The 111,015-nt window shown below is 63.4% G+C and carries 109 protein-coding genes and 2 tRNA genes (2 of these 111 running past the window's edge); 65 read left to right on the top strand and 46 right to left on the bottom strand.

Going from position 1 to position 111,015, the window contains the following annotated elements; genetic code table 11:
* The 6 genes from HNQ39_RS04325 to HNQ39_RS04300 all read right to left on the bottom strand — a co-directional run.
* A protein-coding gene (locus HNQ39_RS04325) for a group I intron-associated PD-(D/E)XK endonuclease (RefSeq protein WP_184192728.1) crosses the window boundary here: on the bottom strand, positions 1-227 show its 5' portion. It extends 169 nt beyond the left edge of the window; only the first 227 of its 396 coding nucleotides appear in the window; it begins with the start codon at positions 225-227; its stop codon lies off the left edge, out of view.
* 64 nt (positions 228-291) lie between these two features.
* Positions 292-363: transfer RNA gene (locus HNQ39_RS04320), tRNA-Asp, on the bottom strand.
* Between the two features lie 17 nt (positions 364-380).
* Positions 381-453 (bottom strand) — tRNA-Glu (locus tag HNQ39_RS04315).
* Between the two features lie 249 nt (positions 454-702).
* The gene (locus HNQ39_RS04310; RefSeq protein WP_184192727.1) at positions 703-1,341 is read right to left on the bottom strand and encodes a hypothetical protein; all 639 of its coding nucleotides are present in this window, start codon (positions 1,339-1,341) and stop codon (positions 703-705) included.
* Positions 1,338-1,946 carry an HAAS signaling domain-containing protein gene (locus HNQ39_RS04305; protein WP_184192726.1) on the bottom strand — a complete coding sequence of 203 codons (609 nt, stop codon included), beginning with the start codon at positions 1,944-1,946 and terminating at the stop codon, positions 1,338-1,340. The genes HNQ39_RS04310 and HNQ39_RS04305 overlap by 4 nt, the downstream gene beginning before the upstream one ends.
* Positions 1,930-2,271 carry a PadR family transcriptional regulator gene (locus tag HNQ39_RS04300; protein ID WP_184192725.1) on the bottom strand — a complete coding sequence of 114 codons (342 nt, stop codon included), beginning with the start codon at positions 2,269-2,271 and terminating at the stop codon, positions 1,930-1,932. The genes HNQ39_RS04305 and HNQ39_RS04300 overlap by 17 nt, the downstream gene beginning before the upstream one ends.
* Before the next feature lie 99 nt (positions 2,272-2,370).
* On the opposite strand from HNQ39_RS04300, the gene HNQ39_RS04295 reads away from it, so the two are divergent.
* Genes HNQ39_RS04295 through HNQ39_RS04280 form a run of 4 tightly spaced genes read left to right on the top strand, consistent with a single transcriptional unit; the run spans position 2,371 to position 4,935 of the window.
* A complete protein-coding gene (locus tag HNQ39_RS04295; protein WP_184192724.1) occupies positions 2,371-2,787 on the top strand; it encodes a hypothetical protein in 417 nt (138 codons plus the stop codon).
* 26 nt (positions 2,788-2,813) lie between these two features.
* Complete coding sequence (locus tag HNQ39_RS04290; RefSeq protein ID WP_184192723.1) at positions 2,814-4,046, top strand: Gfo/Idh/MocA family protein; 1,233 nt, start codon at positions 2,814-2,816, stop codon at positions 4,044-4,046.
* 4 nt (positions 4,047-4,050) lie between these two features.
* The gene (locus tag HNQ39_RS04285) at positions 4,051-4,494 is read left to right on the top strand and encodes a hypothetical protein (protein WP_184192722.1); all 444 of its coding nucleotides are present in this window, start codon (positions 4,051-4,053) and stop codon (positions 4,492-4,494) included.
* A gap of 3 nt (positions 4,495-4,497) precedes the next feature.
* Positions 4,498-4,935, top strand: coding sequence for a hypothetical protein (locus HNQ39_RS04280; RefSeq protein WP_184192721.1), 438 nt, complete (start codon positions 4,498-4,500; stop codon positions 4,933-4,935).
* Here HNQ39_RS04280 and HNQ39_RS04275 read toward each other — a convergent pair.
* The 4 genes from HNQ39_RS04275 to HNQ39_RS04260 all read right to left on the bottom strand — a co-directional run bounded on the left by HNQ39_RS04275 (position 4,897) and on the right by HNQ39_RS04260 (position 7,957).
* A complete protein-coding gene (locus HNQ39_RS04275; RefSeq protein WP_184192720.1) occupies positions 4,897-5,289 on the bottom strand; it encodes a hypothetical protein in 393 nt (130 codons plus the stop codon). The two genes, HNQ39_RS04280 and HNQ39_RS04275, sit on opposite strands and share 39 nt — an antisense overlap.
* A gap of 91 nt (positions 5,290-5,380) precedes the next feature.
* Positions 5,381-6,439, bottom strand: coding sequence for a glycine-rich protein (locus HNQ39_RS04270; protein ID WP_184192719.1), 1,059 nt, complete (start codon positions 6,437-6,439; stop codon positions 5,381-5,383).
* A 99-nt stretch (positions 6,440-6,538) separates the two neighbouring features.
* Positions 6,539-7,384 (bottom strand): hypothetical protein, encoded by an 846-nt coding sequence (locus tag HNQ39_RS04265; RefSeq protein WP_184192718.1) that lies wholly within the window; start codon positions 7,382-7,384, stop codon positions 6,539-6,541.
* 159 nt (positions 7,385-7,543) lie between these two features.
* Complete coding sequence (locus HNQ39_RS04260; protein ID WP_184192717.1) at positions 7,544-7,957, bottom strand: hypothetical protein; 414 nt, start codon at positions 7,955-7,957, stop codon at positions 7,544-7,546.
* 556 nt (positions 7,958-8,513) lie between these two features.
* Here HNQ39_RS04260 and ffh point away from each other — a divergent pair.
* The 10 genes from ffh to HNQ39_RS04210 all read left to right on the top strand — a co-directional run bounded on the left by ffh (position 8,514) and on the right by HNQ39_RS04210 (position 17,881).
* Positions 8,514-9,962 carry a signal recognition particle protein gene (gene ffh, locus HNQ39_RS04255; protein WP_184192716.1) on the top strand — a complete coding sequence of 483 codons (1,449 nt, stop codon included), beginning with the start codon at positions 8,514-8,516 and terminating at the stop codon, positions 9,960-9,962.
* 25 nt (positions 9,963-9,987) lie between these two features.
* A complete protein-coding gene (gene rpsP / locus HNQ39_RS04250; protein ID WP_184192715.1) occupies positions 9,988-10,245 on the top strand; it encodes a 30S ribosomal protein S16 in 258 nt (85 codons plus the stop codon).
* A 47-nt stretch (positions 10,246-10,292) separates the two neighbouring features.
* Positions 10,293-10,523 carry a KH domain-containing protein gene (locus tag HNQ39_RS04245; RefSeq protein WP_184192714.1) on the top strand — a complete coding sequence of 77 codons (231 nt, stop codon included), beginning with the start codon at positions 10,293-10,295 and terminating at the stop codon, positions 10,521-10,523.
* Positions 10,524-10,570: 47 nt separating this feature from the next.
* Complete coding sequence (gene rimM, locus HNQ39_RS04240) at positions 10,571-11,056, top strand: ribosome maturation factor RimM (RefSeq protein WP_281380150.1); 486 nt, start codon at positions 10,571-10,573, stop codon at positions 11,054-11,056.
* Positions 11,057-11,059: 3 nt separating this feature from the next.
* On the top strand, positions 11,060-11,890 hold the full coding sequence (gene trmD / locus HNQ39_RS04235) for a tRNA (guanosine(37)-N1)-methyltransferase TrmD (protein ID WP_184192712.1): 831 nt from the start codon (positions 11,060-11,062) through the stop codon (positions 11,888-11,890).
* Between the two features lie 74 nt (positions 11,891-11,964).
* Positions 11,965-12,348 carry a 50S ribosomal protein L19 gene (gene rplS, locus HNQ39_RS04230; protein ID WP_184192711.1) on the top strand — a complete coding sequence of 128 codons (384 nt, stop codon included), beginning with the start codon at positions 11,965-11,967 and terminating at the stop codon, positions 12,346-12,348.
* A 43-nt stretch (positions 12,349-12,391) separates the two neighbouring features.
* A complete protein-coding gene (gene lepB / locus HNQ39_RS04225; RefSeq protein WP_184192710.1) occupies positions 12,392-13,228 on the top strand; it encodes a signal peptidase I in 837 nt (278 codons plus the stop codon).
* Between the two features lie 8 nt (positions 13,229-13,236).
* On the top strand, positions 13,237-13,842 hold the full coding sequence (locus HNQ39_RS04220) for a ribonuclease HII (protein WP_184192709.1): 606 nt from the start codon (positions 13,237-13,239) through the stop codon (positions 13,840-13,842).
* A gap of 44 nt (positions 13,843-13,886) precedes the next feature.
* Positions 13,887-16,997 (top strand): FlgD immunoglobulin-like domain containing protein, encoded by a 3,111-nt coding sequence (locus tag HNQ39_RS04215; RefSeq protein WP_184192708.1) that lies wholly within the window; start codon positions 13,887-13,889, stop codon positions 16,995-16,997.
* A 2-nt stretch (positions 16,998-16,999) separates the two neighbouring features.
* Positions 17,000-17,881 (top strand): carboxypeptidase-like regulatory domain-containing protein, encoded by an 882-nt coding sequence (locus HNQ39_RS04210; RefSeq protein ID WP_184192707.1) that lies wholly within the window; start codon positions 17,000-17,002, stop codon positions 17,879-17,881.
* On the opposite strand, the gene HNQ39_RS04205 is transcribed toward HNQ39_RS04210, so the two are convergent.
* Positions 17,868-18,725 carry a UbiA-like polyprenyltransferase gene (locus HNQ39_RS04205; protein ID WP_184192706.1) on the bottom strand — a complete coding sequence of 286 codons (858 nt, stop codon included), beginning with the start codon at positions 18,723-18,725 and terminating at the stop codon, positions 17,868-17,870. The genes HNQ39_RS04210 and HNQ39_RS04205 overlap by 14 nt on opposite strands.
* A gap of 67 nt (positions 18,726-18,792) precedes the next feature.
* Between HNQ39_RS04205 and HNQ39_RS04200 the strand changes: the two genes are divergently transcribed.
* The 4 genes from HNQ39_RS04200 to HNQ39_RS04185 are packed head-to-tail and all read left to right on the top strand — an operon-like array spanning position 18,793 to position 26,998.
* Positions 18,793-22,143: a BTAD domain-containing putative transcriptional regulator gene (locus HNQ39_RS04200; RefSeq protein WP_184192705.1), complete on the top strand. Its 3,351-nt coding sequence runs from the start codon at positions 18,793-18,795 to the stop codon at positions 22,141-22,143.
* Between the two features lie 56 nt (positions 22,144-22,199).
* Entirely contained in the window at positions 22,200-23,543 is a 1,344-nt protein-coding gene (locus HNQ39_RS04195; RefSeq protein ID WP_184192704.1) for a TolC family protein, read from the top strand.
* 3 nt (positions 23,544-23,546) lie between these two features.
* Positions 23,547-25,313: a peptidase domain-containing ABC transporter gene (locus HNQ39_RS04190; protein ID WP_184192703.1), complete on the top strand. Its 1,767-nt coding sequence runs from the start codon at positions 23,547-23,549 to the stop codon at positions 25,311-25,313.
* Positions 25,310-26,998 (top strand): HlyD family secretion protein, encoded by a 1,689-nt coding sequence (locus HNQ39_RS04185; protein ID WP_184192702.1) that lies wholly within the window; start codon positions 25,310-25,312, stop codon positions 26,996-26,998. Before HNQ39_RS04190 ends, HNQ39_RS04185 begins: the two co-directional genes overlap by 4 nt.
* 122 nt (positions 26,999-27,120) lie before the next feature.
* On the opposite strand, the gene HNQ39_RS04180 is transcribed toward HNQ39_RS04185, so the two are convergent.
* A complete protein-coding gene (locus HNQ39_RS04180; protein ID WP_184192701.1) occupies positions 27,121-27,759 on the bottom strand; it encodes a hypothetical protein in 639 nt (212 codons plus the stop codon).
* Between the two features lie 71 nt (positions 27,760-27,830).
* On the opposite strand from HNQ39_RS04180, the gene HNQ39_RS04175 reads away from it, so the two are divergent.
* From HNQ39_RS04175 to solA, 4 genes are all read left to right on the top strand, one after another.
* A complete protein-coding gene (locus HNQ39_RS04175) occupies positions 27,831-28,295 on the top strand; it encodes a hypothetical protein (RefSeq protein WP_184192700.1) in 465 nt (154 codons plus the stop codon).
* Between the two features lie 143 nt (positions 28,296-28,438).
* Positions 28,439-31,012: an ATP-dependent Clp protease ATP-binding subunit gene (locus tag HNQ39_RS04170; RefSeq protein ID WP_184192699.1), complete on the top strand. Its 2,574-nt coding sequence runs from the start codon at positions 28,439-28,441 to the stop codon at positions 31,010-31,012.
* A 146-nt stretch (positions 31,013-31,158) separates the two neighbouring features.
* Positions 31,159-32,181 (top strand): formylglycine-generating enzyme family protein, encoded by a 1,023-nt coding sequence (locus tag HNQ39_RS04165; protein ID WP_184192698.1) that lies wholly within the window; start codon positions 31,159-31,161, stop codon positions 32,179-32,181.
* Positions 32,178-33,179: an N-methyl-L-tryptophan oxidase gene (solA, locus tag HNQ39_RS04160; RefSeq protein ID WP_184192697.1), complete on the top strand. Its 1,002-nt coding sequence runs from the start codon at positions 32,178-32,180 to the stop codon at positions 33,177-33,179. The genes HNQ39_RS04165 and solA overlap by 4 nt, the downstream gene beginning before the upstream one ends.
* Before the next feature lie 42 nt (positions 33,180-33,221).
* Here the strand turns inward: solA and HNQ39_RS04155 are convergent, their stop codons facing one another.
* The 9 genes from HNQ39_RS04155 to HNQ39_RS04115 all read right to left on the bottom strand — a co-directional run bounded on the left by HNQ39_RS04155 (position 33,222) and on the right by HNQ39_RS04115 (position 40,783).
* Positions 33,222-33,416, bottom strand: a complete 195-nt coding sequence (locus tag HNQ39_RS04155; protein WP_184192696.1) for a hypothetical protein — start codon at positions 33,414-33,416, stop codon at positions 33,222-33,224.
* An 18-nt stretch (positions 33,417-33,434) separates the two neighbouring features.
* A complete protein-coding gene (locus HNQ39_RS04150) occupies positions 33,435-34,304 on the bottom strand; it encodes a DUF1559 family PulG-like putative transporter (protein ID WP_184192695.1) in 870 nt (289 codons plus the stop codon).
* Positions 34,305-34,443: 139 nt separating this feature from the next.
* Positions 34,444-34,641, bottom strand: a complete 198-nt coding sequence (locus HNQ39_RS04145) for a hypothetical protein (protein WP_184192694.1) — start codon at positions 34,639-34,641, stop codon at positions 34,444-34,446.
* An 8-nt stretch (positions 34,642-34,649) separates the two neighbouring features.
* On the bottom strand, positions 34,650-35,480 hold the full coding sequence (locus HNQ39_RS04140; protein ID WP_184192693.1) for a prepilin-type N-terminal cleavage/methylation domain-containing protein: 831 nt from the start codon (positions 35,478-35,480) through the stop codon (positions 34,650-34,652).
* A gap of 268 nt (positions 35,481-35,748) precedes the next feature.
* Positions 35,749-36,585, bottom strand: coding sequence for a prepilin-type N-terminal cleavage/methylation domain-containing protein (locus HNQ39_RS04135; RefSeq protein ID WP_184192692.1), 837 nt, complete (start codon positions 36,583-36,585; stop codon positions 35,749-35,751).
* Positions 36,586-36,698: 113 nt separating this feature from the next.
* A complete protein-coding gene (locus HNQ39_RS04130) occupies positions 36,699-39,023 on the bottom strand; it encodes a RecQ family ATP-dependent DNA helicase (protein WP_184192691.1) in 2,325 nt (774 codons plus the stop codon).
* Between the two features lie 41 nt (positions 39,024-39,064).
* The gene (locus tag HNQ39_RS04125; RefSeq protein ID WP_221289802.1) at positions 39,065-39,406 is read right to left on the bottom strand and encodes a transposase; all 342 of its coding nucleotides are present in this window, start codon (positions 39,404-39,406) and stop codon (positions 39,065-39,067) included.
* Between the two features lie 229 nt (positions 39,407-39,635).
* A complete protein-coding gene (locus HNQ39_RS04120) occupies positions 39,636-40,199 on the bottom strand; it encodes a UbiX family flavin prenyltransferase (RefSeq protein ID WP_184192690.1) in 564 nt (187 codons plus the stop codon).
* The gene (locus tag HNQ39_RS04115) at positions 40,196-40,783 is read right to left on the bottom strand and encodes an NUDIX domain-containing protein (protein WP_184192689.1); all 588 of its coding nucleotides are present in this window, start codon (positions 40,781-40,783) and stop codon (positions 40,196-40,198) included. The genes HNQ39_RS04120 and HNQ39_RS04115 overlap by 4 nt, the downstream gene beginning before the upstream one ends.
* Before the next feature lie 91 nt (positions 40,784-40,874).
* On the opposite strand from HNQ39_RS04115, the gene HNQ39_RS04110 reads away from it, so the two are divergent.
* Positions 40,875-41,903, top strand: a complete 1,029-nt coding sequence (locus HNQ39_RS04110; RefSeq protein WP_184192688.1) for a hypothetical protein — start codon at positions 40,875-40,877, stop codon at positions 41,901-41,903.
* Here the strand turns inward: HNQ39_RS04110 and HNQ39_RS04105 are convergent.
* Positions 41,900-43,351 (bottom strand): menaquinone biosynthesis decarboxylase, encoded by a 1,452-nt coding sequence (locus tag HNQ39_RS04105; protein ID WP_184192687.1) that lies wholly within the window; start codon positions 43,349-43,351, stop codon positions 41,900-41,902. The two genes, HNQ39_RS04110 and HNQ39_RS04105, sit on opposite strands and share 4 nt — an antisense overlap.
* A gap of 86 nt (positions 43,352-43,437) precedes the next feature.
* Here HNQ39_RS04105 and HNQ39_RS04100 point away from each other — a divergent pair, with 86 nt between their 5' ends.
* The 5 genes from HNQ39_RS04100 to HNQ39_RS04080 all read left to right on the top strand — a co-directional run bounded on the left by HNQ39_RS04100 (position 43,438) and on the right by HNQ39_RS04080 (position 47,188).
* Entirely contained in the window at positions 43,438-43,902 is a 465-nt protein-coding gene (locus HNQ39_RS04100) for a YgjP-like metallopeptidase domain-containing protein (RefSeq protein ID WP_184192686.1), read from the top strand.
* Positions 43,903-44,064: 162 nt separating this feature from the next.
* Positions 44,065-44,877: an MqnA/MqnD/SBP family protein gene (locus tag HNQ39_RS04095; RefSeq protein WP_184192685.1), complete on the top strand. Its 813-nt coding sequence runs from the start codon at positions 44,065-44,067 to the stop codon at positions 44,875-44,877.
* Between the two features lie 43 nt (positions 44,878-44,920).
* Positions 44,921-45,619, top strand: coding sequence for a pirin family protein (locus tag HNQ39_RS04090; RefSeq protein WP_184192684.1), 699 nt, complete (start codon positions 44,921-44,923; stop codon positions 45,617-45,619).
* Positions 45,620-45,636: 17 nt separating this feature from the next.
* A complete protein-coding gene (locus tag HNQ39_RS04085; RefSeq protein WP_184192683.1) occupies positions 45,637-46,095 on the top strand; it encodes a MarR family winged helix-turn-helix transcriptional regulator in 459 nt (152 codons plus the stop codon).
* Between the two features lie 19 nt (positions 46,096-46,114).
* Positions 46,115-47,188 carry a BMP family lipoprotein gene (locus HNQ39_RS04080; protein ID WP_184192682.1) on the top strand — a complete coding sequence of 358 codons (1,074 nt, stop codon included), beginning with the start codon at positions 46,115-46,117 and terminating at the stop codon, positions 47,186-47,188.
* Between the two features lie 25 nt (positions 47,189-47,213).
* Here the strand turns inward: HNQ39_RS04080 and HNQ39_RS04075 are convergent, their stop codons facing one another.
* The 8 genes from HNQ39_RS04075 to HNQ39_RS04040 all read right to left on the bottom strand — a co-directional run bounded on the left by HNQ39_RS04075 (position 47,214) and on the right by HNQ39_RS04040 (position 59,425).
* Positions 47,214-47,627, bottom strand: a complete 414-nt coding sequence (locus HNQ39_RS04075) for a ribonuclease HI family protein (protein ID WP_221289800.1) — start codon at positions 47,625-47,627, stop codon at positions 47,214-47,216.
* Positions 47,628-47,645: 18 nt separating this feature from the next.
* The gene (locus HNQ39_RS04070) at positions 47,646-48,638 is read right to left on the bottom strand and encodes an SGNH/GDSL hydrolase family protein (protein ID WP_184192680.1); all 993 of its coding nucleotides are present in this window, start codon (positions 48,636-48,638) and stop codon (positions 47,646-47,648) included.
* A gap of 83 nt (positions 48,639-48,721) precedes the next feature.
* Positions 48,722-49,666, bottom strand: coding sequence for a DPP IV N-terminal domain-containing protein (locus HNQ39_RS04065; protein WP_184192679.1), 945 nt, complete (start codon positions 49,664-49,666; stop codon positions 48,722-48,724).
* 111 nt (positions 49,667-49,777) lie between these two features.
* A complete protein-coding gene (locus HNQ39_RS04060) occupies positions 49,778-52,369 on the bottom strand; it encodes a hypothetical protein (protein ID WP_184192678.1) in 2,592 nt (863 codons plus the stop codon).
* Positions 52,370-52,455: 86 nt separating this feature from the next.
* The gene (locus HNQ39_RS04055) at positions 52,456-53,142 is read right to left on the bottom strand and encodes a hypothetical protein (protein ID WP_184192677.1); all 687 of its coding nucleotides are present in this window, start codon (positions 53,140-53,142) and stop codon (positions 52,456-52,458) included.
* Between the two features lie 3 nt (positions 53,143-53,145).
* Entirely contained in the window at positions 53,146-54,039 is an 894-nt protein-coding gene (locus HNQ39_RS04050; RefSeq protein ID WP_184192676.1) for a PEP-CTERM sorting domain-containing protein, read from the bottom strand.
* A 97-nt stretch (positions 54,040-54,136) separates the two neighbouring features.
* On the bottom strand, positions 54,137-56,737 hold the full coding sequence (locus HNQ39_RS04045; protein ID WP_184192675.1) for an AAA family ATPase: 2,601 nt from the start codon (positions 56,735-56,737) through the stop codon (positions 54,137-54,139).
* Positions 56,738-56,785: 48 nt separating this feature from the next.
* A complete protein-coding gene (locus HNQ39_RS04040; protein WP_184192674.1) occupies positions 56,786-59,425 on the bottom strand; it encodes a hypothetical protein in 2,640 nt (879 codons plus the stop codon).
* Between the two features lie 97 nt (positions 59,426-59,522).
* Between HNQ39_RS04040 and HNQ39_RS04035 the strand changes: the two genes are divergently transcribed.
* From HNQ39_RS04035 to HNQ39_RS04010, 6 genes are all read left to right on the top strand, one after another.
* Positions 59,523-60,461: an aldo/keto reductase gene (locus HNQ39_RS04035; protein ID WP_184192673.1), complete on the top strand. Its 939-nt coding sequence runs from the start codon at positions 59,523-59,525 to the stop codon at positions 60,459-60,461.
* On the top strand, positions 60,458-61,687 hold the full coding sequence (locus HNQ39_RS04030) for a S41 family peptidase (protein WP_184192672.1): 1,230 nt from the start codon (positions 60,458-60,460) through the stop codon (positions 61,685-61,687). Before HNQ39_RS04035 ends, HNQ39_RS04030 begins: the two co-directional genes overlap by 4 nt.
* 82 nt (positions 61,688-61,769) lie before the next feature.
* A complete protein-coding gene (locus tag HNQ39_RS04025) occupies positions 61,770-62,678 on the top strand; it encodes a glycoside hydrolase family 43 protein (RefSeq protein ID WP_184192671.1) in 909 nt (302 codons plus the stop codon).
* A complete protein-coding gene (locus tag HNQ39_RS04020) occupies positions 62,675-63,601 on the top strand; it encodes a carbohydrate-binding family 9-like protein (RefSeq protein ID WP_184192670.1) in 927 nt (308 codons plus the stop codon). The genes HNQ39_RS04025 and HNQ39_RS04020 overlap by 4 nt, the downstream gene beginning before the upstream one ends.
* A 222-nt stretch (positions 63,602-63,823) precedes the next feature.
* The gene (locus HNQ39_RS04015; RefSeq protein ID WP_184192669.1) at positions 63,824-64,495 is read left to right on the top strand and encodes a hypothetical protein; all 672 of its coding nucleotides are present in this window, start codon (positions 63,824-63,826) and stop codon (positions 64,493-64,495) included.
* 7 nt (positions 64,496-64,502) lie between these two features.
* Positions 64,503-65,471 (top strand): sialidase family protein, encoded by a 969-nt coding sequence (locus HNQ39_RS04010; RefSeq protein WP_184192668.1) that lies wholly within the window; start codon positions 64,503-64,505, stop codon positions 65,469-65,471.
* Here the strand turns inward: HNQ39_RS04010 and HNQ39_RS04005 are convergent.
* The 3 genes from HNQ39_RS04005 to HNQ39_RS03995 all read right to left on the bottom strand — a co-directional run bounded on the left by HNQ39_RS04005 (position 65,468) and on the right by HNQ39_RS03995 (position 69,436).
* Positions 65,468-66,136 (bottom strand): hypothetical protein, encoded by a 669-nt coding sequence (locus HNQ39_RS04005; RefSeq protein WP_184192667.1) that lies wholly within the window; start codon positions 66,134-66,136, stop codon positions 65,468-65,470. The genes HNQ39_RS04010 and HNQ39_RS04005 overlap by 4 nt on opposite strands.
* Positions 66,133-67,878, bottom strand: a complete 1,746-nt coding sequence (locus HNQ39_RS04000; RefSeq protein WP_184192666.1) for a YHYH protein — start codon at positions 67,876-67,878, stop codon at positions 66,133-66,135. The genes HNQ39_RS04005 and HNQ39_RS04000 overlap by 4 nt, the downstream gene beginning before the upstream one ends.
* Before the next feature lie 61 nt (positions 67,879-67,939).
* Positions 67,940-69,436: a sugar ABC transporter ATP-binding protein gene (locus tag HNQ39_RS03995; protein WP_184192665.1), complete on the bottom strand. Its 1,497-nt coding sequence runs from the start codon at positions 69,434-69,436 to the stop codon at positions 67,940-67,942.
* A 53-nt stretch (positions 69,437-69,489) separates the two neighbouring features.
* On the opposite strand from HNQ39_RS03995, the gene HNQ39_RS03990 reads away from it, so the two are divergent.
* Both HNQ39_RS03990 and HNQ39_RS03985 read left to right on the top strand, forming a co-directional pair.
* Positions 69,490-69,888 (top strand): hypothetical protein, encoded by a 399-nt coding sequence (locus tag HNQ39_RS03990; RefSeq protein WP_184192664.1) that lies wholly within the window; start codon positions 69,490-69,492, stop codon positions 69,886-69,888.
* A gap of 54 nt (positions 69,889-69,942) precedes the next feature.
* A complete protein-coding gene (locus HNQ39_RS03985) occupies positions 69,943-70,236 on the top strand; it encodes a XisI protein (protein ID WP_184192663.1) in 294 nt (97 codons plus the stop codon).
* A 38-nt stretch (positions 70,237-70,274) separates the two neighbouring features.
* On the opposite strand, the gene HNQ39_RS03980 is transcribed toward HNQ39_RS03985, so the two are convergent.
* Together HNQ39_RS03980 and HNQ39_RS03975 are read right to left on the bottom strand one after the other, a co-directional pair.
* Entirely contained in the window at positions 70,275-73,307 is a 3,033-nt protein-coding gene (locus HNQ39_RS03980; protein ID WP_184192662.1) for an alpha-L-rhamnosidase, read from the bottom strand.
* Positions 73,308-73,329: 22 nt separating this feature from the next.
* On the bottom strand, positions 73,330-74,514 hold the full coding sequence (locus tag HNQ39_RS03975) for an MFS transporter (RefSeq protein WP_184192661.1): 1,185 nt from the start codon (positions 74,512-74,514) through the stop codon (positions 73,330-73,332).
* A gap of 27 nt (positions 74,515-74,541) precedes the next feature.
* Between HNQ39_RS03975 and HNQ39_RS03970 the strand changes: the two genes are divergently transcribed.
* A complete protein-coding gene (locus HNQ39_RS03970) occupies positions 74,542-75,321 on the top strand; it encodes a sugar phosphate isomerase/epimerase family protein (RefSeq protein ID WP_184192660.1) in 780 nt (259 codons plus the stop codon).
* Complete coding sequence (locus HNQ39_RS03965) at positions 75,318-76,529, top strand: enolase C-terminal domain-like protein (RefSeq protein ID WP_184192659.1); 1,212 nt, start codon at positions 75,318-75,320, stop codon at positions 76,527-76,529. The genes HNQ39_RS03970 and HNQ39_RS03965 overlap by 4 nt, the downstream gene beginning before the upstream one ends.
* On the opposite strand, the gene HNQ39_RS03960 is transcribed toward HNQ39_RS03965, so the two are convergent.
* Positions 76,521-77,453, bottom strand: coding sequence for an NAD(P)-dependent oxidoreductase (locus HNQ39_RS03960; protein ID WP_184192658.1), 933 nt, complete (start codon positions 77,451-77,453; stop codon positions 76,521-76,523). The two genes, HNQ39_RS03965 and HNQ39_RS03960, sit on opposite strands and share 9 nt — an antisense overlap.
* Positions 77,454-77,470: 17 nt before the next feature.
* On the opposite strand from HNQ39_RS03960, the gene HNQ39_RS03955 reads away from it, so the two are divergent.
* From HNQ39_RS03955 to HNQ39_RS03920, 8 genes are all read left to right on the top strand, one after another.
* Positions 77,471-77,884: a hypothetical protein gene (locus HNQ39_RS03955; protein WP_184192657.1), complete on the top strand. Its 414-nt coding sequence runs from the start codon at positions 77,471-77,473 to the stop codon at positions 77,882-77,884.
* Positions 77,885-78,004: 120 nt separating this feature from the next.
* Positions 78,005-78,685 (top strand): RDD family protein, encoded by a 681-nt coding sequence (locus tag HNQ39_RS03950; protein WP_184192656.1) that lies wholly within the window; start codon positions 78,005-78,007, stop codon positions 78,683-78,685.
* Positions 78,686-78,702: 17 nt separating this feature from the next.
* Positions 78,703-79,563, top strand: coding sequence for a protein phosphatase 2C domain-containing protein (locus HNQ39_RS03945; protein ID WP_184192655.1), 861 nt, complete (start codon positions 78,703-78,705; stop codon positions 79,561-79,563).
* A 3-nt stretch (positions 79,564-79,566) separates the two neighbouring features.
* Positions 79,567-81,105 carry a serine/threonine-protein kinase gene (locus tag HNQ39_RS03940; protein WP_184192654.1) on the top strand — a complete coding sequence of 513 codons (1,539 nt, stop codon included), beginning with the start codon at positions 79,567-79,569 and terminating at the stop codon, positions 81,103-81,105.
* A gap of 1 nt (position 81,106) precedes the next feature.
* A complete protein-coding gene (locus HNQ39_RS03935; protein WP_184192653.1) occupies positions 81,107-81,949 on the top strand; it encodes a tetratricopeptide repeat protein in 843 nt (280 codons plus the stop codon).
* Complete coding sequence (locus tag HNQ39_RS03930) at positions 81,950-82,774, top strand: ABC transporter permease (RefSeq protein WP_184192652.1); 825 nt, start codon at positions 81,950-81,952, stop codon at positions 82,772-82,774. It abuts the gene before it with no gap.
* A 21-nt stretch (positions 82,775-82,795) separates the two neighbouring features.
* The gene (locus HNQ39_RS03925) at positions 82,796-83,251 is read left to right on the top strand and encodes a potassium channel family protein (protein ID WP_184192651.1); all 456 of its coding nucleotides are present in this window, start codon (positions 82,796-82,798) and stop codon (positions 83,249-83,251) included.
* 8 nt (positions 83,252-83,259) lie between these two features.
* Positions 83,260-83,916, top strand: a complete 657-nt coding sequence (locus HNQ39_RS03920; protein WP_184192650.1) for a potassium channel family protein — start codon at positions 83,260-83,262, stop codon at positions 83,914-83,916.
* Positions 83,917-83,926: 10 nt separating this feature from the next.
* On the opposite strand, the gene HNQ39_RS03915 is transcribed toward HNQ39_RS03920, so the two are convergent.
* A complete protein-coding gene (locus tag HNQ39_RS03915) occupies positions 83,927-84,547 on the bottom strand; it encodes a hypothetical protein (protein ID WP_184192649.1) in 621 nt (206 codons plus the stop codon).
* Between the two features lie 241 nt (positions 84,548-84,788).
* Here HNQ39_RS03915 and HNQ39_RS03910 point away from each other — a divergent pair, with 241 nt between their 5' ends.
* The 5 genes from HNQ39_RS03910 to HNQ39_RS03890 all read left to right on the top strand — a co-directional run bounded on the left by HNQ39_RS03910 (position 84,789) and on the right by HNQ39_RS03890 (position 91,600).
* Positions 84,789-85,874 carry a ribonucleotide-diphosphate reductase subunit beta gene (locus tag HNQ39_RS03910; RefSeq protein WP_184192648.1) on the top strand — a complete coding sequence of 362 codons (1,086 nt, stop codon included), beginning with the start codon at positions 84,789-84,791 and terminating at the stop codon, positions 85,872-85,874.
* A 161-nt stretch (positions 85,875-86,035) separates the two neighbouring features.
* On the top strand, positions 86,036-89,284 hold the full coding sequence (locus HNQ39_RS03905; protein WP_184192647.1) for a ribonucleoside-diphosphate reductase subunit alpha: 3,249 nt from the start codon (positions 86,036-86,038) through the stop codon (positions 89,282-89,284).
* A 146-nt stretch (positions 89,285-89,430) separates the two neighbouring features.
* Positions 89,431-89,883: a hypothetical protein gene (locus HNQ39_RS03900; RefSeq protein ID WP_184192646.1), complete on the top strand. Its 453-nt coding sequence runs from the start codon at positions 89,431-89,433 to the stop codon at positions 89,881-89,883.
* A 299-nt stretch (positions 89,884-90,182) separates the two neighbouring features.
* Positions 90,183-90,647, top strand: coding sequence for a hypothetical protein (locus tag HNQ39_RS03895; RefSeq protein ID WP_184192645.1), 465 nt, complete (start codon positions 90,183-90,185; stop codon positions 90,645-90,647).
* A 311-nt stretch (positions 90,648-90,958) separates the two neighbouring features.
* A complete protein-coding gene (locus tag HNQ39_RS03890) occupies positions 90,959-91,600 on the top strand; it encodes a fibro-slime domain-containing protein (RefSeq protein WP_221289798.1) in 642 nt (213 codons plus the stop codon).
* Here the strand turns inward: HNQ39_RS03890 and HNQ39_RS03885 are convergent.
* From HNQ39_RS03885 to HNQ39_RS03870, 4 genes are all read right to left on the bottom strand, one after another.
* Positions 91,548-92,447 carry a hypothetical protein gene (locus HNQ39_RS03885; RefSeq protein WP_184192643.1) on the bottom strand — a complete coding sequence of 300 codons (900 nt, stop codon included), beginning with the start codon at positions 92,445-92,447 and terminating at the stop codon, positions 91,548-91,550. The genes HNQ39_RS03890 and HNQ39_RS03885 overlap by 53 nt on opposite strands.
* A gap of 110 nt (positions 92,448-92,557) precedes the next feature.
* Positions 92,558-93,925, bottom strand: coding sequence for a M20/M25/M40 family metallo-hydrolase (locus tag HNQ39_RS03880; RefSeq protein ID WP_184192642.1), 1,368 nt, complete (start codon positions 93,923-93,925; stop codon positions 92,558-92,560).
* Positions 93,918-94,088, bottom strand: coding sequence for a DUF2256 domain-containing protein (locus HNQ39_RS03875; RefSeq protein WP_184192641.1), 171 nt, complete (start codon positions 94,086-94,088; stop codon positions 93,918-93,920). The genes HNQ39_RS03880 and HNQ39_RS03875 overlap by 8 nt, the downstream gene beginning before the upstream one ends.
* Positions 94,069-94,284: a hypothetical protein gene (locus tag HNQ39_RS03870; protein WP_184192640.1), complete on the bottom strand. Its 216-nt coding sequence runs from the start codon at positions 94,282-94,284 to the stop codon at positions 94,069-94,071. The genes HNQ39_RS03875 and HNQ39_RS03870 overlap by 20 nt, the downstream gene beginning before the upstream one ends.
* 172 nt (positions 94,285-94,456) lie before the next feature.
* Between HNQ39_RS03870 and HNQ39_RS03865 the strand changes: the two genes are divergently transcribed.
* Positions 94,457-95,050 carry a FumA C-terminus/TtdB family hydratase beta subunit gene (locus HNQ39_RS03865; protein ID WP_184192639.1) on the top strand — a complete coding sequence of 198 codons (594 nt, stop codon included), beginning with the start codon at positions 94,457-94,459 and terminating at the stop codon, positions 95,048-95,050.
* A 172-nt stretch (positions 95,051-95,222) separates the two neighbouring features.
* Here the strand turns inward: HNQ39_RS03865 and HNQ39_RS03860 are convergent, their stop codons facing one another.
* Positions 95,223-96,212 (bottom strand): aldo/keto reductase, encoded by a 990-nt coding sequence (locus HNQ39_RS03860; RefSeq protein WP_184192638.1) that lies wholly within the window; start codon positions 96,210-96,212, stop codon positions 95,223-95,225.
* A 107-nt stretch (positions 96,213-96,319) separates the two neighbouring features.
* On the opposite strand from HNQ39_RS03860, the gene HNQ39_RS03855 reads away from it, so the two are divergent.
* Together HNQ39_RS03855 and HNQ39_RS03850 are read left to right on the top strand one after the other, a co-directional pair.
* Positions 96,320-96,616 (top strand): hypothetical protein, encoded by a 297-nt coding sequence (locus tag HNQ39_RS03855; RefSeq protein WP_184192637.1) that lies wholly within the window; start codon positions 96,320-96,322, stop codon positions 96,614-96,616.
* Between the two features lie 117 nt (positions 96,617-96,733).
* Positions 96,734-98,080, top strand: a complete 1,347-nt coding sequence (locus HNQ39_RS03850; RefSeq protein ID WP_184192636.1) for a peptide-N-glycosidase F-related protein — start codon at positions 96,734-96,736, stop codon at positions 98,078-98,080.
* Between the two features lie 2 nt (positions 98,081-98,082).
* On the opposite strand, the gene HNQ39_RS03845 is transcribed toward HNQ39_RS03850, so the two are convergent.
* A complete protein-coding gene (locus tag HNQ39_RS03845) occupies positions 98,083-98,916 on the bottom strand; it encodes a helix-turn-helix domain-containing protein (protein ID WP_184192635.1) in 834 nt (277 codons plus the stop codon).
* A 43-nt stretch (positions 98,917-98,959) separates the two neighbouring features.
* Between HNQ39_RS03845 and HNQ39_RS03840 the strand changes: the two genes are divergently transcribed.
* Entirely contained in the window at positions 98,960-99,784 is an 825-nt protein-coding gene (locus tag HNQ39_RS03840) for a phytanoyl-CoA dioxygenase family protein (protein WP_184192634.1), read from the top strand.
* Here the strand turns inward: HNQ39_RS03840 and HNQ39_RS03835 are convergent.
* Positions 99,768-100,586 carry a nitronate monooxygenase gene (locus HNQ39_RS03835; RefSeq protein ID WP_184192633.1) on the bottom strand — a complete coding sequence of 273 codons (819 nt, stop codon included), beginning with the start codon at positions 100,584-100,586 and terminating at the stop codon, positions 99,768-99,770. The two genes, HNQ39_RS03840 and HNQ39_RS03835, sit on opposite strands and share 17 nt — an antisense overlap.
* 196 nt (positions 100,587-100,782) lie before the next feature.
* Here HNQ39_RS03835 and HNQ39_RS03830 point away from each other — a divergent pair, with 196 nt between their 5' ends.
* The 4 genes from HNQ39_RS03830 to HNQ39_RS03815 all read left to right on the top strand — a co-directional run bounded on the left by HNQ39_RS03830 (position 100,783) and on the right by HNQ39_RS03815 (position 103,957).
* On the top strand, positions 100,783-101,250 hold the full coding sequence (locus HNQ39_RS03830) for a hypothetical protein (protein ID WP_184192632.1): 468 nt from the start codon (positions 100,783-100,785) through the stop codon (positions 101,248-101,250).
* A 60-nt stretch (positions 101,251-101,310) separates the two neighbouring features.
* Positions 101,311-102,042 carry a hypothetical protein gene (locus HNQ39_RS03825; protein ID WP_184192631.1) on the top strand — a complete coding sequence of 244 codons (732 nt, stop codon included), beginning with the start codon at positions 101,311-101,313 and terminating at the stop codon, positions 102,040-102,042.
* Between the two features lie 146 nt (positions 102,043-102,188).
* The gene (locus HNQ39_RS03820; protein ID WP_184192630.1) at positions 102,189-102,929 is read left to right on the top strand and encodes an LptA/OstA family protein; all 741 of its coding nucleotides are present in this window, start codon (positions 102,189-102,191) and stop codon (positions 102,927-102,929) included.
* On the top strand, positions 102,926-103,957 hold the full coding sequence (locus HNQ39_RS03815; RefSeq protein WP_184192629.1) for a hypothetical protein: 1,032 nt from the start codon (positions 102,926-102,928) through the stop codon (positions 103,955-103,957). Before HNQ39_RS03820 ends, HNQ39_RS03815 begins: the two co-directional genes overlap by 4 nt.
* Before the next feature lie 4 nt (positions 103,958-103,961).
* On the opposite strand, the gene HNQ39_RS03810 is transcribed toward HNQ39_RS03815, so the two are convergent.
* Together HNQ39_RS03810 and HNQ39_RS03805 are read right to left on the bottom strand one after the other, a co-directional pair.
* Positions 103,962-105,062 (bottom strand): HEAT repeat domain-containing protein, encoded by a 1,101-nt coding sequence (locus HNQ39_RS03810; protein WP_184192628.1) that lies wholly within the window; start codon positions 105,060-105,062, stop codon positions 103,962-103,964.
* Between the two features lie 43 nt (positions 105,063-105,105).
* Positions 105,106-105,813: a polysaccharide deacetylase family protein gene (locus HNQ39_RS03805; protein WP_184192627.1), complete on the bottom strand. Its 708-nt coding sequence runs from the start codon at positions 105,811-105,813 to the stop codon at positions 105,106-105,108.
* Between the two features lie 29 nt (positions 105,814-105,842).
* On the opposite strand from HNQ39_RS03805, the gene HNQ39_RS03800 reads away from it, so the two are divergent.
* The 6 genes from HNQ39_RS03800 to gatB all read left to right on the top strand — a co-directional run.
* A complete protein-coding gene (locus HNQ39_RS03800) occupies positions 105,843-106,886 on the top strand; it encodes an oxidoreductase (RefSeq protein ID WP_184192626.1) in 1,044 nt (347 codons plus the stop codon).
* Positions 106,883-107,722 carry an EamA family transporter RarD gene (gene rarD / locus HNQ39_RS03795; RefSeq protein ID WP_184192625.1) on the top strand — a complete coding sequence of 280 codons (840 nt, stop codon included), beginning with the start codon at positions 106,883-106,885 and terminating at the stop codon, positions 107,720-107,722. The genes HNQ39_RS03800 and rarD overlap by 4 nt, the downstream gene beginning before the upstream one ends.
* A gap of 3 nt (positions 107,723-107,725) precedes the next feature.
* Positions 107,726-108,565, top strand: coding sequence for a hypothetical protein (locus tag HNQ39_RS03790; protein WP_184192624.1), 840 nt, complete (start codon positions 107,726-107,728; stop codon positions 108,563-108,565).
* 77 nt (positions 108,566-108,642) lie between these two features.
* Positions 108,643-110,052, top strand: coding sequence for a rhomboid family intramembrane serine protease (locus HNQ39_RS03785; RefSeq protein ID WP_184192623.1), 1,410 nt, complete (start codon positions 108,643-108,645; stop codon positions 110,050-110,052).
* 6 nt (positions 110,053-110,058) lie between these two features.
* The gene (locus tag HNQ39_RS03780) at positions 110,059-110,271 is read left to right on the top strand and encodes a zinc ribbon domain-containing protein (RefSeq protein WP_184192622.1); all 213 of its coding nucleotides are present in this window, start codon (positions 110,059-110,061) and stop codon (positions 110,269-110,271) included.
* A gap of 59 nt (positions 110,272-110,330) precedes the next feature.
* On the top strand, positions 110,331-111,015 hold the 5' portion of the coding sequence (gatB, locus tag HNQ39_RS03775) for an Asp-tRNA(Asn)/Glu-tRNA(Gln) amidotransferase subunit GatB (protein WP_184192621.1). The gene runs 758 nt beyond the window's last position; 685 of the gene's 1,443 nt are visible here — the first part of the coding sequence; the start codon lies at positions 110,331-110,333; the stop codon falls past the right edge of the window.

Below are 111,015 nucleotides of genomic sequence, written 5' to 3'. Positions count from 1 at the left end.
CGGCTCCCACCATTTCTGTGTGAATATGTGCTACATGTCTTAAATTTAACTACTCCATTTTTGAGCCTTCCACTTTTACATTGTATTTTTGAAAATATGCCATCTCTTTCTGTCACGAGATCATAACGACAGTTGTCTCCAAAAGGTATTAGCACGTTCATACCTTTCTTAATAAATGCTGCCATTATCATAGCTACCGAACGATCACCTTTAGCCTTTGTATCCATGCTAGCATTATAGCAAACATTCGTTTTCAAACCAACTCTACCAGCTGAGCTACAAGAGATTAACCGCGCCTGACGGGAATCGAACCCGCCTCTTCAGAGCGACAGTCTGAGATGTTGACCGCTACACCACAGGCGCAAAACACAAAACACACATAGCCCCGGCGGGACTTGAACCCGTCACCAACGGCGTGAAAGACCGCTATCCTGACCTTTAGACCACGGGGCCACAAAAGAAAAAGCCCCCTGCGCTTGCTTGCGCCGGGGGCCGTTTCGTCTGGGCTTGAGAGACTTGAGCTAGCTTGCTCGTTCTCCCTCGCTGGTCCAAACCGACTCCCGCAGGGCGCAGAGGCGCGAATCCTCACTCTGATTGCGCAGGCAATTCAAGTTGCGCTGGCAATCACAGGAGAGACTCAGATGCAGTTGTCGATTCTGTAAGATCATGGTGCCTTCCTTATAGCCGGGTCAAAGCCACTTGCTAAAGAGCCTTGGAAAGTTTTTTTCCGCGAAGTTTCTGGACAAGAGCAAGTGTCCCCAAAGACAGCCCAATCTCGGCGACCAGGAAAGTGACATTGCTTTGCACCACGGCGTACTTTATCGCTTCAGAAATCCCGTTGGGTGTCGGTGCCACGAGCATGAAGAGTGTCCCCAGAAGGGTAAGCCCCGTCGAGATTACCAGGGCATTCAGGATGCCGCGTCGCGCGGCACGAGGGTGCCAGAGCGCCGCACAGAGGGTTGCTCCCACCACCCCCACCAGAGCGGGCACCAGCCAGTTCGACTGGAGCGCCATACTACCTTGGAAGCTGATACTCTTCATGGGGAGAAAGACACGCAGTAGGGTGGGGACGAAGCTGACTAGGGCGATCCAGATCAGGGTCACCTGCCAGACCGGGGCTAGACGAATCGGAGTTTGAGGCTGGAGCGTGCACTCTTGGCCCACGGCACGGACCGCGCGCTGCTGCGCCTCGGCCTCGCTGGCTCCCAGCTCACGCTCGGCGAGGGTAAGGGCCTCCAGCCGTGACGCGATACGCTCCCGAAGGCTCTGGCGCTCGGGCATGGGCAGGTGGCTCCACTCGGAGTCAAGCTCGGTTAAGAAACGCTGGGTTAAGGTGCTCATGCAAGTATCCTCCGTCGTCGTAGTGCATAGCGGAGCTCCTGGAGAGCCCCTGAGGTTAGAAAGGCAAAGACAATCCCCTGTGGGGCAATTGCGTTCCCCACAGCTCCTAGTTGCAGCCAGAACCGAAGCAGGTTTATGAGAAAGAGAAGGAGGTAGACAGCACTCAGCAGCAACAAGGGACGTAGCGTGTTTCCTGGTACCAAGCGCCGTAAGACCACACCCGCAATGAGGTTGGCAACGATGCCCGATCCTAAGATAATCTCGGCCATGTACTGGTGTAAGTTCGTAAAGGTCAGCAGCATCCCAAAGGGCGTCCAGATCACGTTCTGGACTGCGGAGAAGATCGCCGCCACCCCGGCAGCGTGCCAGAGGTTCTGTTTTCTCACAGCACGACTAAGCTCCCGTGCCACGGTCTTGACATCGCCAAACTGCGCGACCGCACGCACCTGGGACTCTAGCTCCTCATGGCCGAGCTCTCGGTAGGACTCGGTGAGGCCTTCCAGGTGGGCGCGGGCTTCGTCGATTTGCTCCAAGCGCTCGTGAATCGGCAGGGGCTTCAGGCCCTTTCCGAGCTCGTCTAGGTAGATCTCAAGCGGGCTGTTCATTGGTTTTCCCTCCTACAATCGCACCAAACGCGGCGGCGTACTTCTGCCAGGCCGCGACTCGCTGTGCACACTCCGCACGTCCTGTCTCCGTGAGGCGGTAGACCTTACGCGCCGGCCCCGAGACCGGGTGCTCCCACAGACTCTCGATAAACGTGTCGCTCTCTAGCTGACGTAGCGCGGGGTAGAGAGTGCCCTCCCGCGCTGTCAGCATCCCCTCGCTGCGGGCCTCGATAGACCGCGCGATGGCGTACCCATGACGGGGACCATCCGCCAGCACCGCGAGGATCAGGGTCGGCAGGTCGTTTTTTGGTAGCTCTCGGCTCATGTTTCGAATATACATCGAAATTAGAGGTATGTCAATATCGTCTCTAGATTTCTTTATTAAGCTGTAACCCTATGCGACGAACTTTTATCTTCAGGGAGAATGGCACAGAGACAAAAACAGCGTCCGCGTCAAGGCACGCTCGACATCGGGCTTCGGATCGTCGCGGCGCTGGACTTTCTCCTGGGCGTGCCGCTGGCGATCTGGGCTCTGGCCGGACTGGCTCAGGAACCCGCTCCCCGAGATCTGAATGGACTGCTTTTCGGGGTGCTTGCCGGAGTTTTCGTGCTGGCGCTCAACGGGGCGGGCCTCTGTGTGCTCTTGCGGCAACGTCGGCTGGCGCGGACGCTCCAGTGGCTGGTTGCTCTCCTCACGCTCGCTTACGTTGCCCTGGTGGTACTCATGAGCCTTAGTAACCCGTCTGGCTCAGTTCCTCTTCCAATTCTCTTGGGAGCAGCGTTCGCCACAGCGCTTCTGGTGTCGCTCGCGGTGCTTCTCCAGCGGTTCGGGGAGGATTAGCAGTGCGTGCTGTCGAAGGGGAGGGCATGGAATTTAATCGTATTCAAGGGGCTAACAACCGGATCGTGCTGGGGCTGATCGGCTGTGGCGGCATGGGCGCGGCCAATATGCGCAACCTGATGGGCAAAGACGGCGTGGAGGTGGCGGCGCTCTGCGATGTGGACACGTCGCGCATGGGCGGCGATATCGCGGATGTGGAGAAGAAGTACGGGCGCAAGCCAGAGATTTTTCGGGACTACCGCAAGATGCTGGAGCGCAAGGATATCGACGCGATTATCGTCGGGACGCCCGACCACTGGCACGCGCTGAACCTGATCCATACGGTCGAGGCGGGCAAGGACGCCTACTGCGAGAAGCCGATCTCCCACAACTTGGTCGAGGCGCGGACCATGGCCAAGGCGGTCGCCCACCACAAGAAGATCGTGCAGGTCGGGACCTGGCAGCGCAGCGGGAAAGAGTTCACCGATGCGATTTCTTTCGTGCGCAACAACAAGCTAGGGAGCAAGATCGTCCTGGTGCGGGCGTGGCGCACCGATGGCTCCCAAGTGGGCAATGATAAACCGTCGGCGCCCCCGGCGACCCTAGACTACGACATGTGGATCGGCCCCGCTGCGATGACCCCTTACGCCCCTAACCATGTCCACGGCAACTGGCGCTGGTTCCTCAACACCGGCACGGGCATGACCGGCGACTGGGGGGTCCACATGCTGGATATCGCGCTGCTGGGGATGAGCGCCACCAACCAGGACCTGGTGATGCCCCACTCCGTGAGCGCCTACGGCGGCAAGCTCGCCTTCCCCACCGATGGCCGCACCGCCCCCGATACGGTCGAGGCGATCTTCCACTTCAAGAACCCGGACTTTATCATGACCTGGTCCACCGGCCGCGACTACCCCGACAAGCCCGACTGCGGGGTCGAGTTTGTGGCCGCCGATGGTAAGTTTGTCCGGGTCTGGCGCGGCGGCTGGTCGGTGCACGCCCCCAACGGCGAGCTGATCCCCAAAGAGGGCTCCCCCGCGGTCAACGACCACTGGCAGAACTGGCTCGATGGCGTCCGCACCCGCACCCAGACCCGCTCCAGCCTCGCGTCGATGGCCCAGACCACCGCGGTCTGCCACCTCGCCAATATCGCGTATCTGTGCGGCGAGACCGTCCACTTTGACAAAACCAAGATGGATCTCGTGGGCAACACCGGGCGCAATACCACATCGTACTGGCGCGAGTACCGCAAGCCCTGGAAGCTCCCCACCTACAAGTAGCCCAATGCAACAACAGCAGCACCGGGAACCGCAACAGAGCCGCCCGCGCTGGCGGCTCCATGCCGGGGAGTGGGTGATCCTGCTCCTCAATGCCCTCTTGGCAGGCTTCGCGGGCTGGCTTAGTAGGGCCATTACCCTTAGTCCTGACCTCCCCCTAGAACCTCGTCAGCGGCTAGGAAACTCTCTTGCAATAGGCTCGCTCTGGCTGATTGCGCTGGGAGCGGGGCTGACCTGCCTTCTTCTGCTGCTGCGTCAGAAACGCCTCGCGGCTTGGTTTCAGTGGTTTGTTGCGGCAGGATTTGCCGTCGTTGCAGGAGCATACGTGTTTTTTGCAAGCCGCCACCAACCACTCTTGTATCTATTGCCTAGTCTAGGTGCCCTACTCTTACTCACCACCCTCTTTGCTCTCTCTGGACGGTTTCTGCAAAAACGACGCGACGACAACTAAACTATGCAAACCCAACAAGTGCCCAAACAATACCGCCGCCGCTGGCGAATGAGTGCTGGGGAGTGGGTGATCCTGCTTCTGAATACCCTGGCCGCAGGTACCAGTGCCTCCCTAGGTCTGTTCACTCTTTTATGGGGCTCCTTGGTAGACCCCATGCGGCACACGAGCACGGGGGTTTATCTGATCGCAGGCTCTCTCTTTCTGGTTGCGCTGGCGGCCGGCGTGACGGCTCTTCTGCTCCTGCTACGCCAGACACGGCCCGCGGCGTGGTTTCAGTGGCTAGTCTGTCTCGGGGTTTTCGCTCTCGCGGTGGTGACTTGGCCCCAGTGGAGTAAACAGAATATGCTTGGGAACCTTGTGGACCTTGGAGCTCTTCTTCTGGTACTGCTCTTGTTTGTCTTCTCAGGGCGCTTTCTTCGAGCCGTTGACAACGAGGAATGAGGAGCTCCCTCGGTGCTTTTGCCAGAGGAGCAGGATCAGCAGCAGTGTTGGGGACATCAGCAGGCCCACGAGCCGTAGGAACGCGTCCTGGAAGCTCAGCACAAACACAAGAAGCGCCACGACCGTGAGCACCACGGTCGCGGTGAAGGAGCGAAGCGCCGCCAGGAGAAGCCAGACCCCCAGCACGCCCACAAGGACGATCACCGCGACCATCCACCAGGTTGTCTGTAGGTGGATGATGCTCCCGGGATCGGGGATGCTGGTCAGGAAGGCGGCGACAGTCGCCCCAAACCCACACAGAAGCCCCCACCAGCTCGCAAGGACGCGCGTGAGTGTGGCCGCCAGGTATTTCATAGGATTTCCTCTATCTCCCTGCATTGTAACATGCTACTTTTTACGCCCCCTGCGCACGACGAGAGCGCCGTGTGCAGGGGGTGTGGTTCTCCTAGCTAAAGTAGGCAATCTGGACGTAGCCATTGCCACCGGGCTGGTTGCTGGCGCCGCCCACTCCCACTCCCGCAAGGTACTCGGGGTCGGAGGTGCCCCCGGGTAGGACTCCTACTGTCGTTGTGCCATCATTGCCACTCTTGCCATCGATTGTGGAGGCCGTCGCGAGTGGGTAGGCAATCGTGGAGCCGCCCCCACCGCCGCCGGGGTTGTTATCTTTCCCGCCAGCAGCCCCTCCGTAGTAGCCCGCGCCCCCACCGCCGCTAGAGACCGTTCCGTTTCCAATGGCATTGCCTCCCTGGAGAAAGCTACCGGCACTTCCTCCCAGCGCTCCACCACCCGCGCCTCCTCCGGCGGTTCGGGTTCCTCCCGCTCCCCCAGCACCACTACTCCCATGACCGGGGAGCCCATCGATCGCACCGCCACCACCGCCGCCCCAAGACAGGGCTCCACCGCCGCCTGCTCCTGCCACCACGATCTCCTCCGCAGAGCCAAAGGGAGCACGAAGCAGTGCCGTCCGTCCCCCACCACCGCCCGACACGCCCGGAGAGCCCTGGCTACTCCCTCCCAATCCAAAGGCAGCTGAGGTTGTCGAGCCTGCTGTAGCCACCTGCCCTCCCTGTCCCACGAGAATCTTGAGGGTCTCACCGGGAGTCACGGCAAGGCGCCCGGCGACATACGATCCCGCGCCGCCGTTGTGCCCCCCGCCGGCTCCCCACAGCTTGACATAGAGATTGACGACACCGGCAGGCACCACAAACTCCTGTAGGCTCCCCGTGTAGCCAAAGTTATTTTTGATCAGTACGGGTGAGGCGGGAGTGGGAGTCGGTGTTGGTGTTGGTGTCGGGCTGGGTGTCGGTGTGGGGCTTGGCGTGGGCGTTGCACCGGGGAGCGGGGTTGGGCTGGGGCTAGGAGTGGGGGTTGCCTCGGTCGAAGCCCCCCCGCCCCCACAGCCCTCCAAGACTCCCAGCGCGGTCGTGAGCGAGAGCGCTAGAGCCGTTAAGAAGCCACCTCGGCTCAGGCGGGTTTTGGGTGTGGGTACAGATGTCTGGTTCATGCGAGTGTTCCTGGGGAAGGTCCCCTGGCCCCCTCAAACGAGGATGACCAGGGTTCCTTGGATGGTCAGAAGAAGGGGGTTATCCTTCGTCGGCATTGCTTACTGGCTCACCTTGAAGCGCCCCACATCACCGGTGCGCAGCAGGCCGATCAGCTCGTAGTTGCCCAAGATACTGGTCGGGTTGGTGCGAACCGCGGGCAGGAGCAGGCCTGTGGTCTTGAGGCTGGTGAAGACGCTATTGCCAGCCAGGTTCTCCCCGAGCAGCTCGATCGTGTGGCTTCCGTCGGCGTTGGCCTCCGGGTTGATCGTCCCCACCACCGCGTACTTCACCGAGCCATCGCCGGTCACAAACGAGACATTGCCGGTGAACTCGCTGGGTGGGTTGAGCTCGCTGGGAGGATCGGCAGCGGGAACATCGTGCTCGAAGACCAGGCGGCCGGTGAAGTTACTGGCGCTGACAAAGGCACCAAAGCACGGGCCGGGGGGAAGGAGCCCGGTGCCCGCAGTGCTCCCAATCAGGATGGGGCCTCCCGTGACTGTCTTGTAGGAGCGCAGCAGGCTGACGCGGCCGGTGTCGTTGTGCATGCCGGGGACATTGGTGATGTAGTAGTTGCCGGTCAGCGAGTAGGTTCCGCCCTGCGCCCCGACCGTGCCATGGATGCGAAAACCCGCGTAGGGGATTCCTAGCCCTTGCAAGTCCACCACACCGGTGGGAGTACAGGCGATGCTTACCGGGACACTCTGCCCTAGGATCACGAGCTTACCGGTGCTGGGATTGGGGCTATTGACAAAGAGGGCGATATTGCTGCTGCCCCCTCCGACGGTACTGACCCGAATCCCGGTCCACTGCGACCCCGCGACAAAGGGGTTGGCAGCGTGTGCAAAAGCGGTGCAGGAGAGGAGCGCGGCGGCTCCCAGAAGCGAACGAAGTAGAGTTGTTTTCATGGTGATTTTCTTTCTTTCGTCTTTGTTTGTAGACAGCACCATCCTACGCCTCGACCCAAGACGGAATCGTGGACAGTGCTGGGGGTGTTGCGTGGACGAAAGAAAAGCAAAGCCCTCCTGTAGACAGAGTGCTTACAGGAGGGCTCCTTGAGAGACAGGCTAGAGCAGGGCGATTCGTCGCGCCCACTCGGGATAGGTAGCGTCCACTTTATACTCCAAGAACTTCTCCAGTAGCTTGCCGGTGGTCGCATCGTAGCGCTCTACGGTCCCAACACCGTGCTTTGCACGCGAGCGCAGGATGAGCTGCGTCCCCTTCTCCCAGAAATGCCACTCCTCGATAAAGTACTTCTCTCCGCTGAGCTTGAGTACACACTTTCCCTCTTTAAACGAGCAGAGCCGTGACCCCGCAAAGTAGTAGTTATTCGCCGAGTCATTAAAGTGCACCCCTGTGAGTAGCCCCACGAGTTTCTTATCCGGGCTGATCTTTGGCTCTGTCCCAATCGAGTCGTTACCCTTACAGGTACCATCCGCGATCACGGTAACCGTCTTTCCACTCTGGTACTTAATTGTCACATTTCCATGCTCTTTTTTCTCCGTACAGGTAGAAAACTTACATTCAACGTCTTTGAAAGACACCAAAACTACAGAATCAGTACGCCCTCTCTCATTGGCACTAACGGAAATAGCAAACATCAACGAAATACACAAAAACAAACTATATCTTCTCATCGTTCAAGAATCCCCATTTTAAATACTGAGTAGCATAAACCACACCAGTACTTTTTAGTGTCAAACTTCATTCAAAAAGTTACACCTAATATAAATCACAAAATATACACACATAAACAAAATATCAAAACTTAAATCAATATTATTAATCAATAAATAAACTAATCACACAGAAAATATCAAAACACATATCATTCTATTAAATAATTAAATTTTATCACTCAATACAAATAGATCTTCTGCAAAGTTATTATTTTTTTCATGGAGTCGTGGCCCGCATGAGGACCACCCCTTACCTAGGTTGACAGTGCTCCCATCATGAGATAAAATATCCCTTGCGCCCGTGGCCCGGCCCCGTTCTTCGGCGGCTGGGCTTTGTGCTGTTTCATAAAAAACGACTATGTTCGAGGCTCTCGCAGAAAAACTACAGAACGCCTTTGCCAAGCTACGGGGCAACCAAAAGCTCACGGAAGCGGATGTCGATGCCGCACTCCGTGAGGTGCGCATGGCCCTACTTGAGGCCGATGTCAACTTCAAGGTGGTCAAGAACTTTATCGCGCGGGTCAAAGAGCGCGCGATGGGTGAGAATATCCTTGAGGGTCTGCAGCCGGCGCACATGGTCATCAAGTTTGTCCATGAGGAGATGATCGCCACCCTCTCCGGCACCGATGCCGAGGGCAAGCCGCTCACCGAGGCGATTCCCCTCGCGATGGCGAGCAAGCCCCCCACGGTTCTCATGCTCTGTGGGCTCCAGGGCGCGGGAAAAACCACGCTAGCGGGGAAGCTGGCGGCGCACCTGAAGAAGCTGGGGCGACAGCCACTCCTGGCCGCGTGTGACCTGCAGCGCCCCGCGGCGGTCAAGCAGCTCGAGGTGGTCGGTGGGCAGGTGAAGGTTCCGGTCTTCTCCCAGACCACGGGCAAGACTCCGGTTCAAGTGGCGACCGAGGCCGTGGAGTTTGCCAAACAAAACCGCTTGGATGTGGTGATTCTCGATACGGCCGGCCGCCTGCATGTGGATGAGGCGCTCATGGAGGAGCTCCAGGCGATCCAGGCCCAGACCCAGCCCGATGAGATTCTGCTGGTCCTCGATGCCATGACGGGCCAAGATGCGGTCAATGTGGCGACTCAGTTTAACGACGCTTTAAGTGTCGGCGGGTTTGTTCTGACCAAAGTGGACGGCGATGCGCGGGGTGGCGCGGCGATCTCGGTGCGGGCCGTGGTGGGCAAGCCGATCAAGCTCGTGGGGATCGGGGAGAAGATGGACGCGCTGGAGGTCTTCCACCCCGAGCGCATGGCAAGCCGCATCCTAGGGATGGGCGATGTCCTCACCCTGATCGAAAAGGCCGAGGCGGCAGTCGATGAGAAGCAGGCCGCCGAGATGGAGAAAAAGCTCCGGGGCGGCAAGTTTGACTTCGAGGACTTCCTCTCCATGCAGCAGCAGATGAAGCGCTTGGGGCCGCTGGAGCAGCTCTTCAAGCTCCTGCCGGGCGTGGGGACGCAGCTCAAGGATGTCGACTGGTCGGTGCCGGAGAAAGAGATGGCGAAGGTGGAGGCGATCATTCGCTCCATGACCGCCAAGGAGCGTCGCAGTCCCGAGCTCATCAATGGCTCGCGGCGAAAGCGAATCGCGACAGGAGCAGGAGTGAGTGTTCAGGAGATCAACCAGCTCCTCAATCAGTTCGAGCAGATGCGGCGTATGATGCGCGCCATGTCCAGCGGAAAAGGAATGCCCGGGATGCCACCCATGCCGGGGATGCGGGGGATGGGCCAGCAGCCGGGCGCGCCCTCGAAAAAGAAAAAAGACGGTGGTTCGAGCGGCGGTGGCCGTTTCAAGCTACCTTTTCGGTAAAATATCAAAGGAACTATAATCAACAATGGTCAAGATTCGTCTGCGCCGGGATGGCGCCAAGAAGAAACCGTTTTATCACGTCGTCGCCGCCGATGTGCGGCGCGCCCGTGATGGACGCTTTATCGAGGAACTGGGGTACTACAACCCCATGGTTGCTGCGGATAAGGAGCCCATCATGGAACTAAAGGAGGAGCGGCTACGCTATTGGCTTAGCGTGGGCGCACTGCCGACCGACAAAGTGGCAGCAATCCTCCGCAAACAGGGGATCCTACCCTCCGCTTAGAGAGGGACGACCCAAAACCGCCGGAAAGCAGGATAAAAGTACAATCAGTGAAGCAGACAGTCGAATATCTGGTTAAGGCGCTGGTGGATTCCCCGGACGACGTTCAAGTGGACGAGATTCCGGGCGAGGAAGCCACGACCTACGAAGTGCGCGTTGCCGCAGATGACCTGGGTAAGGTGATCGGAAAGCAGGGGCGAATTGCCAATGCCCTGCGTACTATCGTCAAAGCAGTCGCAATGAAAGATAAGCGCAAGGTCTACGTCGAAATCGTCGCTTGACGAAATTGACGCTAGATTGAAGCGCACCGAACACGCGAGGGGCTGTGATGGAAAGCGACAAACTCGTTTTAGTCGGAGAAATCACTGCCCCCTTCGGTATGAAGGGGGAGGTTAAGCTTCTCCCGTATCTGGATGAACCGACTTCGCTGGTGGGCAAGACCTTCTTGCTCCACGGTCAGCCAAGCCGTATTGAGAGTATTCGACTGCACCAGGGAACCGTCCTGGTTCACTTTGAGGGGAAAGACCGCACCGCCGCAGAGTCTCTGCGCGGCATCCAGCTCTTTCTTCCGAAATCCGAGCTTCCCTCCCTCCCGGAAGGGGCCTACTACGACTGGCAGCTCAAGGGCCTTGCGGTCGTGACGGAGTCCGGGAAGGACCTGGGGGTACTGGAGACGATCCTGTACAACCCCGCGGCAAACGATGTGTATGAGACGAGCCTTGCGCTGATTCCTGCCCACGCGCAGTTCGTGCTCTCTGTAGACCTGGAAGCAGGCCGGATGGTTGTCTCGGATGACCCTGGCCTCCTGAAGTAGCGCATGCGGGTCGAGGTAGTGACGCTCTTTCCCGAGCTGATCGAGCAGGCGACAAGCCACTCGATTGTCGGGCGGGCACAGGCAAGCGGCTCCCTCGAGCTCCACTGCATCAACCCACGCGACTTCACCTCGGATCGCCACCGAACGGTCGATGACTACCCCTTCGGAGGGGGTGCGGGCATGGTGATGAAGCCCGAGCCCGTTGTGGCGGCGATTGAGGCGGCCACGGGAGGAGACCCCACCATCCCCGTGCTGCTGACCGCGCCCGACGGCGAGCCCTTCACCCAGGCACTGGCCCAGGAGCTTGCCTCCCTGCCGCGCCTGGTGTTTGTCTGTGGGCACTACGAGGGGATCGACGAGCGGGTGCGCGATGGCTGGATCACCCGGGCGGTCTCGATCGGGGACTACGTGCTCACCGGCGGCGAGCTAGCCGCTCTGGTGATGCTGGATGCGACCGTGCGGCTCTTGCCCGGAGTGCTTGGGAATGAGTCGTCGGCGCACGAAGAGAGTTTTGAGGGGGGCGTGCTGGAGTATCCGCACTACACCCGACCGGCGGTCTTTCGCGAGCGAGGCATCCCGGAGGTCTTGACCTCGGGACACCACGCCAATGTCGCGAAGTGGCGTCGCACGCAAGCGCTGGTGCGCACCCGTGCACGCCGCCCCGACCTCTGGGAAAAGCTGCTGCCTCTGAGCAAGGCGGACCAGAAGCTTCTGGCCGCCCACGATGCCCAGCAGGCACAAGACGAGGCCACGGCCTCGAACAACGAGGCTACGGCCTCAGCACGGGCAGAGCAGTCTGTCCGGGTGGACGAACCTGTGTCCAATCCGGTGTGAGCCTTCTCACAACCGCGAAGAGACCGCCAGGGGACGCCTCCAAAGAAACTAAATTTGTTTGGGAGACGTAAAAGATGAGTAAAGTGAACGCAACCGCGATTCGCGATATCGAAGAGGCACAGAAGAAAGCCGATGTGCCTGCATTCCGTGGCGGCGACAGTGTCCGTGTCCACGTGAAGGTTATCGAGGGTGGCAAAGAGCGTATTCAGATCTTCGAGGGTGTTGCCCTCAGCCGCCATGGTGCCGGCATCCGCGATACCGTCCTGGTGCGCAAGGTTGCTAGCAATGGTGTCGGGGTGGAGCGTACCTTCCTGGTGCACTCGCCGCGTATCGAGAAGATCGAAGTCACTCGCCGGGCTGCTGTCCGCCGCGCCAAGCTGTACTACCTGCGTGGCCTGGTCGGTAAGGCAACCCGCCTGAAGGAAGACCGCAACGGTCGCTTCAGCCGCAGCAACTAAACATCATGGATTCCCCCACTTGTGGGGGCTAGGGGGCTAAACGATGGTGGAGACTTGGACGGAGCGCATCGCGAATCTTTCCTTGCCCACCATCGTCTTGTTTCTGGCGGGGTTAACTGTCGCGCGGCTGGTGCTTCGCGCGCTCAAGCATAGCTTCTTTCTCTTCTTTGCCGAGCTCACCGAGTCGGCGATGCTGGCGGTGGCGCTGGTCTTCCTGCTTCTGCGTCCCTTTGTGCTCCAGACCTACCACATCCCCAGCCCGTCGATGCACCCGACCCTGATCGAGGGCGACCACCTCGTGGTCAACAAGCTCCTCTACCGCCTGCGTGCCCCCCGCCGCGGTGAGATCGTGGTCTTTAAGGCCCCCCCCGATGCCGACCGTAGCGAGCCCGAGTACATCAAGCGCCTGATCGGCCTGCCCGGCGATACGATTGAGGTCCAGGGCGGCTATGTCGAGGTGGGCGGGATCCACTACAGCCACGCCGAGATCCGCGGCATCCTGGGCCTACCCGACACCGACGAGCCGGGTGCTCCGCCGGCTCCCTCGCTCCACCTGACCCGCAAGGGAATCTCCGTGGGAGCGCAGACCATCAGCCCGGAGGAGTTCGCGATCCGGGTGGACCGTCGTGGCGCGCCGGTCGAGATCCAGCCCGGCAAGCTCCTCCGCAACGGCGAGACCTTGCTGGAGGACTATATCGCCGAGGACCCGGAGTACGAGTTCCCCCCCTACACGGTTCCTCCGGGAAGCTACTTTGTCCTGGGAGACAACCGCAACCAGTCCCACGACTCCCACGAGTGGTACGAGCTCAAGCAGGACCGGATTATCGGGCGCGCCGAGGGAATCTTCTGGCCCCTCCCCCGCATCCGGCGGACACGCTAGGCTTGTCTATGGAGAACTTTGAGGCCAGCGCTCGTAGTGAGGGCAAGCGCATTCTCTGTGGGATCGACGAGGTTGGGCGGGGCTGCCTTGCCGGGCCGGTGCTCGCAGCCGCCGTGGTCCTCCCTGAGGGATTCGACCCAACCGGGATCGGCGACTCCAAGAAGCTGACCGCCAAGCAGCGCGAGCGTGCCTACGAGCGCATTGTCGCCGAGGCACTGAGCTGGGGGATCGGGCAGTGCGACGCGGAGGAGATCGACAGGATCAATATCCTGCGCGCCACGCATGAGGCCATGCGCCGCGCCCTCGCCGCGCTCTCGGTCTCCCCCGACCGGGTCTTTGTCGATGGCCTGCCCGTCCCCAACCTCCACCCCGACTGCCTCAACCTGATCGGCGGCGACTCCCGCTGCGTCTCCATTGGCGCGGCCTCAATTCTGGCAAAAGTGACTCGTGATCGGCTCCTGATCGAGTATGATACACGCTGGCCGGAGTACGGCTTTGCCGGACACAAGGGCTACGGCGCCGCGAGCCATCTCGCCGCCCTCGACAAACACGGCCCCTGCCCGATCCACCGCCGCACGTTTGGCCCGGTCGCCCAGCAGGCATTTCGGTTCTAAAATCACATGAAGCAAAACCACTCTAGAAGGCGTCTAAACAGATAATGACTCGCTCTAACCTCGTCCTGGGACTCGCCCTCGCCACTGTCGCCGCCCCGGCTCTTGCCCAGCGCTCGCCCTATAAAAACCTGGTCAACCAGCCCTTTGCCACGATCTCCAACGGCCCGCAATCGTCGGTGGTGCTGGATGTCCCTGTCGGGAAAGACATTCCCACCGCGGTGGAGACCCGCCTGCGCAAGGAGTGGACAGCCCGAAGCCGCTCGCTCTCGGCGGGGCTGGCAAAGCAAAAGGGCCGCGCCGTGTTTCCGGTCTCGACCCTGGTCACCGTGCGCCAGAGCGGCCGCATTGTCAAGCTGCCCGTGACCCGTGCCTTTGGCGATGGGCAGCTCACCTTTACCTTTGAGAACTTCAACGGGGCCAGTATCGCCAGCGCCAGCGGCAGCGCGATTGTGGTGGAGGACTTCCTCAAGGACTTTATCAACAATGTCTACCCCCGCCTGGTCGCGCTCTACGGCAAGCCCGCCTTTAGCGGCGAGGTCAAGATTCGCTCCGTGGGGTTCTTCAACACCGGCACCGCCACCGATGTCCAGCGCCTCGCCTTTGGCGCTTACTCACCATCGGAGAACCGCATCTACCTGCCGCTCTACCAGAGTGTCGACTCCATCGCGCACGCCCTCCTGCTGAACCTGGTCCATGCCTTCCATGGCCCCCTTGCCTTCCAGTACGATGCCTGGGAGCAGGGCTTTGCCCGCGCCGCCGCGACCGTGATCGCCCGCGACCCCGCGCTGGGCTTCGCCGATCCCACGGCCAATAGCCTCTACACCCTCCTACCCTACTACGATATTCTCAACCAGCCCGCACTGGGAAATAGCACCTTCTTCCCACCGTCGCAGGCGAACCTGCTGATCGACGGCGAGATCACGATCGCCAAGATGCTCCAGGTGCGCATGGGCATGAGCGGAGCGGCCTGGCTCAAGTGCTATATCGAGGACACGAGCTTTTTTAAGAATGTCAATGCCGCCTACTACGCCGCTGCCGACACCCAGGGCACCGCGCTGGCGGGCAATGTCCCCGCGCTCAAGAACATCGTCGCCGGGGCGCTCCCCACGGTCGAGGGGCTACCCTTTGCGGACTGGTTCCGCCAGCAGTATGTCCTGGATACCAGTGTCACCACCGGCCCCAAGCTCTACGCCTTTGTGCTGCCGTCGCAGCCCAGCGCCGCCAACAACGAGCAGTCGGCCCTGATCGCCCTGGTCTACTACCGCACCAAGACCGACGGCGACGAAGAGCTCCTCACCGGGCGCGCCTACGCCACCTACCTCAACTCTGATAACACGCGTATCGGGCTGGGCAGTGGCTCGGAGCAGGCGCAGATCGAGCAGGGCGAGGGTTTTTTGACCACCCTGGCCTTCCCCAACCAGGGCTTCGACGATGGCCGGCTGGTGGCGGACTTCTCGGTGGGCGGGCTGACCGCACGCACCTACCTCGCCCAGGGAATCAACGGGGATCTGATCTCCACCCTGACCGGCGGCCTCGATGGCAGTGTCGCGGTGAACCAGACCACGGTCCTGGCACCGATTGCGACACGTAACCAGAGCGGCAACAACGTGGTCCGGCGCGGCTTTGGGGTGACTCTCGGGGCGCAGCTCGGTGAGCTAGCCCGGACCCAGGTGACCATCACCAGCGGCCCGACCATCCAGAGCTTCCGCCGCAACACGGGCGATGGGATCAACTACGTTATCCTGCGACCCGCTGGCTCGGGCGGCGGGGTGACCACCCTCAGCCATACCTTTGCCTTCGGGGCTCTGAACCTGGTGAGCTTCCCGCTCCGCCCGCTGGAGCCCACGGTCGAGGGCGCGTTGGGACGCCCGGCGACCGACTTTCTCCTGGCAAACTGGGACCCGATCACCCGCACCTACGCCGCGGTCGCGCCGGGCACTCCCAGCACGGGCCTGCTCGATCCGGGACGGGGGTACTTTGTGAAGTTTGTGGGGACGCCGGGCGGGCCGACCAACACCAGTGTCAGCCTGACGGGGGTCGCGCCCGCCACCGATGTGGACTACACCGTCCACCTCGCCTACGGCTGGAACCTGATTGGGACGCCCTTCTCCCAGGACCTCGACCTGAGCAAGACCCTGGTCAAGTACCTGGAGAACGATGCGATCGCCTTCTCCGCGGCCACGGGCACCGATGTGAACACCGCGCCTTTTGGGGCACTGGTCGCCGATCAGGTCTGGGCGCTCAACCCCGACACGGGGGCCTACAGCGCGACCAACGCGCTCTCGTCGGACTGGCGTGGCTACTGGCTCCGGGTCTACGCGCCGCAGGGGGTGAGCCTCCTGATCCCCGGCCCCGATACCCCCACCCGTGCGGTCAAGACCCGTGCGCTCGTGCCGCTCGCAGGCCGGAAGCCCGACTGGGCGGTCGCGCTACGGGCGAGCCAGGGAGCCCGCACCTCCACCGTGACCCTGGGCTCCGCGCCCGGCACGAGCCGCAGCTTCGATCCTGGCTGGGATGTCGAGGCACCACCCGATATTGTCCCCGGTGTCACCCTCGGGGTGGTGAGCGAGACGAATGCCACGGCCGGGGGACGAGTCGCGGCGGACTTCCGCAGCGGCACCGATACCCAGCGCGGCACCTGGAGCCTCGCCCTAACCGCGGCGCAGTCCGGCCCCGTGACCCTGACCTGGAGCGGACTGGAGTCGCTTCCCAAGACCACCCAGCTCACCCTGCGCGATGAGACCACCGGGCAGCGCATCCCCCTCGCCAGCCGCTCTGGCTGGAGCGTGAGTGTCCAGGCCGGGCAGACCCGCAAGCTCCAGCTCATCGCCGACGCGGGCCGGAGCCAGCCCCTGAGCATCACCGGTCTGGTCACTCGTCCCACGGGCCGTGCCAGTGGCGGCGGCGTCCGCGTGGAGTACAACCTCACCGCCGATGCCGATGTGCTGGCCGAGGTGACCACGCTCACCGGCAAGAGCGTGCGACGGCTCGCGACGGGCCGGGGCCGTGCCACCGAGCGCCAGAGCATCCTCTGGAACGGCCTCACCGACAGTGGCCAGTCGCTGCCTGCGGGTAGCTACCTCCTCACCCTGACCGCTCGCACCGACGACGGCCAGAGCACACGCGTGACCCGCCCCGTTCAGGTACTTCGATAACTATGACACGACGAAATTTTCTGGCGCTCAGCGCCCTGGCATCTCTCGCGGCAGGCTGTGGCGGCGGCGGGGGTAACGATAACAACGCGGCGCAGGTCAAGGGGATTGTCTACGACTCCCTCCAGTCCGATCTCCCCTTGGAGGGGGTGACGGTCACGATCGGCACCGCCTCGGCCGTGACCACCGCACGCGCTCAGGCGAGCTCCACCAACCTCGTGGGCTCGTTCCGGATCACCGGCGCGGTGATCGGAGCCAGCACAGCCACGATCACCGTCCCCGGCAAACCCGCGCAGACCGTCGCGTTTCAGCCATCGCTTGCCGCGGGCACCAACCCCGATCTTGCCCTCTACATCAATATCGGGCAGGTGCGGGGGCGCGTGCTCGACGAAACCGGTAAGCCCGTGAAGAACGCCTTTGTGGTGGTCAATACCGCTCAAGGGAGCATCAGCGGCTTTAGCAACACCGATGGCACCTTCTTAATTGATCTCGTCCCCGATGGCCCTGCGGAGCTCTCCGCCGGCTCGGGGAGCAAGATCGCCACCAAGAACCTCACGGTTGCCTTTGGGATCAATGAAGCAGGCGATCTGACACTCCAGGTCGATCCCAACCCCAATCCTCCCGCGCCCCTCAAGACCATCTCCGGGAAGGTGACCTCGGCGCTCGACAGTAGCGCCATCCCCAACGCGCCGGTCTTTCTGCTACGCGACAGCATCCAGCTAGAGACCATCAACACCGATACCGCGGGCAACTACTTCTTCATTGTCCCCGCGGGCACCTACGCGGTCCAGGCAGTTCCCGGTGGCTATGTCAGCGAGACCAAGCCCGCGGTGCTGGCCAATCCCAACAACCCGCTGACGGTCAACTTCAACCTTACCCCGCGCTAAGCCAGAGATCGAGGGCGGTAAAGAGAAGCAAGCCCGACGAGACCGCGATATTGACATTGAAGAAGGCGATATTGAGCCGCTTCAGGTCCGTGGGCGAGATCAGCGCGTGCTCGGCGGCGATCAGGGCGGCGGCGAGGGCCACTCCGGTGAAGTACCAGCCGTGCAGCCCTGCCAGCCGCCCCAGCGCGAGCAGGAGGACGATCATCAGGGCGTGACTGGCTCGCCCAATCGCCAGCGCGGTGCGTGCCCCGAAGCGCACGGGTAGCGAGTGCAGCCCCGCTCCCCGGTCAAACTCAGCGTCCTGAAGCGCGTAGATCGTGTCAAAGCCCACCAGCCAGCAGACCACCGCCGCCCCCAGCGCCAGAGGGACCAGGGTCAGGTCGCCGCGCACCGCCACCCACGCCCCCACGGGCGCAACTGCCAGCGCGAGCCCTAAAAATGCGTGGCACCAGTGGGTGAAGCGCTTGGTGTAGGAGTAGAGAAAGACAACCCCCAGCGCCACCGGGGAGAGCGCCAGCGCCAGCGGGTTGAGCTGCCAGGCCGCGACCACGAGCAAGAGCGAGGTCAGCGCGGTAAAGCCCTTCACAAACCCCACCGAGACCAGTCCCGCGGGGAGAGCGCGGCTCGCCGTGCGCGGGTTCTTCGCATCGTAGTCCCGGTCCACCAGGCGATTAAAGGCCATCGCGGCAGAGCGTGCGCCCACCATCGCCACCAGGATCCAGAAGAGCGTCCGGCCGTCGGGGAGGCCCCGTGCCGCCAGGAGCGCCCCCATCAAGGCAAAGGGGAGGGCAAAGAGTGTGTGCTCGATCTTGATCATCTCTAGGACGATCCGCAGCTTTCCCATACCCTCATTCTATCGTCTAGAGTATCAGCAGGGCAGGAGTTTTAGGGACAAACGCGAATCTAGGGCTGTGCCAGAATCGCTCTCGCTTCGCTTTTTCGGGCCACCGCAGGTCAGTGTCCAAGGAGAGCCGCTTCCGCGCCTGCGCTCCCGAAAGGGACTGCAGCTCCTCGCACTCCTCGCACTGCGCAATGGAGCCGCGGTCGAGCGTGACTTTCTCATTGGCACCCTCTGGCCTGAGAGCGATGGCCCCGCCGGCCAAGAGAGCCTCCGCAAGACCCTGGGCGATCTCCGCACCGCCTTGGGCAGCGAGTCAGAGCGCCTGAGCACCCCGCGCCGGGGCACCCTCCAGCTCTCTCTCGCGGGAGAGGTCTTCTGCGATACGGTCGCCTTTGACGCTGCCATTACCCGCTGGGAAAAGTCGGGGGACCTCGTGCAGGCGGAGTGGGCCGCGAGTCTCTACCGAGGGCCGTTCTTGGAGGGCTCCCCCGAGGACTGGGTCCTGCGTGAGCGCCAGCTTCGGGAAGAAAATGCACAAGCCGTCTTAGAGCTCCTAGCACGCCGGGCGCTGGAGAGCGGCGACACCACGCGGGCACTGGCACTGGGGCGGCGGGCAGAGAAGATCGACCCGCTCCGGGAGTCGGTCCAGCGCCTCCTCTACCAGGCCCTCACCGACGGGGGCGACTACCCGGCTGCTCTGCGGGCTTTCCGTGACTTCCGTGTCCGCCTGCACGAGGCCACCCATCTCGGCCCGGACCCACAGACCCTGAGCCTCCTGCAGACCCTGGCGAGCACCCCTCGCCGCCTCCCACAGCCCGCACTGGCGCACAGCGAGGTGAGCACCGCACCGACCACCTCCGCGGGCCTGCGGCACTTCCCCCACTTCTTCACCCCCCTCCGAGGCCGCGCCCCGGAGCAGGCGCGGCTCAAGGAGCTCCTGCAGAGCGCTCCGCTCACCACGCTCGTGGGGATGGGGGGGATCGGCAAGACCCGGCTCGCGGTCGCCGCGACACAGGGCTGGCCCTCGGCTGTCTTTGTGGACCTGACTCCCCTGCCGCGCACCGCACCGCCCGAGGCGGTCTTGGAGGCACTCTTTCGTGCGGTGGGCGTGGCGGGTGCAGATGCCCTGACCCGTCTCCAAGAGCGGGTCCAGGAGTCGGAGCTCTTGCTGGTTCTCGACAACGGGGAGCCCGTCTTGGCGAGCCTCCGCAATGCGCTGGCCCAGCTACTCCAGCCCAGCCAGCGCGCCCGGTTTTTGGTCACTAGCCGAGAGCCCCTGCGCCTGCGCGGGGAGCGGGTGCTGCGCCTAGAGCCCCTGGATAGCACGGAGGCGCAAGCCCTCTTTTACGAGCGCGCCGAGGCAGTCGGAGTCACGCTACGCACCGACGAGTCCGAGACCATCGCGGCGATCTGCCAGCGGCTTGCCGGGCTCCCGCTCGCCATCGAGCTCGCTGCGGCACGGGTCGCGCTGCTCTCGCCCGCACAGCTCCTCGAGCGCCTTGCCGTCCCCCTGCGCCTTCTCTCTGGCGCGGACCTAGACCTCCCCGAGCGCCAGCGCTCCCTCCGGGCTGTCCTTGAGGACTCGTGTACCCTGCTGGAGCCCCAGGAGCGTGCCGGGCTGGAGGCTCTCTCCGTCTTTGTGGGGCCCTTTCGCCTCGACGATGCCGAGGCGGTGCTGGAGCCCGGCCACGAGTGCCTCGATATCCTCGAGGCGCTGCACCACGCCTCGCTGCTCGTCGCCCGCCAGACCGGCTGGACCTTTCTTCAGCCCGTGCGTGACTTTGCCTCCGAGGGTCTGGCAAGTGCGCCAAGCCGCGAGAGGGCAGCCCGGATTCGTCATGCCCAGTACCAGGCCCGCCTCGCCGAGGAGGCCCTCCGACAGATCCACCAAGGGATTCCCGCCGCCGAGCGCCGCCTCTGGGAGTGCGCCGAGGACCGTGCCGCCGCGTTTGCCTGGGCCGAGAGCGCCGGGGAGACCGAGCTCGCCGCCCACCTCGCCTGGAGCCATGCTGCCTACCTCCACGATGCCCGCCGGCACCGGGAAGCCGAGGGGTTGCTCAAGCGCGGCCTCACCCTCACCCAAAACCCCACCCTCCAGCAAGACCTTGGCGAGGCAGTCGCCTGGCTTCAGCTGGAGCTGGGCGCGATCGACCGCGCACAGGAGTGGCTCGTGAAGGCGACGACTCTCGCCCCGCCCACCAGCTCACTTCTGCATCTCACCAGCCTCTTGGCCTTCTTTCAGGGACGAAACACCGAGGCGCGCACGCCGCTCTGGACAGCCTTTGAGCTCGCCCTCTCTCAGGAAAATCCCCTCGGGGGGGTACAGCTTCTCCAGAGCTATGTCAACCGGGTTCGCCGCAGCGCCGACCCCGCTCTCCTAGCGGCTCTCCCGGAAGAGCTGGAGGGCGCTCAGCGGCGCATCGAAGAGCTACGCAGTAAAGAGCCCGCACGCCCCACCACCCTCAAGGCCCTGGCTTTTCTCCATCAGCTCCAGGGGGACCCTCAAAATGCCGTGCTCCTCTTTGAGCGTGCCATCGCCCTCTACGAAGACCAGAGCCAGCCCGAGAGTGTCGCGGATGCGCGGCTCCAGCTTGCGCGAATTCTCTTTCGAACCGACCAGCCGGAGGCGGCAGAGGCAGCGATTCTGGCGGCGGCGCAGGGTCACCGGAGCCTGGGCAACGAAGAGGCGGCGCGGCAAGTGCTTGTCAATGGGCTCTGCTTTGCCAAGTTTACACGCTGGTTTGGGCAGGCTCTACGTCTCCGTGCCGCCCTCGCTCCCGAGCTGGAGATCCTCGACCCTACCTACCGAGCACGCACCACGCTCTTCGAGGGCTGTGTTTTAATGCGCCAGGATACCCCCGAGGAGGCGCGTGCCTGCTTGCTCGATGCCGCAGCACGCTTCCGCTGGCTGGGCGACCCCCAGACCGAGACCGTCCTAAGACGGCTCGCCGCTTGGACCTATATCGACGAGGGCGATCTGGAGCGGGCGGAGGCAGAGGCACGGCGGCTCTTGGGCAAGGAGAGCACGCTCTATCAGGAGGAAAATGAGCAGCGCGGGGTCTTTCTCGCCGAGTGCCTGCGCCGTCGCGGTAGGCAGGAGGACGCCTTTGCCGTGCTCGCCCCCCTCGTGACCATCCCCGAGGCGCGCCTGAGCCGAGGGCTATGTTGGCTCGCGCAGGGCCAGCTCTCCCTAGCAGAGCGAGAGTTCCAGACCATCTGCACCCTGGGCGAGACAGCGGTCTCTATCGAGTGGTTCGCCTACGCCTCCCTTGGGCTTGCGCAGCTCGCACAGGAACAGGGCCACGCCAGCACCGCTCGGCGGGGCTACGAGGCCGTGCTCGCCCGTGCCCGGCGTGCGGAGGACCGTGTGGGAGAGAAGCTGGCACGCACCGCACAAGAGCGGCTGGAGCCCAAAAAATAATCACCGACCAAAAAAGTCGGGAACTATCACGAAAAAATTGTCGTATATTTAATCCGATGCTACTTGCTCTTGTGACGGCTGCCCAGCCCCCAACTCTCTCCCTCGATCAGTTTCTCGCGCAGGTGGAGCAGCGCTTTCCCAAGCTCATCGGCGCGGAGGCGGAGCGCCTCGCGGTCTCGGCGAAGCGCCAGGCCAAGGAAGGGGCGTTCGATCCCCAGCTCAGCCTTGGCACGGAGTCGCTGCGCTACAACAGTGCGTCGTCGCGCGGGAAGGCCGCTGCGGGTGCCAGCAACGAGCTCGGTGTCGAGGTGGCGACTCCCTACGGCCTGAAGCTGGCGGCGGGCCGAACCTGGAACGCGGGCTCCGTGAAGTCCCCCAGCTCGGCGACCGGCAGCGACGGTAGCTACTTTCTCTATGCGCGCTACCCGCTGGCGCGGGGCGGTGGGATCAACGAGAAGGCGGCGGGCCTCTCCCAGGCACGCCTCGCCGAGCCCGCCGCGACCGTGAGTGTCGCCGGACTCCGCCAGAGCACGCTCCTGGAGGCCGCCCAGGCCTACTTCGACTGGGCAGGCGCGGTGCAGAAGCTCCAGGTCGCCCAGAAGCTCCTCGATGTTGGGGTGTTCCGCGCCACCGGGCTCAAGAAGGAGCTGGAGAAGGGCCTCCAAGCCGCGATCACGATCACCGAGGCGGAGGCGGAGGTCGAGCGGCGGCGCGCCAACCAGATCAAGGCCCAGCGCGATGTGGAGAAAGCGGCGCTCAAGCTGAGCAAGTTCGCCTGGGACGGCTCCGATCCCCGCAGCCTGGCTCCCACGGCTCTTGAGCTCCCCACGCCCCTTGCGCCCCAAGCCCTCCCCGAGGCGCTCGCCCGTGCCCAGGAGCAGCGCCCCGAGCTCAAGCTGGTCGCCCTACAGACCGAGAGCGTCCGTATCGACGGCCGCCTGGCCCAGAACGACCTGAAACCATCGGTGGATCTTGTCTTCTCCCCTGGCACGGACCTCGGCGACAAGGGCGTGGGCGGGACGTATAAGTTCGGGGTCACCGCCTCGATCCCGCTCTACCAAAACGATGCGAAAGGCCGCCGGGAAGAGGCGCGGCAGAAAGAGCAAAAGCTCACCCGTGAGGCCGAGCTGCTCCAGCGGACGATCGAGCTCGAGGTCCGCGATGCCACCAGCGCCCTCCAGCGTGCCCATGAGCGCTTTGTCGCGGCCCAGGAGCGGTACGAAAAAACCAAGAAGGTCGAAGAGGGCGAGCTCAAGCTCTTTCAGGCGGGCCTTGGGACGCTCTTTCTGGTCAACCAGCGTGAGCAAGCAACCGCGGAGGCCGCGAGCCTCGTGATCGATATCCAGGTCGAGTACGCCCAGGCACAAGCCGCTTTCCGCGCCGCGCAGATGGGATTTTAAGATATGGCAAGCTCCCACCACCACCACCCCACCCCCACCGCACGCCTGCTCACCCTCCTCAGCGAGGACAAGAGCGACCTGGGCGTCCTCTGTGTCTACACCGTTGTCACCGGCCTCCTCGGGCTGGCGATGCCCCTGGCGGTCCAGTCGCTGGTCAACTCCGTGGCGGCCAGTACGGTCCAGCCGCTGGTCGTGCTCTCGCTCCTGGTGCTACTAGGTCTGCTCGCGGCGGGCTGGCTCTCGCTCTTGCAGCTCTCGCTGGTCGAGACGCTCCAGCAGCGGCTCTTTGCCCGCTCGGCCCTGAAGATCGCACGCAACCTGATCCACAGCACATCGCGCGCCCTCTACGGCACCTACGCCCCCGAGCTGGCCAACCGCTTCTTCGATATCCTGACGATCCAAAAATCGCTGGCGAAGATCCTCCTCGACGGCCTCGCGGCGGCGCTTCAGGCCGTGGTGGGGCTGATCATCCTGGCCTTCTACGACAAGAGCGGCCTGCTGCTGGGCTTTGATGTCTTGGTCTTGCTGACGGTGGGGTTTGTGATCTTCCCGCTGGGGATCAACGGGCTCCGCACGAGCCTGGCAGAGTCGGCGGAGAAGTACCACCTGGCGGGCTGGCTGGAGGAGCTGGCGCGCTGCCAGCGAAGCTTCAAGCTCCACAGCAACCCCGATTTCCTGCTCTCTCACGCTGAAAACCATGTCTCGGCCTGGCTTCGGGAGCGACGTCGGCACTTTGCGGTGACCTTCCGGCAAGAGGCGGGAAGCCAGCTCTTCTCGGCGCTGGCCACGGCGGGGGTGCTGGCCATCGGGGGCTACCTGGTGGTGCAGCGCGAGCTCACCCTGGGGCAGCTGATCGCCGCACAGCTCATTGTCGCCAATATTGTCAAGGCCACCGACAAGCTCCTGCGCCAGGCCGAGACCCTCTACGACTTGCTCACGGGCCTCGATAAGACCGGCTACCTCACCGACCTGGAGACCGAGCGCGAGGGCGGGCACGAGATTCCCTCCTCCGCAACCGGCGGCGCACAGGTGGTCCTGCGTGATGTGCACTTTACCTACCCCGGTGGCCGTGAGGTGCTATCCGGGCTCAACCTGAGCCTGGAGCCCGGTGAGCGTATCAGCCTGGTCGGGGCGAGCGGGGCGGGCAAGTCCACCCTCGCGGCGCTCCTCGGCGGGCTAGAGGAACCCTCGTTCGGCCTGCTGGAGATCAATGGGGTCGAGCTTCGGGGGGCATCGCTGAGCCGACTGCGTGAGCTGGTGAACGTGATGTCCGACGAAGACGCGATCTTCGAGGGGACGATCGAGGAGAACATTCGGATGGGGCGGCCCGGCATCTCGGCGGAGCAGGTGCGCTGGGCGATCGAGCTGGCGCAGTGCACCACGGAGATCGCCGCGCTCCCTGAGGGCCTCCAGACACGGCTCGTCCCCGGCGGTGGCAACCTCTCCCGCGGCCAGGCGCAGCGCCTGCTGATCGCCCGTGCCATTGTGGACAGGCCCGAGCTGCTCATCTTCGACGAGGCCTTCACGGGACTGGATGAGAACACCACGCTCGCGATTCTCGATGGCCTCTTTGCCCCCGAGAACCCCTGGACCATTATCGACATCTCCCACGAGGGGCCCGTGGTGACTCGCGCTAGCACGGTCTACGTTCTTGCAGAGGGCAAGATTGTGGAGAGCGGGAGCCCGCAGGCGCTCGCCGCGACACCCAGCAGTGAGTTCGCCCGTCTCTTCCCTCTGCTCAGCCGCATGCTACAAGGAGCCTCGCGATGACCGCTTCGTCTTCTCACTCGCAGCAGGAGCTTGCCCAGCGCACCAAGCGCCTAGTGCCCACCCGGCCCGGTAAGCGCCGCATTGTTGTCACTCTGCTGGTGACCATCACCCTGCTCGCGGCGGTACTCAAGCTCACGCCCTTCCAGCAGACCGTGATCGGCAATGGAAAAGTGGGGGTCTTCACTGTCATGGACCGCCCCCAGACCATCGATGCCCAGATCGGAGGGCGGCTGGTGCTGTGGAAGGTGCAGGAGGGGCAGACCGTCCAGAAAGGCCAGCTCCTCGCCGAGATCGAGGACACGGAGTCCCGGTTTCTCTCCCAGCGGCGCACGGCACTCCTAGACCAGCAGCTCGCGGCCCAGCGCCTGCGCAAGGCCGAGGGCGAGCGCCGGATCGCGGAGATCGAGGCGCAGCTCGGATCACTGGAGAGCTCACGTGGGGCGCAGATCCCCGCGGCGTCGGAGCGCCAAGGGCAGGCCAGAAACCGCCTCGCGGTCGCCCGGCAGAATGTGATCGTCGCCCAGAAAGCCCTGGATGCCACCAAGCAGGTCGCGACAAAACAAGCCGAGCAACGGATCGCACAGGCAACCCAGCGTGTCGCGCAGGCCAAAGACCGCCTGCGCCAGGCCGAGCAGACGGTCGAGGCCGATAAGGTCTCCGTCGATGTCAACCGCATCCAGCGCGACCGCCTCGCGGACCTGCTCAAAGACGGCCTGCGCTCCCAGCGGGAGTTCGAGCTCGCCGACCAAGCCTTTGTGGCGGCCGAGGTGAAGCTCAAGCAGTCCAAGCTCGCGGTGGAGATCGCCCAGAAAGAGATTCTTAATGCGGAGGCTGACCTGAAGTTTGCCAAGGCCACCGGCATCCAGGCCGATATCGACGTGCAGCGCGCCACCGCACAGGTTGTCTCCGCCCGGGAGACACTCGCCTCGGCGCAGCGCGATGTGACGGTCTTTGGCTTTGAGCAGTCCCGCGTGGACGCGGACACGTCGGCGACCCTCTCCCGCGAGCGTGCCAACCTCCAGCAGGTCAAGGAGAGCCTCGCCGCAATCAGCGACAGTATCGCCAAGGCGGAGCTGGAGCGGGAAAACATGCAGGCGCGTGTCGCTCAGCAGAAGATCTACGCCCCGATGACCGGCCGCGTCTCCCGCATCGGTAAGACCGTCGGGCCGGGACAGACCGTCAAGAAAGACGATGAGCTCTTGGAGATTGTGCCGGAGACGCAAGACCAAGCGGTCGAGCTGGTGCTCACCGGCTTCGATGCGCCGCTGGTGACAGTCGGGCGCAAGGCGCGGCTCCAGTTCAATGGCTTCCCCGCCGTGCAGATTCAGGGCTTCCCCCAGGCAGCAGTCGGAACCTTTGCGGGTGTCGTGACCAACATGGACCCCACCGACGATGGCTCGGGACGCGTACGGGTCTGGATTCAGCCGGACACCGAGGCCATCGCAGCGGGCAAAGAATCCCCCTGGCCGTCGTCGGCGCGGCTACGCCCCGGGATCGACACCATTGGCTGGGTCCAGCTCGATACCGTCCCGCTCTGGTACGAGCTCTGGCGGCAGTTCAATGCCTTCCCCGCCAACTACACCGATGCCGCCAAGCCCTCCGGGGGCAAGGATGGTAAAGACGGCAAGGACAAGAAAGCCGCCAAGCCCTTCAAGGACGGCGACATCAAGGTTCCGAAGCGCTAGACCGGGGGTTGTGCCGGGGATTTCCAATCCCCGGCAAGAGATAAAGAGCGCCCCGAGGGCGCGGAAATGGCTTGTGCTCTGCGCGTCCCCGGGACGCTCCCCATCTGCCTAGACGGGTATTTTCAATGCCCGCCTACTGCCGTGGACGGAGTGCGCTTGACCAAGTAGACCATCGCGCCCATCACTTGGCCGGTCTTTACACCCGCATGGCACGAAACGCAGGTCTCTTTCTCCGCCTTCACCGGGCGTAGAAAAACCTGCCACTCTCCCTGCTGCGTGTCGATCTTCGCGCCACGCTCTAGCCGCCCGACCGTGGGTAAGATGCGCTCCGTGTAGGGCGTCAGGCTCTCGTCCTTGTGGGCAATGTAATCCTGGTTGTCGCGCCAGATCGGCTCGTAGTCCGGGGTCTTTGCGGAAACGGACTTGGCGGTGAAGCGACTGAGCTGGTAGCCCGTGTGAACAAACCCAAGACGGTACTCACAGCCCAGGGCCGCGACTTGTGCCAGGATGCGCTTCTCGGCCTCGCTCTCCGGCTCGATCCTTCCCATGTGGCCGTGCCCCTTGATCCGAGGCGCGAGCCGGCTCATCCCAAAGTCTTTGCCATTGGTGACCTGAAAGCGCGGCTGAACCAGCGAGTCCAGGAGCTCTGCGGTCTCCCGCTCTGGGTTGGTCTTTGACTCATCGTGGCTGCGGCTCCCCTGTAGCGCCAGCGCTCCCAGCACCAGCGCCAGTGTCCCCGCCACCATCCAAGAAACTCGCATCTTGCTAACCTCCTGCCACTAAGATACCCAAGTGCGGTATTGGCTTCAAATCCGGGTACAACCAAGGCGCAATGCATCTGTACTGGGAAGCCGAAGAGGACTACGACGACACGCTCAAGACTGGTCTGCGCGCCGCGCTGGCGCACACGCCGCGGGAGCACTTGGCACGCCTCACGGGTATCTACGCCTACGACTACGACCCCGCCGGGGAGCGGCTGGGGGTCTACATCCGCGATCACCGGGGGATTCGCATCGAGCTGTATCTCCAGGCCCACCTGCGCCTCATCGCCAACTCCCCGCACTACGCCCGCGCCTCGGAGGAGCTGATTGTTCGCGCCGCGATCCTCCAGCTCGCCCACACGCTCTTCCACGAGGTTGGGCACCACCTGACACTCACCCTCAACCCACGCAAGAAGCCCTCGAAAAAACGCGCCGCAGTCACTGAGACTCTGGAGACTTGGGCCGAGGAGTACGCCAAGAAGCGCCTGGAGAAGTTTATCGCCGCCCAGAGCCCGCCCGAAGCTCCCACGGGATAGCCCTCGACGGTATATACCGAGCGAAGCGAGGCGGCGGAGGTACGACGCCCTATAGCCGCACGTTTACCGTGCAGGACGTTCGAGCCCCGCTAGCCGAACGGTGAGGGAGCAAGGGGGGGGGCAAGTGCGATACAATCTTGTCCATGTGGCAACGATTCACCGAGCGCGCGCGCCGCGTGGTTTTCTTCGCACAGGAAGAAGCAGGGCGCCTGGGCGAGAACTATGTTTCGACGGAGCATCTTCTGCTCGGTCTGGTCAAGGAGAATGACAGCGTCGCCGCTCGCATTCTCGATCGGATCGGGGTCTCTCTAGGCCGGATTCGCGCCGAGATCGAGCGTCAAGTGGCACGCGGCGATGGGCGTATGGGGCCGGAGATGCAGCTGACCCCAAGAGCCAAGCGGGTGATCGACCTAGCCTACGACGAAGCCCGGCAGCTGGGCAACAACTACATCGGCACAGAGCACCTGCTCCTCGGGCTGATCCGCGAGGGCGAGGGTCTGGCGGGTCGTGTCCTGGGGAAGCTGGGAGTCGATCTGGAGCGCACCCGCCGCGAGGTGCGCCTGCTCCAGGACCAGGAGCCCGGTCAGCCCGTGGCCGCCGGCCGTGGCGCGCCCAGCAAGGACCAGCGCTCCCGCACCCCCACCCTGGATGAGTTTGGCCGCGACCTGACCGACTACGCCCGCAACGACAAGCTCGACCCGGTCGTGGGGCGCGCCGAGGAGATCGAGCGGGTCATTCAGATCCTCTCCCGTCGCACCAAGAACAACCCCGTGCTGGTCGGAATGCCCGGCGTCGGCAAGACCGCGATCGCCGAGGGGCTCGCCACCCGGATCGTGATGCAGGACATCCCCGAGATGCTCAAGGACAAGCGCCTGATCTCGCTCGATCTTGCCGGCCTAGTCGCGGGCACCAAGTACCGCGGCGAGTTTGAAGAGCGCATGAAGCGGGTGATGGACGAGGTCCGCAAGGCCAATGGCGAGATCATTCTCTTTATCGACGAGCTCCACACCGTGGTTGGTGCGGGTGCCGCCGAGGGCGCGATCGATGCCAGCAATATCATGAAGCCCGCCCTCTCCCGCGGCGAGCTCCAGTGTATCGGCGCGACCACGCTGGATGAGTACCGCAAGTACATCGAGAAGGACGCCGCCCTCGCGCGACGCTTCCAGATGGTGAAGGTGGACGAGCCTAGTGTGGAGGAGGCAGTCGAGATCCTCAAGGGCCTGCGCCACCGCTACGAGGAGCACCACAAGGTCGAGATCAAGGACACCGCACTGGAGGCCGCCTGCCGCCTCGCGGACCGCTACATCACCGACCGGCACCTCCCCGACAAGGCAATCGACCTGATCGACGAGGCATCGTCCAAGGTCCGCCTGAAGGCCGCCACGGCTCCGCAGCCCCTGCGCGAGGCCAAGGCCGAGCTGATCCAGGTGGAGAAAGAGCTGGGACGCCTCCCCGACGAAGGCGACTTCGACCGGGTGAACTTCCTCGAGGACCAGCAGAACTACCTCACCCAGCGCATCAACGACCTGCAAGCCCGCTGGGACGCCGAGCGCGAGGGGCTGGAGCTGGTGGTCGATGACGACGATATCGCCCAAGTGGTCTTTGCCTGGACCGGTATCCCCGTCAACCGCTTGGTCGAGACCGAGACCCAGAAGCTCCTCCAGATGGAAGAGGCGCTGGGCAAGCGCGTCATCAGCCAGAAAGAGGCCATTATCGCGGTCAGCAAGGCGATCCGCCGCGCCCGCTCCGGCCTGAAAGACCCCAAGCGCCCCATCGGCTCGTTCCTCTTCCTCGGCCCCACCGGGGTGGGAAAGACCGAGCTGGCACGCGCCCTGGCAGCGTTCTTGTTCCAGAAAGAAGAGAACCTGATCCGAATCGACATGTCCGAGTACATGGAGCGCTTCGCGGTCAGCCGCCTGGTCGGGGCCCCTCCTGGCTACGTCGGCTACGACGAAGGCGGGCAGCTCACCGAGGCGGTGCGGCGCAACCCCTACGCCGTGGTGCTCCTCGATGAGGTCGAGAAGGCACACCCCGAGGTCTTCAACCTGCTGCTGCAAGTGATGGAAGACGGCCGCCTGACCGACTCGCAGGGCCGCGTGGTGGACTTTAAGAACACCGTGCTGATCATGACGAGCAACATCGGCGCGCACATCATCCACCGCGAGCCGCAGATCGGGCTCCGGGGCAGCAACAAGCCCAAGGACGAGACCGAGCGCGACTACACGGGCATGAAGAACAAGGTCATGGACGAGGTCAAGCGTGCGTTCCGACCGGAGTTTGTCAACCGAATCGATGAGACCATTGTCTTCCATGCTCTGACCGCGCAGAACATCCGCCAGATTGTCGATCTGATGCTGGGCAGCGTGCGCAAGCAGCTGGAGCAGCACGATCTTGTCCTAGAGGTCTCCGACCCCGTGATGGACAAGCTCGCCGCGGATGGCTTCGACCCGACCTACGGTGCCCGTCCGCTCCGCCGCTCGGTGCAGCGCCTGATCGAGGATCCGCTGGCCGAAGAGGTGCTCCTAGGCCGCTTCAGCGCCGGCGATATTGTCCTGGCCGAGCTGGACGGCGAGGGCGACGACTCCGTGGTGATCTTCCGCAAGAAGGAGCTCGAGGACACGCTCCGCGAGATCGGCGAGGAGTCCACCCCCGCCGCAATCGCCGCCGCCCCCGGAACCCTGGGCGAGCTCCCCGCTCCGCCCCCCACCGAGGAGTAGATCGCTCCCATGAACGGGAGCGTCTAGCTGTCGTCGCAGGCTCCGACACGAAGGGCGCTACGCGCCCCTATGGGCGCAGCCCTTTGTGTCCGAGGCACGAGGACAGCTAGACGCCCCCCTCCAACGGGGGCGATAAAATTACGTTCATGCCGTTCTTAATCGCCATCGTTCAGCCCGCAGAGAGCTATCTCGCCCTTCTCAAGCGCATTGAGCAGCTTGCCGTGGCAGGCAAGCTCGATGCCGCCGCGAGCGAGGCGAGAAAAGCGATTTCACTCCAGCCCAGCGCGCCCGAGGGCCACTACTGGCTGGGGCGTCTCGCACTCAAGCAGGGCAAGACCGACGAAGCGCGGGCGAGCCTGACCAAGGCCAGCACGCTCCAGCCCACCCCCGCACTGGCAAAGACGATTCAAGAGCTCCTGGGCAAGCTCCCCGCGGAGCCCAAGCGGGCAGTAGCAAAGCCCGCACCGCCGCCGGCTCCCCTCACCTTAGCTGCCTACAAGGCGCAGATGGTCAGTATTCCTGCCGGGAGCTTTCTGATGGGGAGCGCCGATACCGCACCCGACCGCAAGCCTGTGCACAAGGTGACCCTCTCAGCCTTTAAGCTGGGGCGCACACCGGTGACCGTCGGGATGTTTCAGGAGTTCTGCACCGCCACCAACCGCAAGATGCCCGAGCCTCCCGCCTGGGGCTGGATCCCCGACCACCCGATGGTGAACGTGAGCTGGGACGAGGCCAAGGCGCTGGCGGACTGGGCGAAGCTGCGCCTCCCCACCGAGGCCGAGTGGGAGTACGCCGCGCAGGGCGGACAGGCCAGCCCGATCTTTCCCTGGGGCGATACCTACGACGACTCCCTGGCCTGGTCGAGCATGAGGGAGCAGCGCGATAAGACTGCCCCCGTCAGCCGCACCGAGCATGTCTTTGTCAATGCCTACGGGCTCGCGGACATGGCAGGCAATGTCTTCCAGTGGTGCGCGGACTGGTACGGCGCGGACTACTACGCCAGCTCGCCCGAGGAGAACCCGCAAGGCCCCGCTACCGGCAAAGACCGCATCCTCCGAGGCGCATCGTGGTACAGCTACACCACAAGCACATCGCACCGTGTCGCGGGACGCGCCTGGAGCTACCCCGGCAAGGGCGGCGACTCCGATGGGTTCCGGCTCGCGCAATGAAAGTCGCTGTCGTTGGTATCGGGGCCGTGGGGAGCGCCGCGTGCCGGTTTCTTGCGGAGGCGGGCCACACCGTGGTCGGGTTCGAGCGCTTTACGATAGGGCATGGCATGGGCTCGTCGCACGGGGAGTCTCGGATCATCCGCTACGCCTACCCCGAGGCGCACTACACCCAGCTCATGGGACAGGCCTACCCGCTCTGGGACGCGCTGGAGCAAGCGGCGGGCGAGGAGCTCTTTGTGCGCTGTGGGGGGCTCTTCTTCGCGCCCAAAAACCACCCCGAGCTCACTAGCATGCAGCAGGCACTCGCGGTCAATGGGGTGGCGCACCAGCTCCTCAGCGCCGCTGAGGTCGCCGAGCGCTACCCGGCGCTGGTGCTTGCCGAGGGCGAGCAGGCGATCTGGCAGAGCGATGCGGGCTTCCTGCGCGCGGGCGCGGTCGTGCGGGCGCAGGCACGACTGGCACGGGCCGCCGGAGCGGAGCTGCGCGAGAACATCGTTATCGAGAGCCTAGAGGAGCTAGAGAGCTTCGACCACGTGATTGTCTGTGCGGGGGCCTGGACCAACACGCTCTTCCCTGAGTCGCCGCTCCCGCTGACCGTGACACGCCAGCAGGTGACCTATCTGTCGGGAGAGCTCACTGGCTATCCCGTCTGGATCGACGCCGAGAGCTACTGGTACGGCTTCCCCAGCGATGGGCGCATCGCGGGCGTGAAGCTTGCCCGCCATATCCCGCAGGTCCCCTTCGCTCCCGACCAGCCCGATCGCCCCACCCTCACCAGCGACGATGACGCGGCGCGCGCCTATGCGGCCACACGCTTCCCGAGCCTCGGCCCGGAGGTGACGCACCATGCATCGTGTCTGTACACCAACACCCCCGATGAGAGCTTTGTCTTTGACCATCCTCGGCCCAAGACCACGCGCGTCTCGGCGTGCTCGGGGCATGGCTTTAAGTTCTCCATCCTCATGGGGCGCCTCGCCGCCGACTCCGCCACAAAATAAAACGCCGGGGTAGCGCGTGCTACCCCGGCGTCTTGGGGGTCTCTACCCCTTACCTTCGATCTTATCTTTCTCTGCGGTCGAGAGGTTTGCCGGGGCCGCCTGCCCCATTCCGGGATTGGCACCTGCCGCCGGATTAGCCACGGGAGCCGTGGACGCCACCGGCTTGGGCTCCTCTTTCTGGCACCCAGCACTCAAGACACCAAGAACGACTAGACAGATCAGCGCAATTACTTTCATCGTAGCTCCTTTTGCAGATTACCAGCCCGAACAAGCGTAGCCGAGAGAGATGGCCGAGTTGCCCTTGTTGTCACGCTCGTTCTGCTTGGCGGCGAAGTACTTCGCCCACGCACAGCGCTGCGACCCGGCGACAACACCCGTGTAGGAGGTGCTGGGGGGAGTCGGGTGGGGGAACATGATCTCGGCCTTGAACCACTTAGCGTGGCCGTCGCAGAAGACATAGTTGGAGCCCTCGTTGTGACGGTAGGCGGCGTCGGTATCGCCCTTGGTGGCGCTCCCCCCCGCGATAAAGCGGTAGTAGTAGCCATTGCCAACTCCCGAGGCGGGCAGGGAGTAGTACGTGTAGTTGAACCGGGTACGGCCGTCGGGGCCACCGTCGGTGACAAAGACCGTGTCCGAGGGCTTGGGCATCTCCGACTCATTCAGGTAGCGGTAGCTGTAGGGGCTGGTGGAGTCGGTGTCGTAGATGAAGCCGGAGCTGACACTGTAGCTACGCTGGCTGTTGGTGTAGGGCGACGACGGGCAGTGCCAGACGCCTCCACGGTCGGGGGATGTGGTCGGGGTACCGCCAGGGTTGCCACTCTTGACATAGGGCAGGAGCTTGGCGTCCCAGTAGCGATCCGCCGTATCGGACCCGAGCGGGGTGATGGCATAGGCGACACTGTACCAGTACTCGGACCAAGTCGGGAAGCCACCGTCGTAGTCCTGCGAGTACATCATGAGGGCAACGCCCATCTGCTTCTGGTTGGATAGGCAGCTGATCGCACGTGCTTTCTCACGTGCCTGGGCAAAAACAGGGAAAAGGATTGCAGCAAGGATCGCGATGATCGCAATCACCACGAGGAGCTCGATCAGCGTAAACGCAGACCGACGTGTCGTAGAAACCATGAAAAAAACCTCCAAATAATTAAACGAAGGATAACCTACCCCAAAGGGAATAGGGATATTATACCTTCCCCCCAATATTTGTCCCAGAGCAAAAAAATCGCCCGAAGCGCCATGGCGCTTCGGGCGATTTTTCATCTAACTACTTGCCGTTGTCTGACTTATCCATCCGACCATCGGTCAAGGGCTGATTCGCTCCCGGAGGAGCACCGGGTGCCGCCTGTACGGGCGCAGCGGCACCGGCACCTGTCGGGGGCGCCTTATCGGTCGTAGCTTCGGGTTTTGGCGAGCAGCCCGCCAGCGCCAGAAGGCCAATCGCCAGAAGTATGAGTGTCTTCATAAAAGCTCCTATGGGCTACAGGGGAAGCCCGCCGCGGTCGCCTGAGCTGCCCAGTAGGTTCGCTCTCCCGCCTTAGCCGCGAAGTACTTCGCGTGGGCACAGTTGGCCTGGGGGCGTGCCGTGGCGTAGGCCGTGCTTGGGGGAGTAGGATGTGGGTACATCATGTCGCCCTTGCCATACTTCGCGTGGCCGTCGCAGTAGACATAGTTGGCCCCTTCCTGGTGACGCCATGGGGAGTCTCGGGTAGGCTGGATCTTCGCCACATACTTCTCGTAGTAGCCCTGGAAGTCGTAGGTGCGTCCTAGACGTCCCGAAGAGCCGGAGTCACCGACAAAGACCGTGGAAGCTGGTGCCTCGATCTCCGACAAGGACGGGCAGCGGTACAAGAAAGGACTGGTCGGATCGGTGTCGTAGGTTAGCCCCATGCTATACCCGTAGCTGCGAACACCAATGCTGGGGTTCTCTGCATCAGGACAGTGCCAGACCCCCCCACGATTCGGGGCAGAGAGATTGCCCGGATCGCCGCTCTTGACATAGGGCAGAAGCAGTGCATCCCAGTACAGGTTCACGGAGTCGGGGAACTTTGCTCCCGTTGGTGCAGGGTTGTAGTAAGCAAACCAGTAGAGCGACCAAGTCGGCATGACCTCGTCGTAGTCCTGCGCGTACATCATCGCCGCCGTCCCCATCTGCTTCATGTTGGACAGACAGGCGATCGCACGTGCCTTACCACGTGCCTGAGCAAAGACAGGGAAAAGAATTGCAGCAAGAATCGCAATGATCGCGATCACCACGAGGAGCTCGATGAGGGTGAATGCGGATCTGTTCGAACGATTATTCATTTGAAAAACCTCCAGAAAACGGAATAAAGACATACCCAAACGCTAACCAACACTGAATGCTAGACGATGCACCAGTATACCCTTTCTGAATTGGTTTTCAAACAAGCACATCTAGCCTCGTATTTTCCACAAAAAATACGAGGCTGAGCTGCACCGGGTATAGGCTACCTCTAAAGGAGATAGCTTATGAAAAAGACCGTACCAAAGTTAAAGATTTAAAAACCGTATTAAGCACCTTTCATCTCAACGTAAGAACACAAATCTAAAATTATTTATACTGAGCATCAAAGTGCAATAGATTCCGGTTCAACTGACCAGCGGTTCGGCGTGCATTGATCGCGGCGGCAGTCCATGGTGTCACAGAAATAGCCCCCGCACGAAAAGACTTGACATGTCCATCGATAAAGCCATAGTTTGCAAGCCCGAAGTGTGTCCCCATAGCGAGCTGAACCGCACGTGTTTTATAGGTACCAGACGTTAAAATCCTTGGATAGCGTGCAAAAGAATCCCAGGTAACGACATCCGTGTTGTTCCAGCGCCACCAAGGCCCACCGTTGACATGGCTACGTGTTGTCCAGAACTCATACATGGAGGCAGTATCCGCGGGTGCCCCGATTGCAGAGAGGGTGAGCGAGTCGGCAAAGTTTGTGCTCCCACAGACCTCAGGATAGCGCGCGTGCAGCCCGTAGGTACTGTCTGTCTCAAAGCCCGGCTGGTAGTGGGTCCAAGCGTAGCTCACAGCCCCGCCGGTGGGCATCCCCCCATTCCAGCGCTCAATGGGGTCGCTGGGGCACTTGTAGATCTCGCCATTCTTCACGTAGGGCAGCAACATGTCGGTGATGTTGTAGAAGTCTTTGGTCGTGTTGGGGATACCCGGCACACAGACATTCACCAGCCGTGGGAGCATCTCATCGTAGTCCTGTGCATACATGATCTCGGCCGTGAGGAGCTGCTTCATATTCGAGAGGCAAGCGGTCGAGCGTGCACGCTCCCGTGCCTGGGCAAAGACGGGGAAGAGAATCGCGGCGAGGATGGCAATAATAGCGATCACCACAAGAAGCTCAATAAGCGTGAAAAGCCGCTGTCGGCACCGACGGGACACCATTTTAGTTCCTTCTTTCTGGCAAGGCTCACAGCCTCGCCCAACTAAGAAACACTAGGAGAGAAAAAGGAGTTCCCATTTACGTGCTTTATTTTTCACGATTTTAAATTCATAATTCACCCCTGCCTACGCACCAGCTCCAGCACGGTCTCGCCAAACTTGGCAGCCTTCCCCGGCCCGATTCCCGCGATCTCTAGGAGCTCAAACTCATTGGCGGGCTTGCGCGCGGCGATCCCCTCCAGCACCTTATCCGCGAAGATGACATACGGCGGGACCGCCTGCTCGCTGGCAAGCTCTTTGCGCCAGGCCTTGAGCGCCGCAAGAAGCCCCGGATCCGCGCTCTCGCTGGAGGCTTGGGCTTGTACCACCGACGGTGCCCGCCACTCGATATCCAGCTCCCCCGACTGAAGCGCCTCTAGCCCGCTCTCCGTGAGGTAGAGCCGCCGGTACTCGTCTTCTTCATCGCGGCGCAGGTAGCTCTGCTCGATCAGTGCCTCGATCAGGCGCTCGACATCGGCTTTCTTCCAGCCCTCCAGTGCGCCAAATGCGCCCGTCCGGTTTGGCTTCACCGGCGCATCGGGCGTCCCCCGCAGCGCCTTCATCAGCCCCGCCTTACCGAGTTGAAACGGGTAGTAGCCGCTCGCCAGGTCGTGGAGCAGGCGCAGGGCGTCGATGGGCATCCCTCCAGACATCCCTCCCCCTGCCCCTCCCTTCGCTCTATTTCCGACTTCGTCGGGACGAAGGGAGGGGAGCTTACCCTCTCTCGTCCCGCGGAACGCGGATTCAGAGCGAGAGGGGGTCGGCGAAGCCGGGGGGAGTGCACACACATCGCACATGCCGCAGGTGCGGCGGGGCCAGCGATCGCCGAAGTAGCGGGCGATCTGGGCGTGGCGGCACTTGGGCTCATCGCCGTAGGCCTTCATCGCAGCGGCCCGGTAGGCGGCGGCCTCGGCGCGCTCTTTGAGGCGCTCGTCGAGCCGGGCCTTGGTGTCCTCAGGCGGTGGGAGCAGCTCCAGGCAGAGATCGCGGGGGGCGGCGCGGTAGGTGAGGTAGCCCGCCTCCTGCAGGCGCAGGACCTCGTGCTCCAGGTCGGCGAGGTGGAGGCCTGCCGCCTCGGCCTGGGCGACCGGATCGCTCCCCGCGGAGAGGAGCAAGTCGGCCAAGGGGTCGGCCTCGTCGCTGAGGAGCTCACTATAGAGGTGCATCGCGCGGGGCAAGTCGGCGTGGCGGGCGAGCAGCCCCAGCTCCTCCAGGACGGGCAAGGCGCTACGCACCAAGCCGTCGTCGCCGCCCACCTCGCTGACCAGCGCCTCGAAGCGCACGGGCGCACATCGCCGCCGCCCGAGAACACTGCGCACGGCCCGGTAGACACTCTGCACCCGCTCCGCCGTGAGCGCGTCCTCGTTGAGCCGCCGGGTCGCCGCCGCCATGTCCGAGCTGGTGTAGAGCATGACGCAGCGCGACGGTTTCCCGTCACGCCCGGCACGCCCCGCCTCCTGGTAGTAGTTCTCCAGGGTCCGCGACGGGTTAAAGTGCAGCAGAAACCGAATGTCGGACTTATCGACCCCCATCCCAAAGGCGACAGTCGCGGCCATGACCCGCACCTCGCCGCTCATAAAACGATCCTGCGCCGCCGCCCGCTCCACGGGCTCCAGGCCCGCATGGTAAAACCCCGCCGCCACTCCCTGCCGCTTGAGCATGCGCGAGATATCCTCACATCTATCCCGCGACGACGCATAGACCAGCCCGACTCCCTCGAACTGCTGGCAGATCTCCACGGTGGCAAAAAGCTTCTCGTCGTTGCTCTTCACGCGCCGCGCCTCCAAAAACAAATTCTCCCGCCAGGTCGGCTTCAAAATAACCTTGAGCTTGCGCCCCAGCTGTTGCTCGATATCGCGCTGGACATCGGGCGGCGCCGTGGCCGTGACCGCGAGCACGGAGCGCGGGTTGAGCTCCTGCACCGCCCGCCCCACCGCACGGTAATCGGGCCGAAAATCATGCCCCCACTGGCTGATACAGTGCGCCTCGTCGATCACCACCAGCGAGACACCCGCCTCGCGGAGCGCGTGTAGAAACGGCGGCTGCCGGAGCCGCTCGGGCGCCGCGTAGATCAGTTTCAGCTGCCCGGACTTGAGCTGCGCCAGCCGCTTGCCCAGCTCCGACGAGTCCAGCGAGGAGTTGATCAGCGCGACCCGGCCTTGGAGCGCCTCCGGGAGGCTCTCGACCTGGTCCTTCATCAGCGCAATCAGCGGCGAGAGAATGAGAGTCGCGCCCGGCAAGAGCAGCCCCGGTAGCTGGTAGGTCACCGACTTCCCCCCGCCCGTGGGCAAGACCGCCAGCGTGTCCACCCCCGCCACCGCCGCCTCCACGATCTCCCGCTGCCCCTCGCGGAAATCCTCGTGCCCGAAAAACTCTTTTAATGCTGTCTGTAGATCGTCCATGTATGTTGTGTGGCGTTATTTCCAGGACGGTGAACGTCCGGCTATGGGGCGCTTCGCGCCGCGCCTTCGGCGAGATAATCGGTGGTGATAGGGATGTATTCCCAATTATCCCACACGTCGTTATCGGCGTGGTGCTGTTTTTGGTTGGTGATGTAGCTGACGACCGGCCCCACTCCGTCTTGCCCGACGCTAAAAACACCATAGCCATGAAGATGCACATGGTCGGGCATCCCATTGATCGCCGCGACCCGACACCCAAGCTCGCGCACCTTGGCTTCCATCATTCGGTACAAACGTCGCTCGATCTCCGGGGTCACAAAGGGCAGACGATCCCGCGTCGCCCAGACAAAATGTAAAAAGATATGCCGCTCACAGCTGGACATGAGTTTCCTCCGCCCCTATAACGGTCACACTACCCGCGTTCTTACAAAATGCGGAAATTTTATTTTTGCATGCCATTCATGCCCGGGATGGAAATCATCCGGCTATGGGGCGTCGTGCCTCCGCCGCGCCTTCGGCGGATAAATCTTGTACCGACGAGGAACGAGGAGGCGGCCGAAGGCCCCATAGCCGGACGTTTACCGTCCGGGAACAAAACGCCCCAGCAATATTTTATTTTTGCCACTCGCCGACAAGGGTTTGTTCGATGCCGAGGTTTTGTAGGATGCGCGCGACCACGGTGTCTACCAGGTCTTCGATGGTCTTGGGTTCGTGGTAGAAGGCGGGGCTGGCGGGGAGGATGGTCGCGCCGGCCTCAGCGAGCTGGGTCATGTTTCGCAGATGGATCAGGTTCCAGGGCATCTCGCGAGGGACCAAGATCAGCTTGCGGCCTTCTTTGAGGCAGACATCGGCGGCGCGGGTGGTGAGATCGTCGCTGATGCCGTTTGCGATACGCCCGGCGGTGCCCATCGAGCACGGCACAATCACCATGCCGTCGTGGCGGAAGCTCCCCGAGGCGGGCGGGGTGAAGAAGTTGCGCTTCTCGCAGAGCGTGATCTTCGGGTCGCAGAGGTAGGCATCCAGCTCGCGATTCAGCTCGGTCTTGAGCACGGCGGCGGCGTTCGACGAGAGCATTAAGTAGAGCTCGTCGTAGTGGCGCACCGCCTGCATCAGGAAGCGCTGAGCGTAGAGCGCACCGCTGGCTCCGGTGATGGCGACCACGAGGCGCTTGCTCACTCGCTCTCTTCTCCATCGACCAGCTCACGGATCACCCCCGTGGGCTCGGGGAGGCGGCCTAGGCAGGTTTCGAGCACACGGCGCTCAAGCTCGGGGAGGAGGGTGAGGGCCTCTTCCGGGGACGCAAGCCGGCGCCCGACCACGCTATCGGCGGGATCGTGGTGCGGCTCATCGGAGAGCTCCGCGACCTGGCCGGAGACCCAGAGCAGGTAGGTGGGATGGACCCGGTAGACCCGGCCGGGGACACGGTTGAGAAACTCGATCCGGGTGGCCGCAATGGGCTTGTAGCCCGGGGCGAGGCGGGTGCGCACCTCCTCCCAGAGCTCGCGCTGGAGCGCCTGGTCCTGGGTCTCGCCACCCTCTAGTCGTCCACCGGGGAAGGTAAAGGTGCCGTCTTTGTTCTCCGCCAGGACCAGCTTTCCATCGGGCAAGAGCGCCACCGCATGGATCGAGCGCACCCGCTCCTGGTCGTCCACGATGCTCGGCAAGCCGGTGATGAGCCGGACGCGCTGGTGCTCGCCCCAGATCGCCTCTTCCACGCGCCAGGCTCCGGGCGGTAGACCCGTGTTTCGTTTTCTTGCCATGATCCTCTCAGTTTACCCGCAGATTAAGAAAGTTGTAACGCGGGCTGTAACACCCAGGGGCTACGCTGGTGCCAAGAAAGGTTTCTCCACTATGAAAATCACTCGCCTTCAAATGCAGCGCCTGATCACCACGGGCGGTCTGCTCGTTCTCACCGCGGGGCTGATGGTCGCCCCCGGCTGTAGCGCAGGCACCGTCACCCCTGCCAGTGTCTTTGCTAGCCGTAGCTTTATCTCCGAGGAGATCGTCCTTGCCGATGGCTCCCGGATGACTCTGAACCTAGGTACCAACGCCTACAGAAACGCGACGGGCGGCTTTGTCAGCACCCGAAAGGCCACGCGCGCCTCCCGCGTGGAGTGGCCCATCACGATCCCCCTGTCAGGTGTGACCCTCTCGGGGACCTTTGACCCCGACACAGGCGAAGTGAACCTCAGTGGAGTCTACACCGGAACGGGTGGCCCCTTCGATGTCCATGTCACCGGCAACTTACCTGCCGACAATAGCTACGGCACACTGACAGTGGCTCTCTCGGATGGACGGATCTTCAACGTCCCGGTGCGACGCTCGGACTCGCCGGTGGTACTTCCCTCCCCCGGAACCACGCCGACACCCGCCCCGACTCCGAGTCCCACTCCCACCCCCACACCAAGCCCCACCCCACCGCCGACCAACGGGACACTGACGGTCACCAACCGAACCGGCAACTTTCCCGCAGGGCCACTCGCCCTTGGGAAACTGGGGGGCCAGCGGGGCGGAGATACCTACATCAACTTCACCATGGGACAGGGCTCCTACAGCACCTACCCCAATACTCTTATCGAGTTTAACTTGATCGACTCCAGCACCCCCAGCGTTCCCTTCCGTGCCGGAGACATCTTCAATAACTTAGGGACGACGGCAACCAACTATCCCGTCCGGCTTAATATCAGCCGGCAGCTCGGGCTCAACAGCGCCCTCTACTTTAAGCCTGCCAGCGGGACCCTCCGAATCACGGCGATCACGAGTACCTCGATCACGGTCTCTCTGGAGAATGTCGTTGTGGTGGCAAGCGGAGCCTATCCCACCGACACGCCCAACTCGGGTGGGGCGACCCTCAACGGGACACTGACCGCCAACTTCTAGAGCCCAAGCTGCCCCCAGAGCTGATCCACCCGCTTCTTGACCGCCTCATCCATCTCGATGACCGGTGGCCAGGGGCGGGTGAAACCTTCTTCGGGCCACTTTTGGGTGGCGTCGATCCCCATCTTCGAGCCAAAGCCCATCGCGCGGCTGGCGTGGTCCAGCACATCGATCGGGCCGCGGGTAAAGAGCGTGTCGCGCTCGGGGTCGATATTGTTGGTGGTCACCCAGAGCACCTCTTTGAGGTTCTGCACGTCCACCCACTCATCGACCACGATAATCACCTTCGTGAACATCATCTGCCCCAGGCCCCAGATCGCGTTCATCACTTTCTGCGCATGGCCGGGGTAGCGCTTCTTGATCTTGACGATGCAGAGGTTATGGAAGCACGCCTCGGGCGGGAGGTTGTAGTCGATGATCTCGGGCACAAAGAGCCGCACCAGGGGCAGAAACAGCCGCTCGGTCGCCTTCCCCAGCCACTCGTCCTCGATGGGCGGCCGGCCCACGATGGTGGCGGGGTAGACAGGATTTTTCCGGTGCGTGATCGCCGTCACGTGGAAGACCGGGTACTCGTCTTCGAGGGTGTAGAAGCCCGTGTGGTCGCCAAAGGGCCCCTCCGTGCGCCGCTCATTTGCCGGGACATAGCCCTCCAGGACGATCTCCGCATCGGCGGGGACCTCGAGATCCTGGGTCTTGCACCGCACCAAGTCCACGGGCTTCTTGCGCAGAAAGCCCGCGAAGACCATCTCATCGATCATGTCCGGCAGCGGGGCCGTGGCGGCGTAGGTCAGTGCGGGATCGCCGCCCAGGGCCACCGCGACTGGGATATTGCGTCCCTGGGCCTCGTACTCCCCGTGGTGGCGGTTGCCGACTTTATGGCGCTGCCAGTGCATCCCGCAGGTCGTCTCGTCGTAGACCTGCACCCGGTACATCCCCACATTGCGCTTACCATCGACACTCTTGGTGAAGACCAGCGGGAGGGTGATAAAGCGGCCCCCATCGAGCGGCCAGCACTTCAGGATCGGCAGCTCCGAGAGCTTGACCTGCTCACCGGTCTTGACCACTTCCTGGCACTGCCCATGGCTCACAATCCGCGGCGCGGTGTTCTTGGCCAGCTCCCCGATCTGGGGCAGAAGCGCAGCCTTGGCCAGCAGGCCATTGGGCATGGTGGTCGGGAGCTTGGTCCAGTCCTCGATCTCCTTGGCGATCTCCTCGATATCCCCCACTCCCAGCGCCATACTCATGCGCTTGCGGGTCGCGAAGACCCCGATCGCGAGGGGGACACTGCTGCCCTTGGGGTTCTCAAAGAGCAGTGCCGGCCCGCCCGAGCGCACCACCCGATCCGCGATCTCCGTGATCTCCAGCACCGGATCCACGGGTGTCTTGATCCGCTTAAGCTCGCCCTCTTTTTCTAGTTTTTCCAGAAACTCCCGAAACCCTGCGTAGGCCATCTGTCTTCACTCCGTACTATTTTTCACAAAGTATAACCCAAGTGTACCCAATAGGTTCCGGGGACGGTAAAATAGTTGTTTGAAGGATGACTGAGCGTCACGAGGTTGAAGCGGCACTGTGGGAGGAGTTCCACCGGCTCAATGAGGCACACTTTGCAGGAGCCCTGCAGCTAAGTGAGCTTGTGGTCTCGACACGCAAGAAGTACGGCGGCTACTGCCAGCCCCACAAGCGGCGGATCGTGGTCTCCTGGCAGGCGTTTCTGGACCACGGCTTCGACGAGACCCTGATCACCTTTCGCCATGAGGTGGCGCACCTGATCCATCCCAACCACTCGGCGGCGTTCTGGGCGCTGGCGGAGAAGCTGGGCTGCCCCCCGGACCGCAAGAAAGCCCTGCCCCCCAAGGACCGCAGCGCCGGCTGGTGGCGCTACATCTACGAGTGCCCCGCCTGTAGCACCCGCATCTACCGCCGCAAGCGCCTCACCCGGAGTTCCTGCGCCCGCTGCGACCGGAAGTTCAATCCGCAGTTCTTGCTCAAACAGATCAGCTGATCCCGCCCGTGGGAATCGCCCCCGTTGGAGGGGGGCGTCAACGAGCCTACGGCTGGGAAGGCCTTCGGCCATAGGGCTCTCTGATGGCCGAAGGCCTTTGCGGCGGAGCTTGCGACGCCCGTTGACGCCCCGCTCTAACCGGGGCGAGAAGAAAACAAAACCATGACTCTACAACTCTGCATCTCCCCCTGCCCCAACGATGTGTATATCTTCGCCGGGATTCTGCTGGGGCATGTCGCGCACCCCGAGCTGACCTTTGAGACGACCTACCTCGATGTCCAGGCCGCCAACGAGGCCGCCGCAACCGAGCAGTTCGACATTATCAAGGTCAGCTACGCCGCCTACCCCGCGCTAAAGACGGCCTACGAGCTCCTCCCCTGCGGCGGCGCACTCGGGCGGGGCTGCGGGCCGCTCCTGCTCAAGAACGGCGATGCTCCCTTCGATCCCACGCAGACCGTCCTCGCTCCCGGTGCACAGACGACCGCTAACTTCCTGCTAGACTTCTGGCTCAACAATCCCCCCCTTCGCGAAGCCGGAGGGGGTCGGCGTCTCGGCGCCGGGGGGAGGCAATACCTCCCCTTTGACACCCTTTACGAGGAGCTCCGAACGGTTCCCGGTGCGCAAGGCGTGGTGATTCATGAGAAGCGCTTCACCTACGAGGCCGATGGGCTGACCCTGATCCAGGACCTCGGGGAGTTCTGGGAGGCACAGACCGGCTATGCCATCCCGCTCGGGGCGATCCTGTGCCGTCGTGCCCTCGGGCTTGCCGATCCGGTGGCGGCGCTGATCCGCGAGAGCCTCACCTGGGCAGACTCCCACCGTGAGCAGGCCCTTGCCCTCTGCCGTGAGCACGCACAAGACCTCACCGACGGCGTGATCGAGGCGCATATCGGGCTCTATGTCAATGCGTACTCCTACGACCTGGGGAGCGAGGGCAACGCGGCGGTCGATTATTTTACTTCCAATTGGAACTAATTTTAAGCGCCGCTTGTTATTTTCTTCAGAGGAACAACAAACCATGCTAACGATTCGACGATCCCACGAGCGCGGCCATGCCAACCGGGGCTGGCTGGATGCCTACCACTCCTTCTCGTTCAATACCTACTACGACCCCACCAACATGGGCTTCGGCCCCCTGCGGGTCATCAACGAGGACAAGTTCGGTCCCGGCCGCGGCTTTGGAATGCACCCCCACGAGGACATGGAGATCGTGACCTATGTCCTCTCTGGCTCCCTGGCCCACGAGGACAACACCGGCGGCAAGGGTGTCCTCAAGCCCGGCGATATCCAGCGCATGAGCGCCGGAACCGGGGTCTACCACAGTGAGTACAATGCCTCCCCCACCGAGTGGCTGCATCTCTTCCAGATCTGGATCGAGCCCAACGTGCGTGGCGCGGCACCCCGCTACGGCGAGAGCCATCTCCCGGAGAGCGCAAAGCGCGGCAAGTGGGCGGTCGTGGTCTCGGGGACGGGGCGCGACGGCGCGATGCACATCCACCAAGACGCCGAGCTGCTGACCACGCTGCTAGAGCCTGGTGAGGAGCGCAGCCACACGCTCGCCGACGGACGCCGCGCCTATGTGCATATTGTGACGGGTGAGGTAAGTGTCAACGGGGAGGTGCTCAAGGCCGGGGATGCCGCGCGGATCGAGGACGAGACCCAGCTCGCGCTGGTCGCCAGCGCCGCCAGCGAGGTGCTGCTCTTCGACCTGCCGTAACTTCGGTATAATGCCCTATGCCAACCCACTTTGAGGGTCCGGACGACCAAAGACGGGCACTAAATACCTACATCAAGCTCATGCGCGCCGCCGAGTCAGTCGCGCGGCGCGCCCTGGTGGTGGTTCACGACTCCGGCCTGACCGAGGGACAGTTCGGGGTCCTGGAGGCACTCCACCACCTCGGGCCGCTGAAGCTCTCCGAGCTCGCCCGCAAGCACCTAAGAAGCCCCAACAACCTCACCGTCATCGTGGACAACCTAGAGAAGCTTGAGCTGGTGCGCCGTCAGCGCTGCGAGAGCGATCGCCGGATTGTCTATGTCCACCTGACCGAGGCCGGAGAAGCACGGATCGCGGAGCTCTTCCCCCGCCACGCCGCCGCGGTCGCACAGGAGCTGGCGCTCCTGACCCCCGACGAGCAAGCAACCCTGGATGCGCTCCTGCGCCGCCTAGGAAAAGGCCAGCCGAGCACTCCCTAGAGACGGGTATAATGCCCGCATGAACCGTCGTTATTTCCTCGCGCTGGGGCTCTCGCTCACCGGCGCACTCCTCACGAGCTGCGATAACAAAAAGGCCGACACACCCTCGGAGACGGGGTCGAAGCCTGCCGACGCTCCCGCGGGCGCAGGCAAGAAGATCAAGGCCGGCTTGGTCACCGACACGGGCGGGGTCGGCGATAAGTCCTTCAATGCCCAGGCGTGGACCGGGCTCCAGAAGGCCCAGAAAGAGCTGGGGGCCGATGTCAAGTATGTCGAGTCGAAGCAGAACGCGGACTATGTCGCCAACCTCACCAAGTTCGCCCAGGCCAAGTACGATGTGGTCTTCGCGGTCGGCTTTCTGATGCAAGATGCCCTGCGCGAGGTCGCTGGGAAGTTCCCCGAGACCAAGTTCGCCATTATCGACGGCGACGCCCCCGCGCTCCCCAACTGTGTGGCCTACAAGTTCCGCGAGGAGGAGGGCTCGTTTCTCGCGGGTGCCCTGGCGGCATCGGTGAGCAAGAGCAAGGTGCTGGGCTTTATCGGGGGGATGGAGATGCCCCTGATCAAGAAGTTCGAGTACGGCTACCAGGCGGGTGCCTACACCATCAACCCCGAGATCCAGACCCGGGTCGCCTATGTCGGCGACTTCAACGACTCTCAAAAAGGCATGGAGCTCGCGACCTCCCAGATGGGCATGCAGGCCGATATTGTCTACCACGCCGCGGGCAAGGCAGGGATCGGGGTGATCAAGGCCGCGCAGACCAAGGGCGAGGGCTTCTACGCCATCGGGGTGGACAAGGACCAGGACGACGAAGCCCCAGGCCGTGTGCTGACCTCCATGGTCAAGCGGGTCGATGTGGCGGTCTTTGAGGTCTGCAAGAAAGTCTCCGAGGGCAAGTTCGAGAGCGGCGAGGTCGTGCTGGGCCTCAAAGAGGACGGTGTCGGTCTCTCGGAGATGAAGCACACCAAGGACAAGATCCCTGCGGAGGTGCTCGCCAAGATCGAGGACCTCAAGAAGCAGATCATCGACGGCAAGCTCCACCCGCCCTACACCGGCGAGGCATACGCGGAGTTTACCAAGCCCAAGAGCTAGGATATCCCCCGCTCAGCACGGATGGTTAGGGGGCCGGGAGCGGTAGCTTCACGCCCTGGTTGGCAAGCTTGTCGGCCAGGGCGTTTTGTTCGCGCCGGACGTGCACCACCTTCGCCTTGTCGAACTTGGCCAGCAGGCGCTTGGCCTCGGCAAAGAGCGGCTGTAAGTCGGGGGACTTCACCCCATAGAGCCCCGCGATCTGCTTGGCCATCAGCTCCGAGTCGGTGCGCACCTCGACCTCACTCGCCCCTTTGAGCAGCGCTTCGTGCAGCCCCCGCAGTAGCGCGGTGTACTCCGCGGCGTTGTTGGTCGTGTCGGGGAGGCGCTCCGCGAGGGTGTGAAACGGCTCCGCCTCACCGTCGCGCCAGAACGCGACACCAATCCCGGCGGTTCCGGGGTTGCCCTTGCTCGCCCCGTCGGTATGTAAGATCATCTTCATGCGGGGCATTGTATCGCGTTAAAACACCAGGGCCTCGAAGGCTTGGGCGTAGAGCCAGTGGCCAAAGTCGTTGGGGTGGTTGATATTGTTGCCCAAGAGCGATGGCTGGTCCTTGCGCTTTAGCACCTGCTCCCAGGTGGAGAACACATCGACATAGGCCACGCCCGCCTCGCTCGCCGCCTGCTTGGTCGCCGCGGCAAACAGGGCCATGCGGTGGGTCCCGTAGTGCCAGTCGTCGTTGGGGGGAAACGCGGAGAAGAGCGCGACATTGGCCCCCTTTCGCTCCTGAATGAGCTTGCTCAAGGTCACCAGGTTCTTCTGAAAGACCTCGGGCTCCGCGCTGCCCCGGTTGTGGTCGTTCATCCCAAAGCCCACCAGCACCAAGTCCGGCTTCTCGCAGGTCCCCAGCGTGGTCACGGGCCGTAGCGACTCGGGCTTCTTGTCGAACCAGTCGATCCCCTGCCGCGACGAGTACCCGGAGAGCGAGAGATCCTCGACCGTGACTGCAGCCTTGGGAAACTTCTTACCAAGAGACGCCGCCCAGCGCCACTGGAAGCGCAGCGCCTGCTCCGATGCCTCCCCCCCCGCCGTGATGCTATCGCCGTAGCTGACGATATTAAACGGCCCGCCTGCCTGGAGCTTTGTCGTCACCGCACGGAGCGCGCGGCTCTGGTCGTTGCGCCGCGCCCACGGGGTTCGCTCCGGGGTCTTGTAGTCCACCCAGACAAACCAGGGATGGTTCGTGAACCCCGGAAACTTGGTATGATCGAAGTCTTTTTGCCCAAAGAGCGGGTTGGTGGCAAAGTCCGGGATGCGCGAGCCCGGCGTGCGCGCCAGGGTCCCTTGGGCATAGTCCACGAGATAGTCCTGCCCCTCGATATACCCCACCGAGCCGGGCTTCTCGGCCAGAAACGTACTGCGCACCACGACACTCCCCTTCGTGATGCGCCCAAAACAAAACTTCCCCGGCTCCGTGCGTGTCAGCACAAAGCTCTCTCCGTGAACGTCCATAATTCTCTTTCGCTCACACAACGATTTTTGCCCGGACAACGAGAAGCCCCGGACAACGAGTGTCCGGGCCTCGGTCTAAAAGCCTAGTTCGCCCAGCGTGGGTCGCTGCTGTTTCCGGCAGCGGCGACCAGCAGGGTGACATTGGCACCGTCGGGGTCCATCCGAAAGAGCTGGTAGCCGTCGGTGCGGGCACTCATGTAGACAATATACCTGCCATCAGGCGAGAACGACGGGTTGTAGTCCTGGAAGGTGTTGTTGGTCAGGCGCTTGGCCCCGCTACCGTCGGTGTTCATCTGGTAGAGCTGGTAGCTTCCCGTGCGGCTACTCTCAAAGACAATCTTCTTGCCATCGGGTGAGAACGACGGGTTCTTGTTCGCGCCCGCGCTGGCGGTCAGTGCGGTCAGCCCCGTGCCATCGGTGCGAATCGCGAAGAGCTGCGCGCTCTCCCCCTCGCCGCGGGCAAAGACCACGCTCTTGCCGTCGGGCGCGAACGTCGGGTTGAAGTCCCGCTGCGTGCCGTCCTTGGTGAGCCGTGTCACCCCGCTACCGTCGGCGTTCATCACATAGAGCTGGGGTGCGCCCTCAGTATCGCGGTTGCTCTCAAAGACGATCTTCTTCCCATCCGCCGAGAATGCCGGCCCCGAGTCCGCCCAGCGCCCACTGGTCAGCCGGGTCGCGCCCGTGCCATCGCTGTTCATGACATAGAGCTGCCCATCGGCACCATCGCGGGTGCTGGCAAAGACAATCTTCTTCCCATCCGCCGAGAACGACGGCCGGTAGTCGTGCCAGTTGCCATTGGTCAGGCGCGTGACGGTCTTACCATCGGCGCTGGCCAGGTAGAGCTGGTAGCGTCCACTGAGGCTATTGACAAAGACCACCTGGCCCGTGAGCGTGCTGCTCGATCCGGTGCCATCGGAGCCATTCCAGAGCCCCCCGATCCCGGGCTGGATACCACTCCCACAGCCCGAAAAAAATGCCGTCCCAAGGGCGGCAAGAAAAAGATATTTAGTAAATTGCCTGCGCTTCACTGTGTTGTTACCTTAAGTATTCCTATATTCAGGGAAGGTATTCACAAGAAACATACCGTGGAGCGCAGGCGCGGCAAAGCCTGTTAAAAGTACCGAGAGGGAGCGAGCAGTCTAGAGATGAATAGTCACCTCAACCGTCATTCCTTGGAACCGGTTTTCAAAGGCTTGGGCTGTTGTGGAGTCTCCCCCGGAGCCTGAGATCATGATATAGACCTCGTTTCCGACTCGGGAGACCTCGGGCATTGTCAGATAGATGTTGCCTAGTGTCCCCCCCCAGCCATACGAGAGGTCCCACTCCGGCAGATTATCCAAAGGCTCCGCTCCCAGCGAGAGGTCTCTGTTCTCGCTCGCCGTGTAGGCATGGATGCGGTAGGACTTCGCATTGGCCATGCGGGGGACGACCACATAGGCATTCACTTGGTAGAGGCCGGGGAAGGACGCAGGATCGTTGCGGGCCCAGCTCAGGATCTTGTAGCGCCCTGGCACGACCACGACATTACTGCCGACCGTGACCTTGCTGGTAGCCTTCCCCAGGGAGCGGGTTCCCAAGAGCGCCTCGACCGTGACTGTGTCGGCACCTTCTGCGGAGGCGTGGGCGCGGTAGGTTGCGCTCTGCCCCTCCACCGCAATCCCCGTGCCCCCGTCGGGGGAGCCCAGGAGCTCACCGGCGTTGCGTGTGGTCAGCCACTTGTAGGTCAGGGTCTCGCCGGAGCTGAGCGGCCGCATTCCCTTCAGCTGCGCGCTCAGGGCGACTGTCTCGCTGTTCTTGAGCGTGGCGGTGCTGGGCGTCACGCTCAGCTCGGTGACATAGACCTTTGCCTCCGCGGTGCCCAGGACCTGGCTGTCCTTGCTGCCCGGCCCCTTGAGGGTCACCTCGACGGTCACTGTGTCTGTCTCACCCGCCGGCCCCTCGGCGTGGTAGCTCACGCTATCGGCAGTCGTGGCGGCGATAAGCTTTCCGTTGCCCTGAACCCCATCGACCAGCCGTCCCGAGTTGCAGCTCCACTTGTACATAAACGACTGTCCCTCGCCCGGCTTGGCGTCTTTTAGGTTCGCCTTGAGGGAGGCGATTAGGTCGCCGTGGGGGACGATCGCCTCGGTGGGGGTTAGCCCAACCGTGAAGTTATTGACCTCCATGTCCCAGAACTCAAGCTTCTTACTAATGGTGGAGTCGAGGATCACACGGCCACGGTTGGCAGAGTCCAGGAGCTTGTCTGTCTCCTCCAGGATTGCCAGGAGCCGCCCGACTCCAGGAACCACGGTGCCATTGATATTGATCCCCTCGGTGACATTCTTCACGAAGAGCTCCGGGCCATTGCCGCTGAGCTGCTTGACCAAAAACTGCATCGTCGCCCCGACAACCTTCTGGAAGCTCCCCGAGGTCGCCCCGGTTGCCGGATCGATGGTCATGGACTTCACCAGGAGCGTGAAGACCTCCATGGGCTTCCTTCGTCCTGCAGCCACCAGCTCTATCTGCCCAGGGAGCACCTCGCGAACGGCCTTCAGGAGGTCCTCGGTCAGCCCTTTGATGAGGTCCTTATTGCCTGCCAGCTTCCCGGCCACAAAGCTCAGGACAAAGGGAGCAAGAATATCCTCAAAGAACAGGCGGAGGTAGAGGTTCTTTAGGTTGACTCCCTCGATATACTCGCGCTGTGCCGGCAGGAGCTCCGCCAGGTGCTCTTCGTTGCCGGGGACACTCCCCGGCATGAGAACATAGGCACGGTACTTGGTCTTGAGCGCGCCACTTGGGTTGACCTTCAGCGGCACCACGTCCGATGCCGAGCTAAAGAAGCCCGCATCGATCGAGCCATCATCGAAGGTCTTGTTGCTGTAGTAGGCCTCGATCCAGCCGGAGATCGTGTTGGAAAAGCTGTCGTAGGACTTGGGGACAGGAATCTCCGCCGTGGTGAGCTGCAGAGGGAGAAGGGGCGCAGCCAGCTGATCGACGGGGTTGTTTTTACTGTCCGTGTAGCCGATCTGGTTGACCACGAGCACCGCGCGGCGCAGGTACTTATTGGTTGCAAAGACCGAGTTGGGTTCCTTGGACTGGGCGACCTCTACCCCGCTGCGGAGGCCCGGTGTCTGGATGATCACGCCACGTGTGGCCGCACTCACCGCAGGCAGGAGGCTCTCGGCCTCGGTGGCAACCAAGCCCAGTAGGCTGGTCGTGTCCCCGCTCAGGCGCTTGGGGTTTGCAGCCAGGAAGCTCGCGACCGCCGGTCCAAGGCGCAGCCGCACCGAGTCGCTGGCGGCGATAATCGCGCGGACTCTCTCCTGAATCTCGGCAGGCAGGAGGTAGCCCGCCAGTGCATAGTAGAGAAGCACCTCCGCCGTGCTCGCCGCGGAGAGCGCCGTCTGCGTGCCGGAGAGCCAGCCGTAGTAGAGGATCGCGCCGCTTGCCTCGGTCACGAATCCGAGGGTCGTCTCTGCCTGAATGACCTGAACACTGGCCGCCCCACTGGCCGCTGGGCTCTCGCTCCCAAACGCGGTCGCAACCTGGAGCGCCGTGTAGGTGGGCAGTGTTCCGATGAGGCTCCCATGGTCCACGGTCGCGGCCATGCGCCCCAGGGTGAGAGAGCCTGTCGTCCCGCCACCGCCGCCACGGATGGGGCCAAAGCCGAGGTTCCAGCCCCCTCCGCAGCCCTGCAAGAGCGTGGTCAGCGGAAGCGCCGCAGTAAGCCGGAGAAAGTTTCGTCGTTGCATGTTTTCATGAGCCTTTCAAGATGTGAATGCAAGCAGAGTAGCCTCGCCGTGTTAGCCCAGCGTTAGAGTTAGACTGCTCCCTTCGTCTAGTTGCGGATCAGCGCCTGGAATTTCCGTGCGGCCTTGAGGGCTTCGAGGCGCTGTTTCTGCTGAAAATCATCCAGGTGCGACGGCACGTCGATCTCCCCAATGATCTTGGCGGCGTTGTCGAGCCGGCCTTGCAGCAGCGTCTGGCTGATACTCCACGAGCCCCACATGGCCTTCATCTCCGGCAGGCGCTTGACGTAGCTCTCGGGCGGGGCCATGACCACGGAGTAGAAGTACGAGCCCGATAGCGCGTCGGTGGCGACAACCGTGAAGAGCCCAAACGCCTCCAGGGGCTTGCCTTGGTAGACAAAGCTGTAGCGCATCAGTGCGGAGCGTCCGAGCGGAAACCAAGGCGCGGGCTCGACCCCCTTGAGCTTGAGCTTGCTGAGCAGCCCCGCCTTTTGAAGGAGCGCTGTCGCCTCGATCATCGCGAGCACGGGATCGTCGAGGTGGACCCGCGGCACCTCGGGGTTGACACCGGGTGTCAGGGTCCGCTGGTCGTAGTTATGGGCAAAGACAAAGCGGTACTGCCCCAGCTGCATGGCCGCACCGCCTGGCCCGGAGAGAAGCGCCGCCCCCGCCCCGCCGTCGTCGAGCTTCCAACCCGGCGCAACCCCGATCTGGCCGCTCCCATCGGGGAATTTCTGCGTGGTGAGCTTGGGAGCGGGCGCTTGGTAGTTCTTCATTACTTAGCTCCGTCGGCGGCGCGCCAGGACCAAGGTGCCCCCAAGCGTAAGAAAGAGAAGCGTAGTCGGCTCGGGTGCGGAGCTTCCTGCGGCGGCCGTGCGTCCATTCTGGTTAAAGAGAGCAACACCCGGCGCACTGGTGTCTTCCATGGTCCACGACGGAATGAGATCGCCGTTGCTGTCCCGCAGGTCGATGCTCTCTAGGGTGTAGGTGCTGGAGAAGTTGGCAAAGGCACTAAACGACTGCCCCACACGGCCCGCAGTGTCGGTGTCCTGCACCTCGATATAGGCGCTGGACCAGTAGAACAGATCGATGGGGGTGTTGAGGGTGGTCGGGAGGACGTAGCTATAGTTCCCGGGGCCGTAGGCGAGCAGGTGCCCCGGAGCGTTGTAGAGATCGTTGATCCCCGAGCCGGGGTAGCTGCCCGCGAGAAAGTCCAGGCGGCTGGTGGCCGTGCCGTAGGGCGCACTCGCGGTGCCGGTCACCTTCCAGTTAAAAGTCGCCTCAGCGGGCGTGACGGGCGCGAAGAACTGAACTTGGGTGTGCGAGCCCTGCCCTGCGATGGTGTAGTAGCCCTGGTGCTGGATATTGGAGATGCTCAGCGACGTGTCGTTCTTGGCGGCGAAGAAGCCCGCGTAGTTCGAGTTTGCCGTGTAGGTAATGGTCGCCCCATCGCGCACCAGGGTTGTTCCCATGTGGTAGCTGCCCGGTATCGGAAGATCGTCCCCGTCGATATCTTCAAAAGGCCCGTCAAAGACACCGTTGGGCGTGGTGTCGCGGGCAAAGCCTAACAAGTGCCGAAAGAGGGGGACGTAGGGATCAACGGTCTGTGCCTGAGCGATGGCCCCGAAGGTAAGAATCATCGCAAGGGTAAGAATAGGTCTCTGCAGTCGCATGGTTTATCGGTCCTTTTCTGCACCGCCTCTGTGTGCGGATGGAGGCAGGATAGACCGCTCGCGTTAGCCCCGCGTTAGAGTTAGCGACTCTGCAACTCTAATGCGCGATCTTGGGGGAGATTTTTCCCGCCACCAGCTCGTCCCAGGTGCGCGGTGCGACAAGCGTCTCCAGAGACAGGGAGTGCGCGAGCCGTAGCTGGCACTCGTAGGTCTCCTCGTCCAAGAGAGTGAGATAGTGCTCTCGTAGCGCGTGCTCATCGACCCCTAGGTTGGCCGAGTAGCCCATGCGCTCCCGCAGGTGGCAGAACGCGCCATAGAGCAGAGCCGCGCGCTCTGGAGAGCCCGACACCAGCTCGGTGCTACTCTCGTACCAGAACGCGTACATCAGGAGTGCCAGGGTTCCGTGCTTCAGCGCCCAGTGCTGACACGCCTTGAGGTGCTGGTAGCTCTCCGCCGTGCGTCCTTGGTTGAAGAGGGAGAGAGCGAGCCCCATGTGGAGAATGGAGTGGAAGCGCGAGTGCGGCCCGATCAGTCGCAGGGCCTCTTGGTTGACGGCCTCCGCCTCGGCCAAGAGCGCAGCAGCTCTCTGGGGATCGCTCTGGAGAAGCATAATGCCGCAGGGGTTGGTGGCACGGTTTACCAAGAACAAGGCGCGCACCAAGACCAGGGGGTTGTCCAGAGTACGTGCCAGCTCGAGCGCCTCCCGCTGAATCTGGCGTGCTTTTTCATAGCGCCCCGCTTGGTTGGCGACATAGCCTAGGTTCATGCGTGCCTCACTCTCCCAGCGCCGCAGCCCCCGTGCCTGTGCCTGCGTCAGCATCTCCGTCGCGAGGCGTGCGACTTCGTCGTTGCGCCCCAAGTCGTTGTAGAGCATCAGAGTGCGGTTGAGTGCCTCGAAGCGTTGCTCGGGCTCGGGGATGCACTGCCAGCTTGCCGCAATGCGCTCGGCGTACCCGATAGCACGGCGGTGGTGCCCCCGAACAAAGGCGAAGGCCAGAAACCCCGTCAGGCCGTCCCAGAACGCGTGTCTGTCCTGCAAGTGCTCCCAGCCATAGTCGAGTGCCAGGGCAAGGTTCTCCAGCTCAGGCTCCAGCGGATCGAAGAAGCGCACATCGTCTTCGTTCACTTGTGCGGCGAGGGCGAAAAAGTAGCTCGCGTGGCGCTCGGCGAGGCGCTCTTTTTCGGTGCAGCGCTCCGCGGCGAAGAGGCGCAGGGTCTCCAAGAAACCAAAGCGCATCGTCCCCGAGAGCTCGTCCTCACGCAGGGTGATCAGGGAGTGGTGGGTCAGCTCCTCCAGAAAGAGCTCGGTCTGGGGGCAGCCGGTGATCGCCTCCGCGGCCTCACTGGTCCAGCCGCCTTGGAAGACCGAGAGAGCGGCAAAGAACGCCTGAAGTGCAGGGTCGAGCGCCGCGACACTACTCTCGACCACAGCGCGGAGGGAGCGGTGGCGCTCGGGGAGGCCGCGCTGGGTGGTCGCCAGTGTCAGGAGGCTCTCGTCGAGGGCGGCGGCAAGCTGGGTGGGGGTCTGGGTGCGGGTGCGGGCGGCGGCGAGCTCCAGCGCGAGCGGCATCCCCTCAAGCTTCTGGCAGATCGCAATCAGCGCGGGGGTGTGGCGTGGGGTAAGGACAAAGTCAGGACGGACCTGACGCGCACGGTCACAGAAGAGCGCAACCGAGGGAAACTCCAGGAGGCGCTCCGGGGTTGCGTGGGCGCTGGGCAGCTCCAGTGGCTCTAGTGTCAGCACCCGCTCCCCGAGAATCCCGAGGGGCTGACGACTAGTGGCTAGGATGCGTAGCTCAGGGGCCTTTTCCAGCAGGGTCACGGTGAGCGCTGCCACCTCACTGGCGAGGTGCTCCGCATTGTCCAGGATCAGGAGGAGCTCCCCACGGTGGGTCAGCAGTGTCCCCAGCGCCGCGAGGGGGTCTCCCTCCCCTTGTGTGCTGGCTCCTAGCGCACGCAGAACAAACTCCCCCAGCCGGGCTTCCTCGGTGAGGTCTGCCAGCGGGACAAAGACACTAGGGAGCGCGAGGCGGCGCGCGGTCTCGACCGCGAGGCGGCTCTTGCCCATGCCGCCCAATCCTACAAGAGTGACCAAGCGCTCCTCGGTGAGGGCGTGTGTGAGCCGCTCCTGCTCCGTGGCGCGCCCAAAGAAGCGTGTCAGGGCGACCGGCAAGCGGCGCTCCACGGGAGTCGTCACCTCGGGAGTGGCGAGAGGAGCTGGTACGACCTGCGGAAGGCTCGTCCGTAGTGCCTCCAGCCGCTCCCGCTCCATGAGAATCCACTCGTCGTAGAAGCCCGGGAGGAGCGCGCCACAGGCCAGCTGCGCGGCCTCGGCGGGATTGCCCTGCTTGAGCGCTTTCTCAAAGGCCGCGACATCGCACCAGACACTCTCGCTGCGCAGCCGCACGTAGCCCGCGCGGGTCGCATCGAGAACCGAGCCGGGCGCCATGCCGGGAAGCTCGAGCTGGTGGCGCAGCGAGGTCAGCGAGACACGGAGGCGATTCGCCGTGACCTGCGGGTCTTCGTCAGGCCAGAGCGCCTCGGCGAGCTCCTCGCGCGGGCAGTCTCGTCCTAGGTGCAGGCACAGGTAGGCCAGGAGCGCCGCCACCCGCTGAGAGCGAAAGCGCCGCACCTCGCTACCCTCGGGGGTCAAGAGCCGGGGGCCATCAAAGAGTGCGATCCGCCAGACAGGTTCCACAGCTCTTGATTCCACGCAAGAGCTGTGCCTTCCTGCAAACGACGACGCTTAGTAGTGAGCCACTGCCTTGCTGATTTCAAAGGAAGCATTACTCGCGTTCAAGCTATCCACAGCCTGCTGACGTGTTTTGAAGAACAAGTTCGGCCCCCAGTGCTGGGTTGGCCCCATGGCGACAATGGTATCCTCGAGCCGATAGAAGATCTGGTAATTCTTTGTCATTCCTGGAAAGGTAAAGCCAGACTCCCAGGTCTTGTCGATACCAAAGGTCGTTGTGTCGACACCCGAAGCAGTGGCCGCGACATCTTTTGCCTGGATGCGCCATGTGGTTGTCGCACCACTGGCGATGCTCACGCTATAGGACTGGGCCGCCGGATCGATCTTGAAGGTCGCACACTTGACCACGAGTCCTGCGGTCGCCGTGCTTCCCGTCGCGTCAAAGAAGACTCCCTGAATGACAGGCAGCACCTTATCTTGCGGCTTACCCACCGCAACGGAGGCCGTCCTCTTGAGGCGTATGCTCGTTCCGGCGAGGGCAACCTCAAACGTGACAGTGTCTGTCCCCTCTTTGGCCACATCGGCGCGGTAGGTCACACGGGTAGTCCCTTCCACAGGAACCGAGAGGCCACCGTCCGGGGACCCGAGGAGCTCGCCTGCGTTTCTGGTCGTCAGCCAGCGGTACTCCAGTGTCTCCCCTGCCTTCAGAGGACGCAACCCCGCGAGGTTGCCCGTCAAGGCAACCGTCTCCTGGTTCTTCAGGGTTGTGGTCGCGGGAGTCACCGTGAGCCCCACCACATTGACCTTTGCCTCGGCGGTTCCCAGCACCAGGCTGTCCTTACTGCCCGGCCCTCGGAGAGTTACCTGAACCGTGACGGTATCCGTCTCCCCGACAGCTCCCTCGGCGTGGTAGCTGACGCTCGCTGCCGTGCTGGCTTCGATCCGCTTTCCATTGCCTTGGAGCCCGTCGGTGAGGCGTCCAGAGCTGCAGCTCCAGGTGTAGGAAAAGAACTGCCCCTCCCCTGCCTTGGCATCACGCAGGTTTACTTTAAGCTCCACAACCCCATCGCCTTGCACCACGACCGACTCCGCAGGTGTGAGCTCGACTTTGAAGTTATCAACCTCTATGTCCCAGAACTCGAGCTTCTTGCTGATGGTCGAGTCCACAAACAGGCGACTTCGGTTGACAGAGTCCAGGAGCTTGTCGGTCGCCTCCAGCATCGCCACAAGCCGCCCGACTCCAGGAACAATGGTGCCATTGATATTGATCCCCTCGGTGACATTCTTCGCAAAGAGCTCGGGACCATTGCCTGTAAGCTGCTTGAACAGAAACTGCATCGTGGTCCCGACAATCTTCTGGAAGCTCCCCGAGGTCGCCCCGGTTGCCGGGTCGATCGTCATAGACTTCACCAGCACGATAAAGACATCCAGAGGCTTCCTTCTCCCGCCAGCCACTAGCTCCAGCTGTCCGGGGAGCACCTCACGGACCGCCTTGAGGAGCTCCTCCGTCAGTCCCTTGATCAGCTCCTTATCGCCTGCCAGCTTCCCGGCCACGAAGCTTAGCACAAAGGGGGCGAGGAGGTCTTCAAAGAACAGACGGAGGTAGAGGTTCTTCAGGTTGACTCCCTCGACATACTCACGCTGTGCAGGCAAGAGCTCCGCCAGGTGCTCTTCGTTGCCGGGGACACTCCCTGGCATCAGGACATAGGCACGGTACTTTGTCCTAAGCGCTCCGTCGGGGTTGACCTTCAGCCCTACCACATCCGATGCCGAGCTAAAGAAGCCCGCATCGATCGAGCCATCATCGAAGGTCTTATTACTGTAGTAGGCCTCGATCCAGCCCGAGATCGTGTTGGCAAAGCTATCGTAGGACTTGGGGACAGGAATCTCGGAGAGGCTGAGCTGTAGGGGGACACGCGGCGCTACCAGCTGATCAATGGGAACATTTTTGCTATCCGTGTAGCCGATCTGGTTGACCACCAGCATCGCGCGGCGCAGGTACTTATTCTGTGCAAAAACGGCATTAGGCTCCTTGGACTGAGCGACTTCAACACCACTGCGGAGGCCCGGTGTCTGGATGATCACGCCACGTGTGGCCGCACTCACCGCAGGCAGGAGGCTCTCCGCCTCGGTGGCAACCAAGCCCAGTAGGCTGGTCGTGTCCCCGCTCAGGCGCTTGGGGTTTGCAGCCAGGAAGCTCGCGACCGCCGGTCCAATGCGCAGCCGCACCGAGTCGCTGGCGGCGATAATCGCGCGGACTCTCTCCTGAATCTCGGCAGGCAGGAGGTAGCCCGCCAGTGCATAGTAGAGAAGCACCTCCGCCGTGCTCGCCGCGGAGAGCGCCGTCTGCGTGCCGGAGAGCCAGCCGTAGTAGAGGATCGCGCCGCTTGCCTCGGTCACGAATCCGAGGGTCGTCTCTGCCTGAATGACCTGAACACTGGCCGCCCCACTGGCCGCTGGGCTCTCGCTCCCAAACGCGGTCGCAACCTGGAGCGCCGTGTAGGTGGGCAGTGTTCCGATGAGGCTCCCATGGTCCACAGTCGCAGCCATGCGCCCCAGGGTGAGAGAGCCTGTCGTCCCGCCACCGCCGCCACGGATGGGGCCAAAGCCGAGGTTCCAGCCCCCACCACAGCCGCTTGCGAGTGCGGTTACCGGGGCGGCAAGTGCCAGTTGTAGAAATCGTCGTCGTTGCATCGGAAAAACTCCTCCTGGCTCAAACTTTAGCGGGGAGGCATTAGCCCAGCGTTAGAGTTAGCAGGTTTTTTGCCCTTCTGCCTTGAAAAGAGCTCTCATGGACTACCGTATCTTAGGCAAGACCGGGCTCTCGGTCTCGGCGCTGGGCTTTGGAGCCGCACCGCTCGGGGGGCCGTATGGGCCGATCACGCAAGCCGATGCGACACGCACGGTGCGGCTAGCGCTCGACTTAGGCGTGAACTTCTTCGACACGAGCCCGTGGTACCAGGCATCGGAGGATGTCTTGGGCGAGGCGCTGGTGGGAGTGGCGCGGGAGAGCTATGTCCTCTGCACCAAGCTAGGGCGCTACCCCAGCGCAGAGAGACCCAGCGGCGAGTTCGACTTCTCCGCCGCCCGCGTTCATCAGAGCATCGACAACAGCCTGCGCCGCCTCAAGACCGACCAGCTCGATATCGCGCTCTGCCACGATATTGAGTTCGCGGATAACTTCCAGCAAGTGATCGACGAGACCCTTCCGGCGCTGCGGGAGTGTGTCGCGGCGGGGAAGGTGCGCTTTGTGGGGGTCAGTGGCCTGCCGCTGGCGATCTACCCCAGGGTGCTGGACCAGACACCGCTGGATGTTATTCTTAGCTACTGCCATACCTCCCTTAACGACGATAGCCTTTGGGACTTAATCCCGTATCTTGAGGAGAAATCGGTCGGGGTGATCGGGGCGTCCCCGCTGGCGATGGGCCTGCTCTCCGACACGGGGCCGCAGCCCTGGCACCCCGCCCCTGAGGCGCTCCGGCTCGCCTGTCTGGAGGCGCTCGCCTGGTGCAAGGCCCATGGAGTCTCGCTCGCCGAGCAAGCCGTGGCCTGGACCCTGCAAAACGCGCCGGTCGCCACCGTGCTTGTCGGGATGAGCTCCGAGGCACAGGTCCGCCAGAATGTCGCCACCGTGGGAACTTCCCCCGACCCCGAAGCGATAAAAGCCATACAGGAAATCCTCGCTCCCGTTCACCGCCTTACCTGGCCCAGTGGAAACGTCACGCTATGAAAAAACTTGTTGTCACTCTCGCGCTGAGCCTGCTCGGCGCCACTGCCTTTGCCCAGCCTCTCAGCCCCGAGGCCAAGACCCGCACCCTGGAGACCCTCCAGCAGGCGATCGCCCGGCGCGCCTTTGTGCCCGGAGTCGACTTCAGCAAGCTCCCCGATGCCCTGGAAAAACGCCGCGCCGAGCTCGACAAGGCCGAGGACATGCGCGCGTTCTCCAACACGGTCAACCAGGTGCTCCGCGACTTTGGGATCAGCCATATCCGCCTCTTCACCCCGGCGGCGGCCCAGCAGCGGCGCACCGGACAGGCGATCGGCTTTGGGCTCGGCATGGCACCCGCCCCCGATGGTCTGGCGGTCTCCACCCTCGCGCCGGGGAGCCACGCAGCCGGTGTCGGGCTTGCGATCGGTGATGTGATCACGGAGGTGGAGGGAAAGCCCGCGGGCAACAACCCCACCAGTGTCGACCAAGACGGCCGCGAGACGAGCCTGATTACGGTCAAGCGCAAGGCCGATGGCGCACAGAAGCATGTCATGCTCCTGCGCAAGCCCTACTCCACCATTCGCAAGCCCACCCTCACCTGGCCCGCACCCGGTGTGGCCCGCTTCACCCTCCCCAGCTTCACCAATGGCTACAGCCAGCCCGAGGTGGACGCGCTCTTTGCCGAAGTCGCCAAGGCGAAGGCAAAGGCGCTGATTGTCGATCTGCGCAACAACGGCGGGGGGCTGGTCAACAACTCCGCGCACCTGCTCTCGCTCCTCCTACCCCCCGGAACCCCGACCGGCTGTAGTGTCACGCGCCAGATGGTGGCGGAGTACAAGGAGAAGACCGGCAAGGAGAGTAGCGACCCCATTGAGGTGGCAAAGTGGAAGGGTCCGGACCGCAAGACCACCCTGCGCAAGCTCCCGCCCTACCAAGGCAAGGTGGTCGTGCTCATCAACCGTGGCTCGGCTAGCGCCAGCGAGATTGTCTCGTCGGTGCTGCGTGAGGAGCGCAAGTCCCTCGTGATCGGGCAGCCGTCGGCGGGCGCGGTGCTGACGTCGATCTTCGCGCCGCTGCCCACCGGCTTTGAGGTCCAGCTCCCCCTCTCGGACTACATCACCCCCAAGGGCGTGCGCCTGGAGAAGAACCCGATCAAGCCCGATGTCGAGGTCGCCAACGCCCTCCCCGCCAAAGAAGAGGCCAGCGACCCCTGTGTGCTAGCCGCTCTCAAGGCACTAACAAAATAAAACCACCTCTTGCGCGTCCACGGGACGCTCTCTTCCTTGTGCCGGGGATTTCTAATCCCCGGCACTCGGGTATACTCCCGCCATGGCGGAGAGTGTCTGTCTTCTAAGCTACTTTCTCGGCAACGGCGAGACCGGGGCGTATCTGGCGGTCAGTGACGACGGCTGGGGCTTCTCGCCGCTGGTCGAGCCCAATGTCCCCGTGATCGTCCCCACCGTCGGCCCGGACAAGCTCATGCGCGATCCCTGCCTGGCGCAAGGCCCCGACGGCCTCTGGCACCTGGTCTGGACCACGGGCTGGTGGGACCGCCATGTCGGCTACGCCACGTCGCCCGACCTGCTCCACTGGAGCGCACAGCGCACGCTTCCCGTGATGGCACACGAGCCCGATGCCCTCAATGCCTGGGCCCCCGAGCTGGTCTACGAGCCGCAGGGCCAGCGCTGGGTGCTCTACTGGTCCACGACTATCCCGGGACGCTTCCCCGAGACCGATCCCCAGGCTGGCCCCGATGCCAGTGCCTCCGGCAAGCCGCTCAACCACCGCTTCTACTTCTGTGAGAGCCACGACAACGGCGCGACCTGGTCGGAGACAAAGCTGCTCTGGGACCCGGGATTTAACTGTATCGATGCCACGATTGTGCCGGATGGCACGAGCTGGCTGCTGATCGGCAAGGACGAGACCCGGGTCCCACAGGCACACAAGTGGCTCTTCGTCGCACGCGGCACCAGCGCCACGGGGCCCTTTGAGAGAATCGCCCCCCGCATCACAGGCGACTACTGGGCAGAAGGCCCCACTGCCCTGAAAATCGAGAACACCTGGCGTCTCTACTTCGACCGCTACCAAGAGGACACCTGGGGCGCGGCGGAGTCCGACGACGCCGTGCACTGGCACGAGGCGAGTGAGAGGCTCCAGATGGTTCCTGGTGCCCGTCACGGCATGGTGGTCAAGACAACGCGCTCCCTTGTGAACACACTCCGAAAGGCACTCCTATGAGCTACCCCCACCCCAAAGGCTATGTCTGCGCCCGCGCCAGCCAGCCGATCGTGATCGACGGCGACCTGACCAAGCCGGTCTGGCAGGCCGCGCCCTGGAGCGATGATTTTCTCGACATCGAGGGCGAGAGCAAGCCCGCCCCCCGCTTCCGTACCCGCGTCAAGATGCTCTGGGACGAGAATTATTTCTATATCGCCGCCGAGCTGGAGGAGCCCGATATCTGGGCGACGCTCACCGAGCACGACTCCGTGATCTTCTACGACAACGACTTCGAGGTCTTCCTCGACCCCGACGGCGACAACCACGACTACGGCGAGTTCGAGATGAACGCCCTCAACACCACTTGGGACCTGCGCCTGCCCAAGCCGTACCGGGATGGGGGGCCCGCGCTCAATGAGTGGGAGATCGAGGGCATCAAGACCGCAGTCAAGGTCATCGGCACCCTCAACGATGCCCGCGACCGCGACCACGGCTGGACCTTGGAGCTGGCGCTTCCCTGGAGCGGGCTCAAGACCCTGCAAGGCGGAGGCTGCCCCACGCTCGGGCAGCAGTGGCGGGTGAACTTCTCGCGGGTTGAGTGGGATATCGAGCCTGTGGATAACTTCGACTACCCTGTGGATAACTCCCTCCCGCCTGTGGATAACTCCGGGAAGATCCCCGCACCCTACCAGAAGATCCCCAGCACCCCCGAGCACAACTGGGTCTGGAGCCCGCAGTGGGCCATCGACATGCACCGCCCCGAGTTCTGGGGCTATGTCCAGTTCGAGGCATCCCCTGAGGCCCCCTTCCGCCCCGACCCGGACTGGGACGACCGCTGCCACCTCATGGAGCTCTACCGCGCCGAAAAACGCCCCGAAGGCTGGAGCGCCACGCGCGGCAACCTCATCGTCACCCACGACTCCCGGATTCGCCCCACCGGTTGAAAACCGGCGTCTGCAGTGGCTTCGTTCCTCAGCCGCAAAGCCCGGGTACCCTCTGGGTGCGGGCTACCGAACCTATCCCCCAGCCCGGCACGGGCTTCGCGGCCGAAGGCCACTGCAGACGCCGATTTCCAATCGGCGGCAAAAAGCGCCTCTTGACAAGCGACAGAATCGCCGATATTCTAAATGTGAACACGTTCAATTTTAGGAATCAGGGAGTTTGTGATGCTTGCCGAGAAAGTGATCCTCTACGACGATAGCTGCCCGCTGTGCCAGCTCTACACCGAGGGCTTTGTGCGCCTGGGGGTGCTTCCCCGGGCGGGGCGGGTGGCGTTTGGACAGGCTCCCGTGCAGTGCCCCGAGGTCTTTGAGACGCTGGACGTCGCGCGGGGCCGGGTGGCGATTCCCCTGATCGACCGCACGACCGGCGAGATTGCCTACGGGCTCGATGCGCTCTTTCTGCTGATCGGGCACCAAGCGACATGGCTCCGGCCCGCCCTGCGCCAGCGCGGGCTCAAGGCGGCGATCTGGCCCTTGTACCGTCTGCTCTCCTACAACCGCCGCCAGATCGCCGGGTGCCAGCCGCCCGTCACTCCCTTCGACTGCCGACCCGAGCGGCACCTGGGCTGGCGGAGCGCCTGGCTCGGAATCGCGCTGCTGGGCTGGCTGGCAGGAGTCGCGGCGCACGCGCTGGCTCCGGTTCTCGTTGTGGCGGCACTTCAGCTAGTGGGCGGGATCTTTGCGGCGCGGCGCGGCTGGGACGCGCTGGGCTCGTTTGCCACCAACTGCCTGGTCTTTGCGCTCCTACTGGCAGTCTTGCCGCTGGCTTGGTGGCCGCTGGCGCTCGCCATCACCCTACTAGACTTGCACCGCCGCGCATGGGTTTTTCGTCTATAATGGCCCCATGAAACGTCTAGAGACAATCACCCAGGAGCCGATCTACACCGAGGCGACCTTCCCCGAGTGCCATGCATCGACGGTGGCGCTGTGCGGCAAGACCCTGGTGGCGGCCTGGTTTGGCGGGACGCACGAGAAGCACCCCGATGTCGGGATCTGGCTCTCGCGCCGTGAGGGCAGCAAGTGGAGCGCGCCGGTGCGAGTCGCCAAGATTGATGAGACCGCGCACTGGAACCCGGTGCTGTTCTACGGCCCCGACAAGACACTTCACCTCTGGTTCAAGACCGGAGCCACCATCCCCCACTGGAAGACCTTCACCATGACGTCGCGCGACTCCGGCAAGACCTGGAGCGCGGCGCGTGAGCTGGTCCCCGGCGACGATACCGGGGGGCGGGGGCCGGTGAAGAACAAGCCGATCCTACTGGCCGATGGGACCCTACTGGCGGGGGCATCAAGCGAGCAAGGCACCTGGGAGGCCTTCTTCGATCGGTCGTCGGACAACGGCAAGACCTGGCAGCGCACACCCAACCTGGATCGGACGGCGCTGGGCGAGAAACACGGGATTATTCAGGCGACGATGTGGGAGTCCGCGCCCGGCAAGCTCCACGCGCTCTTGCGCTCGTCGTGCGGCTACTGCCCCCGCACGGACTCCGACGACAACGGGCGCACCTGGAAGCCGGTCTACGACTCCAAGCTCCCCAACAACAACAGCGGGATCGACCTCGCGCGCCTCCCCGATGGCACGCTGGCGCTGGCGCACAACCCCGTGGTCGGAAACTGGGCCGCACGCACCCCGCTACGGATCGCGCTCTCGTTTGACAACGGTGTCACCTGGCCCAGCTTTGTCGATATCGAGACCGAGCCGAAAATGGAGTTCTCCTACCCCGCGATCATCCCCGTCGGCAAGAACGAGCTCGCGGTCACCTACACCTGGAAGCGCAAGCAGATCCACTTCTGGCACGGCAAGCTCGTCTAGCGGAGCGGCGCACCACTGATATCCAGATCGGGCTTGGTGGTCCAGCGGGCCTTCCAGCCGGGCTTCTCGATCTTGGTGCGGAGCAGGATCGTATTGTCTAGGTCCAGATCGCGGCTCCAGATAAACTTTGCCCCCTCGAAGTTGTAGTCGTAGTAGGGCTTCTTGGGATTGACCCGCTCGTTGGTGAACTCTGTGGCACTCTCCCACTTACTGTCATCGAAGCTCGGCAGAAACCAGCCGGCGGGAATCGGCTCGTTCTTCACGGGCGGGCCGGAGAAGATGGTCTTCACCTTCCACTTCGCATCGGTCACCGTGCCGTCGCTGAACTTTAGCACGAAGCCCCCATCGCCGACATGGTCGCCGTACTCAAAGCCCGTCTTCGGATCGGCGTTGTCCTTGGCAATAATCGCGATCGTCATGGGGTACTCCGGCAGGATATTGACATTGACCACGTTGTGCGGCAGAAAGTCGATGGGATCGACCGCCACGAGCTTGCCATTGATGTACATCGCAAACCAGTTGTCGGCGTAGATATTGGCCTGGATGATATCGGACATCTCGGGCTTGACGATGCCGGGCTGGCCGCCACGGCGCGGCGGCTGGGCCACGGCAAGAGCGGCGGCACCGATCAGGGCACCAATCAGATAGGGAGCAAACTTTTTCATGGGTTCTGCGACTGCCTTTCGTAGGAGACATTGAGCACGGACGTGGCGAGGATCTTGCCCTTCATCGCGGTCAGCAGCGCCTCGCGGGTGACACCACGGGTCGCCTCGGGCTTGACTTCTTCGGAGAGGGCGTAGAGCGTGAGAATGTACCACTTCTTCCCCGGCCCCTGGGAGCACGGCGGGGTGTACTGCGCACGGCGGTTGACCGTATTGACCCCACGCGCCCCGATCACCGTGTCGTTCTGTGGGATGGCCTTGGTGGCGACCGGGATGTTGTAGACCACCCAGTAGACATGCGGCTCCTCGGTCTCGCCGGGGGGATAGTGGTGCATCACGACAGCGAATGCCTTGGTTCCGGCGGGCGCGTTCTTCCAGGCCACCGGCGGCGAGGCGCTCGCCCCGTCGCAGGTGTAGTCCACAGGCAGGCTCCCGCCGTTCACCACCACAGGGCTCGTCAGCTGAAAGTCGCCCGGCTTTGCCGGAACAATGGTCGGGGCCGCCGAGTCGCGGCGCCCGCCGCCGCCACCACGCTGGCCACCGCCTTGACCGCGCCCACCACTGCCACCTTGACCGCCACGCGGGCGCGTCGGGTAGTTGATCGTCACCACCTTGCCCTCGGGGTTGATGTAGTCAAACGTGTAGCTCCCATCGGTCTCCAAGCGGTAGTTGATCTTGCAGGTGAGGCCCTGAATCACGTAGGTCAGCGCGTAGCTGCCGGGCTTGGGCTGGGAGAACGCCGTGATCTTGGCACCGGGGAGCGGTGGGGTATCGGGGCGGACACTCTGGGCGCGCGGCTGGGGATCGACCTGACCGTCAATTTCCGTCACCTCGCCGTGGAAGCCGCCGTTGAGGTAGGGATAGGTCTTGGTGGCGTGGTAGTGGTAGCCCAAGCCGGAAGTCTCGTGGCCATTGAAGGAGTCGAGCTTGCCCACGGGCTTGCCCCCCGGCTCCAGCAGACCGTAGAGCGGGTAGCCGTCCAGCGCGTAGCCGATGGGCTTGTCCGGCCCGACTGTCTTCTGCAGGCTCACCGGCGCGATATGGTAGTGGTAGTCGTCGGCGCGGCCACAGTGCCCCCCGAACTCATCGAGCTCCCCGATCAGAAACGAGTCCGCTCCCCGGTTGTTGAGGGCATTGAAGATCGGAATCCCATTGGCCGCCAGCGCGATCGCCCCCCGGAAGAAGTGGGTCTTTGCCGAGAGCGGGTTGGCGGCAGGGACGGGCCTCAGCGGGACACGCCAGGCGTTGTTGCCCGTGTAGCTCTGGGGCATCGGGACTTGTTGCTGCCAGCTCGTGATCCCCACCATCATCGGGTGGCTGGGAATCCCATCGGACTCCACGTAGAGATAGCGCTCGTCCCAGCGGGTCTTGACCTTGGGGGCAAAGGCATCAAAGGCCGCTGCTGCCACAGGCTTCGCACTCGTACTCTGCGGCCGCGGCTCCCCCACCTCGGCAAAGAGGCTGGCATTGAGCTGCTGAATCCGCGCCGCGATCCCCTCCGCATAGCGCTTCTCATCGGGGGCGAGCTGGGCCAGCGGGATCGCCTGCAGCCCCGTGGCGCTCTGCACATAGACACTGCCCTGGCGCACGTGGGAGAACGCACCGGTGACACTCCGTCCCGTCGCCTGGTTGTGCCAGCTCCGCTGCGTGGCCGGGCTGAGGTCGTGGCCGCCGGGGTGGGCCTGAGCGCCCCTGCCCAGCACGCAACAAACCAGCAAGAGCAATAGTGGGTTGATTCGTCTCATGACGACTATGAAACAAGGAATTTATGAAGGGCGCATGAAGGCAAAGCGCCGATTTTTCCGCCTAGCGCGCCAGCCGGGCGAGCTCCGCCCCGGTCGCGGCGGCGATCACGCTCTCCGGCGTGGCGTCTTGGCGGCTGAGCTCACAGACCAGGTTTCCCTCGCGCATCACCATCACCCGGTCGGCGAGGGCGAGGATCTCGGGGAGGTCCGACGAGATCAGCAGGACCCCGATTCCCTCACGGGTGAGCTTCTGAATCTCCTCATGGATCAGCGCCTTGGCCCCCACATCCACGCCGCGGGTGGGCTCATCCAGGATCAGAACTTTTGGGTTGGTGGCGAGCCACTTGGACAGGACCACCTTCTGCTGGTTCCCCCCAGACAGCTCCGCGAGGCTCTGCTCGACACTCTGGCAGCGCACGGCGAAGCTCTCGCGCCAGGTCTGGGCCAGCTCGCGCTCCTTGCTGGGCGTGAGCCAGGGGCCCTTCAGGCTAGCGAGGCTATTGTTCTGCCAGATACTCCAGGGCAAGAGCGCACCTTGTTGCTGCCGGTCCTCGGGCACCAGTGCGATTCCCTGCTTCATGGCATCCTCGGGGCAGGTAATCCGAACCGGCTTCCCTTCGAGGCGAATCTCCCCGGAGTCGAGCGGGAGCAGGCCAAAGAGCGCCCGTGCCACCTCGGTGCGGCCCGCGCCCACCAGCCCTGCCAGCCCGACAATCTCCCCAGAGTAGACCGCCAGCGAGATATTCTTAAACTTCTTGCGCCGTGTCAGGTTCCGTGCCTCCAGAAGTAGCGGGCCTTGTAGGTGCACGGTCCGCGCCCCCGACTCGCTGAGCTCGCGCCCGACCATTCTCTGGAGGGTCTCCTGCACCGTGGTCTGGCCGATGGGGCGGTCCGCATCGACCACCTTCCCATCGCGGAGCACCGTGATACGCTCACAGAGCGAGAAGACCTCCTCGGTGCGGTGGCCGATAAAGGCGAGTGCGCAGCCCTCTGCCTTAAGCCGCGCGATAATCTCCGCCAGGCGTGCCACCTCGCCGGGTGTCAGCGAGGCTGTGGTCTCGTCGAAGATCAGCACCTTTGCATTGAGCGAGAGCGCCGCCGCCAGCTCGATCATCTGCCGGTCCGCCACCGAGAGACCGCGCACGGGTGCCTTAGGGTCGAGCGCGACTCCCAGCGTGTCCAGGAGGCGCTTGGCTTCGTCGTTCATGCTCTTCCAGCTCACCAGGCCCTTGCTGCCCGGCTGGCGCCCGATAAAGATATTCTCCGCGACCGTCAGATCGGGAAAGGTCTGCGGCTCCTGCGGGATCAGCGCGACCCCGTGCGCCGCCGCCTCGCGTGTCCCGGCGAAGTGCACCTGCTTGCCGCCTAGCTCTAGGTGCCCCACGGTCGGAGCATGCACCCCGGCAAAGACCTTGGCCAGGGTGGACTTGCCCGCCCCGTTCTCCCCCACCAGCGCATGCATCTCGCCGGCGTACAAGGCCACCGACGCCCCCTCCAGCACGGTGACACCGCCAAAGGCCTTGCTCACGCCCACACTACGAATGACTATCTCGCTCATCACTACGCCCCATTATACGATGTCTTGTATAATTGCTCCTAACAGAGGAGTTTATGATTATGGGACTGATGGAGCGGCGAAAGATCAAGGAGCTTCGGGAGACAACACTGCCAGAGCGCGTCCAAGAAATTGAGGAGATCTGCGGCAAGGCGGTTCCTTATGATGTCGATTGGGAGAGCTTGGCCGATGACCTAGAGGGGCTCAACTTCCTGGACAACCTCTCGTGTCACCGGCTGAACATGGCACTCCGGACGATCTGCCTTGACGAGCTGGGTAAAGAAGCCGTGCGCGAGGGGCTGACCCTCATTAAGCTCAAGAATGTCAAAGACAAAGCGCAGATGCAGATGACCTTCGAGGGGGGCGTGCTTGAGATGCACTGCGCCTACGCCCTACAGACCGACGGCATGTTCCGAGACAGCGACATCTGCACGCTACTTTTGGCAAAGCTGTAGAGACGACTGCCTCTCAATACTTGTCTATGATGCACAACAGGAGGTAATAACTCAATGGATACGCTAAATCTCTATCGAGAGAAAATCAAGGAAGCGCTTCTTGCGTATTCCCAAGAGAGTGTCCCGCAGGCCGATGTGGAAGTAGAGACAATCCTCGATACGCAAAATGACCACTACCAGCTCATGACGGTAGGCTGGCGTGGTGAGCAGCGCATTCACGGCACCGTTCTGCATTTAGACATTCGTGGGGGAAAGATATGGATTCAGCACGATGGTACTGAAGAAGGAATCGCCCACCGCTTGGTAGCTGCAGGCGTTCCTAAGAGTGACATCGTGCTGGGATTTTAATCCCCGTTCAAGCGCCAGTTCACCGAGTTCGCTGTCGGCTAGGGTAGCTTCACCGTGAACGTGTAGGTGCCGCTGGTGAGGCTCTCGGTCTTTCCGGGGAGCTCTAGGCGAGCCGTGGTGTTGGCGGGGATGGTCACGTTGACCGTGGCGCTGTTGCCGCTCTTTTTCCAGCTGGCGGAGACACGTCCGCGGATCGAGTCGTAGCTGGCGCTGGCGTGGTTGAGGACGGTGTTAAAGCGCGGCTTGATCACCAGCTTCTTCCAGCCGGGGCCGTCGGTGTCGATCCCCACCAGGCCCGTGGTGAGCCACTCGCTGACACAGCCGAGCCAGTAGTGGTTGAAGCTGTTCATCCCCGGGTTCTGGAAGCCTTTCTCGGGAGTCCAGCCATCCCAGCGCTCCCACATCGTGGTCGAGCCGAGCTTGACTTGGTACAGCCAGGAGGGGTAGTCGTCGTTGAGGACAAGCTGGTTAGCCAGATCGGTGCGGCCGACCCCATCCAGGGCGAAGAGCAGGACGGGAGTCCCGATAAAGCCGGTGGCGAGGTGGTTCTTCTTGGCGGCCAGCAAGCCTTCGAGCTGCTTCTGCGCCCCGGCCCGCTTCTCCTTGGGGAGCAGGTCCCAGCCCAGCGCCAGCGCGTAGAAGGTCTGCGATGCCTTGCCCTTGTCGGTGACACTGCCATCTGCGCCGACAAACTTCTCGTTGAAGGCGGCCCTCACTTTCTCGGCGAGGGCGCGGTAGGCCTTGGCCTCGTCGGGCTTGCTGATGGCATCGGCCATGGTCGCCATGAGCTTGGCGCAGTAGAAGTAGTAGGCCGTCCCGTGCACCGCGGACTGCTGCGGTGCATCGAGGAGCAGCCAGTCGCCGTAGGCCCCAACCTGACGGATGCCCTCGGGGGCGACCTTGTTCAGGTGCTCCATGTAGCGGGTCAGCCCGGCCCAGTGGTCACGGATCGCCTGTGTGTCGCCGAACATCTCGTACATCCGGTAGGTCACCACCACCCCGGAGTCCTCCCACGCCGCGTTGCCCCGGCCCACCATCGAGAGATAGGGCGCGACATCGGGCAAAGCGCCATCGGCGCCTTGGCCGTCCTCGATCAGATCGACCAGCCACTTGGTGAAGAACGCCGCCGTGTCGCGGTTGAGCATCGCGGTCTTGGCGAAGACCTGGGCATCGCCAGTCCAGCCCGCCCGCTCGTCGCGCTGGGGACAGTCCGTGGGCACATCGAGCGCGTTGCCGATAAAGCCCCAGTCGATATTGTCGGTGAGCTTGTTCAGGAGCTTGTTGTCCGAGTCGAACGTCAGCGTGTCGGCCATCTGCGAGTGCACGGCGATCCCCACCACGTTCTTGGGCGCGGGCGCGGTGTCCAGGCCCGTGATCTCGACATACTGGAAGCCATGGAAGGTGAACTTGGGCTCCAGAGTCTGGGTGCCGCCCTTGAGGATATACGTGTCCGTGGCCTTGGCGGCGCGTAGGTTGGTGAAGTAGGCCGTGCCATCGGGGTTGAGGCGCTCGGCGTGGCGCACGGTGACGGTCTGGCCCGGCTTGCCCGTGACCGTGATCCGTGCCCAGCCGGTGAGGTTCTGCCCCAGGTTGTAGATAAAGGTCCCCTTCTTAGGCTCCGTGCGCGTGGTCGCGGCGATCGCGGCGGCGGGGCGGATCGGCTCGCCAGGGTGCGCCTCGACCACGATGGGCAGGTTGGCAAGGGTCTGCACCGGCTTCCAGTCTGTGGCGGTCTTGCGGGTGTCCACCTCCTCGCCCATGAGCATGTCCGATGTCAGGATCTGCCCGTAGGCCCACTGCCAGTCCTGGCCCGTGCCGATCGTCGCCTTGGTGCCATCGACATACTCGATATTGAGCTGGAGCTTGAGGCGCGGGTCGCCGTCGTAGTAGCGCCGCCGCCCTGTGAAGGCCAGGTAGCTCGCGTACCAGCCATCCCCAAGCTGTGCCTGGAGCTGGTTGGGCCCCACCGTCAGCTGCTTGGTCACATCGTAGGCCAGATAGTGTACCCGCTTCTTGTACTCCGTCCACCCCGGCGAGAAGACATCGTCGCTGACCGGCTTGCCATTGAGCCCCAGCTCATAGACCCCGAGGGCGGTGGCGTAGAGCAGCGCGCGCTTGACCGGCTTCTCCACACGGAACGTGTTGCGGAAGTGCGGCGGCGGGGTCATGGCGTTGTTGCCGCTCCCTCCCGCCTCGGCCTTGCCCCAGGGTGCCATCCCCGCCGGCCCAAGAATCTTCACCGGCTCCCAGGCACGCCGCGCGACACTGCCCTCCCAGCTCTTGCCGGTTGGGTACTCTTTTCCATTGACCACGAGCTTGGCGATCAGCCCCGCGGGGTTGGGGGCATCCCCCTCGTTGGTGACCGTCACCACCACCGTGTTCGCGCCCGCCACCAATAAATCTTTGAGATCGTAGGTGTTGTAGAACTTCCAGTCGCTGCCCTTGGCCGTAGCGAGGTTCTTGCCGTTCACCGCGACCGTGTAGCTATTGTCCGCCGTCAGTGCGATCCGTGCGCTCGCTCCGGCGGGGGCATCGAACTGGACACGGAAGCTGCGCTTGCCCACGGGCGGGGTCTCCGGGTCGCTCGCCAGCCAGATCCAGCTGGCACCGTCGAGCGTGAGCGGCGGCAGGGCATTTGCTGGCTTGGGGAGGGCGGCTTGAATCCACTGCGCCTTCCAGTCATTTGTGCCCAGCCCCTTGGTCCAGTGTGCGGTCGTGCTGACACTGGTCTTGCCCTTGGCATCCCAGACCTTCACCTGCCAGAACGCCTGCTGCCCGCTCTCCAGCGCCTGCCCACCGTAGGGAATCTGGATGGTCTCGTCGGAGGCCACTTTCCCCGTGTCCCAGAGATCGGCCTTGCCCGGCGCGGTGCCCACCATGATCTGGTAGGCGGTCTGCTTCTGGCCTTTTTCCTTACTCTCGACGATCCACGAGAGGCGGGGCTTGGCAAGATCGATGGCGAGCGGGTTGGTCTTGTACTCACAGCGCAGGCGGCCGACCGTGAGCGCGGCCTGGGCGGGAGCAACCAGCGCTGCCAGCGTGGCAGCGGCGAAGAGGGTGTGACGGGTCATGGGGGGATTATACCTGCCGCGGCTAGAAACCGGCGGTCTTGGTTGTCCAGCAGAGGCCACCCAGTACCCCAACAACGCCCGCAAGCAAGTAGAAGATGCTCCCGTACGAGCCCGTGCGCTGGTAGACCTCGGCGAGGAGCACGGGACCAAGGGCGGAGGCGAGAACCGTCAGGAGCTGCGCGGCCCCCTGGATTTTTCCGAGGTGTGCGCGCCCGAAGGCGTGCGCCCAGAACGAGAAGAACAGCACCATCACAAAGCCCCCCGCCACACCGAGCAAGACCGAGATTCCTAGCACCAACCCCATCGAGCGTGCCAGCGGGAGCGCGGCCAGCCCGACGGTCAGCAGGAGCATGGCGATTGCCATCAGGCGGTTGAGGGGCAGCTTGGTCGCGAGAAACCCACCGAGAAAGTTGCCCACCAGCCCCGTCAGCGCCGTGATCGCCAGGGTCGTGTGGTAGACATTGGCGGCAAACCCTAGCTCTTTTAGGACCGACTCATTAAAGAGCCCAATCCCCGACGCGATCAGCCCATAGAGCGCACTGGAGAGCCCCATCACCCAGAACGCGGGGGTGCGCAGGGCCTCCGCAAGAGTCGCACCGCCGACCGGGAGGGGGCTCTCCTGGGCATCGTGCTCGACCGGGGCGCGGCGGACAAGCAGCAGTGCCAATGGGGCCAGCACGAGCACTAGCGCCCACCCAATCCCCGACCAAGCCACCCGCCAGCCACTCTTCTCGATCACCGCCCCAACTCCGGGAAAGGCGGCCATGAACCCAATTGTCATCACCACCGTATAGGTCGCCATCGCCTTCTCTAGGCCCGTCGTGAACCACTGCCCCACCATCGCCAGGCTCACCACCGAGAGTGCGCTCTGCCCAAGCCCACGAATCAAAACCAGAAAGACAAAGAGCAGCGCCACTTGCGTGGACTGGCCCATCGCGATCACGGTCGCCCCTAAGAGCAGCGCAAGCGCCGTGAGCACCGCGCGGCTCCCGAGCTTGTCGAGCAGTGTCCCGATCCCGAGACAAAACAGCGAGCCGATTAGAGTCGCCCAGAGGTTGAGGTTGGCGTAGGCGACGCGCTCCAGTCCAAAGTCCTTGAGCAGAGGCTCGGTGATCAGCCCCAGCCCCTGAGTCCGCCCTGGCAGGGTCCCCACCATCGCCAGAGCCGCCACCCACAAGACAATCCAACCATAAAAGAAGCGCCGCATGGGCCATTGTACCGATATAATTCCCGCATGGAAGCAACGTGGCAGATCGGGGCGTTTGTGCGCCCTTGGGGAAAGTTTTCGTTCGACGAGGCGCTGGCAGGAGTCGCCGCTGCGGGCTACTCGGTAGTCGGGCTGCTGGGTGGGGTGGCGGATATCTCGCTGGCCCTCGATGGCATGGACACGGCGGCGATACTTGCACGACTGGCGGCGCACGGGCTGACCGCGAACCTGGCGTGCCTGCACGTGGACCACAGCGGCAGTGAAGCCGAAGCCTTTGCAAGTATCTCGCGTCAGGTAGAGAGCGCGCAGGCACTGGGCGTGCGCTATTTAATGACCTTTGGCGCCGACCACGAGCCGCAGTTCGCCCGCTGGTACGCCGCCACCCGCTCTGCCGCGCAGCAGGCCGAGCCGCACGGAATCCAGGTGGTCTTCAAGCCCCACGGCGGGTGCACCGCCGCAGCCGAGGAGATCGAGCGCTGCTTTGACCAGATCGCCCACCCCAATGTCGGGCTCTGGTACGATGCGGGCAATATTATCCACTACACCGGAAAAGCCCCTGTCGTGGAGGCGCGGCGTGTCGCGGCGCGCACCACGGGCCTCTGCGCCAAGGACTGCGCGACCCTACGAGGCGAGGTCATGCTAGAGTTTGGCGAGGGAGCCGTGGACTTCCCTGCGGTCTTTGCGGCGCTCAACGAGGGCGGCTTTTCCGGCCCCGTGATGGTGGAGTGCTGCCGCACGGGAACGTGGGAGGAGACAACCGCAAGTGCGCGGCGCAACCGGGAGTTTCTGGAGGCACTGCGCACGTGACAATCACCCAAGTCTCGGTGCGGGATGCCCGCTTCCCGCTCTCCGGCGGCGCGGGGACCGACTCGCTCCACACCAACCCCGTCTATAGCTACGCCACCGCGCTGCTTCAGACCGACACCGGAGCCACGGGTACGGGCCTGGCCTTCACGCTGGGCGGCGGCAATGAGCTGGTCTGCCAGGCAATCCAGCTCCTCGCAGAGCCGCTGGTCGGGCTAGAGACCGAGGAGCTGATGGCGCAGCTGGGGACACTCCAGCGCCGGCTCGCGGACCACCCGCAGCTACGCTGGCTCGGGCCACACAAGGGGGTGGTGCAGCTCGCGCTCGCCGCGCTCAACAACGCCTGCTGGGACCTCTGGGCCAAGGCGCACGGTGTCCCGCTCTGGAAGCTCCTCCTCGACCTCTCGCCCGAGGCGCTCCTGGCGACACTCGACCTCAGCTATGTCGATGATGCCCTCACGCCTGCGCAGGCTCTGGAGCTGCTACGCCAGCCGCGCTCCCAGACCCACTTCCTCACCGACGGCTACCCCGGCTACGATACGTCGGCGGGCTGGCTGGGCTACGACGACACCAAGCTCGCCGAGAACATCAAGAAGAGCCTGGGGGCGGGCTTCACCGCGCTCAAGCTAAAAGTGGGCTCCGATGACTTTACCCGCGACCTGCGCCGCGCCACTCTCGTGCGGGAGGCAATCGGGGATGCGGGGAGCCTGATGTGCGACGCCAACCAAAAGTGGAGCCTCCCCGAGGCCGAGGCGGCGTGCCGAGCGCTGGCTCCCCTCAAGCCGCTCTGGATCGAGGAGCCCACCCACCCCGACGATCTCCTGGCGCACCAGCGGCTCAATACCGAGGTTGTCCCCGGTCGGATCGCCGCGGGGGAGCACTTCCCCAACCGCATTGTCTTTAAGAACTACCTCCAGGCCGGTGCGCTCGCCTATGTCCAGGCCGATGCCGTGCGCCTAGCCGGGGTGAGTGAGTTCCTGGCCGTCAGCTTGCTTGCCAAGAAGTTCGGCAAGCCGATCGTCCCGCATGTCGGGGACATGGGCCAGCTCCACCAGCACCTCGTGCTCTTCAATGCGATCGTGCTGGGCCAGGAGCCTGTCTTTTTGGAGCACATCCCGCACCTAAAGCCCCACTTTGTCCACCCCGCGCAGGTGGAGAACGGGGTCTACAAGACGCCACAAGAGCCCGGCGCGAGCTGCGACCTACGGTAGCGGCACGGTGTTCTGGGGGGCTCCGTTGAGAAAGGCACGGATATTGTCGGCGGTGGTCTGGCGGATGCGCCCGACACTCCCAACCGTGTGGTAGGCCACGTGCGGGGTGAGGAGCAGGTTGGGGTAGCGCTCCAGCAGGGGCGGTGCCAGCTCCGCGATACGCTCTTCGTCCTCCAGAACATCCAGGGCCGCTCCCGCAAGCTGGCCGGAGTCGAGGGCCTGTAGGACTGCCGCAAGCGCGACCACGCTGCCTCGGGCGGTGTTGATCAGGACCGCGCCCCGTGGGAGCCGCGCGAGCTCCGCAGCGCCGATCAGGTGGTAGGTCTGGGGTGTCAAGGGCGTGTGCAGGGTCAGCACATCGGCGCGGGTGAGGAGCTCGTCCAGCCCGACATAGGTAAAGCCAATGCGCTCGGCTTCGTCGGGGAGGGGCGCGATATCGTGGGCGAGGACCGTCATCCCAAACCCCACCCCGATCTTGGCCGCGCACCGCCCGATCCGCCCCGCTCCGACCACCCCCAGGGTCAGCCCAAAGAGGTCCAGCCCCCGTAGGCCACCGAAAGGAAACCGCCCCGCGTCGGCGTCTTTGAGGACCGTGTGTAGGTGGCGCTTGAGTGTCAGCAAGAGGCCGAAGGCAAACTCGGCCACGGTGTGGTCGCCGTAGTGGGGAACATTGCAGACCGTGATCCCGCGCGCGCGCGCCGCCGCCAGGTCGATGTGCTCAAAGCCGGTCGAGCGGGTCGCGATCAGCCGCACGCCGGGCAGGCTATCGAGCAGCTCGAGGGTGACCAGGTCCCGGCTGGTCACACAGAGCACCGGGGCATCGGGAGCGAGGGTCGGGGCCACGTCGTGCTCAGGGAGGAGCCGCACCATGTGGTCGTACTCCTCTTCCAAGTCCGAGTAGGCGGCGGTGACGATTATTTTCATGGTACGATTTTCCCGGCATGCGTCTGATTCTCCTCCTGCTGGGCCATCTCTGGTCGCTGCCCAACACCGTCATCGGGCTCTTCTTCGGGCTGGGAGGGCGGCTCTCGTGGGACAGAGAGAACCGCGTGTTCCTCATCGACGGTGGCTGGGTCGCGGCGAGCTTTGGGCGGCGGTACTTTTCCGGGATGTGTATCGGCGATGTGGTGATCTGCTCACAGAAACTCTCCGACAATATCTACCGTCACGAGCTGGTACACGCGCTCCAAGGCCGCCTTCTTGGGCCGCTGTACCTGCCCCTGACTCTCCTGGGCTACGCCTGGGGCTACATCGTCTTCCCCAAGAACGGGCACGATGCGAGCCCTCTCGAAGTCTGGGCGGATCGGGCATCCGGAAATGCGGCAAGCAATGCGTACCTCAATAACAGAATATAGCTTGCGGTTGTCTCTTGTGTCAGGCAAAATAAACAAATTCGAGGGGGGCTGAGACTTATGGTTGTCTGTCGTCATTGTGGCACAGCAAATCAACCGGGGCAGGTGAACTGTATCAAGTGCTTGAGGGACTTGATCGATCCCAGCATGATTGGCAAGATTCCGTGTGTCAACCATGCAAACCGCGAGGCCACCACGAGCTGCAATAGCTGTGGCTCGCGGCTGTGTGATCGCTGTGCGTACTTACTGGGAGAGCTGGAGTTCTGTGAGAGCTGCGCGCCCGAGGGGGCTATCTCCCGTGAGCATGACGAAGACTACGAAGCCATTCCTGTGGTGCATGTCGAGGATGCCGAGGTCGGGCGTCCCGCGATGAGCTCTCGGGTGCTCTCGTTCCTGGTCGATACCCTGGTAGCAGCCCTCTTTGGCATCGGTCTGGCGGCACTCCTGGCGATGTTTGCGGGGGGAGTCGGGCACAAGACAACCTACCAGTTCGTGCGTGATACCCACCGGATGCACTTCTGGATCTACTGGCCCGTCTACTTTCTTGCCACCCTGACCTACCATACCCTCACGGTCGGCATCACCGGCCAGACCTTCGGCAAGTACATCGCGGGGATCATTGTCCTCAACCCCGACGGCACGGTCGTCACCACCAGGCAGGCCCTGATCCGAGCTCTGGGCCAAGTGATCTCGCTCCTGCCGCTGGGGCTGGGTTTTGCCCACGCCTTCCGCAGCGACGACGGCGACACGTGGCACGATAAAATGTCTGGGACGATGACGTTCCGTTATCAGGATACAACCTAAGCACTCAGGAGATTAAGATGGCCGACGAGACAACTGCAGAGTTCGACACCGAGACAATTGCCCAGGGCTGGGCACAGCTCGCGGACCGTCGGCCCACCCACCAGACGGAGCTCGCCTTCGCGGCTCGTACCGATATCGGGCGGGTCCGTGAGAACAACGAGGACAAGTACGACTTCTTCACCCCCGACGATGCCCCGACCCTGGCGCTCCGGGGACGGCTCTGGGCGATCGCCGATGGCATGGGAGGGCACAGCGCCGGGCAGATCGCCTCCGAGGCCGGCCTCAAGTGCCTCATCCGCTCCTACTTCGCCGAGCCGGTCGAGGGCAGTGTCGCCGATGCGCTCCAGCAGTCGCTGGCCGATGCCAACTTTCTGATCTCCCAGGCCGCCATCAAGCTAGGCGCTAAGAACGGCATGGGAACTACCATGGTGGCCGCTGTCGTCTTAAACGATATGCTCACCATCGCCCATGTCGGAGACTCGCGTGCCTACCTGCTGCGCGAGGGCGAGCGGATTCGTCAGCTCACCATCGACCACTCCTGGGTGGAGGAGCAGGTGCGGCGGGGGGCACTCAGCCGCGCCGAGGCCGAGGCATCGCCCTACCGCAATATCATCACCCGCTCGATTGGGATGGGGCCGGGCCTCACCGCCGATATCTACACCGAGCGCCTCTTCCCCGACGACACGATCTTGCTAGCGACGGACGGAGTCACGGGGTACTTAGGCGAGGACGCCCTCGCGGCGCTGGTGGGGACCAAGAGCCTCTCCAAGGCCGCTCTGGATATTATCGATGCCGCCAACGATGCGGGAGGCAAGGACAACAGTACTGTCTTGCTACTTCGGGTTTCTTCCATCACTCCTTTAGAACCGGAGGGCTAGGTCATGCAGCTGGGACGCTACAAAATCGTTCGAGAGATTGCGCGCTCCAATGATATTGTCTACGAGGCGCAGGATCCCCAGGTAGGGCGGCGGGTCGCGGTGAAAGAGCTCGCGCTCGCCCCCGATGCCGCGGGTGCCGCACGGGTCGACCGGATCGAGCGCTTCTACCGCGAGGCGCGCGCCGCCGGTCAGCTCTCGCACCCCAATATCGTCACGATCCATGAAGTCGGGGAAGACGCCGGGCGGTACTTTATCGCGATGGAGTACCTGGAGGGCCAGACCCTGCGCCAGCGCCTCACCGCCGCCGGCCCCCTGCCCCTCACCGAGGTCGTGCGTATCGGAATCGCCCTCGCCGATGCCCTCGACTTTGCCCACCGCGCGGGGATTGTCCACCGAGACCTCAAGCCCGACAATGTCCATCTCCTGCCCAATAACCACGTCAAGCTCACCGACTTTGGGATCGCCCGGATTCTCTCCGAGTCCGCACTGACAGTTGCCGGGCAGATCTTTGGCACCCCCAGCTACATGTCCCCCGAGCAGATTAAGGGCCTGCCGATCGATGCCCGCTCGGATATCTTTGCGCTGGGCATCCTGCTCTGGGAGATGACCGCGGGCCGCAAGCCCTTCACCGGCGACTCGGTGGTGACCATCACCTACCATATCTGCAACGACCCGACGCCCCCCGTGCCCGGTGCGACTCCCGCGCTGGAGGCCGTGATCCAGCGCGCCACGCAGAAAGACCCCAACGCCCGCTTCTACAGCGCCCACGAGCTCCGCGAGGCGCTGGAGGCCGTGGCGCAGAGCCGCACCGGAGTCTTTGCCGCGGCCAACCGCACGAGCCTGCCCCCCCAGCCCCCGCCGGGCGGGGGAGCTTTCCCCGCCCCAATCTCCGCCGCCGATTTTGGAGCCCCCGCCCCCAGTACCCCGCCCCTCAGCAATGCGACTGTCCAGTACGGTGCCGCCACGCAGCTCGGGGCCGCGCCGCTGGCTCCGGTCGCGGTTCCCGTCGGCGGTGCCATGGCGCAGGGCCTTGCCCCGATTCCGGTCCAGACCCGCGGGAGCTATGCCTGGCTCTGGGGAGCGCTCGGGGGAGCCGCGCTGGTCATTATCGGCTTCCTCCTGGCCAAGACCATGGTCGCCCCACCTGCCCCCTCGGGCGGTGGCTTCACGGCCGCTCCCGCCCCCGCCAGCGGCGGCACCCAGACCGCCACCAAAGACCCGCTGGACCAGTTTATCGACGGTGCGATCAGCAAGAAGCTGGGCGGCGGCGGGATGGTGCCCACCTCGGGCAATAACAGCACCGCTGCCGCCCCCGCCCCGCCCCGGCAGGCGTCGGAGCAGGAGCTTCGGGAGGCGAACCAGGCGATCCAGACCGGGCAGCAGCTCCTGAGCCAAAACCGCTACAACGAGGCGGCGCAGCAGTTCTACTTCGCCAAGGAGCGTGCCGTCGGCACCGATGTCGGGGCGCAGGCACAGCGCCTCTACGACGATGCCAGTGGGCGGAGCGATCTCTTTGGCGGCGCGATCAAGAGAGGCGAATAAGATGCAGTGGGCCTGCCCTCAGTGTGGCAATCTTCTAAAAAAAGGCGAGAGTGTCTGCCGCCACTGTGGCGCGGCCCTCGCGCTCCCGCCCGCGCTCCAAGCACAGTGGGAGGCGTCGGCGCGGAGCACCTCGCGGACGGTCGGCTGGGTCTTGGCCGTGGTCCTGATCGGGGGAGTCGTGATCGGCGGCGGGCTGGCCCTGAACCGAGCCTTTAAAAACGCCAGCTCCCAGATGGGCTACGCCACCGGGATCGACGACTACAACAAAGCGGCGGCGCTCTACGCCGCCAAGGACTACGAGCGGGCCGCCAGCGCCTTTGAGCGGATCGTCCAGAACAAGGCCAACACCGACGATGTCCTCAAGAAATCCACCGAGGGGGCGTGCTGGAGCTACCGCGAGCTCGGACACCTCGCGCAGAACCGCAACGACCTGCCCGCCGCGCTCCGCTGGTACAAGAAAGCCCTGGATGTGAAGCCCGATGATGCCCCGGCAAAGGCGGAGTACGATGCGGTGGCCCGTATCCTGGACAGCGACGCCCCCGCCGGCCCATCGAATGTCGCCCCGCCCGCGGACCGCATCACCCAGTTCCCCAAGCGGGCCGCGCCGGGGACGCCCCAGATCAAAGCCTCGGACTTTGAGAGCGCCAACTCCCGCAGCTCTCAAGAGGCGCAGAGCCTGCTGACCCAGGCCAACGATGCCTACCGCTCGGGTAACACCAGCCTGGCCCTCAAGCTCTGGAGCCAGGTGGTCGGCAAGTCCCCCGGCTCCGCCGCCGCCACCGAGGCCCAGGGCTACATCACCCAGTACGCCCGGGAGCACAACCCCTTCGACCAGGGGGGCTAGTTGCTCACGCTTGCGCGCCTCACCCTCAAAGAAGCCCTGCGCCGTCGTGCGGGGTGGCTCGCCCTGCTCGTGGCGGTTCTCGTCGCGGCGGGCGGCTTTGTCCCGCTAACCGGGCGCCTCTTGCTCCTCCCCCGCGACCAGGCCGACCGCATCTTCGTGGGGCTCTATGTCTTTCTGGGCACCGATATCCTCAAGTTCTTCGGGGCGGTCTTTGGGATCGCGCTGGCCTCCGGCGCGATCTCGTCGGAGGTGGACCGGGGGGTGCTCAGCACGATCCTGCCCAAGCCGCTCACGCGAACCGCGGTCTACGCCGGCAAGTGGCTGGGGATTCTTGGGTTTGTGCTCGGGAGCCTGCTGGTCTGGGCGCTGGTGCTCTTCGTGGTTGCCACGCTCCGCGACCCGGCCCACTCGCACCGCAATCTCTTTGCCGCGCTCCCCTGCCTGGCGCTCTATCCCATTGTCTTTACGAGCCTCGCGCTCTGCTTCTCGACCTTCAGCGCCTTTCCGCTCGCGGCGGGGCTCTCGGTGATGGCGGCGGGGATCGGGTGGGCCGAGGGGCTCCTGCGCTTCTTGGAGCGCACGTTTGCGATCCAGGCGCTGGGGGTCTTTGCGAGCACGGCGAGCTACGCCATGCCGATCGGACGGATGGCACGCTGGACCACCAAGCAGCTCGGCCCGTTCCCGACGCTCGATGGCAAGACCATCTCCTTGAGTAGCCCTTTTCCGGGCCAAGAGCCGGTGCCCGTTGATTTTGGGTATATCGCGGGCTACGTCATACTGGTTTTCCTGGTGGGTGCCGTTGTTTTTGGCAGACGCGATTTGTGAAATAGGGTACAATCTTGCGTTATGAAAGTTGTAATCGTTGGCTGTGGTCGCGTCGGCTCCACCCTGGCACGCCTTCTCGCAGACCGTCACGATGTCCGTGTCGTGGACCGTACCTCCGAGTCCTTTCGGCGCCTCGGGAGTAAGTTCCAGGGCCAGAAGATTGTCGGACCGGGAACGGACATGGATGTCTTAAAGCGTGCGGGGATCGAGGGGGCGGACGCCTTTATCAGTGTGACGGATGGTGACAACCGTAACATCATGGCCGCCCAGATCGCCAAGCGCATCTTCAACGTGCCCCAGGTCTTCACCCGTATCTACGACCCCTCGCGGGCCGCGGTCTACGCCGAGATGGGAATCCAGACCCTCTGCACCACCGCCACCGCCGCCGGGCTCTTCTGCGACCTCGTGGAGGGCCGTCGCCCCGATAGCTTCATGGACCAGCTCACCAGCTATCTCGATGCCGCTCAGAAAGTGTAGTTTTTGCGATGTACGTGATTGTGATTGGTGGCGGCAATGTCGGCTACTACCTGACCAAGGACTTGGTTGCGGCGGGCCACGAGGTGTTGCTCCTGGAGAAAGACCGTGCGCGTGCCCAGCGCCTCGCGGAGGATCTGGGTGAGGTCGTGCAGCAGGGCGATGGCTGTGAGGCCCGGATCATGGCGGAGATGGGCTTCGCCCGTGCCGATGTGATTGTCGCGGCGACCGGCGAGGACGAAGACAACCTGATTGTCTGCCAGATGGCCAAGCAGCGCTTTGGGATCACGCGGACGATCTCCCGTGTGAACTCTCCGGCCAACGAGGCCCTCTTTGCCCAGCTGGGAATCGACACGACCGTCTCCGCGACCCGCCTGATCTTCAACCTGATCGAGCAGGAGATCGAGGTGGACCACCTGATCCCCGTGGCGGCCCTCGCCCGTGGTCATCTGGAGATTGTCTCGATCGAGCTCTCGGAGCAGTCCCCGGTGGTCGGGCGCGCGATTGGCGAGATCTCGCTTCCCGGCGAGGCGCACATTATCGCGATCCTGCGCGGCGACAAGGGGCTCCTGCCCTCGCCCAACGCCATCCTCCAGACGGGGGATACCGTCCTCACGCTGGTACAGCAGGACCAGGAGCCCGCTCTCCACGGGGTCTTCTCCGCCTAACCCCCTGGGCTCAGAATCGTGTGCTCAGGGAGTGGGCGATTGTCCGGGCGGCCTCGTGGGCGCTGGGCTCGCTGACCAGTGCCAGTAGCTGGGTCGCCAGGACTCCCGCGGGAACTCCGTAGGGCAGGGCGAGGGTGAGGGTAGACGCAAAGGCCTCCAAGGCAGCCGCAGCCCCCGCAGGCGCGTTGCGTAGCAGCAGGAGCACCTCCCCCGGCTTGCCATCGTCGTAGAGCCCCACGATCACCAGGCCCTCACAGCCGCCTGCCTTGAGGGTCAGGGTCAGGCTCTGGCGCTCCTCAGGCAGGGCACGCGGCCCGGCAGGAGCCGTCGCCGCAACCACGACGGGAGCAGGCGCAACCACAACGGGAGCGGGCGGGGCGGGTGCTGGGACAACCACGGGCGCGGGTGCGGGCGCAGGCTCGACATCTACCACGGCTGCGACGGCCTCAACCTCGACCTCGAGCGGGGGCTCTGGAGATTGCAGTACCTCGGCCACCGCCACCTCGGGCTCATCGGCGAACGGATCGGTGAGGGCGATTTCGGGCTTGGGAGCCGGGGCAGTTCGGGCGGAACGCCCGTTCTTGGGAGCGGCAACAGAGGGCGCTTCTTCCTCAAATAGCTGGCTAGACATAGGGCGATTATAAGCGGCAAACAGGAGTTTTGTCAACTCTTCTTATAGGCAAACGTTTGGCGTTTTGTTTGCCTTTAAAATACTATATGTTTGCCCGTAAGTTTACCGAGAAATAGCGTTGACAGCCCCATATGTGGGTCGTATAATCTACCTCGTCCACTACATGTAGCGTCCCCACCGCACCCGGACGCAACCCCTGCCGAGGCAAACGGAGGGGTATCAGAAAGAGTCAGTCAGAGGCATGCAGACCACCTACACCCTTGGGGGTAAGACCTTCCTTCTCGATGAGGAAAAAGCAGAGGCAGCACTCGCGGCCAAGCGCGTGATCAACGGTCGTGAGACCATGACCTTCAACCTGCTCCCGCTGCGCTACCAGTGGGCCTACAACCTCTACCAGAAGATGAAGGCCAACCACTGGGAGCCCGAGGACATCCCCATGCAGCGCGATGCCGAGCAGTGGCGCAGCGACTCCGCGCTCAGTGATATCGACCGCTGGATCGTCCGCATGGGAATCGGGTACTTCTCCGCAGCCGAGGGCATTGTCGGGGACAATATCCAGCACGTGGTCCGCGAGCTGGTCACCGCCTCCGAGCTGAAGCTGGTGCTGGGCCGCCACGCCCACGAAGAGAATATCCACGCCGACTCGCTGCTCTATATGATCTCGTCGCTAGGCATCGACCCCCACGAGTGCGAGGCGATGTTCGATGATATCGAGACGATCCGCAAGAAAAACGAGTTTGTGACGCGTGTCTCCCGCTCCCTCCGCCGCGACCTGGATCTTACCCAGCTGGAGAACAAGCAGCTGCTCGCCAAGAACATCTTTGTCTTTGGGCAGTGCATGGAGGGCACGCAGTTCTACGGCCTCTTTGGGATGATTCTCTCGCTCTACCGCCAGGGCAAGCTCACCGGGATCGGGACGATGTTCCGCTACACGCTCCGCGATGAGTCCAACCATATCGAGGTCTTCCGCAACCTCTTTTTAGGGCTGATCGAGGAGAACCCCGATATCTGGACCCCCGCGTTCCAGCAAGAGCTCTCGGACCTAATGGAAGAAGCCATCACGCTGGAGAAGGCCTTCATCCGAGACTGCCTCCCGGTCGCCGGCCTCGGGCTCTCGTCGGAGGAGTTCGAGCAGTACATCGACTTTATCGCGGACCGCCGCCTAGAGAGTGTCGGGCTGAACCCGCTGAACCAAGGAATCACCAACCCCCTGCCCTGGCTCGCCGAGCTCATGGACATCAAGAAGGAGCAAAACTTCTTCGAGGGCCGGGTCACCGAGTACCAGAAATCCTCGTCGCTCGGACAAGTGGACGACGACGAGCTGTAAACATCAAAGCCCGCCCCATGGAATGGGGCGTCTGCAATGGCGTTCCGCCGCAAAGCCCGTTCCGGGCTGGGAGATTTAGGAGCCCGGAACGGGCTTTGCAACCGTAGGCTACTGTAGACGCCGATTTCAATCGGCGGCAATATATTTAGGAACATGCAATCATGACAATCAATCTGCCGGAAATCTTGCGCGATCTTGAGATCAAGCGCGCGGCGCTGCTGCCTGAGGACGAGAAGCCTCACTTTGACGGACGCGAGGCCGTCCACGACCTGATGGGTCTGCCAGAGCTGGAAGTGCAGCTGGTGGGCAAGGATCAGGAGCGGACCTTTGCACCAGAGATGGCGGCGCAGATTGTCGGGGATGCGCTGGTGACCTTCCACTTTGCCCGTGGGCAGCAGGAGGTCAACACCGACGAGAACCGGGTGTTTGTGCGCGATACTACCGTCCGCGTGGTGGAGAAGCTCTCCCGGCTGGGCGAGAACGGGCGCGGCGCACGCCTCAGCGACTACGACCTCTCCGTGCTGGTCGAGGCGGCCCTGATCGAGAAGGGGGCCTACGAGATCGCCAAGGCGCTGGTGATGCAGCGCACGACCATGCCGACCTCCCAGAACACGATCCCCGCCGAGCAGATGCGCCTGATCCGCCGCAACGGCCAGGTGGTGCCCTGGAACCAGGACAAGATTGAGGTCGCGGTCCGCAAGGCGTTTCTGTCGATGAAGATGGAGTCCGATGCCGCGCCGCAGATCACGGCCCGTGTGAGCGAGCGCGCCCGTGGCCTGGGGATGACCTACATTCCGATCGAGACCGTGCAGGACCTGGTGCAAGAGGAGCTCGTGCTGGGCGGCTACATGAAGGTCGCCGAGGACTACATCCTCTACCGCGCCAAGCGCATGATGCTCCGCGCCTCGGAAGTGAGCCAGAGCAATGCTCCCGACCCGCAGTTCGCGCTCATCCCGGTCACCGAAGACGATGGCACGAGCAACTTCTGGGACGGTGAGGACCTGCGAAAGCGCATTCAGTTCGCATCGATCGGGCTGGACCTGTGCCTGAGCGCCGGGGAGATCGAGGCCGAGCTGCGCCGCTCCATCCGCGCCGATATCCGCCGCGAGGACCTCAACAAGACCATTGTCCTGAATGCCAAGATGCTGATGGAGCGCGATGCGGACTTCTCCTTCTTTGCGGGCCGCATCCTGCTGACCTACATCTACGAAGAGACCCTGACCTGGGATATTGTCCGCGATGGGATCGCCGGGCTCAAAGAGGCCCACAAGAAGGCGTTCAAGGCGTACTTGGACTACGGCGTGCAGATCGAGCGCCTCTCGCCCAATATCCTGAGCTACGATATCGACCGGCTCGCCAATGCGCTGGACCCCACTGCGGACCTAGACTTCGACTACCTCGGCCTCCAGACCCTCTACGACCGCTACCTCATCACCGACAAGACCGGCAAGCGCCCTCGCCGCCTGGAGGCGCCGCAGTTCTTCTGGATGCGTGTCGCCATGGGGCTGTTCTACGCCGACGCACAAAACAAAGAGGAGCATGCGCTCGAGCTCTACACGATGTACAAGAGCCGCCGCTTCTGCTCGTCGACCCCGACACTCTTCAACTCGGGGACGCTGCATAGCCAGCTGAGCTCCTGCTATCTCTACAAGGTAGATGACAGTATCGAGTCGATCATGATCCGTGGGATCGCGGAGAACGCGTTTCTCTCCAAGTGGGCCGGTGGTCTCGGGGGCTCGTGGACCGCGGTGCGCGGCACGGGCAGCCATATCAAGGGCACCAACGGCGAGTCCCAGGGGGTCATTCCCTTCCTGAAGATGCACAACGACCAGCTGGTCGCGGTGAACCAGGGCGGCAAGCGGGCGGGCTCGGGCTGTGCCTATCTTGAGGTCTGGCACAACGATATCTTCGACTTCCTGGAGCTGCGCAAGAACACGGGCGATGAGCGCCGCCGCACGCACGACATGAACACGGCCAACTGGATTCCCGACCTGTTCATGAAGCGCATGGAGGCCCGCGAGATGTGGACCCTGTTCCGCAGCTCCGATGTCCCCGACCTGCACGATCTCTTCGGTGCCGCGTTTGAGAAGCGCTACGCCGAGTACGAAAAAATGGCCGACGAGGGCAAGATCAATGGGCGCAAGGTCGAGGCGATCGAGCTCTGGAAGGCCATGCTCAAGCTGATCTTCGAGACCGGTCACCCCTGGATTACCTTCAAGGACCCATGTAATGTCCGCTCGCCCCAGGACCATGTGGGCGTGATCCACAGCAGCAACCTCTGCACCGAGATCACTCTCAACACCGGCCCCGAGGAGACCGCGGTCTGTAACCTGGGCTCGGTGATCCTGGACAACCACCTGACCCCGAGCGGCGAGATCGACCACGTGAAGCTGCGCGAGACGATCCAGATCGCGGTGCGGGCGCTGGACAATGTGATCGACATCAACTACTACCCCACCAAGCCCGCGGAGACATCGAACAAGCGCCACCGCCCGGTGGGGATGGGGGTCATGGGGCTCCAGTACGCGCTCTACAAGAAGGACATCCCGTTCGCATCGCAAGAGGCGGTGGAGTTCAACGACGAGTTCATGGAGGCGGTGGCCTACTACGCCTATGAGGCATCGAGCGACCTAGCCGCCGAGCGTGGCTCGTACTCGACCTTTGCGGGCAGCAAGTGGGACCGTGGCCTGCTTCCCGCCGATACGGTCGAGCTGCTAGAAAAAGAGCGCGGGGTCGAGATCAAGGTCGCCCGTGGCGGCAAGCTGGACTGGGCAAGCCTGCGCGAGAAGATCAAGACGCAGGGAATGCGCAACTCCAATGTCCTGGCAATCGCCCCGACCGCGACGATCGCCAATATCATGGGGACATCGCCCTGTATCGAGCCGATGTACAAGAACCTGTTTGTGAAGTCCAACCTCTCCGGCGACTTTGTGGTGCTGAACTCGTTCCTCGTGAAGGACCTGAAGGCGGCAGGGCTCTGGAACACAGAGATTGTCGATCAGATCAAGTACTTCGACGGCGACCTGCACAATATCGCGGAGATTCCGCAGGCGATCAAGGAGAAGTACCTGACGGCCTTCCAGATCCCCTACGAGTTCCTGATCGATGCGGGCGCTCGGCGGCAGAAGTGGATCGACCAGAGCCAGTCGCTCAACCTCTTCTTGGGCACCCCGGACATGAAGGCCCTCAGCCACATGTACCGCTACGCCTGGCACGCGGGCCTCAAGACCACCTACTACCTCCGCACGCTCGGGGCCAGCAATATCGAGAAGGCGACTGTCTCCCTCAAGATGCGCGAGACGCCCGCCGCGACCGAAGCGCCCGTCAAGAAGGTCTTCACCGACGCTGAGAAAGCCGCCTGCTCCATCGAGGCGATGCGCAACGGCGAAGAGTGCGAGGCGTGCCAGTAGGGCATCCGGGAGCATCCCTCCCCCTGCCCCCTCCCTTCGCCTGAAACCCAACTTCGTTGGGGCGAAAGGAGGGGGATAAGAAACGGAGGCCGGGGGCGCTTGCCCCTGGCCTTTTTGTTTTGCTCCCCTGCCTGGTACAATCCCGTATGGCGGTTTTTGACATTGTCCCGCAGAAGGGAATCGGTCCCGTGCGCCTAGGCATGTCACGTGAGGAGAGCCGAGTCGCGCTTGCAGAGTACGGTGCGCCGCTCAGCTACCAGCGCTCCGACGACGAACCCGCTTCGGATTTCTATGGAGCCCTCTGCCTTCGGGTGGACTTCGACACCAACGGTAAAGCTGCCTTTCTAGAGGCCAGCCCTGTCGTGGGAAATCCCTTCTTACTTCACAACGTAGATATCTTTGCAACCCCCATGGACGATCTGGCGGAGGCAATTGCCGCCTACACGCCGATAGACGAAGACGACCCCGAGTACGGCTATACGTATCACTTTCCCAGCTGGGGGCTCACCCTCTGGCGCTCCGTGCTACCGGACGACTCCGACGACGGCAACGGCACTTTCGCCGAGAGCATAGCACTACGGCTACCAACGATATCATGAACGAGAGTCTAGTCCACCAAATCCAAACATATCAGGGAATCTTCCAGGTCCAGACGGTTAAAGTTCTTCAAGAGTTTGGAATCCCAGCAACAATCGAGGTGCTAGCGAAATCCCTTCGCATCGCGGATTCGTGGGAGACACTCTCTAGTACCTGTTGCTTCCTCCGTGACTCCTTCATGCAACCGTGGGAGGGACGAGACGACTTCCGGGCAGCGCTGGAGGTGAGTGCAGTCCCCACTACCATGCACGAGCAACTACTTCATGGGCCACCATGGATGCGAGGGGAGCTTGTTTACACTATGAAGATCGGCTTAGAAGGAAACAAGCAAGCACTTCGGGAGGCGTTTTTCCAATTCCGCGACACCGATCCTCTCCTCATGCCCCCTCTGCTATGTGAGGCAGGCTGGACACGGGCAGTAAAAGACTCGGATTTCCAATGGAAGCTACTGGAAAGCCCCAGCTATCTCAGCCGCTGGTCGGTTGCTGCGTGCGTTCCCAGTCCAGGGGTTCTAGAGAAAATGGCAGAGGATACGCACCCACGGGTTCGTCGGGAGGCGCTCTATCTTCTGGAATCGGAGTGGCTTAATACCTATGCCAGGCAGCTTCCTCGCTCGGAGAGCAAACGAAAACGTCGGGAGATTGAAGCATTTCGTCCGCTCACATTTTTCGATCTATCCACACGTTTTTGGAAATATATGCACGAAAAGAATCTGTCCTACTACACCGTCGAGGAACTCTCTGCCTTCGAGCAATCCCCCGCCTAAGAACACAAAGGCCTGAGGTAGTCGCTTCCGGCCCAAAATAAAAACCCTCTAAATAGCCCCTTCAGAAGCCAAATATGACTTTGGACTAAACTCCAAAGGAACATCACACAATGCCGCTTCTGCGTAAACGTACTCATTTCTTGCTTATCAACAGCCTTCTTGCTCTTACCCTAGCAAGTACCTCTGCCTCGGCTCAAACCACCCTTACTATCAATGCCACTGTCCGCGACTTTATTGATAGTAAGGGAACAGCGGTCAGTGGTTACAATGCACACTCAGACTTTGAGAACCTGCTCGGAGATGACCGCAATATGGTCAGTACCACCCTCGGAGGCGATAGTAAGCCTGTCTACCTTGGAGCTCCCACCACGGCAACAACACATGGGGCAGCCTTGTTCAACATGTGGTACAACGACACCCCTACCTACAACCAAACCACCACCATTCCTCTTACTCTAACGGAGACAGGGGTGGGCACGGGGGTATTCCAGTACACCAACGCGAACTACTTTCCTATCGACAATACGCTCCTAGGCAACCAAGGCAGAGTGCACAACTACGGGTTTACCACCGAGATTCATGCCCTCTTCACCTACCGCACAGGGCAATCGTTTGCTTTCTCCAACGCCGATGACGATGTCTGGCTGTTTATCAATAACCAGCGTGTCATCGATCTCGGAGGGGTTCATGCGGCCCAGAGCGCCACAGTGAACCTCGATACCCTGGCGGCAACACTCGGGCTCAGTGATGGACAAACCTATAACCTGGATATCTTCCAGGCAGAGCGCCATACTACCCAGTCGAACTTCAGCTTTTCAACCACAATTGCCAGCCTCGTCTCCAACCCTGCCTTTAGCAGTGCGCCAGAGCCAGGAACACTGGCACTACTCAGCCTAGGGCTTATCGCTGTGCCGCTGGGCCGGCGGCGACCGTGGGGAGAAGCTGGAAGGTAAGCTCGACGGGGTAGAAGACGCCTCCGAAGGGGCTGGTAGTGAACTGGAGCTCGCCCTTGGGGCCGACCGTCGCTTCGCAGAAGGTCGCACGGGAGTAGGCCTCGTAGATCTCGGACTGGATCAGGTCGCCGCCGAGCATCCCCACCAGCCCGGCCTTGCCGCCGCGCGGGATAAAGCCAATCCGCACCTTGCGCCCCTCGGGGGCAGCGATCTTGAAGGCATAGATCATCCCGTAGGAGCCATCACGCAGGCGGGCCTTGTTGGTATCGCGCTCCGGCATCCCGATCCGGTAGCTATGGCGCGGCGAGTCGCCGTTGAGCGGCACCTCGACCTCACAGCGCGGGGAGTCGAGGACCATCGTCCGCATCCGGGGCGCGTCCCACTTATCGTGCTTGTAGTAGATTCGCAGGCGCAGGTTCTTGTCCGGCTTGATCGTCATCATCCCCGATGCCACCTGCTGGTGGGCGAGCTTGTAGGTGAAGCGGGCGACCCCTTTATCGGCGACAATCGCCTTCTCCGGGGCACGCAGGTAGCGCGCCATGGCTTGTCGGCCCACGGTGGGCGGGTCGCTGGTCGGGTCGGCGAGGCCCTGCTTCGACGTGAAGCTAAAGCCTTCGTCGGTCAGGCTCTTGAGCTGCACCACGAAGTCGCCCGTGTCGTTGCTGGAGTTTCGAAAGTGGTAGAAGATCGTGTAGCTCTGCCCCGCGAGCAGGCGTGCATCGGCGTAGGTTCCCGCATCCCGAATCCGCTCGGGCTCATTGCAGTAGATCAGCTTGTCCTGCGCCTGCGCCCCCACCGCTACCAGTAGGCAAGCCAGCGCACCCAGCCATCTCAGAAACCTCGTCATCCACATACTCCTCGCTCCATGGGACAGTAAACCGCAAGAACGATGTTCCCTTTACACCAAATCCTGACAAAGCTACGGGGTTTCCCCGAAAAACCCCGACTTTTGCTAGGTTATTTTATCAGAGCCATGAGGAACCGCGCCGTGTGCTCCGCGCCGCGCAGGAGGTCCGAGACCCGCAGGTTCTCGTTGGGGGCATGGACCCGTGCGCCGGGGTAGCCACAGCCAATCGTGGCGATCGGCTGCCCAAGGCCCACCGCAAAGGGATGTACCGGCCCGGTGACCGGCGAGAGCGGGACAATGCTAGCAGGCGTCCCATAGACCGCCTCGGCGGTCTGAGCGGCGAGCTGGATCAGAGGATGGTCCGGCGAGACACGCCCTGGCCGCTGCCCGCCCAGATAGACCACCTCGATATCGGAGAAGCCTTGGTCGGCGAGGTAGGCACACAGGCTCTGGTGCACGACCTCGGGGTCCATGTCCGGGACGAGGCGGAAGTCCAGCTTGGCGGTGGCCTCGGCGGGGAGGACGGTCTTGACGCCCGCGCCCTGGTAGCCACTCCAGAGGCCGTTGATCGTACAGCTCGGCTCGAAGATCGCGCGGCGGTGCAGCTCCGTGCCAGTCGCCTCCCCGAGAAAGTGCGCGACCCCAAACTCCGCCCTCAGGTCGGCCTCCAGCTCGGGCGAGAGCTGCGCGAGGAGATCCAGGTCGGCGGGGGTGGCGGGCAGCGCTAAGTCGTAGTGCCCGGGGATCTGGATGCGCTCATCGGGACCCTTGAGGCTCGCCAGCGCGTGCACCAGCCGCCAGGCCGCGTTGGGGAGAATGGTCCCCCCCACCCCGCTGTGGGCATCGTGGGCGATTGTCTTGGCGCGGAGCTCAAAGGTCGCGATCCCACGCAGGCCACAGATCAGCTCCGGCTGCCCCGCGGCATTTACTCCCCCAAACTCCCAGAGCGTGACATCAGCGGCGAGGAGCGCGCGATGCCGCTCGATCCAGTCCACGAGGTGCACACTGGCTACCTCTTCCTCGCCCTCGACCAGCACCTTCACATTGACCGGTAGCGTGCCGCCATGGAGCGTCTTCAGGGCATCCAGCGCCAGCAAGCGGCAGGCGATATGCCCCTTGTCGTCGGAGCTCCCCCGCCCGTAGAGAAAGTCGCCGTCGCGCCGGAGGATCCACGGATCGCTCTCCCAGAGCGCAAAGGGCTCGGCGGGCTGGACATCGTAGTGGTTGTAGAAGAGCACGGTCGGGGCCTCCACCCCCGCGCTCCGGTCCTCGGCATAGACCACGGTCGGGCCACCGTCGGTGGGGACGAGCTGCGCCGTGAGGCCACGCTTGCGGTAGAGCTCGGCCACCTTCTCCGCACAGAGAGTCATCGGTGAGTCGGGCTTGGCCGCGACCGAGGGAATGGCGACCAGCTCCGCCAGCTCGTCTAGAACCGTCGGAAGGGCAGCAGCGAGCGCTTGGGAGAGTGTCTCAGGCATCTTTCTTCCTCCGGCAGGCATCGGAGCAGTAGCGGACGCTCTCCCAGTCACGCTCCCACTTCTTGCGCCAGGTGAACGCACGCTGGCAGGTGGGGCAGACCTTCGTGGGGAGGTTGTGGGGATTTCGGCAGGGAGACGCGGCCTTAGGCGCTTGGGTCTTCATTGCCTGAGTTTACCCCGTGGGGGCGCATCAGGGCGCGCTGTGCCTCCGCGATGCGGCGCAGCAGGTTCGAGGTCATCTCCTCGGAGACCTCGTCTGTCTCAGGGGCACACAGGAGCAGGTTCAGCAGCGCATCCGCCTCGTGCGGGTTGAGCTGAAGTGCAATGTGGCACGGTTTTTCTGGCTTATCGTTTTGCATGTCCCCAAACCTTTGTCGGTTTAGACCAAGCTTTTGTTCGGCAGGTAGCTCCCACTGTGGTAAATCTCACACAAAACACTAAAAATCTATATACCGCCTCCTACTCTACCGGCAAAACGTTGGCAAAGTGTCGCCACTGCCTCGGGGAGGCGAAGCGGGTATACTCTGGTCTATGGCGCAGGTGAGACTAACAACGCCGGTAGACGAAGCGAGCATCCGGCAGCTCAAGGCAGGCGACGAGGTTTTAATCTCGGGGCGGATTTTTACGGGTCGTGATGCGGTCCACAAGTACTTGGCCAGCGGCGGTGCCCTCCCCGAGGGTGTGGACTTCAGCGGCGGGATTATCTACCACTGCGGCCCGGTCGTGGTCGAGGGCGAAGAAGGCGGCAAGAAGACGTATCGGATCACGGCGGCGGGCCCGACCACGTCGATCCGTGAGGAGCCCTACCAGGCCGACTTGATCGCCAAGTACGGCCTGCGCGGCGTGATTGGCAAGGGCGGAATGGGCCTCAAGACCCTCGGTGCCTGCCAGAGCGAGGGCGCGGTCTACCTGCACGCGGTCGGTGGCGCGGCCCAGGTCTACGCGGAGTGCATCTTAGGGGTCGAGGATGTCTACTTCAAAGAGGAGTTCGGCTCCCCCGAGGCGATCTGGGTGCTCCAGGTCAAAGACTTCCCCTGCATCGTCACCATGGACTCCCACGGCGGCTCGCTCCACGAGGAAGTCCAAGCGAGCTCGCTGGATAAGCTCAAAGCCGCGCTGGGGTAGAGCGTCCGCGTTTTAGATCGCCCCCGTGGGAGGGGGGCGTCTTGCTGTCCTCGTGCCTCGGACACAAAGGCCTCCGGCCATACCGAATTATGGGCGCGTAGCGTCCTTCGTGTCGGAGCCTGCGACGACAGTTAGACGCCCCCCTACAACGGGGGCGATCTAAATGCGGCGATTAATCCCAGATCGGGCGGCCGTTGCGCACCCACTTGGTCAGCTCGCTCAGGCGGCTCTGCTCCTCAGGTTTAAGGCGGTAGCCCGCCGCGCCCAAGCTGTCTTTGAGCTGCTCCGGGTTGTTGGCCCCGATGATCGGCGAGGTCACGACAGGGTTGGTCAGTAGCCACGCCAGCGCGGTCTGTGCGACTGTCTTGCCGTTGTCGTTGCCGATCTGCTCCAGGGCATCGATCACGGCCCAGCCGCGCTCGTTGCCGTAGCGATTTAGTGCGCCATCGGCGCGGACGCTATTGGGCTTCTCGGAGCCTGCACGGTACTTGCCCGTCAGAAAGCCCCCCGCGAGAGGCGAGTAGGGAATCACGCCCAGGCCATAGTGCTTGCACAGCGGCATCGCCTCGTACTCGAAGAGCTGGCGGTCCATCAGGTTGTACTCGGGCTGGTAGCTATCAAAGCGCGGGTAGCTGCGCTTGTCGGAGTGCCAGAGCGCCTCCATCAGCCGCCACGCGGGGTAGTTGCTCGCCCCGATATAGCGGACTTTCCCCTGCTCCACCAGAGTCTGCATCGCCGCCAGAGTTTCTTCAATGGGCGTGTTGAGGTCCACCCAGTGGCACTGGTAGAGATCGAGATAGTCGGTCTGGAGGCGGCGGAGCGACTCCTCACAGCACTGGATCACCCGCTTGCGTGAGAGTCCCTCGCCGTTGGGGCCGGGGGTCATGCGCCCACGGACCTTGCTCGCCAGGATCACCTTCTCCCGGTTGCCACGGGCCGCAAACCAGCGCCCCATGATCTCCTCAGTCTTGCCGCCGTAGCTCGCATCACCCGCCCAAGTCGTGTAGATATCGGCGGTATCCAGGAAGGTCCCGCCCGCCTCCACATAGGCATCCATCACCGCATGCGACGTTGGCTCGTCGGTTGACCAGCCAAACTGCATGGTCCCTAAACACAGCTCCGAGACAAAGAGGCCCGTCCGGCCCAGCTTACGATATTCCATAGCGCTCAGTGTACCTGGAAAAATTCTTGGCGCTGCCGATGATTAATTCGGCACCAAGCGTATCTAAGAGTAGGAGAGAGCTGTCTCTCTATATAAGGAGATCCAAAATGCGTATACCCAAGTCAGTGTTGTTTTATTTGAGCGTCCCCTGTGTCGCCGCCGGATTGACCCGCTACCTGCAGCCCCCCGCCGACCCCACCTTGCCGCCCCTCCGACGCCAGGTCGCGCGGGTGAGCCCCCTCACCCGTGAGCAGCGGCTGCTTCAGACGATCCGGGGCTACCGTGCCCAGGCCCATGTCTATGCCAATGTCCTGCACCGCCCCCAGGCCGCCCAGGTGTGCCTGGAGCAGGCAGAGCGCCTAGAGCGCGAGCACAAGCTCACGGTGCGCCCCACCAGCGAGTAACAGTTTAATGGCTGCGAAGGCAGCCGTAGCCCTCTCAAGCCCGGACACTCGTTGTGCGGGCTTTTCGTTGTCCGGGTTTACCTCGTTGTCCGGGTTTCTTCAAAGTATAATGCCCCTATGCGACTCGAAGCCCAGTGGCGGATCGACTCCCCACCCAACTCAAAAGGCTATGCCCTCGCGCTCCTGCCCAAAAACGCGACACTGCCCACACTCGACGATCCCGCAGAGCCGAACCTTCCGGGTGTCTTTGCGCTGGGTTTCGACCTCTTCAACCCGCCGCCCCCGCCCGGAGCCAGCCAGCGCGAGATCTACTTTGGGCCGCTGGGCAATATCGAGAACCACCCCCAGCGCGAGGTCTCGCTCCACCACAACGGGCGTGAGCTGGCCAACCGCCTCGCGCCTCGCCCCCTGAGCGAGCCGCTCTCGCTCGTGCTCGAAGAGGTGGTAGGGGGGATTGAGCTCACCCTCACGGTCGGGCCAGACGCCCTCTACGAGCGCTACTTTATCCCCGATGTCGAGATAATCGGGCTCCAGCCCACACTCCTGGGCGCCGACAACGCGGTGCTGGTGAGCCGGCGGGTGGGCGCGCCCCTGCGCCGGAGCAAGCCCGTGCGTGTCGCGGCCTTCACCAAGGCCCTCAACGATGCCCAGCACCATAAAGTCAAGAGCACCGTCGCCTTCCCGGACTCGGTCGCGGGGATCGGGCGGGTGGTCTGCACGCTCATCCTGGAGAACACCCCCAAGGGGATCGACCCGTGGGACCGCCTCGCCCAGCTCTTCCTCACCGACGAGTCCGGGGAGCGCTACGAGCTCCTGCGCTGGATCACCCCCTACCGAAAGGCCTGGCAGTGGCGGGTCGATCTCACGGACTTCCTGCCCCTGCTACGCGGCAAGCAGACGTTGGAGCTCGCCTGTGAGACCTACTCCGAGGGCTGGCTGGTCTCGATTGACTTTGACTTCTATCCCGGAGCCATCGCCCGTGAGCCCTATAAAGTGGTCAAGCTCTGGAACGGCGTGGCCAAGATCGGGCTCGCCGACGATCCCATTGAGAGATTTCTGGTTCCCCAGACCGTCCCGCTGGACCGCGAGACCACGGGAGCGGCGTTCTACTCGATTGTTACGGGGCACGGCGGCTCGCCCAATGCGCTCAATGCGGGGGAGTTCCACCCGCTCTGGCGCAAGCTCCACTGCGATGGCCGGACGTTCACCAACCGGCTCTGGAAAGAGGATGTCTACCTCAATCCCTGTCGCCCCCAGGGCGGCACCTGGAAGTTCTCCCGCGCCGGCTGGGCACCCGGCGATGTGGTCGCGCCGTGGATCGTCGATCTGACCTCCGCCGTCGCTCCGGGCAAGTCCCTGCGCCTCGCCTACGAGCTCCAGCCCTACTCCAACCCCACCCCCGAGAAAGGCTTCCCCGCCAACCACACCTTCGCCAGCTACCTCATTCTCTACCGAAAACCCTAACCTCAGGGGACGAGCTTGCGAAAGGCGCGTGGGTTGTGGCCAAAGGCTTTCTTGAAGCGCAGGGAGAAGTGGATCGGGCTGGCGAAGCCCACCTCCTCGGCGATGGCGGCGATGGGGCGCGTGGTGAGCTGGAGCAGCTGCGCGGCGCGGGCGAGGCGCTCCCGCTCCAGAAACTGCCCCGGCGTGATCCCGACTTCGTCCTTGAAGCGGTGCGAGAGCCGTGAGACCGAGAGCCCCGTGGACGCGGCAACCTCGGTGAGGGTGAGGGGCTGCGCCAGGTTCTCGATCAGGTAGGCCATCGCGGCCGCGACCCGGGAGTCGTGGCGCTGGGCCGAGGGCAGGGCCGCCGCGCAGTGGAGCAGAGCCTCCTCCAGGCCGTGCATCGCCCACGCGGCGCGGTGCGGTGCCGCGCTCCGTGCGCGGGTGTCCATGAGGCGCAGAGCACTCTCCACGAGCGCATTCTGCTCACTGGTCAGAGCAAGGTGCAGGATTCCGGGAGCCGGCTCGGGCCAGGTGAGCCACTCCAGCCAGTGCGGCCGCGGCTGAAAGTGTGCCCAGACCAGCTCCCAGTGGGACGCCCCCCGCGCCGTGCCGTAGTCGTGGCGTGTGCCCGGACGGATCAGCACCAGCTCGCCCGGCTCGACCCGCACCTCGCCGCGGGCATGGCCCACGCGGCCGCAGCCCGTGAGCGTGAGCATCAGGAGGTAGTCCTGTGTCCCTCGCGCACGCCAGGTCGTGTAGCGCGAGTCGCCCTGCAAAACGCCGGTGACAATCGGAGCCGCGCTGGGAGTATAGTCATCGCGGCGACTAGCAGAATATTTTAAGTTTTCAGCCATGCTCTCCCTTTTCTCTAAAAAATTCTAGCCGTATCTTATCACTATGGAAAACCTAGCTGTATGGGCGGAGGCATTTCACCGCGATGGGTTTGTGGTGGTGCCGGGCCTCTTCTCTCCCGACGATGTGGAGAGCATCAAGACGACGTTTATGGCGCAGAACGCCGACGGCCCGGTGGAGGGGCTCTCGGAGATTCGGCGGGGGGGTAAGGACGGCTACTCGGAGAGCGACCCACTGGCGTTCTATCCCCGGATGATGCACCCCCACAAGCACACGGATAAGCTGGTGGGGCCGCTCTCGATGCGCTACATGCTGGATAGCCGGGTGGAGGAGTTTCTGCACCTGCTGATGGACGAAGAGCCGGTCGCGGCGCAGAGCATGTTCTACTTCAAGCCCGCCGGAGCGCGCGGCCAGGACCTGCACCAAGACAACTACTACCTCCGTGTCGCCCCGGATACGTGCTACGCCGCGTGGACCGCAATCGACGATGTGGACCAGGAAAACGGGGGGATGGTCGCGGTTCCCGGCTCACACACGCTCCCGGTGCTCTGCCCCACCCCCGCCGACAAGACCCTCTTCTTCACCGACCAGCATGTCGATATCCCCGAGGGGATGGAGGCGGTTCCGATCAATATGAAGGCGGGCGACACGCTCTTTTTCAATGGCTCGGTGATCCATGGCTCCTACCCCAACACCAGCAAGGACCGGTTTCGGCGCGCCTTTATCTGCCACTATGTCCCCAAGGCCTCCGCAGAGCTCTCGCACTACTACAACTGCCTCGACTTCGACGGTAACCCGGTCGGCTTCCCGGAGTCCACGATGGGCGGCCCCTGCGGTGGGACGTGGATGGAGGTTAAAGGCCCGCACTAAGCCGACGGACGACCGCGGCGGCGGTGGGGAGCTCGTGCATGCGCGAGAGCCCCTCGCCGGCGTAGAGGCTGGGCGTGTCGGGGAGCGTGGCGGTCGGTAGGCGACGGCGCGGGGAGCAGGGCCACTGCCCCACAAGGCGCGTGTCGAGCTCGAGCTGGTGGCTCTGGGCACGAAGAAGGCGGTACTTGTGGACGCGCGGGGCCAAGGCCTCCTCGGTGAGAAGGAAGCGCGTCCCTAGAAGTGCGGCATCGGCCCCACGTGCGAGAGCCGCCTGAACATCACTGCGGGTCGCCAGCCCCCCTCCCGCCACCAGCGGAAACGCAGGGCCGACACTCGTGCGGACACGGGGAATAAAATCATCAAGGGTATGGGGGCTCCGAACCTGGCCACCGGCCTCGGTTCCCTGAAGAACCAGCCCATCGGCCCCGTGGTGGAGCGCCTCCTCGACCTGGCCATCGGTGCCCACCTGCCAGAGCGCAACACCGCCACCGGCGTGAATCCGGCGGATCAGGCGTGGTCCGTTCCACCAGAAGACCTGGAAGTGGCGAAACCCCTGCTCCAGACAGAGCTCCAGCACTTGCTCCTTCTCCCACTCCGCGGTAAAAGCAAGCAGAACCGGACGGTGCGTGAGTGTCCGCAGTCGCGCGAGACGCACTCGGGTCACCTCGACCGACGGAGCACAGAAGGTAAGCGTCCCCAGCCCCCCCGCACGTGAGACCGCTGCCGCAAGCCGTGGCCCATCACAGACTCCCAGTGGAGCCTGGACAATCGGAGCCACGAGGGGCAGTCGCAGAGAGCTCATCTCCCTCAATATACGGCACTTCCCTTGCCCTCTGCACCCCACGCCTTCCCCGTCCCAATAAATTTTCTGGGGGGCATGAAGGAACATCGCAGAGGAATGGTCAATCTATAGTGAGTAGAGCGGGTTGCAAAGAGGCCCGGCTTTCGGCTATACTCTCTACTGTCATTTTGGCTGGCCTATCGGTGCGGCCTGGAGGATGGGAATGATCTTTGGCAAGAGCCATCGCTACGCGGTTGTCCTAGCGCTCAGTGCGCTCCTGATAGTGCCGTTGGTAGGTTGTGGTGGGGGTGATGGTGGCGATCCACCAGCAAGCCCAACACCCGACCCAAGCAAGCTCGCGGTTCTTACGGGGCGAGTGGTTGACTCCTACAACGGAGATCAGTCCGTCGCGGGTGCGGTTGTCTCCTTCAATGGAGTTAATACTGCCTCCGATGTGAACGGTAACTTCAGCCTGAAAGCTCCTGCAACGGGCGGGACTCTCTACGCAACCGTCGTGGGGCCGAGTAATAACTTCTACAACAGCGCCACTGTCAATGGTGTCGCAGTCAATGTTGTCAGTCCCGGTATCGCAGTGGGAGCAACCGCTGAGGGGCAGACACGTAATCTAGGTGTCATCAAGCTCTTCAGCAAGGATGGCCCACCACCACCGCCGCCGCTTGACTAGCGACGAGCACTACACCGACAGACTCCCGGCCTTTGTGTCGGGAGTTGTTCTTTCGGAACCATGAGTGAGCGAGTACAGCGCCTCCTGCTAGTCCTGGTAGCCCTCCTGCTCACCCTGGGCACGGGCCTCGCCCTGCGCCGAGCCCAGCAGAGCGGTGCCCTCAACCTCGCGGCCGCGATCGCACCGCCCCCCAGCGCCAATGTCTCCGTGCGCTTCCGCGGGGTCCAGGTCACCGGCTACGAAAACGCGCAGCGCGCCTGGGTCCTGGCCGCGACCGTTATCGACACGGAGCGGGACCGGCGCACCATGCGCTTCCCCGAGGGCCTCAAGGTCACCCTCCTCGACCAGAACCAGCCCGCCGCCCAGCTCAGCGCCCCTGATGCCGTCTTCACCGACCAGACCAAGCTCGATTTCCCGCGCGGCCTAGAGACGACTCTCCTGCAGAAAGGCAAGCCCCGCGCGACCCTCTCCGCCCCCACCGCGACCTTTGATACCAAGGCAAAGGTCTTTCTCGCCACTGGCTCGATCCAGGTCATCGTCCTCCCCCCCGACAAGCCCACCCGCGGCGAGCTCCCCGCCTCGCTCGGCAAGCTCACGATCCGCAGCAGCCACCTGCGCTACGAAGTCGGCTCGAAAGTGGTTACCTGCGACGGTGAGATTAAGCTCTTGACAGAGAAGAATGATGAAGTCTATGGACGTGATCTCACTCTAAATGTTGAAACACATGAGTTCTCCCTGACGGAGTTTCGGGGGCGAATCCGTGCCCGTAAAGATGAAATTGATACCCTATGAAAGCCTATCCCAGCCTGGTTTTTACTGTCGCCTGTGCTCTAACCACAGCAGGTCTTTTCGCTCAAACCAAGCCCCCAGCTTCAAGCACAAAGCCCACAGGCCAAACCCCAAAACCTCCGGCCAATAAACCTGCTGGAGTCGCCCCCGTGCTGTTGCCCAAAACACCTCCCACAGCTCCCAAGCAAGTACAGATTACTCCACCGGCGACTCCTCCTGAGCCCGAAAATAGTCAGGACCCGGACTACTACCCCTATGGCAAGCTCATGACCTGGAGATCGACCCCCCAAGGAGAACTCTGGACCCTCAAGGGCGATGCCCAGCTCTCCCACAAAGATGTCAAATTTGTCTCCGATACAGTCCTCTACAATGAGAAAACAAGGATTGCCAGCGCCCCCGGCAAGCTCAGAATCGAAGATACACAGAACACGCTCAACAGTAATAGTGGAGTCGCCTATTATAAAAACGAGCTACGCTACGCCGACCTGACGGGCGATGTCAAGATTGTGGCGCGGCCCAAGCAGGACAACCCCAAGGCCACGGTCAACTCCCCCCGCAAGGACTTCAAGAGCCCCGTGACCATCACCTGCGACAAGCTGCGCTACTGGTGGAAGCAAAAACACGGCTTCACCGACACCAATGTCAAGATCACCTTCAAGCACAAAGAGAAAAACTGGACCATCACCGGCAGCAGCCTGGAGTACTTCGGTACCGAGGAGCACGTGATCATCAAGGGCAACGTGGTCGCGGTGAGTGACAAGGGCGATCAGATCCTGGGCGACCTCGCCGATGCCATCCTCAAAGAGGGCGCCGAGACCCTGGACTTCTCCCCGGTCAAGCTGGGCACGAAGATCAAGGGCGAGAAAGACGACGGAGACGGCCTGCCGTGAAGACCTTAACGGGGCAGGGCTTTGGAACGGGCCATGCGATGGGCCGTGCCGCCCGGCTCGATCTTGCAGGGGGACGCGCCACCCTCGATGAGACCCTGCTGGTCGAGCTGGACCGCTGGCGACGGCGCGAGGATGTCCCGATGGGCCTGGTGCTGGTCGCGGAGGACCCGGCCACGGCCCTCTTGCTGCCCCTGCCACAAGGCGCAGCCCTCAATGGAGTGATCTCCGAGCGGCTCCCCACACGTCCGCCACAGCTCCCCGAAGGGGTCGTCCTGATCGCGGGAGTGGACGAGGCCCTGCTCGCGGTGGGCGAGGGCGAGCTCCTGCTCCTGGAGCCCGAACGGGGCCGCGTGACGGTCGAGCCCAGCGCCTTTGAGGTCGCCCGGCTCCAGGCAAAGCACCAGCCGCGTGTCCTCCTGGATGAGCAGAACTTCCCCGCCTTCACCACCGAGGGGGTCGCCATCGCGGTCTGGGGCCACGCCACGAGCCTCGCGGAGGCCGAGGCCGCGATGGCAGCGGGTGCCGACGGCCTACTGCTCACCGACGGGCCTTGGGAAGAAGAGGCGCTCTGGGCAGCGCAGGCACTGGTGGGCGGAGGGGACTTAGCCCTAGCCCTGCCCTTTGAGAGTCTCGATCCCGAGGGAGTTGTGCGGCTGGCGGCACGCTCGCGCCTGCGCTGGTGCCTCCACCCCGACGAGCTCCCGCTCTCTCTGGAGACCCTGCGCACCGAGCTACGCGAGCTTGTCGAGGAGCTTCAAGAGGAAAACCAGCGCGCCGAGCTCCCACGCCTTGCCTCGCTGGCCGGGGAGCTCCCGGGCTTTGAGGAGACCATCAGCCTCACGGGGGACTTCGACGCCCCCAACCCTGAGACGCCCCCCTGGGAGCAAGTGCCGCTTCGAGTGCGCGTGGAGTGGGTCTTTGGGCAGCTTCTGGGACTAGAGGAGCTTCTAGAGCGTGGGGTCGCCGGGGTGATTGTCGTACCCGAGGGAGTCGCGCCGGTCAAAGAGCAGATTCGTCACTGGGGCTAGCGGCTCACGCGGCCCGGCGGCGCTCCCGCCAGAGACGATCCAGTGCCTCTTGGGCGGTTGTCGCGGCCCAGCCCGTGGAGCGGGCTAAGTAGGTCTTCAGGGGAGCCTCCGCCGTGTGACCAAAGCCCACCACAGCCTCCAGAGCCGCGTGGCGCACGGTCGCATCGCTCTCCCCGAGCAAGTTTAGGAGCGCTCGTAGGCCCTCGCTTCCTCCCATGAGGGCAAGCGCCTCGATCGCGACCAGCCGGAGCTCGGTGCTGGGATCGTGGAGCAGGGCCAAGACCACGGCCTGCCCCACGGGGTCGTTGAGTTTTCCGAGGGCCAGAATCGCGGCACGCCGGACATCGGGGGCACCTGCCTGTGCCAGCGGGGTGAGGGAGAAGATCGCGCGGGCATCCCCGATCTCGCCCAAGGCCCATGCCGCCGCGCTGCGGACGCCCTCACTGCTATCCTGTAGCGCCCCCAAGAGCGACTCGACGGCAAGCCGGTCCCCCAGCTGCCCCAGCGCGGTCGCCGCCGCCCAGCGCACCTGGTCATCGTCGTCGAGGAGCACGTCCAAGAGCTCAGGAACCGCCTGGAGCGCCCGGAGCTCGCCTAGGGCCGCCGCCGCTCGCCAGCGTGACTCTGCATCGGGGTCTAGGAGACACTCCTTGAGGATCGCCACACTTCCAAAGACACGCAGCGCCCCCAGCGCCTCGATCGCGGCCCGGCGGCGTGTGACCTGCTTGCCCCGCGCCGCCGCAAAGAGAGCCGGGTAGGCCGCCTTCTCCGCCACACGCAGGCCAGCCAGCGCGGACTGACGCACCAGGTCACTCTTGTGGGTAAGCGCTCCCAGAAGCTCGTCGGCCGCGAACGCCCCCATGTGCCCCAGTGCCTCGGCCGCCGCACGGCGCACCCGGAAGTCCGGGGCGGCGAGCTGCTGAACCAGGTGCCGCACCAGAGCCGGCTCCTGCCGCTCTCCCAGAAGCTCCGCAACCTGCACCCGCTCCTGCCACTCCGGGGAGCCGAGTCGCGCCAAGAGTGCTGTCGTCTCCGGATCAAACGAGACTGCCTCCGCTTCTTTACGTCGAGGTTTCGGAAGCTCCCTGAGAGCCGAGTCATTCATTCTAGGCAGATTATTGGCACGCCGAAGACGGATATAGAGATCATTATCTTGTCGTAAGCGCCTGGAGTGCCTCCGCCCAGCGGCGGTGGGTGGAGTAGCGCAAGATTCCCAGGCGATGGGGGGAGCGCTCCGCCCAGCCAAAGTCCTCCGTGAGGCCCAGCGTGTAGCCCGCCGCCTGCGCCGCCGCCGCGACCCGTGCGTCCCACTTCCCCGACGGATACGTGACATAGCGCGGCGTGGTTCCTAGGTGCTTTGCCATCGAGGCCTTCGAGAGCGCAAACTCCTTGGCCAGCTTCGTATCGGGAAAGGTCCGCAGGTCCGGGGGGTGCGAGTGGGTCTGCGAGACGATGGTCGCGCTGCTCTGTGCCAGCTCCTTGAGGGCCGCCCAGTCGTTGTGCATCTTGCCGGTCCTGACACCCACAAACGCGGTGTGTGCCGAGACCACAAAGGGCCAGCCGCGGCGCTTCAGCTCAGGCAGAGCAAGGTCAAAGATTCCCTGCGTGTTATCATCGAAGCAGAGTACGACACTCTTGGGCGGGGGTGGGCTCTGCCCCGTGGTGAGCCAGGCCTCGACTTGGGGCAGCGCGATAGGATGCACCTTCGCCTTCTCCAGCGCCCTAAGCTGCGCCTGAAACTCCGCAAGAGTCGTGTCAAACCAGACAAGCTTCTCGCGGGGGACGATATCGTGCCAGACCAGAAACAGGGTGCGCGGCGCTCTTCGGGCGCTTGGGTGGACCACAGGAAGGCTCATAGGGCGATTTTACCGGGTAAACTCCCCTCATGGACACCTCCCTCTTCTCCCCTCTCCCGCTTGGCGGCGACTTTCCCGCGCTCCCCAACCGTGTCGTGATGGGCCCGATGACCCTCAACCAAGCCTCGGAGTCGGGGCACATCACCGACTGGATCGTGGACTGGTACGAGCGACGGGCGGCGGGGGGGACGGGCACGCTGATCGGGGCGGCGGTCTTTGTCTCCCAGGGCGGGCGCGGCTGGGCAAATGCGGTCGGAATCGCCGACGATAGCTACACCGACGGCTGGCGGCGCTGTGTCGACGTGGCCCATGCCCACGGCGCGCTCTTTGGGACACAGCTCTTTCACGGCGGCGCGGCCAGCTCGAACAAGCTCCTGGGCCAGCAGCCCGTCAGCGCCTCGGACTGGACACGCGAGGGCTTCGATCCCGCGCGGGCGCTCACAGAAGGCGAGATCGAGCAGATTATCGACGACTTTGCCGCGGGTGCCCGTCGCTCGATCGAGGCCGGCTGCGACTTTCTGGAGCTCCACGGCGCGCACGGCTATCTTCTCCATCAGTTCTGGCGACAGGATGTCAACAAGCGCACCGACAAGTGGGGCGACCCGCTGGCCTTTCCCGTCGCCGTGACCCAGGCCGTGCGGGCGGCGATCGGCCCGCAGATCCCGCTCCTCTACCGCTTCTCCATTCATGCCGATGCCCCCGATGCGCCCAATGCCCCGGTCACGCCTGAGAGCCTGCAAGCGTTTCTGGTCGCCCTGGAGGCCGCAGGAGTGGATGCGTGGGACATCTCCTGCTGGCGCGAGTCCCGGCGTGGCTACTTCGGCACCGAGACCCTGCTCTCGGACTGGGTACGGCAGTTTTCGAGCAAGCCCCGGATCGTCGCGGGCAATATCCTCACGCCCCAAGAAGCCACGGACTACATCAATGAGGGACATGCGGAAGCGGTCGCGCTGGCCCGCGCCTTGATTGTCGATTCCCAGTGGGCCAACAAGGCCCAAAAGGGCGAGCTCCCCCGGCCCGTCCTCGACGATAGCTGGCGGGTGATCAACCAGGGCACGGACCCCGGCGCATGACTGGGATTCAGTCGGGGGTACTGGCGTTTGTTCTCTGGGGGCTCGTGCCGCTCTTCTGGAAGCAGCTCAATGGACACAATCCCTGGGAGCTCGTCGCGCACCGGGCGGCGTGGTCGTTTCCCCTGCTCCTGGGCGTGGTGCTCTCCCAGCGGCGCGGCCAGGAGTTTCTCCGCGCGCTCCGCAATCCCAAGCTCTGGGGCACGACTCTCTTGCTCACGGCCAACTGGCTGCTCTACATCTGGCTGACCATCAACGGGCGCTTTGTCGAGGCGAGCTTGGGCTATTTTATTGTGCCGCTCCTCAATACGTTGCTAGGGGTTGCCTTTCTGGGCGAGCAGCTCCGGCCCCTGCAAAAAGTCTCGATCGCACTGGCGGGGGTGGCGCTGCTCTTCCCACTCCTGGGTGACCTGCGGGTCTTTCCCTGGGCGGCGCTCCTGATCGCGGGGCTCTGGAGCTTCTATGGCTTTGTCCGCAAGGGCGTGGGGGTCGAGGGGACGGTCGCGCTGGCGGCGGAGACCGCGGTGGCCTTTCCCTTTGCCCTCGGCTTTCTGCTCGTTCGGCACGCCGCGCTGGGAAGCCCGCGCGAGGCGCTCCTGCTGATCGGCACGGGCCCGGTGACGGTCGCGCCGCTCCTGCTCTTTGGCCACGCCGTGCCCCGCGTCCCGCTCAGCACGCTCGGGCTCTTGCAGTATCTAGGGCCGACCATCACGTTTATCTGCGGCCAGCTGATCGCCCCCGAGCCGATTCCCTGGCACCGCGCCGCGCTCCTGGGAACCGTCTGGCTGGCGATTATCGTCTATATCTTTGACTCGATCAAGAACCGCCCGACACGATAGCCCATGAACCCACTTCTTGCCCTTACCTTGCTCTGTCTCTCCACACCACAGGAGACCACAAAGACCCCACCCCAGCGCGTCAGCACAAAGCGCCCTGCCGCCCAGACCAAGACCGTGGTCGGGGTGATCACGGCGCTGGATGCCACCAAGAACACCCTCACCCTCCAGCCGGACAATGGGACGGCCGCTCTCTCGGTGACGATCGCACCCGACGCCGCCTTTACCAAGAAAAACGAGCTCGCCAAGTTCACGGACTTCAAGCCCGACGACCATGTCTCGGCGCGGCTCTCGATCCGCCCGGACCGGCCCGCGGAGGGCGTGCTGAGGGCCATGAAAGACGCCGACACCGCCGCGGAGACCAAGAAGACTGCCACAGCGATCTACACCGGCACGGTCGTCACGTCGTCGCTGACCAACCTCGATGCGAAGGACAAAGACGGCAAGACAACCCGCTTCCGCATCTCCGAAAAGACGAGCTTTCTCAAGGGCGGCAAGCCCGCCAAGCCCACCGACTTTGCACTTGACAACCCTGTCGCCGTGATCGCCCGGTCGTCGGCTAGTGGCAACCTGCTCGCCAGCATCGTCGCCGACTCCGCCAGCGCCGCCGAGCAGGCCAAGAACGATGCCCTCTCCACCTGGACCGGACAGGTCACCGAGAAGAAAGACGGCCTCATCACCCTCAAGCGCGACGATGGCGCGGTCCGCACGCTCCAGATCGCCAGCACCTCGGCAGAGCTCTTCGAGAAGCTCACGGTTGGCCGCCGTGCCCACCTGCACCTTGTCAAGGGCGAGCCCGACAAAGACGGCCACCGCACCACCGATAGGTTCACCAACGCCCGGTAGTTATTTCGGGCCTTTCTGCCTCTTTGCGCAACTATTCCTCGTTATAATGGGTCAGTTCGCTCAAGGAGGCAGGATGCATGATCCCCTACCGCGCTAAGAATCCGCCCGAGAGATTTCCCTACGCCACGATCGGCCTGATCGTTATCAACTCACTGATCTTTTTTTGCACCAGCCAGTACGCTATCGTGATTCGTGAGGGCGTTGTCCACGACTGGGCGCTCTCCCACAACACGTTCTCGCCCGTCCGCATGGTCAGCTCCATGTTCCTCCACGGGAGCCTGATGCACCTGCTGGGCAACATGCTCTTTCTCTGGCTCTTTGGGGCGGCGGTCGAGGGCCGCTTGGGGATTGGCAAGTACCTCCTGGTCTACCTACTCTGCGGCCTTGCGGGCGATGGCCTGCACGAGGTCATGGTCGGCCTCTTCCAGCCCGAGCGCTTCAGCCTGGGAGCATCGGGGGCGATCATGGGGCTAGCGGGGGCCTATCTCTACCTCTTTCCCTTTGCCCGTATCTGCATCTTCTGGGGCTGGAACTACTGGCGCTTCGCGGCGGGCCTCGGCTGGACATCGGAGTGGCAGGCGCAGTGGGTGATTCTCTACTACCTCGGCTTCGATATCCTCAATGGCTTCCTCACCACCACGGTTGGGATGGCGAGCGGCGTGGCCAACTTCGCCCATATCGGCGGGGCGGGGGCGGGCTTTCTGCTGGTGCTCGCCCTCCGTGAGCGCCGCGACACCCACGAGGCATCGGAGGCCCAGGCCCTGCGCTCGGAGTACGGCGGCGACTACCACGGTCTGCCCCTCCAGGACCTCGAAGCCCTCGTCCAGCGCGAGCCGGATAATCTGGATCTAGTGACCACCTTCTGCCATAAAGCGCTCTTTGGCCCCCTCGGCAACACCGCACCGCTTGCTCGCTCGCTCTTTTTGGAAAAGGCCGATAAGCTTGTCCAAGAGGGCGATCCTGACACCGTCACCCGCCTCGCCCTCCTGCTCGCAGCAGGCCCCGGTGAGGTCCCCACGGGCATTCTGCTGCGCCTCGCGGCCCGCCAGGAGCGCGAGGGCGACTTTGGCCAGGCGGAACAGCTCCTGCGCCGTGTCCTGTCGTTTGGCGATAGCGGCCCCGATGCCGAGATGGTCTGGGCGCGCCTCGCCCGCCTGACCGAGCAGAGCATGGGCGACAAGGCCCGCGCCGTCCAGCTCTACACCGAGCAGCTGATCCGCTTCCCCAACGGTGCCCAGTCCACCTACGCCCGCACCGCCCTCCAGCGCCTCGGAAGCCCCCTGCCTCCCGCGGGAGCCATGCCCACTCCCCAGGCACCCAGCACAAAACCCACAGGGGCTCCCGCACCAGAAGTTGCACCAAACACCATGCCCACACTCCAAGCCCCCCGCCGCAAGCCCGAGGCTGAGGGCGATACGCCCAAGCCTGGCTACAACGACGAAGGCAAGAGCGCAGAGGCGAGCGGGCTACGGCCTATCGGAGGATAGAAACACATGAAACCAACCTGCCCTAAATGTAGATCAGAGCGCTGGATGACCCAGGTCCATGTCGGAGGACGGCTGGAGGCCTGGGGAAATCCCTCAGAGATCTTTGCCAAGAGTGCCTCAACCTTTACCGCCAATATGTGCGCCGACTGCGGATTTACCGAGTTCTATGCCAAAAAGCCCACGGCTGTCTGGGAAGGCTGGAGCAAGCAGAAACGCTGAGGCCTCTTTCTGCACCCGACCGGTAATGCCACCCGGCCCAGACGCGATACAATAGCATCATGCCTGAGTATGTTGTCGCAGTCGGGATGGAGTGCCATGCCGAGCTTCTGACAAAGTCCAAGATGTTCTGTGGGTGTGAGAACGCCTTTGGAGGAGAGCCCAACACCCGCTGCTGTCCGATCTGCCTGGGGCTGCCGGGGACGCTTCCTGTCTTCAACAAGCAAGCGGTCGAGCATGTGGTGCGCACCGCCCTCGCGCTCAACTGCGAGATCTCCATGCGGACCATCTTCCACCGCAAGAACTACTTCTACCCCGACCTCCCCAAGGGCTACCAGGTGAGCCAGTACGGCAACACGCCGATTGGGATCAATGGGTATCTGGAGATCGAAGAGGCCGACGGCACGCTCAAGAAGATTCACATCACCCGTGTGCACCTAGAGGAAGACACGGGCAAGTCGCTCCATGTCGATGGGCTGGGCTACTCCGTGATGGACTACAACCGCGCCGGCGTGCCGCTGATGGAGATCGTCACCGACTTCCCCCCCGATGTCGAGAGCAGCGAGGAGGCACGTCTCTACGCCGAGACCCTACGCTCGATCCTGCTCTACCTAGGGGTCAGCGATGGCAAGATGGAGCAGGGCTCGCTCCGTGTCGAGCCCAACCCGTCGGTCCGCGAGAAGGGCAGCGAGGTCTACGGAACCAAAACAGAGCTCAAGAACCTCAACTCCTTTAAGTTTGTGCAGC

The sequence above is a fragment of the Armatimonas rosea genome (assembly GCF_014202505.1).
GTDB lineage: Bacteria > Armatimonadota > Armatimonadia > Armatimonadales > Armatimonadaceae > Armatimonas > Armatimonas rosea.
Note: the sequence above shows the minus strand (reverse complement) of the source record. Positions and strands in the feature narration are given on the sequence as shown.

Excerpts from the sequence above, each read along its gene's own strand:
- HNQ39_RS04310 (WP_184192727.1), bottom strand. The coding sequence starts at position 1,341 with ATGAGCACCTTAACCCAGCGTTTCTTAACCGAGCTTGACTCCGAGTGG.
- HNQ39_RS04305 (WP_184192726.1), bottom strand. The coding sequence starts at position 1,946 with ATGAACAGCCCGCTTGAGATCTACCTAGACGAGCTCGGAAAGGGCCTG.
- HNQ39_RS04300 (WP_184192725.1), bottom strand. The coding sequence starts at position 2,271 with ATGAGCCGAGAGCTACCAAAAAACGACCTGCCGACCCTGATCCTCGCG.
- HNQ39_RS04295 (WP_184192724.1), top strand. The coding sequence starts at position 2,371 with ATGGCACAGAGACAAAAACAGCGTCCGCGTCAAGGCACGCTCGACATC.
- HNQ39_RS04290 (WP_184192723.1), top strand. The coding sequence starts at position 2,814 with ATGGAATTTAATCGTATTCAAGGGGCTAACAACCGGATCGTGCTGGGG.
- HNQ39_RS04285 (WP_184192722.1), top strand. The coding sequence starts at position 4,051 with ATGCAACAACAGCAGCACCGGGAACCGCAACAGAGCCGCCCGCGCTGG.
- HNQ39_RS04280 (WP_184192721.1), top strand. The coding sequence starts at position 4,498 with ATGCAAACCCAACAAGTGCCCAAACAATACCGCCGCCGCTGGCGAATG.
- HNQ39_RS04275 (WP_184192720.1), bottom strand. The coding sequence starts at position 5,289 with ATGAAATACCTGGCGGCCACACTCACGCGCGTCCTTGCGAGCTGGTGG.
- HNQ39_RS04270 (WP_184192719.1), bottom strand. The coding sequence starts at position 6,439 with ATGAACCAGACATCTGTACCCACACCCAAAACCCGCCTGAGCCGAGGT.
- HNQ39_RS04265 (WP_184192718.1), bottom strand. The coding sequence starts at position 7,384 with ATGAAAACAACTCTACTTCGTTCGCTTCTGGGAGCCGCCGCGCTCCTC.
- ffh (WP_184192716.1), top strand. The coding sequence starts at position 8,514 with ATGTTCGAGGCTCTCGCAGAAAAACTACAGAACGCCTTTGCCAAGCTA.
- rpsP (WP_184192715.1), top strand. The coding sequence starts at position 9,988 with ATGGTCAAGATTCGTCTGCGCCGGGATGGCGCCAAGAAGAAACCGTTT.
- rimM (WP_281380150.1), top strand. The coding sequence starts at position 10,571 with ATGGAAAGCGACAAACTCGTTTTAGTCGGAGAAATCACTGCCCCCTTC.
- trmD (WP_184192712.1), top strand. The coding sequence starts at position 11,060 with ATGCGGGTCGAGGTAGTGACGCTCTTTCCCGAGCTGATCGAGCAGGCG.
- rplS (WP_184192711.1), top strand. The coding sequence starts at position 11,965 with ATGAGTAAAGTGAACGCAACCGCGATTCGCGATATCGAAGAGGCACAG.
- lepB (WP_184192710.1), top strand. The coding sequence starts at position 12,392 with ATGGTGGAGACTTGGACGGAGCGCATCGCGAATCTTTCCTTGCCCACC.
- HNQ39_RS04220 (WP_184192709.1), top strand. The coding sequence starts at position 13,237 with ATGGAGAACTTTGAGGCCAGCGCTCGTAGTGAGGGCAAGCGCATTCTC.
- HNQ39_RS04215 (WP_184192708.1), top strand. The coding sequence starts at position 13,887 with ATGACTCGCTCTAACCTCGTCCTGGGACTCGCCCTCGCCACTGTCGCC.
- HNQ39_RS04210 (WP_184192707.1), top strand. The coding sequence starts at position 17,000 with ATGACACGACGAAATTTTCTGGCGCTCAGCGCCCTGGCATCTCTCGCG.
- HNQ39_RS04205 (WP_184192706.1), bottom strand. The coding sequence starts at position 18,725 with ATGGGAAAGCTGCGGATCGTCCTAGAGATGATCAAGATCGAGCACACA.
- HNQ39_RS04195 (WP_184192704.1), top strand. The coding sequence starts at position 22,200 with ATGCTACTTGCTCTTGTGACGGCTGCCCAGCCCCCAACTCTCTCCCTC.
- HNQ39_RS04190 (WP_184192703.1), top strand. The coding sequence starts at position 23,547 with ATGGCAAGCTCCCACCACCACCACCCCACCCCCACCGCACGCCTGCTC.
- HNQ39_RS04185 (WP_184192702.1), top strand. The coding sequence starts at position 25,310 with ATGACCGCTTCGTCTTCTCACTCGCAGCAGGAGCTTGCCCAGCGCACC.
- HNQ39_RS04180 (WP_184192701.1), bottom strand. The coding sequence starts at position 27,759 with ATGCGAGTTTCTTGGATGGTGGCGGGGACACTGGCGCTGGTGCTGGGA.
- HNQ39_RS04175 (WP_184192700.1), top strand. The coding sequence starts at position 27,831 with ATGCATCTGTACTGGGAAGCCGAAGAGGACTACGACGACACGCTCAAG.
- HNQ39_RS04170 (WP_184192699.1), top strand. The coding sequence starts at position 28,439 with ATGTGGCAACGATTCACCGAGCGCGCGCGCCGCGTGGTTTTCTTCGCA.
- HNQ39_RS04165 (WP_184192698.1), top strand. The coding sequence starts at position 31,159 with ATGCCGTTCTTAATCGCCATCGTTCAGCCCGCAGAGAGCTATCTCGCC.
- solA (WP_184192697.1), top strand. The coding sequence starts at position 32,178 with ATGAAAGTCGCTGTCGTTGGTATCGGGGCCGTGGGGAGCGCCGCGTGC.
- HNQ39_RS04155 (WP_184192696.1), bottom strand. The coding sequence starts at position 33,416 with ATGAAAGTAATTGCGCTGATCTGTCTAGTCGTTCTTGGTGTCTTGAGT.
- HNQ39_RS04150 (WP_184192695.1), bottom strand. The coding sequence starts at position 34,304 with ATGGTTTCTACGACACGTCGGTCTGCGTTTACGCTGATCGAGCTCCTC.
- HNQ39_RS04145 (WP_184192694.1), bottom strand. The coding sequence starts at position 34,641 with ATGAAGACACTCATACTTCTGGCGATTGGCCTTCTGGCGCTGGCGGGC.
- HNQ39_RS04140 (WP_184192693.1), bottom strand. The coding sequence starts at position 35,480 with ATGAATAATCGTTCGAACAGATCCGCATTCACCCTCATCGAGCTCCTC.
- HNQ39_RS04135 (WP_184192692.1), bottom strand. The coding sequence starts at position 36,585 with ATGGTGTCCCGTCGGTGCCGACAGCGGCTTTTCACGCTTATTGAGCTT.
- HNQ39_RS04130 (WP_184192691.1), bottom strand. The coding sequence starts at position 39,023 with ATGGACGATCTACAGACAGCATTAAAAGAGTTTTTCGGGCACGAGGAT.
- HNQ39_RS04125 (WP_221289802.1), bottom strand. The coding sequence starts at position 39,406 with ATGTCCAGCTGTGAGCGGCATATCTTTTTACATTTTGTCTGGGCGACG.
- HNQ39_RS04115 (WP_184192689.1), bottom strand. The coding sequence starts at position 40,783 with ATGGCAAGAAAACGAAACACGGGTCTACCGCCCGGAGCCTGGCGCGTG.
- HNQ39_RS04110 (WP_184192688.1), top strand. The coding sequence starts at position 40,875 with ATGAAAATCACTCGCCTTCAAATGCAGCGCCTGATCACCACGGGCGGT.
- HNQ39_RS04105 (WP_184192687.1), bottom strand. The coding sequence starts at position 43,351 with ATGGCCTACGCAGGGTTTCGGGAGTTTCTGGAAAAACTAGAAAAAGAG.
- HNQ39_RS04100 (WP_184192686.1), top strand. The coding sequence starts at position 43,438 with ATGACTGAGCGTCACGAGGTTGAAGCGGCACTGTGGGAGGAGTTCCAC.
- HNQ39_RS04095 (WP_184192685.1), top strand. The coding sequence starts at position 44,065 with ATGACTCTACAACTCTGCATCTCCCCCTGCCCCAACGATGTGTATATC.
- HNQ39_RS04090 (WP_184192684.1), top strand. The coding sequence starts at position 44,921 with ATGCTAACGATTCGACGATCCCACGAGCGCGGCCATGCCAACCGGGGC.
- HNQ39_RS04085 (WP_184192683.1), top strand. The coding sequence starts at position 45,637 with ATGCCAACCCACTTTGAGGGTCCGGACGACCAAAGACGGGCACTAAAT.
- HNQ39_RS04080 (WP_184192682.1), top strand. The coding sequence starts at position 46,115 with ATGAACCGTCGTTATTTCCTCGCGCTGGGGCTCTCGCTCACCGGCGCA.
- HNQ39_RS04075 (WP_221289800.1), bottom strand. The coding sequence starts at position 47,627 with ATGAAGATGATCTTACATACCGACGGGGCGAGCAAGGGCAACCCCGGA.
- HNQ39_RS04070 (WP_184192680.1), bottom strand. The coding sequence starts at position 48,638 with ATGGACGTTCACGGAGAGAGCTTTGTGCTGACACGCACGGAGCCGGGG.
- HNQ39_RS04060 (WP_184192678.1), bottom strand. The coding sequence starts at position 52,369 with ATGCAACGACGAAACTTTCTCCGGCTTACTGCGGCGCTTCCGCTGACC.
- HNQ39_RS04055 (WP_184192677.1), bottom strand. The coding sequence starts at position 53,142 with ATGAAGAACTACCAAGCGCCCGCTCCCAAGCTCACCACGCAGAAATTC.
- HNQ39_RS04050 (WP_184192676.1), bottom strand. The coding sequence starts at position 54,039 with ATGCGACTGCAGAGACCTATTCTTACCCTTGCGATGATTCTTACCTTC.
- HNQ39_RS04040 (WP_184192674.1), bottom strand. The coding sequence starts at position 59,425 with ATGCAACGACGACGATTTCTACAACTGGCACTTGCCGCCCCGGTAACC.
- HNQ39_RS04035 (WP_184192673.1), top strand. The coding sequence starts at position 59,523 with ATGGACTACCGTATCTTAGGCAAGACCGGGCTCTCGGTCTCGGCGCTG.
- HNQ39_RS04030 (WP_184192672.1), top strand. The coding sequence starts at position 60,458 with ATGAAAAAACTTGTTGTCACTCTCGCGCTGAGCCTGCTCGGCGCCACT.
- HNQ39_RS04025 (WP_184192671.1), top strand. The coding sequence starts at position 61,770 with ATGGCGGAGAGTGTCTGTCTTCTAAGCTACTTTCTCGGCAACGGCGAG.
- HNQ39_RS04020 (WP_184192670.1), top strand. The coding sequence starts at position 62,675 with ATGAGCTACCCCCACCCCAAAGGCTATGTCTGCGCCCGCGCCAGCCAG.
- HNQ39_RS04015 (WP_184192669.1), top strand. The coding sequence starts at position 63,824 with ATGCTTGCCGAGAAAGTGATCCTCTACGACGATAGCTGCCCGCTGTGC.
- HNQ39_RS04010 (WP_184192668.1), top strand. The coding sequence starts at position 64,503 with ATGAAACGTCTAGAGACAATCACCCAGGAGCCGATCTACACCGAGGCG.
- HNQ39_RS04005 (WP_184192667.1), bottom strand. The coding sequence starts at position 66,136 with ATGAAAAAGTTTGCTCCCTATCTGATTGGTGCCCTGATCGGTGCCGCC.
- HNQ39_RS04000 (WP_184192666.1), bottom strand. The coding sequence starts at position 67,878 with ATGAGACGAATCAACCCACTATTGCTCTTGCTGGTTTGTTGCGTGCTG.
- HNQ39_RS03995 (WP_184192665.1), bottom strand. The coding sequence starts at position 69,436 with ATGAGCGAGATAGTCATTCGTAGTGTGGGCGTGAGCAAGGCCTTTGGC.
- HNQ39_RS03990 (WP_184192664.1), top strand. The coding sequence starts at position 69,490 with ATGATTATGGGACTGATGGAGCGGCGAAAGATCAAGGAGCTTCGGGAG.
- HNQ39_RS03985 (WP_184192663.1), top strand. The coding sequence starts at position 69,943 with ATGGATACGCTAAATCTCTATCGAGAGAAAATCAAGGAAGCGCTTCTT.
- HNQ39_RS03980 (WP_184192662.1), bottom strand. The coding sequence starts at position 73,307 with ATGACCCGTCACACCCTCTTCGCCGCTGCCACGCTGGCAGCGCTGGTT.
- HNQ39_RS03975 (WP_184192661.1), bottom strand. The coding sequence starts at position 74,514 with ATGCGGCGCTTCTTTTATGGTTGGATTGTCTTGTGGGTGGCGGCTCTG.
- HNQ39_RS03970 (WP_184192660.1), top strand. The coding sequence starts at position 74,542 with ATGGAAGCAACGTGGCAGATCGGGGCGTTTGTGCGCCCTTGGGGAAAG.
- HNQ39_RS03960 (WP_184192658.1), bottom strand. The coding sequence starts at position 77,453 with ATGAAAATAATCGTCACCGCCGCCTACTCGGACTTGGAAGAGGAGTAC.
- HNQ39_RS03955 (WP_184192657.1), top strand. The coding sequence starts at position 77,471 with ATGCGTCTGATTCTCCTCCTGCTGGGCCATCTCTGGTCGCTGCCCAAC.
- HNQ39_RS03945 (WP_184192655.1), top strand. The coding sequence starts at position 78,703 with ATGGCCGACGAGACAACTGCAGAGTTCGACACCGAGACAATTGCCCAG.
- HNQ39_RS03940 (WP_184192654.1), top strand. The coding sequence starts at position 79,567 with ATGCAGCTGGGACGCTACAAAATCGTTCGAGAGATTGCGCGCTCCAAT.
- HNQ39_RS03935 (WP_184192653.1), top strand. The coding sequence starts at position 81,107 with ATGCAGTGGGCCTGCCCTCAGTGTGGCAATCTTCTAAAAAAAGGCGAG.
- HNQ39_RS03925 (WP_184192651.1), top strand. The coding sequence starts at position 82,796 with ATGAAAGTTGTAATCGTTGGCTGTGGTCGCGTCGGCTCCACCCTGGCA.
- HNQ39_RS03920 (WP_184192650.1), top strand. The coding sequence starts at position 83,260 with ATGTACGTGATTGTGATTGGTGGCGGCAATGTCGGCTACTACCTGACC.
- HNQ39_RS03915 (WP_184192649.1), bottom strand. The coding sequence starts at position 84,547 with ATGTCTAGCCAGCTATTTGAGGAAGAAGCGCCCTCTGTTGCCGCTCCC.
- HNQ39_RS03910 (WP_184192648.1), top strand. The coding sequence starts at position 84,789 with ATGCAGACCACCTACACCCTTGGGGGTAAGACCTTCCTTCTCGATGAG.
- HNQ39_RS03905 (WP_184192647.1), top strand. The coding sequence starts at position 86,036 with ATGACAATCAATCTGCCGGAAATCTTGCGCGATCTTGAGATCAAGCGC.
- HNQ39_RS03900 (WP_184192646.1), top strand. The coding sequence starts at position 89,431 with ATGGCGGTTTTTGACATTGTCCCGCAGAAGGGAATCGGTCCCGTGCGC.
- HNQ39_RS03895 (WP_184192645.1), top strand. The coding sequence starts at position 90,183 with ATGAAGATCGGCTTAGAAGGAAACAAGCAAGCACTTCGGGAGGCGTTT.
- HNQ39_RS03890 (WP_221289798.1), top strand. The coding sequence starts at position 90,959 with ATGGTCAGTACCACCCTCGGAGGCGATAGTAAGCCTGTCTACCTTGGA.
- HNQ39_RS03885 (WP_184192643.1), bottom strand. The coding sequence starts at position 92,447 with ATGACGAGGTTTCTGAGATGGCTGGGTGCGCTGGCTTGCCTACTGGTA.
- HNQ39_RS03880 (WP_184192642.1), bottom strand. The coding sequence starts at position 93,925 with ATGCCTGAGACACTCTCCCAAGCGCTCGCTGCTGCCCTTCCGACGGTT.
- HNQ39_RS03875 (WP_184192641.1), bottom strand. The coding sequence starts at position 94,088 with ATGAAGACCCAAGCGCCTAAGGCCGCGTCTCCCTGCCGAAATCCCCAC.
- HNQ39_RS03870 (WP_184192640.1), bottom strand. The coding sequence starts at position 94,284 with ATGCAAAACGATAAGCCAGAAAAACCGTGCCACATTGCACTTCAGCTC.
- HNQ39_RS03865 (WP_184192639.1), top strand. The coding sequence starts at position 94,457 with ATGGCGCAGGTGAGACTAACAACGCCGGTAGACGAAGCGAGCATCCGG.
- HNQ39_RS03860 (WP_184192638.1), bottom strand. The coding sequence starts at position 96,212 with ATGGAATATCGTAAGCTGGGCCGGACGGGCCTCTTTGTCTCGGAGCTG.
- HNQ39_RS03855 (WP_184192637.1), top strand. The coding sequence starts at position 96,320 with ATGCGTATACCCAAGTCAGTGTTGTTTTATTTGAGCGTCCCCTGTGTC.
- HNQ39_RS03850 (WP_184192636.1), top strand. The coding sequence starts at position 96,734 with ATGCGACTCGAAGCCCAGTGGCGGATCGACTCCCCACCCAACTCAAAA.
- HNQ39_RS03845 (WP_184192635.1), bottom strand. The coding sequence starts at position 98,916 with ATGGCTGAAAACTTAAAATATTCTGCTAGTCGCCGCGATGACTATACT.
- HNQ39_RS03840 (WP_184192634.1), top strand. The coding sequence starts at position 98,960 with ATGGAAAACCTAGCTGTATGGGCGGAGGCATTTCACCGCGATGGGTTT.
- HNQ39_RS03835 (WP_184192633.1), bottom strand. The coding sequence starts at position 100,586 with ATGAGCTCTCTGCGACTGCCCCTCGTGGCTCCGATTGTCCAGGCTCCA.
- HNQ39_RS03830 (WP_184192632.1), top strand. The coding sequence starts at position 100,783 with ATGGGAATGATCTTTGGCAAGAGCCATCGCTACGCGGTTGTCCTAGCG.
- HNQ39_RS03825 (WP_184192631.1), top strand. The coding sequence starts at position 101,311 with ATGAGTGAGCGAGTACAGCGCCTCCTGCTAGTCCTGGTAGCCCTCCTG.
- HNQ39_RS03810 (WP_184192628.1), bottom strand. The coding sequence starts at position 105,062 with ATGAATGACTCGGCTCTCAGGGAGCTTCCGAAACCTCGACGTAAAGAA.
- HNQ39_RS03805 (WP_184192627.1), bottom strand. The coding sequence starts at position 105,813 with ATGAGCCTTCCTGTGGTCCACCCAAGCGCCCGAAGAGCGCCGCGCACC.
- HNQ39_RS03800 (WP_184192626.1), top strand. The coding sequence starts at position 105,843 with ATGGACACCTCCCTCTTCTCCCCTCTCCCGCTTGGCGGCGACTTTCCC.
- rarD (WP_184192625.1), top strand. The coding sequence starts at position 106,883 with ATGACTGGGATTCAGTCGGGGGTACTGGCGTTTGTTCTCTGGGGGCTC.
- HNQ39_RS03790 (WP_184192624.1), top strand. The coding sequence starts at position 107,726 with ATGAACCCACTTCTTGCCCTTACCTTGCTCTGTCTCTCCACACCACAG.
- HNQ39_RS03785 (WP_184192623.1), top strand. The coding sequence starts at position 108,643 with ATGATCCCCTACCGCGCTAAGAATCCGCCCGAGAGATTTCCCTACGCC.
- HNQ39_RS03780 (WP_184192622.1), top strand. The coding sequence starts at position 110,059 with ATGAAACCAACCTGCCCTAAATGTAGATCAGAGCGCTGGATGACCCAG.